Source organism: Aeromicrobium sp. SP1 (genome assembly GCF_055663785.1).
The window spans coordinates 57,215-169,532 of the sequence record NZ_JBQVVK010000001.1; the positions used below are offsets into that span (position 1 = coordinate 57,215).

At 70.9% G+C, this 112,318-nt stretch carries 105 protein-coding genes and 2 tRNA genes (2 of these 107 cut by a window edge); 64 read left to right on the forward strand and 43 right to left on the reverse strand.

All coding sequences use genetic code 11. The annotated features are described in order from the left end of the window. The 9 genes from ACT26F_RS00250 to ACT26F_RS00290 form a co-directional block, all read left to right on the forward strand. Positions 1–518: the 3' portion of an MmgE/PrpD family protein gene (locus ACT26F_RS00250; RefSeq protein ID WP_471668460.1), read on the forward strand. 862 nt of this gene lie to the left of the window's left edge; 518 of the gene's 1,380 nt are visible here — the last part of the coding sequence; its start codon lies beyond the left edge, outside the window; it ends in the stop codon at positions 516–518. Then, complete coding sequence (locus ACT26F_RS00255) at positions 515–1,720, forward strand: RidA family protein (protein WP_471668461.1); 1,206 nt, start codon at positions 515–517, stop codon at positions 1,718–1,720. The genes ACT26F_RS00250 and ACT26F_RS00255 overlap by 4 nt, the downstream gene beginning before the upstream one ends. 1 nt (position 1,721) lies before the next feature. After that, entirely contained in the window at positions 1,722–2,228 is a 507-nt protein-coding gene (locus ACT26F_RS00260; RefSeq protein ID WP_471668463.1) for an FAS1-like dehydratase domain-containing protein, read from the forward strand. Further along, positions 2,225–2,665 (forward strand): MaoC family dehydratase, encoded by a 441-nt coding sequence (locus ACT26F_RS00265; RefSeq protein WP_471668464.1) that lies wholly within the window; start codon positions 2,225–2,227, stop codon positions 2,663–2,665. Before ACT26F_RS00260 ends, ACT26F_RS00265 begins: the two co-directional genes overlap by 4 nt. Positions 2,666–2,783: 118 nt before the next feature. Next, complete coding sequence (locus ACT26F_RS00270; RefSeq protein ID WP_471668465.1) at positions 2,784–3,929, forward strand: acetyl-CoA acetyltransferase; 1,146 nt, start codon at positions 2,784–2,786, stop codon at positions 3,927–3,929. Next, positions 3,926–4,378: a Zn-ribbon domain-containing OB-fold protein gene (locus tag ACT26F_RS00275; RefSeq protein WP_471668466.1), complete on the forward strand. Its 453-nt coding sequence runs from the start codon at positions 3,926–3,928 to the stop codon at positions 4,376–4,378. The genes ACT26F_RS00270 and ACT26F_RS00275 overlap by 4 nt, the downstream gene beginning before the upstream one ends. Next, on the forward strand, positions 4,375–5,535 hold the full coding sequence (locus tag ACT26F_RS00280) for an acyl-CoA dehydrogenase family protein (protein WP_471668467.1): 1,161 nt from the start codon (positions 4,375–4,377) through the stop codon (positions 5,533–5,535). The genes ACT26F_RS00275 and ACT26F_RS00280 overlap by 4 nt, the downstream gene beginning before the upstream one ends. Further along, complete coding sequence (locus ACT26F_RS00285) at positions 5,525–6,367, forward strand: HpcH/HpaI aldolase/citrate lyase family protein (protein WP_471668468.1); 843 nt, start codon at positions 5,525–5,527, stop codon at positions 6,365–6,367. The genes ACT26F_RS00280 and ACT26F_RS00285 overlap by 11 nt, the downstream gene beginning before the upstream one ends. Before the next feature lie 139 nt (positions 6,368–6,506). Beyond that, positions 6,507–7,841 carry a hypothetical protein gene (locus tag ACT26F_RS00290; RefSeq protein ID WP_471668469.1) on the forward strand — a complete coding sequence of 445 codons (1,335 nt, stop codon included), beginning with the start codon at positions 6,507–6,509 and terminating at the stop codon, positions 7,839–7,841. 607 nt (positions 7,842–8,448) lie between these two features. Here ACT26F_RS00290 and ACT26F_RS00295 read toward each other — a convergent pair. From ACT26F_RS00295 to ACT26F_RS00320, 6 genes are read right to left on the reverse strand one after another with little or no spacing between them, the layout of a single operon-like run. Next, positions 8,449–9,249, reverse strand: a complete 801-nt coding sequence (locus tag ACT26F_RS00295; protein ID WP_471668470.1) for an SDR family oxidoreductase — start codon at positions 9,247–9,249, stop codon at positions 8,449–8,451. 17 nt (positions 9,250–9,266) lie between these two features. Further along, positions 9,267–10,733, reverse strand: a complete 1,467-nt coding sequence (locus tag ACT26F_RS00300) for a dihydroorotase (RefSeq protein ID WP_471668471.1) — start codon at positions 10,731–10,733, stop codon at positions 9,267–9,269. Then, positions 10,730–12,190, reverse strand: coding sequence for an MmgE/PrpD family protein (locus ACT26F_RS00305; RefSeq protein WP_471668472.1), 1,461 nt, complete (start codon positions 12,188–12,190; stop codon positions 10,730–10,732). The genes ACT26F_RS00300 and ACT26F_RS00305 overlap by 4 nt, the downstream gene beginning before the upstream one ends. Beyond that, positions 12,187–13,032: a cyclase family protein gene (locus ACT26F_RS00310; RefSeq protein ID WP_471668473.1), complete on the reverse strand. Its 846-nt coding sequence runs from the start codon at positions 13,030–13,032 to the stop codon at positions 12,187–12,189. Before ACT26F_RS00310 ends, ACT26F_RS00305 begins: the two co-directional genes overlap by 4 nt. An 11-nt stretch (positions 13,033–13,043) precedes the next feature. Beyond that, complete coding sequence (locus ACT26F_RS00315) at positions 13,044–14,249, reverse strand: CaiB/BaiF CoA transferase family protein (protein ID WP_471668474.1); 1,206 nt, start codon at positions 14,247–14,249, stop codon at positions 13,044–13,046. Continuing rightward, on the reverse strand, positions 14,246–15,640 hold the full coding sequence (locus tag ACT26F_RS00320) for an FAD-dependent oxidoreductase (protein ID WP_471668475.1): 1,395 nt from the start codon (positions 15,638–15,640) through the stop codon (positions 14,246–14,248). Before ACT26F_RS00320 ends, ACT26F_RS00315 begins: the two co-directional genes overlap by 4 nt. A 99-nt stretch (positions 15,641–15,739) precedes the next feature. Here ACT26F_RS00320 and ACT26F_RS00325 point away from each other — a divergent pair, with 99 nt between their 5' ends. The 3 genes from ACT26F_RS00325 (at position 15,740) to ACT26F_RS00335 (ending at position 20,689) form a co-directional block, all read left to right on the forward strand. Next, the gene (locus tag ACT26F_RS00325; RefSeq protein ID WP_471668476.1) at positions 15,740–17,110 is read left to right on the forward strand and encodes an NAD(P)H-quinone dehydrogenase; all 1,371 of its coding nucleotides are present in this window, start codon (positions 15,740–15,742) and stop codon (positions 17,108–17,110) included. A gap of 155 nt (positions 17,111–17,265) precedes the next feature. Next, positions 17,266–20,244 carry a SpoIID/LytB domain-containing protein gene (locus ACT26F_RS00330; protein ID WP_471668477.1) on the forward strand — a complete coding sequence of 993 codons (2,979 nt, stop codon included), beginning with the start codon at positions 17,266–17,268 and terminating at the stop codon, positions 20,242–20,244. 25 nt (positions 20,245–20,269) lie between these two features. Then, positions 20,270–20,689 carry a hypothetical protein gene (locus ACT26F_RS00335; protein WP_471668478.1) on the forward strand — a complete coding sequence of 140 codons (420 nt, stop codon included), beginning with the start codon at positions 20,270–20,272 and terminating at the stop codon, positions 20,687–20,689. Positions 20,690–20,979: 290 nt separating this feature from the next. On the opposite strand, the gene ACT26F_RS00340 is transcribed toward ACT26F_RS00335, so the two are convergent. After that, on the reverse strand, positions 20,980–22,743 hold the full coding sequence (locus tag ACT26F_RS00340; protein ID WP_471668479.1) for an acetyl/propionyl/methylcrotonyl-CoA carboxylase subunit alpha: 1,764 nt from the start codon (positions 22,741–22,743) through the stop codon (positions 20,980–20,982). Between the two features lie 119 nt (positions 22,744–22,862). Here ACT26F_RS00340 and ACT26F_RS00345 point away from each other — a divergent pair, with 119 nt between their 5' ends. Continuing rightward, on the forward strand, positions 22,863–24,029 hold the full coding sequence (locus ACT26F_RS00345) for an acyl-CoA dehydrogenase family protein (protein WP_471668480.1): 1,167 nt from the start codon (positions 22,863–22,865) through the stop codon (positions 24,027–24,029). Between the two features lie 4 nt (positions 24,030–24,033). On the opposite strand, the gene ACT26F_RS00350 is transcribed toward ACT26F_RS00345, so the two are convergent. Further along, positions 24,034–24,261, reverse strand: coding sequence for a hypothetical protein (locus ACT26F_RS00350; protein WP_471668481.1), 228 nt, complete (start codon positions 24,259–24,261; stop codon positions 24,034–24,036). A 102-nt stretch (positions 24,262–24,363) separates the two neighbouring features. Between ACT26F_RS00350 and ACT26F_RS00355 the strand changes: the two genes are divergently transcribed. Continuing rightward, positions 24,364–25,299 carry an SPFH domain-containing protein gene (locus ACT26F_RS00355; RefSeq protein WP_471668482.1) on the forward strand — a complete coding sequence of 312 codons (936 nt, stop codon included), beginning with the start codon at positions 24,364–24,366 and terminating at the stop codon, positions 25,297–25,299. Positions 25,300–25,370: 71 nt separating this feature from the next. Here ACT26F_RS00355 and ACT26F_RS00360 read toward each other — a convergent pair whose 3' ends face one another. Genes ACT26F_RS00360 through ACT26F_RS00380 form a run of 5 tightly spaced genes read right to left on the reverse strand, consistent with a single transcriptional unit; the run spans position 25,371 to position 29,086 of the window. Beyond that, the gene (locus tag ACT26F_RS00360; RefSeq protein WP_471668483.1) at positions 25,371–25,952 is read right to left on the reverse strand and encodes a Maf family protein; all 582 of its coding nucleotides are present in this window, start codon (positions 25,950–25,952) and stop codon (positions 25,371–25,373) included. After that, positions 25,949–26,623: a hypothetical protein gene (locus ACT26F_RS00365; RefSeq protein ID WP_471668484.1), complete on the reverse strand. Its 675-nt coding sequence runs from the start codon at positions 26,621–26,623 to the stop codon at positions 25,949–25,951. The genes ACT26F_RS00360 and ACT26F_RS00365 overlap by 4 nt, the downstream gene beginning before the upstream one ends. A gap of 29 nt (positions 26,624–26,652) precedes the next feature. Then, positions 26,653–27,258 carry a flavin reductase family protein gene (locus tag ACT26F_RS00370; RefSeq protein ID WP_471668485.1) on the reverse strand — a complete coding sequence of 202 codons (606 nt, stop codon included), beginning with the start codon at positions 27,256–27,258 and terminating at the stop codon, positions 26,653–26,655. After that, entirely contained in the window at positions 27,255–27,485 is a 231-nt protein-coding gene (locus ACT26F_RS00375; RefSeq protein ID WP_471668486.1) for an acyl-CoA carboxylase epsilon subunit, read from the reverse strand. Before ACT26F_RS00375 ends, ACT26F_RS00370 begins: the two co-directional genes overlap by 4 nt. After that, the gene (locus ACT26F_RS00380) at positions 27,482–29,086 is read right to left on the reverse strand and encodes an acyl-CoA carboxylase subunit beta (protein ID WP_471668487.1); all 1,605 of its coding nucleotides are present in this window, start codon (positions 29,084–29,086) and stop codon (positions 27,482–27,484) included. The genes ACT26F_RS00375 and ACT26F_RS00380 overlap by 4 nt, the downstream gene beginning before the upstream one ends. A 51-nt stretch (positions 29,087–29,137) precedes the next feature. Between ACT26F_RS00380 and ACT26F_RS00385 the strand changes: the two genes are divergently transcribed. Genes ACT26F_RS00385 through purE form a run of 5 tightly spaced genes read left to right on the forward strand, consistent with a single transcriptional unit; the run spans position 29,138 to position 33,118 of the window. After that, positions 29,138–29,920 carry a biotin--[acetyl-CoA-carboxylase] ligase gene (locus tag ACT26F_RS00385; RefSeq protein ID WP_471668488.1) on the forward strand — a complete coding sequence of 261 codons (783 nt, stop codon included), beginning with the start codon at positions 29,138–29,140 and terminating at the stop codon, positions 29,918–29,920. A gap of 45 nt (positions 29,921–29,965) precedes the next feature. Further along, positions 29,966–30,478, forward strand: a complete 513-nt coding sequence (locus ACT26F_RS00390; protein ID WP_471668489.1) for a PH domain-containing protein — start codon at positions 29,966–29,968, stop codon at positions 30,476–30,478. Then, positions 30,465–31,451: an adenylate/guanylate cyclase domain-containing protein gene (locus tag ACT26F_RS00395; RefSeq protein WP_471668490.1), complete on the forward strand. Its 987-nt coding sequence runs from the start codon at positions 30,465–30,467 to the stop codon at positions 31,449–31,451. The genes ACT26F_RS00390 and ACT26F_RS00395 overlap by 14 nt, the downstream gene beginning before the upstream one ends. A gap of 33 nt (positions 31,452–31,484) precedes the next feature. Then, a complete protein-coding gene (locus ACT26F_RS00400) occupies positions 31,485–32,633 on the forward strand; it encodes a 5-(carboxyamino)imidazole ribonucleotide synthase (RefSeq protein ID WP_471668491.1) in 1,149 nt (382 codons plus the stop codon). Continuing rightward, positions 32,630–33,118, forward strand: a complete 489-nt coding sequence (gene purE, locus ACT26F_RS00405; RefSeq protein WP_471668492.1) for a 5-(carboxyamino)imidazole ribonucleotide mutase — start codon at positions 32,630–32,632, stop codon at positions 33,116–33,118. Before ACT26F_RS00400 ends, purE begins: the two co-directional genes overlap by 4 nt. Positions 33,119–33,197: 79 nt before the next feature. Here the strand turns inward: purE and ACT26F_RS00410 are convergent, their stop codons facing one another. After that, positions 33,198–33,824, reverse strand: a complete 627-nt coding sequence (locus tag ACT26F_RS00410) for a pyridoxamine 5'-phosphate oxidase family protein (RefSeq protein WP_471668493.1) — start codon at positions 33,822–33,824, stop codon at positions 33,198–33,200. Between the two features lie 181 nt (positions 33,825–34,005). Here ACT26F_RS00410 and ACT26F_RS00415 point away from each other — a divergent pair, with 181 nt between their 5' ends. The 4 genes from ACT26F_RS00415 to ACT26F_RS00430 all read left to right on the forward strand — a co-directional run bounded on the left by ACT26F_RS00415 (position 34,006) and on the right by ACT26F_RS00430 (position 37,731). Beyond that, positions 34,006–35,169, forward strand: a complete 1,164-nt coding sequence (locus ACT26F_RS00415) for an acyl-CoA dehydrogenase family protein (protein WP_471668494.1) — start codon at positions 34,006–34,008, stop codon at positions 35,167–35,169. Positions 35,170–35,302: 133 nt separating this feature from the next. Next, positions 35,303–36,214 (forward strand): hypothetical protein, encoded by a 912-nt coding sequence (locus ACT26F_RS00420; protein ID WP_471668495.1) that lies wholly within the window; start codon positions 35,303–35,305, stop codon positions 36,212–36,214. Beyond that, complete coding sequence (locus tag ACT26F_RS00425) at positions 36,208–36,387, forward strand: hypothetical protein (RefSeq protein ID WP_471668496.1); 180 nt, start codon at positions 36,208–36,210, stop codon at positions 36,385–36,387. Before ACT26F_RS00420 ends, ACT26F_RS00425 begins: the two co-directional genes overlap by 7 nt. A gap of 99 nt (positions 36,388–36,486) precedes the next feature. Continuing rightward, positions 36,487–37,731 (forward strand): lipase family protein, encoded by a 1,245-nt coding sequence (locus tag ACT26F_RS00430; protein ID WP_471668497.1) that lies wholly within the window; start codon positions 36,487–36,489, stop codon positions 37,729–37,731. 7 nt (positions 37,732–37,738) lie between these two features. On the opposite strand, the gene ACT26F_RS00435 is transcribed toward ACT26F_RS00430, so the two are convergent. Next, positions 37,739–38,815: an LCP family protein gene (locus tag ACT26F_RS00435; RefSeq protein ID WP_471668498.1), complete on the reverse strand. Its 1,077-nt coding sequence runs from the start codon at positions 38,813–38,815 to the stop codon at positions 37,739–37,741. 118 nt (positions 38,816–38,933) lie between these two features. Between ACT26F_RS00435 and ACT26F_RS00440 the strand changes: the two genes are divergently transcribed. Beyond that, positions 38,934–40,385: an LCP family protein gene (locus ACT26F_RS00440; RefSeq protein WP_471668499.1), complete on the forward strand. Its 1,452-nt coding sequence runs from the start codon at positions 38,934–38,936 to the stop codon at positions 40,383–40,385. A 76-nt stretch (positions 40,386–40,461) separates the two neighbouring features. Next, positions 40,462–41,901 carry an LCP family protein gene (locus tag ACT26F_RS00445; protein ID WP_471668500.1) on the forward strand — a complete coding sequence of 480 codons (1,440 nt, stop codon included), beginning with the start codon at positions 40,462–40,464 and terminating at the stop codon, positions 41,899–41,901. A 21-nt stretch (positions 41,902–41,922) separates the two neighbouring features. On the opposite strand, the gene ACT26F_RS00450 is transcribed toward ACT26F_RS00445, so the two are convergent. The 3 genes from ACT26F_RS00450 to ACT26F_RS00460 form a co-directional block, all read right to left on the reverse strand. Continuing rightward, positions 41,923–42,711, reverse strand: coding sequence for an ABC transporter ATP-binding protein (locus ACT26F_RS00450; RefSeq protein WP_471668501.1), 789 nt, complete (start codon positions 42,709–42,711; stop codon positions 41,923–41,925). Further along, positions 42,695–43,558 (reverse strand): ABC transporter permease, encoded by an 864-nt coding sequence (locus ACT26F_RS00455; protein WP_471668502.1) that lies wholly within the window; start codon positions 43,556–43,558, stop codon positions 42,695–42,697. Before ACT26F_RS00455 ends, ACT26F_RS00450 begins: the two co-directional genes overlap by 17 nt. A 90-nt stretch (positions 43,559–43,648) precedes the next feature. Then, on the reverse strand, positions 43,649–44,317 hold the full coding sequence (locus ACT26F_RS00460; protein WP_471668503.1) for a TIGR03089 family protein: 669 nt from the start codon (positions 44,315–44,317) through the stop codon (positions 43,649–43,651). 136 nt (positions 44,318–44,453) lie between these two features. Between ACT26F_RS00460 and ACT26F_RS00465 the strand changes: the two genes are divergently transcribed. Next, on the forward strand, positions 44,454–44,705 hold the full coding sequence (locus ACT26F_RS00465; RefSeq protein WP_146828372.1) for a WhiB family transcriptional regulator: 252 nt from the start codon (positions 44,454–44,456) through the stop codon (positions 44,703–44,705). Between the two features lie 54 nt (positions 44,706–44,759). Here the strand turns inward: ACT26F_RS00465 and ACT26F_RS00470 are convergent, their stop codons facing one another. Then, positions 44,760–45,227, reverse strand: coding sequence for a MarR family winged helix-turn-helix transcriptional regulator (locus tag ACT26F_RS00470; protein WP_471668504.1), 468 nt, complete (start codon positions 45,225–45,227; stop codon positions 44,760–44,762). Positions 45,228–45,312: 85 nt separating this feature from the next. Between ACT26F_RS00470 and ACT26F_RS00475 the strand changes: the two genes are divergently transcribed. Genes ACT26F_RS00475 through ACT26F_RS00485 form a run of 3 tightly spaced genes read left to right on the forward strand, consistent with a single transcriptional unit; the run spans position 45,313 to position 49,852 of the window. Continuing rightward, positions 45,313–45,711 (forward strand): hypothetical protein, encoded by a 399-nt coding sequence (locus ACT26F_RS00475; protein ID WP_471668505.1) that lies wholly within the window; start codon positions 45,313–45,315, stop codon positions 45,709–45,711. 50 nt (positions 45,712–45,761) lie between these two features. Next, entirely contained in the window at positions 45,762–48,518 is a 2,757-nt protein-coding gene (locus ACT26F_RS00480) for a glycosyltransferase (RefSeq protein ID WP_471668506.1), read from the forward strand. Further along, positions 48,515–49,852, forward strand: coding sequence for a DUF5719 family protein (locus ACT26F_RS00485; RefSeq protein ID WP_471668507.1), 1,338 nt, complete (start codon positions 48,515–48,517; stop codon positions 49,850–49,852). The genes ACT26F_RS00480 and ACT26F_RS00485 overlap by 4 nt, the downstream gene beginning before the upstream one ends. A gap of 6 nt (positions 49,853–49,858) precedes the next feature. Here ACT26F_RS00485 and ACT26F_RS00490 read toward each other — a convergent pair whose 3' ends face one another. Continuing rightward, complete coding sequence (locus ACT26F_RS00490) at positions 49,859–50,311, reverse strand: metallopeptidase family protein (protein ID WP_471668508.1); 453 nt, start codon at positions 50,309–50,311, stop codon at positions 49,859–49,861. Positions 50,312–50,360: 49 nt separating this feature from the next. On the opposite strand from ACT26F_RS00490, the gene ACT26F_RS00495 reads away from it, so the two are divergent. From ACT26F_RS00495 to ettA, 5 genes are all read left to right on the forward strand, one after another. Further along, positions 50,361–50,711 (forward strand): DUF3499 domain-containing protein, encoded by a 351-nt coding sequence (locus ACT26F_RS00495; RefSeq protein WP_471668509.1) that lies wholly within the window; start codon positions 50,361–50,363, stop codon positions 50,709–50,711. Continuing rightward, positions 50,708–50,884, forward strand: a complete 177-nt coding sequence (locus ACT26F_RS00500) for a Trm112 family protein (RefSeq protein WP_471668510.1) — start codon at positions 50,708–50,710, stop codon at positions 50,882–50,884. Before ACT26F_RS00495 ends, ACT26F_RS00500 begins: the two co-directional genes overlap by 4 nt. Positions 50,885–50,989: 105 nt before the next feature. Further along, complete coding sequence (locus ACT26F_RS00505; RefSeq protein WP_471668511.1) at positions 50,990–52,678, forward strand: dynamin family protein; 1,689 nt, start codon at positions 50,990–50,992, stop codon at positions 52,676–52,678. Positions 52,679–52,754: 76 nt separating this feature from the next. Further along, a complete protein-coding gene (locus tag ACT26F_RS00510) occupies positions 52,755–54,353 on the forward strand; it encodes a GTPase (protein ID WP_471668512.1) in 1,599 nt (532 codons plus the stop codon). 33 nt (positions 54,354–54,386) lie between these two features. After that, a complete protein-coding gene (gene ettA, locus ACT26F_RS00515) occupies positions 54,387–56,069 on the forward strand; it encodes an energy-dependent translational throttle protein EttA (protein WP_471668513.1) in 1,683 nt (560 codons plus the stop codon). 15 nt (positions 56,070–56,084) lie between these two features. Here the strand turns inward: ettA and ACT26F_RS00520 are convergent, their stop codons facing one another. Both ACT26F_RS00520 and ACT26F_RS00525 read right to left on the reverse strand, forming a co-directional pair. Next, positions 56,085–56,747, reverse strand: a complete 663-nt coding sequence (locus ACT26F_RS00520) for a hypothetical protein (protein ID WP_471668514.1) — start codon at positions 56,745–56,747, stop codon at positions 56,085–56,087. 38 nt (positions 56,748–56,785) lie between these two features. Beyond that, the gene (locus ACT26F_RS00525; protein ID WP_471668515.1) at positions 56,786–57,286 is read right to left on the reverse strand and encodes a MarR family winged helix-turn-helix transcriptional regulator; all 501 of its coding nucleotides are present in this window, start codon (positions 57,284–57,286) and stop codon (positions 56,786–56,788) included. A gap of 110 nt (positions 57,287–57,396) precedes the next feature. On the opposite strand from ACT26F_RS00525, the gene ACT26F_RS00530 reads away from it, so the two are divergent. After that, a complete protein-coding gene (locus tag ACT26F_RS00530; RefSeq protein ID WP_471668516.1) occupies positions 57,397–57,933 on the forward strand; it encodes a YceI family protein in 537 nt (178 codons plus the stop codon). Between the two features lie 80 nt (positions 57,934–58,013). Here ACT26F_RS00530 and ACT26F_RS00535 read toward each other — a convergent pair whose 3' ends face one another. After that, positions 58,014–58,628 (reverse strand): TetR/AcrR family transcriptional regulator, encoded by a 615-nt coding sequence (locus ACT26F_RS00535; protein WP_471668517.1) that lies wholly within the window; start codon positions 58,626–58,628, stop codon positions 58,014–58,016. Positions 58,629–58,732: 104 nt separating this feature from the next. On the opposite strand from ACT26F_RS00535, the gene ACT26F_RS00540 reads away from it, so the two are divergent. The 6 genes from ACT26F_RS00540 to ACT26F_RS00565 all read left to right on the forward strand — a co-directional run bounded on the left by ACT26F_RS00540 (position 58,733) and on the right by ACT26F_RS00565 (position 72,703). Next, positions 58,733–59,878, forward strand: coding sequence for an acyl-CoA dehydrogenase family protein (locus ACT26F_RS00540; RefSeq protein WP_471668518.1), 1,146 nt, complete (start codon positions 58,733–58,735; stop codon positions 59,876–59,878). 47 nt (positions 59,879–59,925) lie between these two features. Next, positions 59,926–61,140 (forward strand): acetyl-CoA C-acetyltransferase, encoded by a 1,215-nt coding sequence (locus ACT26F_RS00545; RefSeq protein ID WP_471668519.1) that lies wholly within the window; start codon positions 59,926–59,928, stop codon positions 61,138–61,140. Beyond that, the gene (locus ACT26F_RS00550; RefSeq protein ID WP_471668520.1) at positions 61,140–61,913 is read left to right on the forward strand and encodes an SDR family oxidoreductase; all 774 of its coding nucleotides are present in this window, start codon (positions 61,140–61,142) and stop codon (positions 61,911–61,913) included. Before ACT26F_RS00545 ends, ACT26F_RS00550 begins: the two co-directional genes overlap by 1 nt. Positions 61,914–62,175: 262 nt before the next feature. Beyond that, entirely contained in the window at positions 62,176–71,214 is a 9,039-nt protein-coding gene (locus ACT26F_RS00555; protein ID WP_471668521.1) for a fatty acid synthase subunit beta domain-containing protein, read from the forward strand. Then, positions 71,201–71,632, forward strand: coding sequence for a holo-ACP synthase AcpS (gene acpS / locus ACT26F_RS00560; RefSeq protein WP_471668522.1), 432 nt, complete (start codon positions 71,201–71,203; stop codon positions 71,630–71,632). Before ACT26F_RS00555 ends, acpS begins: the two co-directional genes overlap by 14 nt. A gap of 93 nt (positions 71,633–71,725) precedes the next feature. Next, the gene (locus ACT26F_RS00565) at positions 71,726–72,703 is read left to right on the forward strand and encodes an NAD-dependent epimerase/dehydratase family protein (RefSeq protein WP_471668523.1); all 978 of its coding nucleotides are present in this window, start codon (positions 71,726–71,728) and stop codon (positions 72,701–72,703) included. 3 nt (positions 72,704–72,706) lie between these two features. Here ACT26F_RS00565 and ACT26F_RS00570 read toward each other — a convergent pair whose 3' ends face one another. Genes ACT26F_RS00570 through fabG form a run of 3 tightly spaced genes read right to left on the reverse strand, consistent with a single transcriptional unit; the run spans position 72,707 to position 75,155 of the window. After that, the gene (locus tag ACT26F_RS00570) at positions 72,707–73,333 is read right to left on the reverse strand and encodes a TetR/AcrR family transcriptional regulator (RefSeq protein WP_471668524.1); all 627 of its coding nucleotides are present in this window, start codon (positions 73,331–73,333) and stop codon (positions 72,707–72,709) included. Between the two features lie 21 nt (positions 73,334–73,354). Beyond that, a complete protein-coding gene (locus tag ACT26F_RS00575) occupies positions 73,355–74,386 on the reverse strand; it encodes a phosphotransferase family protein (protein ID WP_471668525.1) in 1,032 nt (343 codons plus the stop codon). A gap of 1 nt (position 74,387) precedes the next feature. Continuing rightward, a complete protein-coding gene (gene fabG / locus ACT26F_RS00580; RefSeq protein ID WP_471668526.1) occupies positions 74,388–75,155 on the reverse strand; it encodes a 3-oxoacyl-ACP reductase FabG in 768 nt (255 codons plus the stop codon). Positions 75,156–75,282: 127 nt separating this feature from the next. Here fabG and ACT26F_RS00585 point away from each other — a divergent pair, with 127 nt between their 5' ends. The 3 genes from ACT26F_RS00585 to ACT26F_RS00595 are packed head-to-tail and all read left to right on the forward strand — an operon-like array spanning position 75,283 to position 77,761. After that, positions 75,283–76,791 (forward strand): acyl-CoA carboxylase subunit beta, encoded by a 1,509-nt coding sequence (locus ACT26F_RS00585; RefSeq protein ID WP_471668527.1) that lies wholly within the window; start codon positions 75,283–75,285, stop codon positions 76,789–76,791. Beyond that, on the forward strand, positions 76,788–77,015 hold the full coding sequence (locus tag ACT26F_RS00590; protein WP_471668528.1) for a biotin/lipoyl-binding carrier protein: 228 nt from the start codon (positions 76,788–76,790) through the stop codon (positions 77,013–77,015). Before ACT26F_RS00585 ends, ACT26F_RS00590 begins: the two co-directional genes overlap by 4 nt. 41 nt (positions 77,016–77,056) lie before the next feature. Beyond that, positions 77,057–77,761 carry a thioesterase family protein gene (locus ACT26F_RS00595; RefSeq protein ID WP_471668529.1) on the forward strand — a complete coding sequence of 235 codons (705 nt, stop codon included), beginning with the start codon at positions 77,057–77,059 and terminating at the stop codon, positions 77,759–77,761. Positions 77,762–77,764: 3 nt separating this feature from the next. On the opposite strand, the gene ACT26F_RS00600 is transcribed toward ACT26F_RS00595, so the two are convergent. Together ACT26F_RS00600 and ACT26F_RS00605 are read right to left on the reverse strand one after the other, a co-directional pair. Further along, entirely contained in the window at positions 77,765–78,157 is a 393-nt protein-coding gene (locus ACT26F_RS00600) for a globin (protein WP_471668530.1), read from the reverse strand. After that, positions 78,154–79,056, reverse strand: coding sequence for a mechanosensitive ion channel family protein (locus ACT26F_RS00605; protein ID WP_471668531.1), 903 nt, complete (start codon positions 79,054–79,056; stop codon positions 78,154–78,156). Before ACT26F_RS00605 ends, ACT26F_RS00600 begins: the two co-directional genes overlap by 4 nt. Positions 79,057–79,113: 57 nt before the next feature. Here ACT26F_RS00605 and ACT26F_RS00610 point away from each other — a divergent pair, with 57 nt between their 5' ends. Beyond that, the gene (locus ACT26F_RS00610) at positions 79,114–79,398 is read left to right on the forward strand and encodes a hypothetical protein (protein WP_471668532.1); all 285 of its coding nucleotides are present in this window, start codon (positions 79,114–79,116) and stop codon (positions 79,396–79,398) included. Between the two features lie 10 nt (positions 79,399–79,408). Here ACT26F_RS00610 and pepN read toward each other — a convergent pair whose 3' ends face one another. Then, on the reverse strand, positions 79,409–81,925 hold the full coding sequence (pepN, locus tag ACT26F_RS00615) for an aminopeptidase N (protein WP_471668533.1): 2,517 nt from the start codon (positions 81,923–81,925) through the stop codon (positions 79,409–79,411). A gap of 56 nt (positions 81,926–81,981) precedes the next feature. Here pepN and ACT26F_RS00620 point away from each other — a divergent pair, with 56 nt between their 5' ends. Further along, complete coding sequence (locus ACT26F_RS00620; RefSeq protein ID WP_471668534.1) at positions 81,982–83,130, forward strand: glutamate--cysteine ligase; 1,149 nt, start codon at positions 81,982–81,984, stop codon at positions 83,128–83,130. Next, a complete protein-coding gene (locus tag ACT26F_RS00625; protein ID WP_471668535.1) occupies positions 83,127–83,777 on the forward strand; it encodes a mycothiol-dependent nitroreductase Rv2466c family protein in 651 nt (216 codons plus the stop codon). Before ACT26F_RS00620 ends, ACT26F_RS00625 begins: the two co-directional genes overlap by 4 nt. A 7-nt stretch (positions 83,778–83,784) precedes the next feature. Here the strand turns inward: ACT26F_RS00625 and ACT26F_RS00630 are convergent, their stop codons facing one another. Then, positions 83,785–85,116 (reverse strand): HNH endonuclease signature motif containing protein, encoded by a 1,332-nt coding sequence (locus ACT26F_RS00630; RefSeq protein WP_471668536.1) that lies wholly within the window; start codon positions 85,114–85,116, stop codon positions 83,785–83,787. A gap of 185 nt (positions 85,117–85,301) precedes the next feature. Here ACT26F_RS00630 and ACT26F_RS00635 point away from each other — a divergent pair, with 185 nt between their 5' ends. The 4 genes from ACT26F_RS00635 to ACT26F_RS00650 all read left to right on the forward strand — a co-directional run bounded on the left by ACT26F_RS00635 (position 85,302) and on the right by ACT26F_RS00650 (position 89,438). Continuing rightward, positions 85,302–86,930, forward strand: coding sequence for a CDP-glycerol glycerophosphotransferase family protein (locus ACT26F_RS00635; protein ID WP_471668537.1), 1,629 nt, complete (start codon positions 85,302–85,304; stop codon positions 86,928–86,930). A 63-nt stretch (positions 86,931–86,993) separates the two neighbouring features. Further along, on the forward strand, positions 86,994–87,449 hold the full coding sequence (locus tag ACT26F_RS00640) for a ribose-5-phosphate isomerase (RefSeq protein WP_471668538.1): 456 nt from the start codon (positions 86,994–86,996) through the stop codon (positions 87,447–87,449). A gap of 12 nt (positions 87,450–87,461) precedes the next feature. Beyond that, a complete protein-coding gene (locus ACT26F_RS00645; protein ID WP_471668539.1) occupies positions 87,462–88,274 on the forward strand; it encodes an Fpg/Nei family DNA glycosylase in 813 nt (270 codons plus the stop codon). Between the two features lie 9 nt (positions 88,275–88,283). Beyond that, positions 88,284–89,438: a PP2C family protein-serine/threonine phosphatase gene (locus tag ACT26F_RS00650; protein WP_471668540.1), complete on the forward strand. Its 1,155-nt coding sequence runs from the start codon at positions 88,284–88,286 to the stop codon at positions 89,436–89,438. Positions 89,439–89,501: 63 nt separating this feature from the next. Here the strand turns inward: ACT26F_RS00650 and ACT26F_RS00655 are convergent. Next, positions 89,502–89,574: transfer RNA gene (locus ACT26F_RS00655), tRNA-Gly, on the reverse strand. Between the two features lie 47 nt (positions 89,575–89,621). Continuing rightward, positions 89,622–90,167, reverse strand: a complete 546-nt coding sequence (locus ACT26F_RS00660) for a nucleoside/nucleotide kinase family protein (RefSeq protein ID WP_471668541.1) — start codon at positions 90,165–90,167, stop codon at positions 89,622–89,624. A gap of 61 nt (positions 90,168–90,228) precedes the next feature. On the opposite strand from ACT26F_RS00660, the gene ACT26F_RS00665 reads away from it, so the two are divergent. Further along, positions 90,229–90,471 carry a MoaD/ThiS family protein gene (locus ACT26F_RS00665; RefSeq protein ID WP_471668542.1) on the forward strand — a complete coding sequence of 81 codons (243 nt, stop codon included), beginning with the start codon at positions 90,229–90,231 and terminating at the stop codon, positions 90,469–90,471. Between the two features lie 57 nt (positions 90,472–90,528). On the opposite strand, the gene ACT26F_RS00670 is transcribed toward ACT26F_RS00665, so the two are convergent. Beyond that, entirely contained in the window at positions 90,529–91,383 is an 855-nt protein-coding gene (locus tag ACT26F_RS00670; RefSeq protein ID WP_471668543.1) for an alpha/beta hydrolase, read from the reverse strand. A gap of 125 nt (positions 91,384–91,508) precedes the next feature. Here ACT26F_RS00670 and ACT26F_RS00675 point away from each other — a divergent pair, with 125 nt between their 5' ends. Continuing rightward, a complete protein-coding gene (locus ACT26F_RS00675; protein ID WP_471668544.1) occupies positions 91,509–92,087 on the forward strand; it encodes a TetR/AcrR family transcriptional regulator in 579 nt (192 codons plus the stop codon). A 1-nt stretch (position 92,088) separates the two neighbouring features. On the opposite strand, the gene moaA is transcribed toward ACT26F_RS00675, so the two are convergent. After that, positions 92,089–93,066, reverse strand: coding sequence for a GTP 3',8-cyclase MoaA (gene moaA / locus ACT26F_RS00680; RefSeq protein ID WP_471668545.1), 978 nt, complete (start codon positions 93,064–93,066; stop codon positions 92,089–92,091). Beyond that, on the reverse strand, positions 93,063–93,506 hold the full coding sequence (locus ACT26F_RS00685) for a molybdenum cofactor biosynthesis protein MoaE (protein WP_471668546.1): 444 nt from the start codon (positions 93,504–93,506) through the stop codon (positions 93,063–93,065). The genes moaA and ACT26F_RS00685 overlap by 4 nt, the downstream gene beginning before the upstream one ends. A gap of 41 nt (positions 93,507–93,547) precedes the next feature. On the opposite strand from ACT26F_RS00685, the gene ACT26F_RS00690 reads away from it, so the two are divergent. After that, complete coding sequence (locus ACT26F_RS00690; protein WP_471668547.1) at positions 93,548–93,976, forward strand: hypothetical protein; 429 nt, start codon at positions 93,548–93,550, stop codon at positions 93,974–93,976. A gap of 66 nt (positions 93,977–94,042) precedes the next feature. On the opposite strand, the gene ACT26F_RS00695 is transcribed toward ACT26F_RS00690, so the two are convergent. Together ACT26F_RS00695 and ACT26F_RS00700 are read right to left on the reverse strand one after the other, a co-directional pair. Continuing rightward, a tRNA-Pro gene (locus ACT26F_RS00695) sits at positions 94,043–94,116 on the reverse strand. A 25-nt stretch (positions 94,117–94,141) separates the two neighbouring features. Beyond that, complete coding sequence (locus ACT26F_RS00700; RefSeq protein ID WP_471668548.1) at positions 94,142–95,275, reverse strand: endonuclease/exonuclease/phosphatase family protein; 1,134 nt, start codon at positions 95,273–95,275, stop codon at positions 94,142–94,144. 149 nt (positions 95,276–95,424) lie between these two features. Here ACT26F_RS00700 and tig point away from each other — a divergent pair, with 149 nt between their 5' ends. The 6 genes from tig (at position 95,425) to ACT26F_RS00730 (ending at position 101,469) form a co-directional block, all read left to right on the forward strand. Next, a complete protein-coding gene (gene tig / locus ACT26F_RS00705; RefSeq protein ID WP_471668549.1) occupies positions 95,425–96,798 on the forward strand; it encodes a trigger factor in 1,374 nt (457 codons plus the stop codon). A gap of 190 nt (positions 96,799–96,988) precedes the next feature. Beyond that, complete coding sequence (locus ACT26F_RS00710; RefSeq protein WP_471668550.1) at positions 96,989–98,212, forward strand: lipase family protein; 1,224 nt, start codon at positions 96,989–96,991, stop codon at positions 98,210–98,212. A gap of 115 nt (positions 98,213–98,327) precedes the next feature. Next, entirely contained in the window at positions 98,328–99,566 is a 1,239-nt protein-coding gene (locus ACT26F_RS00715; RefSeq protein ID WP_471668551.1) for an esterase/lipase family protein, read from the forward strand. Between the two features lie 28 nt (positions 99,567–99,594). After that, complete coding sequence (locus ACT26F_RS00720; RefSeq protein WP_471668552.1) at positions 99,595–100,425, forward strand: CPBP family intramembrane glutamic endopeptidase; 831 nt, start codon at positions 99,595–99,597, stop codon at positions 100,423–100,425. A gap of 97 nt (positions 100,426–100,522) precedes the next feature. Further along, a complete protein-coding gene (locus ACT26F_RS00725; RefSeq protein WP_471668553.1) occupies positions 100,523–100,987 on the forward strand; it encodes an SRPBCC family protein in 465 nt (154 codons plus the stop codon). Next, the gene (locus ACT26F_RS00730; RefSeq protein ID WP_471668554.1) at positions 100,987–101,469 is read left to right on the forward strand and encodes an SRPBCC family protein; all 483 of its coding nucleotides are present in this window, start codon (positions 100,987–100,989) and stop codon (positions 101,467–101,469) included. The genes ACT26F_RS00725 and ACT26F_RS00730 overlap by 1 nt, the downstream gene beginning before the upstream one ends. A 130-nt stretch (positions 101,470–101,599) precedes the next feature. Here ACT26F_RS00730 and ACT26F_RS00735 read toward each other — a convergent pair whose 3' ends face one another. The 6 genes from ACT26F_RS00735 to ACT26F_RS00760 form a co-directional block, all read right to left on the reverse strand. Next, the gene (locus ACT26F_RS00735) at positions 101,600–103,093 is read right to left on the reverse strand and encodes a CoA-acylating methylmalonate-semialdehyde dehydrogenase (RefSeq protein WP_471668555.1); all 1,494 of its coding nucleotides are present in this window, start codon (positions 103,091–103,093) and stop codon (positions 101,600–101,602) included. A gap of 30 nt (positions 103,094–103,123) precedes the next feature. Then, positions 103,124–105,028 (reverse strand): 3D-(3,5/4)-trihydroxycyclohexane-1,2-dione acylhydrolase (decyclizing), encoded by a 1,905-nt coding sequence (gene iolD / locus ACT26F_RS00740; RefSeq protein ID WP_471668556.1) that lies wholly within the window; start codon positions 105,026–105,028, stop codon positions 103,124–103,126. After that, entirely contained in the window at positions 105,028–105,897 is an 870-nt protein-coding gene (iolB, locus tag ACT26F_RS00745; protein WP_471668557.1) for a 5-deoxy-glucuronate isomerase, read from the reverse strand. Before iolB ends, iolD begins: the two co-directional genes overlap by 1 nt. Next, entirely contained in the window at positions 105,894–106,775 is an 882-nt protein-coding gene (locus ACT26F_RS00750) for a Cgl0159 family (beta/alpha)8-fold protein (RefSeq protein ID WP_471668558.1), read from the reverse strand. The genes iolB and ACT26F_RS00750 overlap by 4 nt, the downstream gene beginning before the upstream one ends. Beyond that, a complete protein-coding gene (gene iolC, locus ACT26F_RS00755; RefSeq protein WP_471668559.1) occupies positions 106,772–107,746 on the reverse strand; it encodes a 5-dehydro-2-deoxygluconokinase in 975 nt (324 codons plus the stop codon). Before iolC ends, ACT26F_RS00750 begins: the two co-directional genes overlap by 4 nt. A gap of 126 nt (positions 107,747–107,872) precedes the next feature. Then, positions 107,873–108,616, reverse strand: a complete 744-nt coding sequence (locus tag ACT26F_RS00760; protein WP_471668560.1) for a GntR family transcriptional regulator — start codon at positions 108,614–108,616, stop codon at positions 107,873–107,875. Positions 108,617–108,760: 144 nt separating this feature from the next. On the opposite strand from ACT26F_RS00760, the gene ACT26F_RS00765 reads away from it, so the two are divergent. The 4 genes in view from ACT26F_RS00765 to ACT26F_RS00780 are tightly spaced (at most 59 nt apart) and all read left to right on the forward strand, a layout consistent with a single transcriptional unit that may run on beyond the window. Beyond that, positions 108,761–109,717: a sugar ABC transporter substrate-binding protein gene (locus ACT26F_RS00765; protein ID WP_471668561.1), complete on the forward strand. Its 957-nt coding sequence runs from the start codon at positions 108,761–108,763 to the stop codon at positions 109,715–109,717. Between the two features lie 59 nt (positions 109,718–109,776). Then, positions 109,777–110,814: an ABC transporter permease gene (locus ACT26F_RS00770; RefSeq protein WP_471668562.1), complete on the forward strand. Its 1,038-nt coding sequence runs from the start codon at positions 109,777–109,779 to the stop codon at positions 110,812–110,814. Continuing rightward, positions 110,811–111,698, forward strand: a complete 888-nt coding sequence (locus ACT26F_RS00775; protein WP_471668563.1) for an ATP-binding cassette domain-containing protein — start codon at positions 110,811–110,813, stop codon at positions 111,696–111,698. Before ACT26F_RS00770 ends, ACT26F_RS00775 begins: the two co-directional genes overlap by 4 nt. Next, positions 111,695–112,318, forward strand: the 5' portion of a protein-coding gene (locus tag ACT26F_RS00780) for a Gfo/Idh/MocA family protein (RefSeq protein WP_471668564.1). It continues 549 nt past the right edge of the window; only the first 624 of its 1,173 coding nucleotides appear in the window; its start codon is at positions 111,695–111,697; the stop codon falls past the right edge of the window. The genes ACT26F_RS00775 and ACT26F_RS00780 overlap by 4 nt, the downstream gene beginning before the upstream one ends.

Consider the following 112,318-nt stretch of genomic DNA (forward strand, 5'->3'; position numbering starts at 1 on the left):
TGGCCGCGGCCGCCGACGCGCTCGCCACGGCCGGTGTCGGCGCCGACCAGGTCGTCGCCGTCGAGGCGCTCGTGCACCCCGACTCGGCCGCCGTCGTCTGCGCCGCGGACCGTGACCTGACCCGTCCCGTCAGCGGGTACGCCGCCAAGTTCTCGCTCCCGTGGAGCGTCGCCGCGCTCCTGGTCGACGGAGCCGTCGGCGTCCACACGTACGACGCGACCCAGCTCGCGCGCACCGACATCTCCGCTCTCGCCGCCCGCATCACGTGGCGCGAGCGCCCGACCGACGGGGTCGCGGCCGATGCCGCCGGCGACGTCGTCCTCACGCTCACCGACGGCCGCGAGGTCGCCGGGCACGTCGACCGCAGCCCCGGCGGCGGCAGTGAGCCGTTGGGCGACGAGGCCCTGCTGACCAAGTTCCGCGGCAACGCCGGACCGTTCGCCGATCGGCTCGGCGAGGCGCTCCGGACCCTGCCGACCGCCCCCGACCCCACGCACGTCCTGGAGGCCCTGCGATGACCCTGAGCGCGATCACCCCGTCCGACTTCCCCTGGTTCCCGTACGAGGGCTTCACCTTCTGCCTCGGCCTCACCGAGGGAGACCACGCGTGGACGTCGGGGCACACGTCGGGCCGCCACGATCCCGCGCTGGGCAAGATGACCGTCAACGGGACGATGACCGAGCAGGCCGAGATCGCCTACGCCAAGTGCCTGGCGATCCTCGCCGCGGCCGGATTCGGGCCCGAGGACGTCACCCGGGTGACCGAGAACGTGACCGCCGCGGGCATGCACGCGTACGCCGACCAGGCCGCCGTCCGGACCCGGATCTTCGGTGACCGGCCGACGGTCCGCACCGTCGCCGTCGAGCGACTCGTGCGGCGCAACGCGTGGCTCGAGGTCGAGCTGCACGCCACGCGGGGCGGCGGTACCCGGCTGGCCTCGTCGGCCGACGGCGTGATCACCGAGGGCGCCGAGGGCGTCGTCTACCTGCCGACCGTCCTGCCCGTGGACGAGTCCGGTGAGGTCGTCTTCCCCGGCGACTTCGTGGCGCAGTACCGCTACGTGCTCGAGAAGGCCGGCGTCCTGCTGGAGTCGGTCGGCCTCACGCTCGGCCACGCCGTCACGACGTTCGACTACTCGACCCCCGAGACCCGCGACGTCTACCGCAAGACGCACTGGGTGCGCAAGGAACTGCTCGGTCAGAACGAGGCCAACGTCTACCCGTGTGCCGGCGGCATCCTGATGAGCGAGATGCACGCCCCGGGCGTCATGGTGGCGATGGACGTCACCGCCTCGCGGCACCCGCTGGAGCTCGTGAACCCGGGCTGGTCGCGCTACGACACCCTCACCTACGCGCCCGGGATCAGGGCCGGCCGGATGCTCTTCATGTCCGGCTTCGCCTCGCTCGACATGGAGTCCCAGCAGGCGCTCCACGACGGCGACCTCGGCAAGCAGGCCGAGGTCACCTTCGGCGCGATCGTGCACCTGCTGGAGTCCGAGGGCCTCGCGGTCGTCGACCTCGTGGAGACCACGGAGTACTGCGTGGAGTCCTACGTCGGGGACTACAAGGCCGTCGCCGACGTGCGGGAGCGCCTGCTGAGTGCGCCGTGGCCGGCGTCGACCGGTGCGCTGTGCCACTCGCTGCTGCGTCCGGAGTTCGGCCTCGAGGTCTTCCCGACGGCGATCTATCCCGCCGACCACCCGCGGATCGTGGGTGCCTGACGTGACGAACTCACTGCTGACCGACGAGGTGCTGGCCCTGCGCGGCCGCACCGTCACCTACACCGCCCCCGAGCCGGCGGGAGCCGCCGCCGGACGCTACTTCGGGCTCGCGATCGGCGACGACAACCCGCTCTACAGCGATCCGGAGTTCGCCCGCGCCCAGGGACTGGCCGGGGTCACCTGGCCGCTCACCCTCGTCTGCGAGACGAACCAGTACGCCGGCCTGCCGATGGACGCCGAGGGCTACGCCGGCCACACGTGGGGCCTCGAGATGCCCGGCACCCGGCAGGTCCGCGGTGGCAACCGCTACCTGTTCCACCGCCGGATCCGGCCCGAGGACGTGATCGTCGCGACGTGGTCGATCGACGACGTCCAGGGCAAGGTCACCGGCTCGGGCAACGAGATGGTGATCATCACCTCCACGGCGCGCTACGCCACCGAGCAGGGCGAGCCGTTGGCCGAGAACACCGAGACGATCATCTTCGTCGGGCTGGAGAAGCAGTCATGAGCACCCGGATCTCGGTCGGCGACGGCGTCCCGCCGCTGGAGCGGACGATCAGTCAGGTCGACATGGTCGCCTACGCCGGTGCGACGTGGGACTGGCACCGGCTGCACTACGACACGGCGTACACCGAGGGCAAGAGGCTTCCGGCGCCGATCGTCGACGGCCAGGTCTACGGCGCCCTGCTCGTCGAGATGCTCCAGGACTGGCTCGGTCCGCTCTCCTTCGTGCGCGAGCTGGAGTTCACGTTCCGCAACCTCGTCTTCGCGGGGGAGACCCTGCGCTGCACCGGCGAGGTCACGGCCGTGCACGACGACCGCATCGAGGTCGCGATGGCCGTCGTCGTCGTCGCGGAGGACGGCAGTGACGCCCGCGCGGCCGCCGCCCCGTGCCGCGCCGTCGTCCTGCTCGGCCAGGCCGACGGCCCGGGAGCAGACCGATGATCTCGATACGCGGGCTCGCTGGCGCTCGCCCTGCTACTCGATCACCGGGCGAGGTTCTCGGTGGTCGAGTGCCGGCGAGCGCAGCGAGACGGTTTATCGAGACCACGGGAGCAGTCAGATGACCGGCGTCGCGATCGTCGGCGCCGCCGAGTCCGATCTCGGCTCCACGGGACTGTCCATCCTGGGCCTGCAGACCCAGGCAGTCACCCGCGCGCTCGCCGACGCCGGACTCACGCTCGCCGACGTCGACGGGATCGCCACGACCGGTGTCGCCCGGTTCTCCGCGACCCAGCTGGCCGACCACCTCGGGATCGTGCCCACGTGGACCGACTCGACCTTCGCCGGCGGCAGCGCCTTCGAGATGTTCGTCGCCCGCGCCGCCCAGGCGATCCGCGACGGTCAGGCGACGTGCGTCGTCATCTCGTTCGCCTCCAACCAGCGCTCGGCTAAGTCGCGACGACTCGGCGGGGTCTTCGAGTCGTGGACCCCCGAGGCGCAGTTCGAGGAGCCGTACGACCCGCTCTACCCGGCGTCGTACTACGCGATGGCCGCGCAGTCCTACCTGCACCGGTACGGCGGCACGCATGCGCAGCTCGCCGAGTTCGCGGTCGCGGCCCGGGAGTGGGCGCTGCTCAATCCGGCGGCGTTCCGTTTCGGTTCCGGACCGCTCACGGTCGAGGACGTCGTGAACGCGCCGGCGCTCTCCTCGCCGCTGACGGTGGCGGACTGCTGCCTCGTGACCGACGGCGGCGGCGCCGTCGTGCTCACGTCGCTCGAGCGTGCCCGTGACCTGCCGCAGCAGCCGATCGAGGTGCTCGGGTACGGCGAGCGGACCACCCACACGGGCTTCGCCACGGTCGACGACCTCACCGTGCCGGCCGCGGCGGACTCGGCTGCCGAGGCGTTCGCACGCGCCGGGGTCACGGTCGCCGACGTGGACGTGCTTGAGGTCTACGACTCCTTCACGATCACCGCCGCGTTGAGCGTCGAGGGCCTGGGCTTCTGCGGCCCGGGCGAGGTGCTCGACTTCGTCGCCGACGGACGGATCCGTCCCGGCGGCGAGCTGCCGCTCAACACGAACGGCGGTGGCCTCTCCTACTGCCACCCCGGCCAGTACGGCGTGCTGCTGCTCGTCGAGGCCGTCCGCCAGCTGCGCGGCGAGTGCGGTCCGCGCCAGGTCCCGGACGCCGAGATCGCCGTCGCGCACGGCACCGGCGGGATTCTCTCGACCCACGCCACCGTCGTCCTGGGGGTCGCGCGATGAGCACCTTCGCCTGGACGCCGCCCGAGGTCCCGCCGGCGGACGAGATGACGGCCGACTGGTGGGACGCGACGCGCGACCACCGGCTCACCGTGCAGACCTGCACCGCGTGCGACCAGCGCCAGCACCCGCCCCGCTCGCACTGCACCGGCTGTGGCGACACCGACCACCTCACCCTCGTGGACGCGTCCGGCGAGGGCGTGGTCGACAGCTTCACCGTGGTCCACCGCGCCCCGCGTGCCGACCTCGCGACGCCGTACGTCGTCGCCCGGATCCGGCTGGCCGAAGGGCCGATCCTGCTCAGCCGGCTGCCGGTCGAGGACTGGACGATCGGCGACCCGGTGCACGTGACGTGGCTCGACCTTCCGGACGGGCGCGCGTTGCCCGTCTTCGTCCGCCCGACCAACTTCACCCGTGACAGCTCAGATGACAGGACAGGGGAGTCCGCATGAATTTCGACCTCGATGAGGACCAGCGCGAGTTCAAGGCGCTGCTGCGCACGTTCGTCGACCGGGAGATCGTGCCGGTCGCCCGCGACTGGGAGCAGTCCGGCCGGTACCCGACCGAGATCGTCGAGGGCATGAAGGCCATGGGCCTGTTCGGCATCACGGTGCCGCAGGAGTACGGCGGCCTCGACCTGGATCCGGTCTCGTTCGCGCTGGTCTTCGAGGAGATCGCGCGCGGCTGGATGGGCATCGCCGGCATCCTCGGCAGCCACTCGCTGGCCTGCCGGCTCATCGCGATGCACGGCACCGAGGACCAGAAGCAGCGCTACCTGCCGGACCTGGCGACGGGCGTGCGCCGCACGGGCATCGGCCTGACCGAGCCCGACGCGGGCACCGACCTGCAGGGCATCCGCACGACCGCCCGGCTCGACGGTGACCACTACGTCGTCAACGGCGCCAAGATGTGGATCACGAACGCCCGCTACGCGGACCCGCTGCCCGTCCTGGTCAAGACCGATCCGTCGGCCTCCCCGGCGCACCGCGGCATGAGCGTGCTGCTGATCGAGGCCGGGACGCCCGGCTTCGAGGTCACGAAGGACATCCCGAAGCTCGGCTACAAGGGCACCGAGTCGTGCGAGATCTCGCTGCGCGACGTCCGCGTGCCCGTGTCCCAGCTCGTGGGCGGGGTCGAGGGACGCGGCATGCAGCAGGTCCTCTCGGCGCTCGAGTGGGGCCGCGTGAACATCGCCGCCCGCTCGGTCGGCATCGCGCAGCGTGCCCACGACGAGGCGCTCGCCTACTCGCAGCAGCGCACGGCGTTCGGCCAGCCGATCGCGGACTTCCAGGCGATCCAGCTCAAGCTCGGCGAGCTCGGCACCCAGGTCCAGGCGGCACGCCTGATGGCCTACTGGGCCGCCGACGCGGTCAAGTCCGGGCGGGCCGACGGCGCGACCGGCATGGCGAAGATCTTCTGCTCCGAGGTCGCCCTGCAGGCCGCGATCGACGCGATGAAGGTGCACGGCGGCTACGGCTACTCCACGGAGTTCGAGGTCGAGCGGCTCTACCGCGACTCGATCCTCATGAGCATCGGCGAGGGAACCAACGACGTCCTGCGCACCGTCGTGGCGAAGTCACTGCTGAAGGGAGAGACCCGTGTTGGCTGAGTCCCGACTGGCGCGTTCGGCGCTCTACGTCCCCGGCGACGCCGAGGACAAGCTCGCTCGTGTCCTCGAGCGCGGTGCCGACGAGGTCATCATCGACCTCGAGGACGCGATCACGGCGCAGAACAAGGAGCACGCCCGCGAGATCACCCGGACGTGGGTGCACGATCTGCCCGTGCTGGGCGACATCGGGATCTGGGTGCGGATCAACTCCGACGAGCACCGCGAGGCCGATGTCCGTGCCGTCGCCGGCGCGCCGGCCCTGAGTGGCTTCCTCGTCGCCAAGACCGAGACCGCCGCCGAACTGGTCGCACTCGACCACCTGCTCGCCTCACTGGGCTCGGTCGCCGCGGTCGTCCCGTTGCTGGAGAGTGCCGGCGCGATCATGCGGGCCGGTGAGATCGCGGCCGCGCCGCGCGTCCACCGGCTGCAGATCGGCGAGGCCGACCTGCGCGCCGACGCCGGCATCACGCCGGGGCCCGACGAGCGGGAGCTGCTCTTCGCCCGGTCCCAGGTCGTCTTCGCGTCGGCCGCGGCCGGGATCGCGCCGCCGATCGCCCCGGTGTCGACCGAGTTCCGTGACCTGGAGGCGCTGCGGACCTCGACCGAGGCGCTCGCGCGGCTCGGCTTCGTCGGTCGCGCGTGCATCCACCCGGCCCAGGTCGCCCTCGTCAACGAGGTCTTCACGCCCTCGGTGGAGCAGGTCGTGGAGGCGTTCGCGATCCTCGACGCACTGGCCTCGGCCGGCTCGGGCATCGCCCTGGACAGCCGTGGCCGGATGATAGACGAGGCCGTCGCCCGTCAGGCGCGGCTCGTGATCGCCCGCTCGCGCTGAGGCGCGTCCCCGGGCCGTGGCCCCTGCTGGCCGGTCGGGACTCGAGGAATTTACGTGGATGTTTCACGAGTCCGCCAGATCTTGCGCGGATATCGTATATTCTCAGATGAGACGTAGGACACACCTGAGGGAGACATACATGAAGTTCCGTTCGACCGGCCGACGCGTGATGACCACGCTCGCGACCAGTGCCCTTGCGGCGGGAGCCCTCGTGGTCCCCACCGTTCTGCTCGCCTCCCCGGCGCAAGCGGCCTCCACGACGGTCGAGGATGTGGCATTCACGTGCTCCAGCCCCTTCGGTCCCATGTCGTACACCACGGACATCTCTTTCGACGCCACGTGGTCCCAGGCGGGCGGACGGGCCGAGATCTCGGCCCACCTGCTCGACAACATGACTACCCCGGCCCCGGCGTTCATCAGCGGAAGCGCCGATGCGGTGCTGCACGTGAAGGAGCACAGCGGAGCCCAGGTCAAGACCGGAACGCTGACCGGCACCGATGCCGATGGCTTCATCGCCGGAGTCCTCACGGGGCCGCAGGTGAAGGGAACGCCGGCTTCGATTCCGGGCAAGACGGTGAAGCTGACCGTGGAGAGCCTGGACTTGACCTTGACGAATCTGCCCATGACGCCGTCCACCATGAACCTGACCTGCACCCTGGCCGAGCCGGTCACCGTTCCGGACGTGGCGGTAAACCTTCCCGCGCCTGTGGCGGGCACGTCGCAGCTGCTGTGCACGACCTTCAGCACGACGTTCTACTACCCGGCCGTCACCACGGTCAGCGCGACCCGCGTCTCGGGCACGACCAAGACCGACGTCACGGTGGCGATGAGCCCCATGCCGGGCATCATCCCGCTGGCCCTCTCGAATGTTGCCGTCACCTCCGACCTGGATCTGTCCATCGGCGGTACGGCGGCCTCGGCCACCGGCGCGGCGACCGTGCCCTCGCTTGCGAGCAATGCGCCGATTCCGGTCCCGACCAGCAAGGGCAGCATCCAGTCCTCGGACGCGTCGATCGATGTCGCGCTCGTGGACGCCGACTTCATCGCCACGGCGCCCTTCAGCCCGGGCGCCCCGCCCACGCCGGTGTCGATCCCGTGCGAGGTGGCGGCCCCGTTCACCGCCTCGGCCGTGACCGTCACGGCGGCGACCCCGCCCGGCCCGTCGGCCGCGTGCATCGCTGCGAAGGCCAAGGTCGGCCCGGCCCAGGCTGCCGTGAACTCGCTGACCAGCAAGGTCGCCGCGGACACCAAGAAGGTCGCGTCCGCCAAGAAGAAGGTCGCCAGCGCCACCAAGGCCGTCAAGAAGGCCAAGAAGGCTTCGAAGGCCAAGCAGAAGGTCGCCAAGAAGAAGCTGGCTGCGGCCAAGAAGGCGCTGTCGGCAGCCAACAAGAAGCTGGCCGCTGACAAGGCCGCGCTCGTGAAGGCCAAGGCCGCCCTGACCGCCGCGAACAACGCGGTCAAGGCGTCCTGCTGAGGGAGGGAACCCCAACGACACTGCCCCGGTCCTCACGGACCGGGGCAGTGTCGTTTCTGCGTCCCGGCACCGCCGGCCCTCGTGGGCGGTGAGATACGTACGTCTAGGGGCGTGCGGAGGTTCGTAAGTCACCCGCCCGGCGCGGTTCGGCGTGTGGGCGGTGAGTGGCGTACCGCTGGCCCGGGTGGGCGGTGAGTTACGTACGCCTAGGGGCGCATAGAGGTTCGTAAGTCACCGCCCGGGGCGGTTCGGCGAGGGCGGTGAGTTACGTACCGCTGGCCGGGGTGGGCGGTGAGTTACGTACGTCCAGGGCCATCCGGAGGTACCTAAGTCACCGCCCCCGGGGCCGCAACGCAGAAGGGGCGGTGACCTACGTACCCGTCCGGCCATCCGGAGGTTCGTAAGTCACCGCCCGGGGCGGTTCGGCGAGGGCGGTGAGTTACGTACCGCTGGCCGGGGTGGGCGGTGAGTTACGTACGTCCAGGGCCATCCGGAGGTACCTAAGTCACCGCCCCCGGGGCCGCAACGCAGAAGGGGCGGTGACCTACGTACCCGTCCGGCCATCCGGAGGTTCGTAAGTCACCGCCCCCACGTCAGGGCGCGGACCTCAGAGGTCGTGGCGGCCCAGCACGTCGTGCCGGCGCGCGTAGCCGGGGGTCATGAAGCGCTTCGTGAGGCGCCACGAGGTCAGCCACGCGATCGCGTCGCCGTTCTTGCTGCTGGCGAGGATCCGGTCGACGAGGTACGGCGCGACGTCGTCGACCTCGTCCACGAGGATGTTAAGGATCTTGCGCTGGCTGCTCACCTGGTCGGGAGCGAGCGCAGCCTCGCGCCGCCAGCCCTCGGTGATGAGGATGCCGGGGCGGATCTGGCCGACCCGCACGCCCGTGCCCTCGACCTCCTTGGCCAGGGCGGCGGTGAAGCCGTCGAGGCCACGCTTGGTGGACCCGTAGACGCCCATCTTCGGACGGATCTTGCCGTCGCTGCCGCCGCCGAGCACGTTGAAGAGCTGGCCGCCGCCCGCCGCCGTCATCCCGCGCACGGCGGCCTGGCTGGCGTAGATCGTCCCGAGCATGTTCGTGGTCACCATCTCGGCGACGTCGCTCGCGGTGGTGTCCACGATGTCGGCGGTCGTGTGCGCGACGCCGGCGTTGTTGATCCAGATGTCCACGCCGCCGAGCTCGGCCGTGACCGAGTCCCACAGCGCCGTGCTCGACGCGGGATCGGTGACGTCCAGGACGCGACCGAGGACCCGGCCGCCGTCGGTGGACTCCACCTCGGCGACCGCCTTCTGCACGGACTCCTCCCGGCGGCCGGTGACGACCACGTCGTGGCCCCGGGTGTGGAAGTGCTTCGCCAGGGCATGTCCGATGCCCTGGGTGCTTCCGGTGATGACGACACGCTTCATGGGATTCTCGCTCTCGATCAGAGGGGACGCTTGAGGTAGATGCCGGTCGGCTCGCCGTCGCCGACGACGCCGTCGGTCATCACGGCGTGGCCGCGCAGGAACGTGTCGGTGACCTTGGCGGTCAGGTCCGCACCCTCGAACGGGGTGTACTCCTGCGTCGACTCCGAGTCCTGCGCACGCACGGTCCACGGGTGTGCGACGTCGACGAGTGCGAGGTCCGCGTCGAGGCCGACGGCGATGGCGCCCTTGCGGCCACCGAGGCCGTACCGCTGCGCCGGGTTGGTCGCGGTCAGCTCCGCGATCCGGCCCAGGGACAGGCCGCGCTTCGTGCCCTCGCTGACCATGCCCGCGAGCAGGTACTCGGCGCCGCCGAAGCCGGACTTGGCCAGGAAGACGTCCTCGCGGTCGTCGCCGAACTTCATCTCGTCCTTGCAGCAGGCGTGGTCGCTGACGACCCAGTCGATCTTGCCGTCGAGCACGTACGACCACAGCGCTTCGACGTCCTCGCGCGGACGCAGCGGCGGGTTGACCTTGCCACCGATCGTGGGCGCGGTGTCGCAGTCGGCGAGCAGGTGCCCGACGGTGACCTCGCGGCGGAAGTCGATGTGCGGGAACGCCGCCGCCATCGTGAGCGCCGCCTCGACCGCCTTGCGGCTCGTCAGGTGCAGCAGGTTGATCGTCGGCAGCTGGGTCTCGTGCGCGAGGTAGGAGGCGATCGTCACGGCCAGGCCCTCGGAGTGCGGGGGACGCGAGGCCGAGTAGGCCGGCAGGCCGCTGAGCGTGCCGTCCTCCTCCACGAGCTTCGTGTAGGCGGCCATGATCTCCGCCGTCTCGCAGTGCAGCGACAGGGAGATCTGGTCGGCGATCTCGGGGTTTTCCTCGCGGGCCTTCTGGATGCCGCGCATGACGAACTCGAAGTGAGCGTAGTCGTAGCGCTCGCCCTCGGGCGTCATGAGGAACGAGGCCTGGTCCGCGCTGCGGCCGTGCAGCCCGTGGCTGCCGTAGAACATGAACACCTTGAACGACGTCACGCCGTGGTCGCGCACGAGGCTCGGGATCTCCTCGATGTGCTCCTTGCTCATCGGCGCGAGGTGGTAGGCGTAGTCGACGACCGCACGCCCCTCCGTCTGGGCGAGCACCTCGGGGAAGAAGTCGGCGTACGCGCCGCCCTTGTTGAGGTAGTACTGCCCCGTGCGCATGTACGACAGCGACGTCGTGACGCCACCCTGGGCGCAGGCGCGGGACTCGCTCGCGACGTCCTCGGGCAGCGGGTTGTAGATGCCCCAGTGCTGGTGGCCGTCGACCACGCCGGGGAACGCGACCTTGCCGCCGCCGTTGACGACCGAGGTCGCGCGCGCGGGGTCGAGTCCGGCCTCGAGCACCGCGATGCGGCCGCCCGCGATCCCGATGTCGACCGGCTGGGGCTCGTCGTGCCCGGGCAGCACGGCCGAGACGTTGGTGATGATCAGATCGAGGTCGGTCATGACGGGTCTCCCTGGGGTGAGGTGGCGAGGCGGGTGAGCGGTGCGAGCAGGGCGGCGATGTCGCCGCCGGTCCCCGCGCCGGTGCCGAGGTGCGCGACGCCGTCGCGCAGGTGGTGGATCGCGGTGGGGTCGAGGCGGCCGGCGACGTTGTCGCTGAACTTGCGGCCGAGCTCCTCGGCGCTGAGCGGTCGGGCGGGGCCGCCGCGGTTGGTCAGCACCTCCTCGACGAGCGTCTCGCCGTCCGTCGTGGTGACGATGACGATCGCCGGGAACTGGTGCGGGAAGATGGCGTCGCAGCGGGCATCGCCGACGACGTCGACCTTGGCCATCAGCGCGCGCCGCACGGGATCCTGGGCGAGGGCGTCGGTGTAGTCGTCGAGCCCCGTGGCCAGACCGCCGCCGCCGATCAGCCCGGCGGCGAAGGCGTAGGGACCGGAGAACTGCGCCTGGTAGCCCGTCTCGGGAGCCCGCTTGACCTCGATCGGCTCGCCGATCGTGCGCGCGGTGGAGGTAGCGACGGCGACGGTCACCCGCTCGACGCGCTCGGGGGTGACGCCGCGCGCCGCGAGCGCCCGGCCCGCGTCGACCGTGGTGTGCGTGAAGTGGTTGGCGGGGTAGGGCTTGAAGAAGATGCCCGGCACCGCCCAGCTCTGGCCGAGGTCGTCGGTGATCGCCTCGGGGAACCAGCGTCCGTGCAGCCACGCCTCGAAGAACCCGAACCGACCTTCGAGCACGCTCGGCGGCCCCGTGAAGCCGCGCCGGACGAGCTGGGCGGCGGTGACGGCGGACTGGGCGGCGATCCCGCAGTGCAGCCGCTTCACGGTGCCACCGGTGCGGTTGGCCTCGATGATCCCGGCCGCCATCGAGGCGGTGATGCCGAGGGCGTGCAGCACCCCGTCGGCGTCCGCACCGTAGAGCAGGGACGCGGCGACCGCGCCGCCCATCGCCCCGGTGATCGAGGTGGCGTGCTGGCCGTGCTCGAAGAAGACCGAGTTGCCGAGGTCGGCGTCGTACCCGGCCATCCCGAGCCGGACGGCGACCTCGAGGCCCACGGCGATCGCGCGGGCCAGCTGCTCGCCGTCGGCGCCGGCGTGCTCGGCCGCGGCGAGGGCGGCGGGGATGACGCTCGCGCTGGGGTGCAGCACGGAGGGCAGGTGGGTGTCGTCGTAGTCGAGGGAGTGCGCGAGGACGCCGTTGACGAGGGCGGCCTGCGTCGCCGTCACCTTCCCGGGCATCCCGACCGCGGTGGCCTGTGCGTGGCCGCCCTGGTCGCGGACGAAGTCGAGGATCATCGCGCTCGTCTCGAGGCGGTGGGCCGCGACGCACAGACCGAGCACGTCCAGGATCCGGTCCCGCACGCTGGCGGCCACGTCGTCGGGGACGCCGTCCGCGTAGGCGGACACCGCGAACCGAGCGAGCTCGGCGCCGAGGGTCGTCGTCGCGGTCTCGGTGCTCATGCGCCGACCACCGCGAGCGGACGCACGGGGGAGCCGGTCGCACCGAAGAACTTCAGCGGGGACAGGACGAAGAGGAACTCGTGGACACCCGCGGCGGCGAGCGCCTCCAGGTCCATCGCCTCGATGATGTAGATCCCGCGCTCGACCAGCAGCACGCGGTGCGCCGGCAGCAGGCCGTGACCCGATCCGGGCGCGAGGCGCTCGTAGGCGATCGTGTCCGCGCCGGTGGCGCGGATGCCGTGGTCGGCGAGCCACGTGGCGCCCGGCGCGCTGACCCCGGGAACTCCGGTCTGCAGGCCGCGGTACGTGTCGCCGTCGCCGGCGTCGAAGTGCTGGCCCCAGCCCGACCGGACGAGGACGACGTCGTCGGAGCGGATCTGGACGTCCTGCGTCGCGACGGTCGTCTCGAGGTCGGCGACGGTGATCTCCTGACCCGCCTCGAGCCGGTCGACGCCGAGGGCTCGGGGCACGTCGAGCAGCACGCCGCGGCACACCATCGGCTCGATCGTGTGGGCGCCGAGCTCGACGTAGCGGCCGCCGCCGAGCGCGTCCTCGACCGGCAGGTCGCCGAACAGCTTGCCGTCCTGGGACACGTGCGAGAGGGCGTCGACGTGGGTGCCGACGTGGGTGCCCATCGTGATCATGTCGTTGGCCGCCGAGCCGCCGTCGGCACGGACCATGTCGCCGTGGCGGCGCGGCAGCGAGTGCCAGTACGCCGGATGGTTGGGCGACTGGGGCATGCCGACGGTCAGGGTGCGGCCGAGGTCGAAGGTGCGCACGCCGGCGTCGACGGCGGCGAGCAGTGCCTCGGTGGTGGCGTGGATGGTCGCGTGGGTGGTCATGACGGTGTTCCTCAGCAGATGACGCCGCGGGTGCGCAGCTCGGTGGTGTCCTCGGGGGTCAGGCCGAGGTGGTCGAGGATGGCGTCGGTGTCGGCGCCCAGGTCGCGACCGGTGGAGCGGATCGAGCCGGGGGTGGCCGACATCCGCCACATCGGTCCGTGCTGGACCATCGCGCCGAAGTCGGGGTCGTCGACCTCGGTGAGCATCCCGGTCGCGCGGACGTGCGGGTCCTCGACGAGGTCGGCCGCGGTGTAGACGGGGGCGATGGCGGCTCCGGCCTCGGCGAAGGCCTGCTCGACCTCGGCGCGCGTCCGTTCCGCGATCCAGCCGCCGACCATCGCGTCGAGCTCGTCGGCGTGGGCGGCCCGCGTGACGCCGGCGGCGAACCACGGCTCGAGGGTCACCTCGGGGTGCCCGACCAGGTGCATGACGCGCTCGGCGATGGACTGGGCGCTCGTCGAGACCGCCACCCAGGCGTCGTCCTTGGTCCGGTACGTGTTCCGCGGCGCGTTGTTGGTCGAGCGGTTCCCGTGCCGGTGTCCGACCTCACCGGTCAGCGCGTAGGCGCTGGGGCCGGGGCCGACGGCGGTCATGATCGGGGAGAGCAGGTCGAGGTCGATCACCTGGCCGGCGCCACCCTCGCGACCGCCGTGGCGCTCGCGGTCGAACAGCGCCATCGAGATCGCCGACGACGCGGCGATCCCGGCGATCGAGTCGGCGAGGCCGAAGGCCGGCAGCGTCGGCGGTCCGTCGGCCTCACCCGTGAGGTGGGCGAAGCCGCTCATCGCCTCGGCGAGCGTGCCGAAGCCGGCGCGAGCGGAGTAGGGACCCTCCTGCCCGAATCCCGTGACCCGGCAGATGACGAGGCCGGGGTTGAGGGCGTGCAGGACGTCGGGGCCCAGGCCCCACCGCTCGAGCGTGCCGGGGCGGAAGTTCTCCACGACGACGTCGGCCTCGCGGGCGAGGGCCTTGAAGATGTCGGCGCCGTCGGGGTCGGACAGGAGCAGTCCGAGCGCCTGCTTGTTGCGCGAGATCTCCTTCCACCAGATCGGCGTGCCGTCGTGACGCGGCCCGTGGCCACGCATGCCGTCACCGCGCGGGTGCTCGATCTTGATCACGTCGGCGCCGTAGTCGCCGAGGATCTGGCAGGCCAGCGGCCCGGCCAGGATGGTGGAGGCGTCCAGCACGCGGATCCCGTGCAGGGGCCCTTCGGTCATGAGGACGCCCGATCGGCGATCTGGACCATCTCGGCGCGCTCGACGACCTTGACCCGCTCGCGCGGGTGCGCGTCGGCGGCGCCGAGGGCCCGCTCGTGCTCGTCGAGTGCGAGCCAGCCCGCCCACGTCGTGTAGTCGACTCCGCAGCCGTCGAGCCAGGCGACCGCCGCATCACGGGCCGGCTGGGCGGCCGGGGTGAGCGTCGCGGCGTCGGCCAGGAGCATGCCGATCGTCTGCTGGGCGTCCGACTTCGTGTGACCGATCAGGCCGACGGGACCGCGCTTGATCCAGCCCGTGACGTAGACGCCGGGCAGCGGGCCCCCGTCGAGGTCGAGGACGTGTCCGCCGTCGTTGGGGATGACGCCGGCCGCGGCGTCGAAGGGCAGGTCGGCGATGGCGTCGGAGTAGTAGCCGATCGTCCGGTAGACCGCGCCGACGGGCCACTCGACGAACTCGCCGGTGCCGCGGGCGTTGCCCGTGCCGTCGAGCTCGGTCACCTCGGTCCGCAGGGCGACGACCTTGCCGTCCTCGCCGAGGATCTCCTTCGGGTCGTGGCAGAAGTGCAGGTGGATCCGGTGCGGTGCGCCGGAGGGCTCGCTGGCCAGGTACTTGGTGAGCACGTTGACGACGAGCTTCTGCGCCTTGGACTTCTCCAATGCCGCGTAGGAGCCCTCGTCGAACTCGAAGCCCTCGGGATGGACGATCACGTCGATCGAGGGGGAGTGCGAGAGCTCGCGCAGCTCCATCGGCGAGAACTTCACCTGCGCCGGCCCGCGGCGGGCGAAGACGTGCACGTCGGTGGCGCGGTTCGTCGACAGCCCGGCGTGGACGTTGGCGGGGATCTCGGTGGTGAGCAGCTCGTCGGCGGTCTTGGCCAGGATCCGGGCGACGTCGAGGCCGACGTTGCCGACACCGAGCACGGCGACGGAGGTGGCCTCGGGGTCGAAGTCCCACTCGCGCGGGGCCTCGGGGTGGGCGTCGTACCAGGCGACGAAGTCGGCGCCGCCGAAGGAGCCGCGCAGGTCGATGCCGGGGATGTCGAGATCGCGGTCACGGCGGGCGCCGGTCGCGACGACGACGGCGTCGTAGTACGTGCGGAGCTGGTCGAGCTTGATGTCGCGGCCGACCGTGAGGTTGCCGAAGAAGCGGATCGACTCGTTCTCCATCACGCGGTGCAGCGCCTTGATGATCTCCTTGATCCGCGGGTGATCGGGCGCGACGCCGTAGCGGATCAGACCGAACGGCGTGGGGTCGGCGTCGAAGATGTCGATGCTGACGGACTCGAAGAGACCGCCGGTGGATTCGGCCACGTCGGACTTGGTGAGGATGTCCGCGGCATAGATGCCAGCAGGTCCGGCTCCGACGACGGCGACACGAAGTTCTCTCTTCATGAAGCATATATTATCTATTCTTTTCGAAAAGTGGTGAAGAGTTCGCCAGATGACACGCCGCGGGTGCCGGGGCCGCCTCGCAGGGAGGACAATGGGCCCGTGACCCATGTCGTGATCATCGGAGGCGGACCAGGCGGCTACGAGGCAGCGCTCATCGCGCGCAGACTCGGGGCCGACGTCACGATCGTCGATCGCGATGGTCTCGGCGGTTCGACCGTCCTGACCGACTGCGTTCCCAGCAAGACCCTCATCGCCACGTCGGACCTGCTCACGGAGGTGGGCGCGTCGGCCGAGCTCGGCGTCGAGGTCCCGCGGTCGGTGCAGGCCGACCTCGCCGCGGTGAACGCGCGCGTGCTGCGGCTCGCCGCCGCCCAGTCCGACGACATCGCCTCCCGCATGGCGGCGGCCGGCGTCGCGGTGCTGAAGGGCAGCGGACGCATCGTCGACCCGCACACGGTGGTCGCGACGACCGACGACGGCGAGACCACGCTGTCCGCCGACGGCATCCTGGTCGCGACCGGCGCCCACCCGAGGGTCGTGCCCTCCGCGCAGCCGGACGGCGAGCGCATCCTGACGTGGGAGCAGGTCTACGACCTGCGCGAGGTCCCCGAGCACATGATCGTCGTCGGCTCGGGCGTCACGGGCGCCGAGTTCGCCAGCGCCTACAACGGACTGGGCGCCGCCGTCACGCTCGTCTCCAGCCGGTCGCGCGTGCTGCCCGGCGAGGACCCCGATGCCGCGAACCTCATCGAGGACGTCTTCACGCGGCGCGGGATGGATGTCATGGACAACTCGCGCATGGCTTCGGTGGAGCGTCACGGCGACGAGGTGGTGGTGACCCTGACCGACGGCCGCACCGTCACCGGGTCGCACTGCCTGCTCGCGCTCGGGTCGATCCCGAACACGACCGGCATCGGCCTGGAGGCGGCGGGCGTCGCGACCGACGACGGCGGCTTCGTGCCCGTCGACAAGGTCTCGCGCACCAACGTGCCGGGCATCTACGCCGCGGGCGACTGCACGGGCGTGTTCATGCTCGCCTCGGTCGCCGCGCAGCAGGGGCGCATCGCGATGGCCCACCTGCTCGGCGACGCGGTGCACCCGCTCGACCTCGTGAAGGTCTCGAGCAACATCTTCACGTCGCCCGAGATCGCCACGGTCGGCATGAGCCAGCTGCAGATCGAGGAGCAGGGGCTGCTCGTCGACACGGCGATGCTGCCGCTCGCGGCCAACCCCCGGGCCAAGATGCTCGGCGTGCACGACGGATTCGTGAAGCTGTTCGCGCGCCAGGGCGTCGGCACGCTGATCGGCGGCGTGGTCGTCGGGCCGAAGGCGAGCGAGCTCATCCACACCGTCTCGGTCGCGGTGTCCGCGTCGCTCACGGTCGACCACGTGGCCGACGCCTTCACGGTCTACCCGTCGCTGTCCGGGTCGGTCGCCGAGGCCGCCAGGCGGCTGCATCGCCAACTCTGAAGTCCTGCTTGAGATATCGCTCCCCAGCCGTGTAATCACACGCGTGTGGTTTCGCAGGTCAGCCCCGAAACGCTGGAACGCCCCCAAAATCTGTGATCTGATGCGTTTGCTCACAAGAGTCACAGCCGTAACACCGCCCAGAATGGACTTCCCCCATGCATTCCTGGCTGACCCGCTGCAGCATTGGCCTGGCCTCCGGCGCCGTCGCCTGCGCGCTCGTGCTGGTGCCGGCCGCCGCGCAGGCGGCAGGAACCGACGTCGTGACCTCGCCGCCGCCGTCCTCGGCGACCCCGGAGACCGAGCCCGCGACCACCGCCCCCGTCTCACCCGAGGTCGAGGTCGAGCAGACCGCGGTGAAGCCCGATCCGGCCGGCCAGGGCGACGCGAGCGTCAAGCGCACCACCGTCGCGGCCTTCCGGATGGCCGGGGTCACGTGGGACGCCTCGTCCTCCGCTACCGACGTGACGGTCCGCGTCCAGGTCCGCACGCACGGCACGTGGGGTGAGTGGGAGACGCTCGAGCAGGAGGAGAACTTCGACAACGGTCGCCCGGGGACGACGCCGTTGTGGACCGATACTCCCGCCGACGGCATCGCCGTCGACGTGAAGGCCGCCGCGGGCGCCGTCACGGGCGTCAAGGTCACGACGATCGACCCGGGGAAGGGCGAGGTCGTCACGCCGATCAGCAGCGCCGTGTACGACCCGAGCCTGGGCAGCGTCACGACGGCGACCGCGACCTCCGACGGCACGCCCTCGGTCGTCCCGATGCCGACGATCATCACGCGCGCGCAGTGGAAGGCGGGCGCCGGCACGAAGTGCGACACGCCCACGACCCGGCCCAAGGCGCTCGGTGTCGTGATCCACCACACCGCCGGCTCCAACACGGCCTCCAAGGCCGACTCCGCCGCCCTCGTGCGCAGCTACCAGACGTACCACGTCAAGGGTCACGGCTGGTGCGACATCGGCTACAACTTCCTCGTCGACCGCTTCGGCCAGGTCTTCGAGGGCCGCAAGGGCGGCATCACGCACCAGGTCCGCGCCGCGCACTCGGGCGTCGACGCCGTGAACCAGTGGGCCACCGGCATCTCGATGATGGGCAACTTCGACAAGGCCGCTCCGAGCGAGGAGCTCAAGACCGCCGTCGTCAAGCTCGTCGGCTGGCGGCTCAAGTACTTCGGCGCGAACCCGAAGGGCACCTACTCGACCGGCGGCAAGAAGTACCAGGTCATCAACGGCCACCGCGACGTCAAGTCGACCGCGTGCCCGGGCAAGTACGCGTACTCCTGGATCAACGCCGTCGGCGGCCTGCGCGACCGCGTCGCCGTCTACGTCTCGAAGGCCAAGTCCGCCGCCGGCGCGCCGGCTCCCGCGCCCGCACCGACGCCCGCGCCGACCTCGTTCGCGACGCCGACCGGCCTCGCGGTCACGACGTCGACCACGAGCGCGACGGCGACCTGGAAGGCCGTGTCCGGCGCGACCGGCTACCGCGTGGCCGTGCTCCGCCCGGGGACGACGTGGAAGAAGTACTACTCCGTGACGAAGGCGACCACGGCGACGATCGTCGGCCTGGTCCCGAAGGCGACCTACGTGTTCCGCGTCGCCGTCATCAACCCCACGACGAAGGCCCGCCTGAGCGGCTACTCGCCCAAGCCCTACACGACCGTGGCGACGAAGCCCTTCGCCCCGCCCGTGGGCCTCAAGGCGACGAAGGCGACCTCGTCGAGCCTCACGATCGGGTGGACCGCGCAGGCCGGCGCCCCGGGCTACCGGCTCATGATCATCAAGGCCGGCGCGTCGACGGGCAAGAAGTACTACGCGGTGCGCACGAACTCGCTGACGGTCACGGGGCTGACCCCGGGCACGCGGTACCTGTTCCGGGCCGCCGTGATCAACCCGTCGACGGCCGAGCGGCTGAGCGGCTACAGCGGCACGCCGTACCCGACCGCGGCGACCGCCGCGGCCGGCGCGACCGCGACCCCGACCCCGACTCCGGCCCCGACGACCGCGCCGCCGGCGACCGCGAAGAACGCCGTGAGCGTCGCCTCGGGCGGCAAGGTCACGTTCAAGGGGCACGGCTACGGTCACGGCATCGGGATGAGCCAGTACGGCGCCGAGGGCGGTGCCCGGGCCGGCTACAAGTACGACGCGATCCTCAAGAAGTACTACCCCGGCACGACGCTCGGCTCGAAGTCCGCCACGATCCGCGTGCAGATCACGGGCGACACGACGAACTCGGTGTACGTCAGGCCGGCGCGCGGACTGAGGTTCCGCAACCTCGGCACGAACACCGTCGTCACGCTGCCGACCGCGATCGGCAGCCGCAAGCCCACCGCGTGGTCGATCGACAACGCGAAGTCGAACCGCGCGAAGAACTCGCTGCTCTACAAGGCCGGCTCGACCTGGTACACGTACAAGACCGTCTCCGGCAACGCCCAGTTCGAGGGCCCCGCGTCGATCAGCCTCGTGCTGCCCAACGGCAGCACGCGCGCCTACCGTGGCGCACTGCGGTCGGCGAAGCCGTCGTCGGGCTCGACCGCGCGCGACACCGTGAACGTGCTGAGCCTCGAGCAGTACACGCAGGGCGTGGTCGCTCGCGAGATGCCGTCCAGCTGGAGCCTGGAGGCGCTCAAGGCCCAGGCCGTCGCGGCCCGCACCTACGCCTCGCGCTACCTCGGCTCGTCGCGGCAGTACGACATCTGCGACACGACCTCGTGCCAGGTCTACGGCGGCCTGTCCGCCGAGACGAGCCGCTCCAACCAGGCGGTCGCCGGCACGAAGGGCCGGATCCTGACCTACGGCGGCGCGCCGGCGCTCACGCAGTTCTCGAGCTCGTCGGGCGGCTACACGAACCGTGGTTCGTACGCGTACCTCAAGCCCGTGGCAGACCCGTGGGACGGCTGGAGCGGCAACAAGAACCACTCGTGGAGCATCACCGTCACCGCCTCGACGATCCAGAAGAAGTACGCGGCGATCGGCACGCTGAAGTCGATCTCGATCACGAAGCGCAACGGTCTGGGCGACCAGGGCGGCCGGGTCGCGTCGATGACGCTCACGGGCTCGAAGGGCACCAGGACGATCTCGGGCGCGGATGCCCGGTGGGCGTTCGGCCTGCGCTCGGACTGGTTCGGCTTCTGACGATCCTCGATGGGATGATCGGAGCATGCTGAGCCGACGCCTCTGGGTCACGATCGTCACTGCCGCGCTCGCGAACGCCGTCTCGCTGGGCGTCGGGGCGCTGCTGCTCCCGGGCTTCACCCTGAACCTCGGCTGGTGGGTCGCCGCGGTCGTCCTGTTCACGGTGCTGAGCGTCGTGCTGCGGACCATGGCCCTGCGCACGGGCTCGCGCTGGCTGCGCGTCTACACGATCACGGGCGGGCTGGCCCTCACGCTCGTCGCCCTCGCCCTGACCGACTGGATCGTGCCGCACGAGGGCTTCGACATCGACGGCTGGGTCTCGTGGATCGTCGTGACGCTCATCGTCTGGGCAGCGGGCGTCGCCTTCGGCGAGGTCGACCACCACGCCCCCGACGCCACCCCCGGCGTCTCCCCCGAGGACCGCGCCGCGACCCAGGGCGACTGAGCGCCCGCCGTGGTGTCGGTTTACCACGGTCCCTTGGTTCGTTGTCTCGCCCCGTGGTGAACTCACCGAGGGCGGAGAGGGTTTACCACGGTCCCACGGCAAACCGTGCGTGGTCTGGGTGGAGCGGGTCCCAAGTCCGTCCGCCCTCGGTGTACCCACTCCTCCCGCGGTGAGTTCACCGAGGGAGGAGCCGAACAACCAAGGCACCGTGGTAAACCGACGGCCCCACACGGCCGAGGGACGACGAAGGCTCCGCAGCGGTGCTGCGGGGCCTTCGTGCGGGGTGAGGCTCAGGCGTCCTTGATGTCGCAGAGCACGGCGCCGGCGCCAACGGTCTCGCCGACGGCGGCGGCCAGACCGGTGATCGTGCCGGCCTTGTGCGCGTTGATCGGCTGCTCCATCTTCATGGCCTCGATCACGACGACGAGATCGCCCTCGGCGACCTCCTGGCCGTCCTCGACCGCGAGCTTGACGACGGTGCCCTGCATGGGCGAGGTGAGCGAGTCGCCCGAGGCGGCGGCACCGGCGGCCTTGCCGCCCTTGCGCTTGGTCTTCTTCGCGCCACCGGCAGCGGCAGCGGAGGCGCCCAGGCCGCCGGGCAAGACGACCTCGACGCGCTTGCCGCCGACCTCGACGGTGATCCGCTCACGCTCGCCGGGCTCGTCAGTCTCGGCGAAGCCCTGGTACGGCTCGAGCTGGTTGTCGTAGTCGGTCTCGATCCACGTCGTGTAGACGTCGAACGAGCCACCGGAGGCGTTGTACGCGGGGTCGTCGAGGACCGAGCGGTGGAACGGGATGACGGTCGGCATGCCGTCGACGACGAACTCGTCGAGGGCGCGACGCGAGCGCTCGATCGCCTGCTCGCGGGTGGCGCCGGTGACGATCAGCTTGGCGACGAGGGAGTCGAACGAGCCGGGGACGGTCTCGCCCTCCTCGTAGCCGGAGTCGACGCGCACGCCCGGGCCCGACGGCGGCTCCCACTTCGTGAGGGTGCCGGGCGCGGGCAGGAAGCCGCGGCCGCCGTCCTCGGCATTGATGCGGAACTCGATCGAGTGGCCGCGCAGCGCGGGGTCGTCGTAGCCGAGCTCCTCGCCGGCGGCGATGCGGAACATCTCGCGGACGAGGTCGACACCGGCGACCTCCTCGGAGACCGGGTGCTCGACCTGCAGGCGGGTGTTGACCTCGAGGAAGCTGATCGTGCCGTCGATGCCCACGAGGAACTCGCACGTGCCGGCGCCGACGTAGCCGGCCTCCCTCAGGATCGCCTTCGACGAGGAGTAGAGCCGCTCGATCTGGTCGTCGGACAGGAACGGCGCGGGCGCCTCCTCGACGAGCTTCTGGTGGCGACGCTGCAGCGAGCAGTCGCGCGTGGAGACCACGACGACGTTGCCGTGCTGGTCGGCCAGGCACTGGGTCTCGACGTGGCGCGGCTTCAGCAGGAACTTCTCGACGAGGCACTCGCCGCGACCGAACGCCGTGACCGCCTCGCGGACGGCCGAGTCGTACAGCTCGGGGATCTCCTCGAGCGTCGTGGCGACCTTGAGGCCACGACCACCGCCGCCGAAGACGGCCTTGATCGCGACGGGCAGACCGTTCTCCTTGGCGAACGCGACGATCTCGTCGGCGTCCTTGACGGCGTCCTTCAGGCCCGGCGCGAGCGGGGCACCGGCGGCCAGGGCGATCTGCTTGGCCTTGGCCTTGTCGCCCAGCGCGTCGATCGCGGCCGGCGGCGGGCCGATCCAGATCAGCCCGGCGTCGATCACGGCCTGGGCGAACCCGGCGTTCTCGGACAGGAAGCCGTAGCCGGGGTGCACGCTGTCGGCACCGGCGCGCGCGGCGACCGCGAGGATCTTCTGCACGTCGAGGTAGGAGTCGCCCGGGGTCGAACCCTCCAGCGAGTAGGCCTCGTCGGCCAGCCGGACGAACAGTGCATCCCGGTCGGGCTCGGCGTAGACCGCCACGCTGGCGATGCCGGCGTCCTTCGCGGCGCGGATGACGCGCACGGCGATCTCGCCACGATTGGCGATCAGGACCTTCTGCAGGGGCTTGCTCACAACAACGACTCCTCGCGTCCGATTGCTCTCGCGAGTCTAGGGGAGCCGTTCGCGGACCCATGCGCCGCCCTCGCAACGCCGCCACCCATCCCGAGGTTAATGGGTGTTAACCTGTCGGCATGGACTTCGAGCTGTCGCGTGACCACGAGGACTTCAGGCAGACCGTGCGGGCGTTCGCGGCCGAGCGCATCGCGCCGCACGTCGCGCAGTGGGACAAGGACCACCACTTCCCGGTGGACGTGGTGCGCGAGATGGGCGACCTCGGACTGTTCGGCCTCACGGCGCCGGAGGAGTTCGGCGGGGCGGGAGGCGACTTCACGAGCCTGTGCGTCGCGATCGAGGAGCTCGGCCGGGTCGACCAGTCGATGGGGATCACGCTCGAGGCCGGGGTGGGCCTGGGCATCAACCCGATCCAGACGTTCGGCACGCCCGAGCAGAAGCAGGCCTGGCTGCCCGACCTGGTCGCCGGCCGCGCACTCGCCGGCTTCGGCCTCACCGAGCCGGGTGCCGGATCCGACGCCGGGGCGACCGCCACGAAGGCGGTCCTCGACGGCGACGAGTGGGTCGTCGACGGCGCGAAGCAGTTCATCACGAACTCCGGCAGCGAGATCACGTCGCTCGTCACGGTGACCGCCCGCACCGGCACGCGAGCCGACGGCCGTCCCGAGATCTCCGCGATCATGATGCCGGCCGGAACTCCCGGGTTCGTCGCCGAGCCTGCCTACGACAAGCTCGGCTGGCACATCAGCGACACCCATCCGCTGACCTTCACCGGTGCGCGGGTTCCTGCCGACCACCTGCTCGGCGAGCGGGGCCGCGGCTACGCCCAGTTCCTCGCCACCCTCGACGACGGCCGGGTCGCGATCTCGGCGCTCGCCCTCGGCCTGATCGAGGCCTGCCTGGCCGAGAGCCTGAAGTACGCGAACGAGCGGCAGACGTTCGGCGGTCCGATCGGTCGCAAGCAGGGGGTCGCGTTCCAGCTCGCCGACCTCAAGGTGATGGCCGACGCGTCACGCATGCTGACCTACCGCGCCGCCGCGATGAAGGACGCCGGCGTCACCGGCGCCGCCTTCAAGCAGGCGGCGTCCGTCGCGAAGCTCTACACGTCCGAGGCCGCCGTGACGGCGACCCGCGTGGCCACGCAGGTGTTCGGCGGCTACGGCTTCATGGAGGAGTATCCCGTCGCGCGGTTCTACCGCGACGCGAAGATCCTCGAGATCGGGGAGGGCACGAGCGAGGTCCAGCGCATGCTCATCGCGCGCTCGCTCGGGCTGCCGGTGGAGTAGCCGGTCAGAGGGCCGTCATCTGACGGCAGGGCAGCGGCACGTGGCGCGGGACGGCGCCCTGACCGAAGTCCACCTGGGCCGACGTCGTGCCCTGGACGCTGAGGACACGGCCGACGCCGAACGTGTCGTGACTGACCCGCGAACCGACCTCGTAGACCTCGTCCACGATCTGCGGGGGGACGGGAAACGGGCTGCTCGCGAAGGTGCGTCGCGGACGCGATGTGCTGGCCATGATGACTCCATTGTCCCACGCATCTCCACATCCCGTGGACACGCCGATTCCATCCGCTAGGGTGCAGCTTCCGCACGTCGGTCGTCTCGGGAAGGTTTGCCGATGTTCTCGTTGTTCCTGCTCGTCGTCCTCGTACTCGGGGTCGTGGCGGCCATCGTCGTCGCCGGACGCCTGCGTGCCTCCGGAAAGCCGTCCGCCCCGGCGACGTGGACAGCCGTCGGTCTGGGGGTCCTCACGCTCCTCGTGGCGGTGCTGTCGATGACCGCGATCGTGCCCACCCGGGAGATCGGCGTCGTGACGTCGTTCGGCCGCCCGATCAAGGTGCTGTCCAACGGCCTGCATCTCAAGGCGCCGTGGCAGGAGGTCAACAAGCTCGACGGGACGATCCAGACCGACAACTTCACCGGCGAGGACCAGGCGATCGACGTCCGCATCGGCAACGGCTCGACGGCCGGGGTCGACGCCACGATCCGCTGGCGGATCAAGCTGGACGCCGGCAAGGAGCTGTACCAGGACTACCGGCAGATGGAGAACATCCGCGACTCGCTGGTCACGCGTGAGCTCAAGGCCGCCCTCAACGAGGTGCTCGGCGACTACGACCCGCTCGCGTCGGTCAAGGCGGGGGTGAGTGACGACGGCACCACGACCTCCGCCGGCATCGACCTCAACGCGTACTCGCAGCAGGTCCAGGAGGCGCTGGCGCGGCGCGTGGGCGAGGACGTCGAGGTGCTGAGCGTGATCCTGCCGATCATCCGCTTCGACTCCCAGACGCAGGAGAAGATCAACGCCTACCAGGCCGAGGTCGCGAACACCCGGATCGCCCAACAGCGCGAGGCGACCGCCGCGGCCCAGGCGCAGGCGAACAAGAACCTGGCCGGGTCGGTCTCGAAGGACCCGAACGTGCTCGTGAGCAAGTGCCTCGACGCCCTCGAGGAGATGGTCAAGTCGGACCAGCAGGTGCCGATCGGCTTCTCGTGCTGGCCGAACGGCTCGGGCACGAGCGTCGTCCTGCCGCAGGCCAGCGCCGCGAAGGGCTGACCTGAGCGCTGGCAGTGACGTTCGAGGGCACTTTTCGCCAGGAACTGCCCTCGAACGTCACTGCCAGCGGCTCACCGGGCCCACAGGTCGGGCCAGGCCAGGCCGAGGTCGCGCACGAGTTCGCGCACGACCGGCACGCTGACGCCGACGACGTTGTGGTGGTCGCCGTCGATCCGGGTGATGAACGCGGCGCCGAGGCCGTCGATCGTGAACGCGCCGGCCACCTGCAGCGGCTCACCGCTCGCGACGTAGGCGTCGATCTCGGCGTCGTCGAGCAGCGCGAAGTGCACGCGGGTGGCGGCGTGGCGCACGACCTCGTCGTCGCCCAGTCGCAGGCAGTGACCCGTGTGCAGCACCCCGGCGTTGCCGCGCATCGCGTGCCAGCGCGCGCGAGCCACCTCGGGATCGTGCGGCTTGCCCAGGACCTGTCCGTCGAACTCCAGGACGGAGTCGCATCCCAGCACGAGCGCGTCACGCTGGTCGACCGCGACCGCCCGACACTTCAACCGCGCCAGCTCGACCACGAGGTCGGCCGGGGAGTCCGCGACGACCCCGTCCTCGTCGACGCCGGACACCACGACCTCGGGATCGAGCCCCGCCGAGCGCAAGGTGGCGAGTCGGGCGGGGGACTGGGAGGCCAGGACGAGTCTCATCGGTTCTCGCCTTCGTCGGGAGGCGGGTCGCCGTGGATCGCGGGCTCGGCAGTGAGCTCCGGGTCGGCGAGGACGGCCTCGATGAGGGCCCGGGTGCCGCCGATGCACAACCATGAGGGGTCGACGTCCGAGGCGATGAACCAGGCCCTGTCCGCCGGCCACGTGATCGCCGCTGGCGGCAGTTCGCTAGGCAGGCCGGCCGGCATCTGCCTCTGGCCCCAGATGCCGACATCGGACAACGGGCCGTGGAACATCAGGTAGGCCCGCACGCCGCGCAGGTCGGCCTTGGGCCCCCTGACGATCCCGGCATCGAACGCCGGAGGCAGCTTGGTGGGATACGACTCCGAGATCGGTGGGCTCTGACCGCCACGCGACGGACCCGAGTCATGGCCCGCCACGACGAAGGACACGCGGCCGCCGCCCAGATCGCCCCAGCCGTCCCAGAGCCCGAAGTACGCCGACTCGGGGGTGGTGGTGTGCACGGCGGCGAGACGGACGACGTACTCCATGATCTCGTCCTCGCGGAAGAGTGCCACGTCCTCGACGTCGAGCCACACTGTCGCGTAGGCCTCGAACCCCGGCGGTCCCTGGCGGGCGAGTACGCCCCACGGCACGTCGGCGTCGACGAACCAGTCCGCAGCGCCCACGTCGCTCAGGTGCTGCAGGGTCATGCGCCGATCCTGCCACGATCGAGCGGACGTCAGGAGGGGCGGTGCAGGTCGAACCGCTCGCCGAGACCGAAGTACGCGGTGGGTCCGCCGGCGCGCAGGACGGGGTCGGCCGCGGCGGTGTCCCAGACCCCGTCCGCGAGGAACTCCGTCGACAGGTGCACGCCGACGACCTCGCCGAGCACGAGGGTCGCGGGGGTCGGCTCGCCCGCGGCGGACGTCAGCGGCACCGTGCGGATGAGCCGGCACTCCATCGACGCGGGCGACTCACCGACGCGCGGCGCCCCGACGACGGAGCCCGGCACGGCAGTCAGTCCGGCCACACCGAACTCGTCCACGTCGGCGCGCGTCGACGTGGCGTTCATGCGCTCGAGCAGGGTCCGGGTCACGAGGTTCCACGTGAACTCGCCGGTCGCCTCGACGTTCGCGAGGCTGTCGCGCGAGCCCACGCTCGAGAAGCCGATGATCGGCGGCACGTAGTTGAACGCGTTGAAGAAGGAGTACGGCGCGAGATTGGCCACGCCGTCGGCAGAGCGCGTGCCCATCCAGCCGATCGGACGCGGCGCGACCACCGCGTTGAAGGGATCGTGCGCCAGGCCGTGCCCGCGGGCCGGCTCGTAGAAGTGGAAGTCCGTCACCAGGCCGACGCGCGCCACTGCCCGGGACCGACCCGGTGCGGCCCGCGGTGCTGGCGGACGGGGTGACCCCACTCGCTGCGCGGCTTCGGCGCCTCCGCCGGAGCGGCGGCCGCCTGCCGAGCGGCGACGACCGCGACGAGCGCGGCCAGCTCCTCGGGAGTCGGGTCACCCTTGACGACCCGCAGCAGCGGGGCTGCGGGCGCCGGGGTCTCCTCGTTCTCACTCACAGCGGGATGTTCCCGTGCTTCTTCGGCGGCAGGGACTCGCGCTTGTTGGCCAGCAGCCGCAGCGCCTTGACGACCTCGGCGCGGGTCTGGCTCGGCTTGATGACCCCGTCGATGTAGCCGCGCTCGGCCGCGATGTACGGGTTGCAGAGCGTGTCCTCGTACTCGGTCATCAGCTCGGCGCGCAGGGCGTCCGGGTCCTCGGCGGCGGCGATCTCGCGGCGGTAGAGGATGTTGACCGCGCCGGACGCGCCGACGACGGCGATCTGTCCGGTGGGCCACGACAGGTTCACGTCGGCACCGAGGTGCTTGGAGCCCATGACGTCGTACGCGCCGCCGTAGGCCTTGCGCGTGATGATCGTGACGAGCGGGACGGTGGCCTCGGCGTAGGCGTAGATCAGCTTGGCGCCACGGCGGATGATGCCGTTCCACTCCTGGTCGGTGCCGGGCAGGAAGCCGGGCACGTCGACGAACGTCAGCACCGGGATGTTGAACGCGTCGCACGTGCGGACGAACCGCGCGGCCTTCTCCGAGGCGTCGATGTCCAGGCAGCCGGCGAACTGCATCGGCTGGTTCGCGACGACGCCGACGCTGCGACCCTCGACGCGGCCGAAGCCGATCACGAGGTTCGGGGCGAACAGCGGCTGGACCTCGAGGAAGTCCTGGTCGTCGACGATCGCCTCGATCACGGTGCGGATGTCGTACGGCTGGTTCGCCGAGTCCGGGATCAGCGTGTCGAGCGACAGATCGAGGTCGCTGACCTCCAGATCGGCCTCCTCGGGCCAGCGCTCGGGCTCCTCGAGGTTGTTCTGCGGCAGGTAGGAGATGAGCGCCTTGACGTACTCGAGGGCGTCCTCCTCGTCGGCTGCGAGGTAGTGGGCGTTGCCGCTCTTGGTGTTGTGGGTGCGACCGCCGCCGAGCTCCTCCATCGTGACGTCCTCGCCGGTGACCGTCTTGATGATGTCCGGTCCGGTGATGAACATGCCCGACGTGCCGTCGACCATGATCGTGAAGTCGGTGACGGCGGGGGAGTAGACGTGGCCGCCGGCGCAGTTGCCCATGATGAGGCTGATCTGCGGGATGACGCCCGAGGCGTGCACGTTGCGGCGGAAGATCTCGCCGTACAGGCCGAGCGAGACGACGCCCTCCTGGATGCGCGCGCCGGCGCCCTCGTTGATGCCGATGATGGGGCAGCCGGACTTGATCGCCAGGTCCATGACCTTGGTGATCTTCTCGCCGTAGACCTCGCCGAGGCTGCCGCCGAAGATGCTGAAGTCCTGGCTGAAGACGCACACCTGGCGGCCGTCGATCGTGCCGTAGCCGGTGATCACGCCGTCGCCGAGCGGACGGTTCTTGTCGAGTCCGAAGGCGGTCGCACGGTGGCGGGCCAGCGCGTCCAGCTCGACGAACGAGCCCTCGTCCAGCAGGTGCTCGATGCGCTCGCGGGCGCTCTGGCGGTCCCGCTTGTGCTGCTTCTCCGCGGCCCGCTCGGCCACGTCGACGGTGGCCTCGTGGTGACGGCGCTCGTACTCGGCGAGCTTGCCGGCCGTGGTGTGGAGGTCGGGGCGCTCCTCCAGCGGGGTGTCGGGCAGGGCGTCGGTCATGGCAGACACCATAGCCGGGGCCCGATCGGCCTCCTGTGCCAAGGTGGGGCCGTGGACGAGCGACCCCGCGCACCGATCGACGGCCGACGCCTGCACGACCTCGCGCCGGGCTTCGAGGTGCTCGTGACGGACGAGACCGCCAGCACGAATGCCGACCTCGCCGCGGCGGCCCGCGCCGGGGCGCCGGAATGGACCGTCCACACCACCGACCACCAGGCCGCCGGCCGCGGCCGGCTCGACCGCACGTTCACGATGCCCCCGCTCACCGGGATCGCCGTCTCGACGCTCGTGCGTCCCGTTGAGGTGCCGCCGGTCCGCTGGCCGTGGCTGCCGCTCGTCGCGGGCCTCGCGGTCGTCGACACCGTGCGCTCGGTCGGCGTCGAGGTGGCACTCAAGTGGCCCAACGACGCGCTCGTCGACGATCGGCGGAAGCTGTGCGGGATCCTCGTCGAACGCGTCGAGACCCCGACGGGCGCGGCGGCGGTGATCGGCATCGGCCTGAACGTCGCCCTCACCGCCGAGGAGCTGCCCGTCGAGCGGGCGACCTCGCTGCTGCTCGAGGGCGCCACGACGACCGACCGGACCGAGCTGCTCGCCACCCTGCTCTCGTGCCTGCGCGAGCGCGTCCTCGTGTGGCGCGACCCGGCCCGGGCGGACGAGCTCGCCGCCGCCTACGCCGCGGCCTGCTCGACCCTCGGCCGACGCGTGCGGATAGAGCGTGCCGACGGCTCCCACGTCGACGGCACGGCGACCGGCGTGGACGAATCGGGCTGCCTCGTCGTCGACGGCGTCGCATGGTCGGCGGGCGACGTGACGCACCTGAGGCCGCAATGAGCCGCGACGGCCTCGCCCGCTGGCCGAGCGTGGGAAACTGAGCCCATGCTGTCGGAGAAGCTGCTCCTCGATGACGAGGTCGTCGAGACCGAGACCCGCACCCACGTCAAGGCCCTCATCGTCCCGTTCCTGCTCGGGCTCGGGCTCATGCTCGTCGCGGGGTACTACGTCGGGCTCGTCGGGGACAGCGGTGGCGGCACGCCCCGGCTCGTCGGGATCATCGTGCTCGTCGTGCTGTTCGCGTGGGTCACGGTGCTGCCGTTCCTGCGCTGGCTGACCTGGACCTACACGCTGACGAACCGCCGGCTCATCGAGCAGAAGGGGATCCTCTCGCGCAGCGGCCGGATCATCCCGCTCGCGCGCATCAACGACGTCTCCTACGAGAAGAGCGTGATCGACCGGATCCTGCGGTGCGGCACGCTGATCATCCACGACGCGAGCCAGCAGTCCGGCCTGCAGCTGAAGGACATCCCGCGGATCGAGGACGTGCACCGGCGGGTCTCGCGGCTCGTGCTGGACGCGCATGCTCCCGAGGCGAGGCGCGATGAACAGTCCTGAGGAGCAGGAGCTCGTCGACGTCATCCTCGCCGAGCAGCTGCACTACACGAACGCCGAGACTGCCGAGCGCGGCGGCCTCACGCTCGACCAGGCGACCCGGCTGTGGCGCAACCTCGGCTTTCCCGACCCCGGCACGGAGCCGGCCTTCGGCGACGCCGACGTCTCGGCCGTCGCGATCGTGGCCACCGCGATGGAGCACCAGATCCTCGACGAGTCGACCGTCTTCCGGCTGACGCGCGCGCTCGGTCAGACGATGTCGCGGCTGGCCGACTGGCAGGTCACGATCCTCGTCGACCAGCTCGAAGCCGACATCGTGCGCGGCAAGTCCGAGAGCCGCGCCGGCGCCGCGCTCGAGCTCGCCTCGTCGGCGGTCCCCGGCTTCGAGCGCCTCATGGTCCACGTGTGGCGACGCCATCTCGCGGCCGCGGCCGCGCGGCTCACCGCGCTGGGCGCGAACGACCAGGCCCTGCTGTCGACCGACATGACCGTCGGGTTCGCCGACATGACCCGGTTCACGGCGCTGTCGAACCGGCTCGACGACGACGCCCTCGCCTCCGTCGTCGAGGAGTTCGAGACCCGTTGCGGCGACATCATTACGGCCGCCGGTGCGCGCGTCATCAAGACGCTCGGCGACGCGATGCTGTTCGTCCACCCCGATCCGATCGCGGCGACCAGGATCGCCCTCGACGTGATCTCCGGCATCGGCGCCCGGCCGAAGCTGCCCGACGTGCGGGTCGGCCTGGCCACCGGGTCGGTGCTGAGCCGGCTCGGCGACGTCTTCGGCCCGCCCGTGAACCTCGCCGCCCGGCTCTCGCAGGTCGCGCGCGCCAATCGCGTGCTCGTCGACGAGACCACCGCCCAGGCGCTCGGCGACCAGTTCGAGACCCGCAGCCTGCCGCCGCGGCCCATCAAGGGCTTCGGCCACCTCGCCCCGATCACGGTCTCGGAGCGGCGCAGCTACCGCGCCCGCTGAGTCATCGTCCGATTCGCTCACTAGGCTGGTCGCGTGACGCTCGAACCCCCCGGCCGCGACGTCGCGGTCATCGGTGGCGGCCAACTGGCCCGCATGATGCAACAGCCCGCGATCGCCCTCGGGATCCGGCTGCGCCTGCTCGCGGAAGGCCCTGACGTCTCGGCCGCGCAGGTCATCGGCGACCACGTCGTCGGCGCGCACACCGACCTCGGCGACCTGCGCCGCGCGGTCGCCGACGCGCCGGTCGTGACGTTCGACCACGAGCACGTGCCGCCGTCGCACCTGCGGGTCCTCGCCGACGAGGGACACGCGTGCCGGCCCGGGCCGGACGCGCTGATCCACGCGCAGGACAAGCTCGTGATGCGGCGCCGGCTGACCGAGCTGGGCGTCCCCTGCCCGCGCTGGGCGCAGGTGTCCGGCCCCGACGACATCGAGGCGTTCGGCTACCCCGCGATCCTCAAGACCGCTCGCGGCGGGTACGACGGCAAGGGCGTCTGGAAGGTCGACTCGGCCGACGACATCGAGCAGCCGCTGTCGGTCGACGGCGAGCTGCTGGCGGAGGAGCTCGTCGCGTTCCGGCGCGAGCTGTCCGCGCAGGTCGCCCGCAACGCCAGCGGCGAGATCGTCGACTATCCGGTCGTGGAGTCGCGTCAGGTCGACGGCGTGTGCGCCGAGGTGATCGCGCCGGCCCCGAACATCGACCCCGCCCTCGAGGCCCGGGCCCGGGCGATCGCCCGGACGATCGCCGAGGAGCTCGACGTGGTCGGCATGCTCGCGGTCGAGCTGTTCGAGACCGACGACGACCGCGTCCTGGTCAACGAGCTCGCGATGCGTCCCCACAACACGGGCCACTGGTCGATCGACGGCGCCGTCACGAGCCAGTTCGAGAACCACCTGCGGGCCGTGCTGGACCTGCCGCTCGGCTCCTCGGCCCCGCGTCAGCCGTGGGCGGTCATGGTGAACGTCCTCGGCGGCAGCGTCACGGATCTCGCGGCCCAGCGGGCCGTCGCCCTGGCCGCGGAGCCGGACGTCAAGGTCCACCTCTACGGCAAGGCGGTCAAGCCGGGCCGCAAGGTCGGTCACGTCACCGCGGTGGGCGACGACCTCGAGGACGTGCTGCGCCGGGCCCGGCGCAGCGCACGGTTGCTGACGGACGGCATCGACGAAGGAGCAGGCGTATGACCGCACGAGTCGGGATCGTGATGGGGTCGGACTCCGACTGGCCCACGATGGAGGCCGCCGCGACGGCGCTCGCCGAGTTCGGGGTCGAGTACGAGGCCGACGTCGTCTCCGCGCACCGGATGCCGACCGAGATGCTGGACTACGGCCGCACGGCCCACGAGCGCGGGCTCGAGGCGATCATCGCCGGCGCCGGTGGAGCCGCCCACCTCCCGGGCATGCTGGCCGCCGTCACGCCGCTGCCGGTCATCGGCGTGCCCGTGCCGCTGAAGTACCTCGACGGGATGGACTCGCTGCTGTCCATCGTCCAGATGCCCGCCGGCGTCCCCGTCGCCACCGTCGCGATCGGCAACGCCCGCAACGCCGGCCTGCTCGCGGTGCGCATCCTCGCCGTCGGCGACCCCGACCTCACCCAGCGCATGCTCGACTTCCAGGAGTCCCTCGCCGACGCCGCCCGCGCCAAGGGCGCCGTCGTCCGGGGCGGCTGACGGTTTACCACGGTCCCTTGGTTCGTTGGCTCCTCCCTCGGTGAACTCACCGAGGGCGGATCGCCATCGCCGAGGGGAGTCAGTAGAGCCCGTCCGCATACTGGGCGCCGTAGTAGCGCTCGAGCTCCTCGACCGAGTCCTCGGGCCGTTCCAGCGCGTGCGCGATCTCCGCGCGTGACGGCACGGCACCGGGCTCCCACGTCTCGGGCTGCCACAGCTTCGAGCGCAGGAACGCCTTCGCGCAGTGGAAGAAGACCTGCGTCACGGTGACCTCGCACACCACGACCGGGCGGTGGCCCTTCACGACCAGGTCGTCGACGTACCCCGGCGTGTCCACGTCGGTGCGCAGCAACCGGGCGGTGCCGTTGACGCGCAGCGTGTCGCCGCGACCCGGGATCAGGAAGACCAGGCCGATGTGGGGGTTCTGCAACAGGTTCGCGAACCCGTCCGCGCGTCGATTGCCCGGTCGTTCGGCCAGGGCCAGGGTGTGGCCGTCGACGACCCGGACGAGCGATCCGGGCGGGTCGCCCTTCGGCGAGACGTCGCACGTGCCGTCCGCCGCCGAGGTTGCGACGAGACAGAACGGGCTGGCGGCCAACCACGCCACGTGCTCGGGGTGGAGGCGGTCGCGGTCCTTCTGCACGGCCCGGGGGAGGGGCTCGCCGAGGAGCTCTCGCAACTCATCGGCGGTCTGGATTTCGGCCATGCGCCACGGTACGTCGCGGGGTCCCCCCTCGGCAGGTCGTGTCCTCCCTCGGTGAGTTCACCGAGGGAGGAGCCAACGAACCGTGGGACCGTGGTAAACCGTCACCCCGGTCCTGCGCGAAAATCGAGGGAACTAGAATTTGCTCGGAAATCCTAGTTTTCGAGAGCGGGAGTGAGCGCGCGTGTCCGATTTCTTCGCGTTGTCCGAGGAGCACCAGGCGATCCGCGAGGCGGTGCGCAACGTCGCCGAGGCGAAGATCGCGCCGTTCGCGGCGGCGGTGGACGAGGAGGCCCGGTTCCCCCATGAGGCGAACGAGGCCCTCATCGCCGCCGACTTCCACGCCCCCCACGTCCCCGAGCAGTACGGCGGCGCCGGCGCCGACGCGCTCGCGACCGTGCTCGTGATCGAGGAGGTCGCCCGCGTGTGCGTCTCCAGCTCGCTCATCCCGGCGGTCAACAAGCTCGGCTCGCTGCCCGTCCAGATCGGCGGCGACGAGCAGATCAAGGCGAAGTACCTGTCGAAGCTCGCGGCGGGCGAGGGCGGTTTCAGCTACTGCCTGTCCGAGCCCGAGGCCGGCTCGGACGCCGCGAACCAGAAGACCTCCGCCAAGCGCGACGGCGACGACTGGATCATCAACGGCACGAAGCGCTGGATCACCAACGCCGGTGAGTCCGAGTACTACACGGTGCTCGCCCAGACCGACCCCGAGAAGCGCAGCAAGGGCATCACGGCGTTCGTCGTCGAGAAGTCCGACGGGGGCGTCTCGTTCGGTGCGCCGGAGAAGAAGCTCGGCATCAAGGGCTCGCCGACGCGCGAGGTCTACTTCGACCACGTGAAGATCCCCGGCGACCGCATCATCGGCGAGGTCGGTGAGGGCTTCTCGATCGCGATGAAGACGCTCGACCACACGCGGGTCACGATCGCGGCCCAGGCCGTCGGCGTGGCACAGGGTGCCCTGGACTACGCGATCGGCTACGTCCAGGAGCGCAAGCAGTTCGGCAAGGCCATCGCCGAGTTCCAGGGCCTGCAGTTCATGCTCGCCGACATGGGCATGAAGGTCGAGGCCGCGCGCCAGCTCACGTACGCCGCCGCCGGTCGCTCCGAGCGTGGCGACAAGGACCTCACGTTCTTCGGCGCCGCGGCGAAGGCGTTCGCCTCCGACACCGCGATGCAGGTCACGACCGATGCGGTCCAGCTGCTCGGCGGCTACGGCTTCACGCGCGACTACCCCGTCGAGCGGATGATGCGCGATGCGAAGATCACGCAGATCTACGAGGGCACGAACCAGGTCCAGCGCATCGTCATGGCCCGCCAGCTGCTGGCCGGGATCCAGTCGACGCTGTGATCCCGACGCCGGCCTGAGCCGGCCGGTTGTCCACAGGTACGTGTCAGGTACTTGAATCCTCCTCCCGATGCACAATACGTTGTGCACACCACGGTGGGCCGACCCGGTCCGCCACGAGGAATCGGGGGGATTCATGCACCAGTTCACGCGTGCCTGCGGCGTCCTTCTCACGGCGGTCGCGTTGACCGTCGGGACGCTCTCGACCGCTCATGCCACGGGATCGGGGGTCACGGTCGCCGACCGGCTGGCCCAGATCCCGCTCGTCGACGACGCGGTGCCCCTGCACCGGTCGCCCGTCCGTGACGTCACGGCGGCGGGCTCGGTCCGGCTCGGTGCCGGCGGCTCGTCGTCCCTCGGCCTGGACCTGCCCGTCGCCGCCTCCTCGGGCGTCGACAGCAGGGACGGCCGCTACGTGTGGCGGGCCGGGCCGTCCGCCTCGGTCACCGTCACGCCGACCGAGTCGGGCACCCAGGTGCTCGTCGGGATCGAGTCGCCCGGCGCGCCGACGGCCTACTCGTTCGGGCTCGATGCGCCGCAGGGTTCGCGCACCGAGGTCAGCGCGGCGGGCACGGTCGACGTCACCGATGCCGACGGTCGCCTCACGGCCCAGATCGAGGCGCCGTGGGCCCTCGATGCCGAGGGCAGGTCGGTCCCGACCCACTTCGAGGTCCACGCGGGCACGGTCGTCCAGGTCGTCGACCACCACGCGGGCGATCACGCCTATCCGATCGTCGCCGACCCCAAGGTGAAGTTCTGCGACCTCGCCACGGCCGTGTGCGTCAAGTTCACGAAGGCCGAGACGCGACGGATCGCCAACGCCATGAACTCGTCGATCGCGGCCGGGGTGAGCACGCTGTGCGCGAAGATCCCGACCAGCAGTCCGGCAGGGCTCGCGGCGAGGGCGATCTGCGCCGTCGCGGTCAACCTGTACTTCAACTCCCTGCGCAGCGCCTTCCGCAAGGCGAAGAAGGCTGGTAAGTGTACGGAGGCGAAGTTCCGGATCATCGGACCGGCGATCGTGACGGCGAAGGTGGTGAAGTGTTGAAGGCACTCCTGGGGTATGTCGTCGTCGCGGCGGCGTTGTGCGTCTCCGTCCTGGTCTTCACCGACCGCGACTCCGAGGCGTGGGCACTGGCAGCGGCGTGCATGGTCGGCCTGGCCCTCGGCGATGTCGTGTTCGGCCTGTGGGCCCGGCGGCCACGCCGGACCGATGGCTGACGGCGCGCGGTCGAGGACGACGCAGTACGACTGAGGTGGGCGTGTCCGGTTCCGTCGCGGCGGAACCGGACACGCTGCACCGTTTTGTACGGTGGGCGGATGCCGAGGAACCTGCTGCAGGCGAGTGCCGCCGTCATCGTCCTGTGGGGTCTCCTCGGCGGCTGCGAGTCCGCCGACGACAGGACCGCCGAGCAGCCCGCGACGTCCGCGACGACCTCGACGGCCGCGACACTCGAGGCACCTCGGGGCGAGGCGTTCTACACGCCGCCGGACGATCTGGGCGACCGGACGCACGGCGACCTGATCTGGTCACGGACCGCCGACGACGACAGGTTCGCGCACGCCCGTCGATCGACCGTGCTGTATGCCCAGGAAGGGATCGACGGCGACCTCGTCGGGACCTCGGGGTGGGTCGCGGTCCCCGACGGTGAGCCGCCGGCCGGCGGTTGGCCCGTCGTCACGTGGGCACACGGCACGACCGGGATCGCCGACCAGTGCGCGCCCTCCCGCGCCACGGCCGCCGGAGGGGTGTCCGACGCCGGAGCGATCGCGACGACGAGGGCGCTGCTGCAGCGCTGGATCGACACGGGCCATGCGGTCGTGGCCACGGACTACGAGGGCCTCGGCACCCCCGGCGACCATCCGTACCTCATCGGCGCCTCGCAGGGCCGCGCCGTGCTGGACATCGTGCGGGCCGCACGCCAGCTGGACGCCGACCTCAGCGATCGGGTGCTCGTCGCGGGCCACTCCCAGGGCGGTCACGCCGCACTGTGGGCCGGCTCGCTCGCGCCGCGGTACACGCGCGAGCTGGACGTCGTCGGCACGGTCGCGTTCGCGCCGGCCTCGCACCTGTCACTGGCGGTCGACGCGGCGATCAGCGGCGCGGCGGCGGTTCCCGCGGCGCTCGTCTCGATGATCGTGCGCGGACTCGACATCGCGTACCCCGGGAAGATCCCGGTCGACGCGCTCCTGAACGCGCGCGGTCGCGCGCTGTACCCGCGCACCCTCGACACGTGCCTGCTCGGGCTCGTGGGCAGCGACGCCTACGGGCTGAGGCCGTTCTCGGACTTCGCCAACGCGGAGGCGGACACCGCAGCGGTGAAGTCCAGGCTCGACGCGAACGACCCGGGGGTGCTGACGATCGCCGGCCCGATCCTGATCCTGCAGGGCACCGCCGACCGGGTCGTGCCGCCGGTGCTCACCGACACCCTCGCGAACGGCTACGAGCGACGCGACCTCGACGTGGCGTACGAGACGTACCCCGGCGCCGGGCACACCGAGGTGCTCGACCGGTCGCGCACCCGGGTCGCCGCGTTCACCGCGTCGGCGTTCGCGGCGCGGTGAGGGTCGATCACTTCGGCATGCCGTCCTCGGTGCACAGGTCGCCGAGCGCGTCGGTCGTGCCGTCCTGCAGGTGACCGAAGTACGCGACCGCGCGCTCACGGTCCCACTGGACCGACAGGTCCGCGATCGGCACCGTGCAGCTCAGGCCCTCGCCGCTCATGGAGCGCATCAGGTTCCAGCCGAAGCGGGCGAAGGAGAACAGCGAGTCGTCGTCGCCCACGGCGATCGAGTCGGCCGTCGTCATCGCCACGCGGGTGTACTTCACGGGGTTGAGGAAGGTCGAGGGCGACAGCGCGGCCTCGCCGATCGCGCCGATCACCTCGCGCTGGTGCTGCCCGCGCGCGATGTCGCCGGTCGCGAAGGCGTGCCGCGATCGCGAGTACGCCAGCGCGGTCGCGCCGTCGACCTCCTGGCAGCCCTTCTCGATGTCGAGGTGCGCGTCCTCGTCCTTGATGTCCTCCTCGGGACAGATCGTGATGCCGCCGAGTGCGTCCACGACGTCCTCGAGGCCCTGGAACCCGATCTCGGCGTAGCCGTCGATGCGGACACCGGACTCGGACTCGAGCGTCTCGACGAGCAGGGGAGGACCGCCGTACGCGTAGGCGGCGTTGATCTTGGTACGGCCGTGTCCGGGGATGTCGACCAGTGAGTCACGCGGGATCGAGGTGAGCACGGAGGGTCCGTCGCCTCCGTACGTCAGCATCATGATCGTGTCCGTGCGCCCGCGGGACGTGTCCTTGGGGCGCTTGTCGGTGCCGACGAGCAGCCAGGTCGTGGCGCCGCCCTCGGCCGGCCGGTCGCCGTCGGGGGTCGCGTCGACCTTCAGGACCTTCGACCAGGCCACGATCGGCACGGCGATGAGGAAGATGAGCCACAGCGCCAGGAGGAGTCCAAGCAGCCGCCACCGGCCGCGCGGTCGCTTGCGCCTCGGCTCCTTCGGTCCCGTGTCGCGCCCGCCGGGAGGGGGCAGTTGGGGCGGCGGCAGCGACGGATCGGTCGCCGGGTGCGCAGGGACGACACGACCGGTCTCGTCGTCATAGAGCCAGTCGTACCCACCGGGGGGAGTGGGACCTGAGGGAGGCATGGGGTGAAGGTACCCCGTCTCCGCAAGGTCGCGATTCTCTCGGGCGTCGTCGGCGCGTCATCACCGCGATCGGCGTGACCGACTCGATACTGAGGGGACCTACGGACGCTTCCCCACCGTGAGGACCGCAATGCACGACGACCGCCCGAGCGCGCTCGGTGGCACCTATGCCGACCCGAGCCACAGCTCCGCCAAGATCCAGTTCCGCCGCGCCCTGACCCTCGCCGCGATGACCGTTGTCATGCCCGGCTCGGCGCAGCTCGTGCAGGGCAACCGCCGGATCGGCCGCATCGCCATCCGGATCTGGCTCGCCGTGATCGCCGTCCTGCTCGTCGTGGGGCTCATCGCCCTCGTCGACCGCCAGGCCCTGTTCGGCCTCGTCACGAACAGCGCACTGCTGTGGCTGGGCCGGTGGCTGCTGGTGCTCCTCGCGATCGGCTGGATCGCCCTGATCGTCGACGCCTGGCGACTCGGGCGACCGCGCCAGCTGGCCGGACCGCACCTGGCGATCTCGACGGGCCTGCACGGTGCGCTCGCGCTGGGCACCGCCGCGATCCTGTTCTTCGCGGCACACACGGTCTCGGTCATGAACGGCTTCACCGGCACCGTCTTTGCGTCGACCACGGTCACGAAGCCGCACGAGGGCCGCTACAACGTGCTGCTCATGGGCACCGACTCGGGCAAGGACCGCTTCGGCATGCGGCCCGACTCGCTCAACGTCGCGAGCGTCGACGCCGAGACCGGCAAGGCGGTCCTGATCGGTCTGCCGCGCAACCTGCAGGACGTCCCGTTCCCGCGCGGCACGGTGATGCACGAGCAGTTCCCGGACGGCTTCAACTGCGACGGCTGCTACCTCAACGCCGTGAACACGTGGGCCAACGACCACGCCGACCTGTTCGACGACAAGGAGCCGGGCATCGACGCGACGATGGACGCCGTCGAGGAGGTCACCGGTCTCACGCTGAACTACTACGCCCTCGTGAACATGAAGGGCTTCTCCGAGCTCATCGACGCCGTCGGGGGCGTGAAGGTCAACGTGCGCGAGCGCACCGCGATCGGCGGCATCGGCTCACCGATCCGCGGCTACATCGAGGCGGGCGAGAAGAAGCTGACCGGCGACCAGGCGCTCTGGTACGCCAGATCGCGCGTGCAGAACGACGACTGGTCGCGCATGGGCCGGCAGAAGTGCGTCATGAACGCGATGGTCCATCAGCTCAGCCCGCAGAAGGTCGTCCTGAACATGGGCAAGATCGCCGACTCGAGCGCGGCGATGCTGCACACGAGCATCCCGCGCCAGGACCTCAACGTCTTCATGGATCTCGCGCTCAAGACGAAGTCCCAGCCGATCGCGTCCGTGTCGCTCGTGCCGCCGGTCATCTACACGGGCAATCCCGACTTCGCGAAGGTCCGCCGCCTCGTCGGCGACGCGATCGAGACGTCCGAGGGCGCCGAGGTCCAGAAGGCGTCGCTCGTCAAGGCGAAGCTGCCGCTGATCGACGTCGAGTCGCCCGCCGGGACCAAGGATCCGCGCAAGGCGAACCAGAGCACGGACCTCGGCGCGTCCTGCTGACGACGCCGACGGCGTCCCACTTGGGGGCGCCCGGTTTAATGGGATGTCGGCCGTCGACGCCAGGGAGGTCCGTGCCGTGAGTGGACTCGGGGCACGACCCACACGGGTCGCGTCCAAGGGCGGGCTGCGCCGTGCCCTGGCGCTGATCCTCGGAACGATCGTCTGGCCCGGCAGCGCCCAGTTCCTGGCCGGCGCCCGTCGTCTCGGCGCGACCGTCATGGTCCTGTGGGTCGCGCTGATCGTCGGCACCTCCGTCGTGTGGTTCCGCTTCCGTCCCGACCGCGCGCAGATCATCGACTGGGTGACCGATCCGGCCGTCCTGGGCACGGCACGCGTCGTCGGCCTCGTCGTCGCGGTGGCGTGGATGCTGCTCTTCGTCGACGCGTGGCGGCTCGCGCTCGTGCGCAACCTCGGCTGGTGGCGCATCGGCGTCATCTCGATCGTCAACATCACGGTCGTCGCGCTCGTGACGTCGACGACCTACCTGTCCTGGAACACCGTCTCGGCCTCCAAGGAGGTCGTCGAGAAGGTCTTCCAGGAGACCGAGGTGAAGTCGCCGCTGCAGGGCCGCTACAACATCCTGCTGCTGGGCGCCGACTCCGGGGACGACCGCTACGGCCTGCGCCCCGACTCGCTCAACCTCGTCAGCATCGACGCCGAGACCGGCGTCCCGGTGATGGTCTCGCTGCCGCGCAACCTGCAGAACGTGCCGTTCCCGGAGGATTCTCCGATGCACACGGTCTATCCGTACGGCTACAACTGCGGCACGACGTGCCTGCTAAACGCCGTCCACACCACGGCTTCGAACCGCACCGACCTCTACCCCGACAGCAAGGACCCCGGCCTCGACGCCACGCTCGACGCGGTCGAGGGCGCCACGGGCCTCAAGGTCAACTACTACGTGCTCGTGAACATGAAGGGCTTCTCCAGCCTCGTCAACGCCGTCGGCGGGATCGAGATGGACGTCAAGGAGCCGATCGCGATGTTCGGTCACGACGACGCGTGGAAGCAGGAGTACATCGCCGCCGGCAAGCAGAAGCTGAACGGCCGCGAGGCGCTCTGGTACGGCCGCAGCCGGGTCCAGTCCGACGACTACACGCGCATGGGCCGGCAGAAGTGCCTCATGCAGGCGATGCTGCAGCAGCTGAGCCCGCAGCAGGTCATCCTCAACGCGACCGACATCGCGAAGTCCTCGGCCGCGATGCTGCAGACCGACATCCCGCAGTCCGAGCTCGGCGCGTTCGGCGACCTGGCGCTCAAGGCCAAGGACCAGAAGATCGCGACCCTGTCGGTCGTGCCGCCGGAGTACTCGACGGTGACGCCGAACTTCGAGCAGATCCACGCCGACGTCGCGGCGCTCGTGGCCAAGAGCGAGAAGCAGCAGCAGAAGGCCGAGACGTCCGGCGCGACGCCGGCCACCCCGGGAACGACCGCGACGACCGAGCCGACCACGACCCCCACGACGGCATCGCCGGGGGCGGCCAACAACACCGACGACCTCGCCGCCACCTGCTGAGCGGGTGGGGCCGCGGCTCCGTCAGTCGGTGGCGGCGTCGCGCTCGGTCTCGTAGGCCTCGATGACCTCGTTGACGTCGCCGTCCATGATCAGCTCGCCCTTCTCGATCCAGATCACCCGCGTGCAGGTGTCGCGGATCGACTGCATCGAGTGGCTGACCAGGAAGACGGTTCCGGCGTTGTCGCGGATCTCGCGGATCCGCTCCTCGCTGCGCTTGCGGAACCGGCGGTCGCCGACCGCGAGCGCCTCGTCGACGATCAGGATCTCGTGGTTGCGGATCGTGGCGATCGCGAACTTCAGGCGCGCCGTCATGCCGGACGAGTAGGTCCGCATCGGCAGGTGGATGAATTTGCGGATCCCCGCGAAGTCGACGATCTCGTCGTACCGGGCCTCGATCTCGGCCTTGGAGAAGCCCATCGCGAGGCCGCCGAGCATGACGTTCCGCTCGCCGGAGAGCTCGCGGATCAGGGCGGCGCCGACGCCCAGCATGCTGGGTCGCGTGCTGGCGTAGACCGCACCGCGGCTGGCGGGGGTCAGGCCGGTGATCGCCCGCATGAGCGTGGACTTGCCCGAGCCGTTCGAGCCGATGATGCCGATGCTGTCGTTCTCGTATGCGGTGAACGAGATGCCCTTGAGGGCGTGGACCGTCTGGGTGCGCTTCGCGCGACTCAGCAGGCCGCCGCTGTCCGCGGCGGTCGCGCGCTTGCCGGTGGCGAAGACCTTGTACTCGACGTGCAGGTCCTGCACGACGACGACGGGGCGGCGCGTCTCCGGGCCGGCCACCGGAGCGGTCTCAGTTGACTCGGCCATAGCGCTCCTCGGCGGACCAGAAGAACACGGCGCCCACGATGACCGACACGATCGACCAGCCGATGATGATCGGCCACAGCTGCAGGCGCACGTCGTACAGGGGATCGGAGTCGAGCAGCAGTTCGCGCGTCAGGCTCAGGAACGCGTAGACGGGCTGGAACTCCATGGCGTGGACGAGCTGCGGGTGGTCGGCGAACCGCAGGTCGAAGCTGAAGAAGATGCCGGTCGTGTAGAAGAAGAACCGCGTGATGAACGGGATGAGGTTCGTCAGATCGCGGAAGTGCACCGTGAGCCGCGCCGTCACGAAGGCGACGCCGAGGCAGAACACGTAGTAGAAGCACAGCAGCGGCACGAGCAGCAGCCAGGCCAGCGTGGGCAGGTGGCCCATCACGACGAGCAGCACGAGCAGCAGCCCCATCGTCGGCACGAGCTGCAGGAACTTCTGCGTGACGACCGACATCGGCAGCGCCATGCGCGGGAAGGCCAGGCTCTGGACGAGCGCCTGGTTCGAGGTGATCGAGCGGGCGCCGCTGGACATGCACGCGGAGAAGAACTCGAACGTGAAGACGCCGATGATGAGGAACGCGATGAAGTCGGGGACGCTCTTCGTGCTCTCCATCAGCACGCCGAACACGAGGCCGAACACCGCGGCGTTCAGCAGGGGCTTGAGGACGATCCAGAGCATCCCGAGACGCTGGCGCTGGTTCTCGGCCTCGATGCGGAACTTCGCCAGCGAGATGATGAAGTCCTTGCGACGGGCGACGTCCCGCAGATAACTCTGCAGCGGGGGTCGGCCGCCCACCCGGGTCAGGCCGTGGGCCTGCGGATCCTCGACCGTTGGGGTCATTGCGTGCTGTTCCTGTCGTGGTGGTCTGTGGCACCGCCGCCCGGCGTCGGATGCCCCGACGAGTCTAGGGCACCCCCGGTGACGCCTCCGTCAATGAGTGTCGGGGTCGATCCGGGCACGCTCCTGCTGGGCGATGCGGGCGAGCTCGTCGGGCCCCGCACCGCTCACGACGACGAGCGAGCCGCCGCCCACGAGGGCCGCAGCGATCGCGCGCGCATCGTCCGCGAGGGATGCCGGTCCGCGCACGAGCCGGGCGGCGGAGCCGGGACCGGCCAGCAGGTCGGCCTGGCTCGTGACGTCGCCGTCGAGGTCGATCGCCGGGTCCTGCGGCTGCGGGGGATCGAGGTCGACGAAGACGTCGGGGCTCGCCGGCACGTGCACCGCGACGTCGAGGAAGCCGTCCGGCTCTTGCGCGAAGCGACCGCCGAGCGGGCGCAGCGACGCGGCGAGCCGGACGGGCTCGGTCGCCTCCAGCTCGGGCCCGGACACGCCGATCCGGGCGTCGTGGTCGGTGACCACCGCGCCGACCCGCCATGCGCCGAGCAGCCAGACGAAGCGCAGCCAGTGGCTGGGCAGACCGATCCGGATCCGCGTGCCACGCTCGGCGTCGAGCTCGTCGACGAGCAGGTTGGCGACCTTCGCGACCCAGTTGGCGAGGGTCGTGCCGGAGAGCTCGACCCGCTCGCCGGTGGCCACGTCGTAGTACGTGACGACCGGGGTCGGGGTGGGGGACAGGGCCGTGGCGAACGTGCGGATCACGCCTCCACGCTAGTGAATGGCCCTCGGAACGTGGCCCCTGAGGCGGATGGGGCGCAATGGGTGCGACACGCCGACAAGGTGCTGAGGTTTGCAATTCGGCTTGACGTTTGGCAGAGACCCGTCTGTAATTACAGGTATGTCATTAGTCGGTTGGATCGAGGGCGACGACCCCGAGCTCATGTGGCAGGAGCGTGCCCTGTGCGCTCAGACCGATCCCGAGTCGTTCTTCCCCGAGAAGGGCGGCTCCACGCGCGAGGCCAAGCGCGTGTGCCTGAGCTGCGATGTCAAGGGAGAGTGCCTCGAGTACGCACTCGCCCATGACGAGCGCTTCGGGATCTGGGGCGGCCTGTCCGAGCGGGAGCGTCGCAAGCTCAAGAAGCGCGCCTGACCTTCGCGCCACGCCGCGTTGATGCCGGGGCCGGCATCGGGACCCGGCACGGCCTCACGACACACGTCCACCGACCGCCTGCGCCCGCAGCCGGTCGGTGTGTCGTTCCTGGACCTCCGTCGCATGGCTCGCGAACCGTTCGACGACGTCGAGCTCCTCGGCGGTGAATCGGGCCGTGACCTGCGCCTCGGCGTCCTGCAGGAACGGACCGAGGAGTTGCCAGACCCGCTCGCGGGCGAGCGGCGTCGGTCGCACGACGGTCTTGCGCCGATCGGAGTCGTGCGGCTCGCGCACGACGTAGCCGGCCCGCTCGAGTCGGTCGAGCATCGTGGTCACGCTGCCGGTCGTGAGGTGCAGCAGGTCGGCCAGGTCCCTCGGGGTCGACTCGCGCTCGCCGGGGGTGAGGAGCACCTCCAGGCAGCGCAGGTCCGTGGTGTTGACCCCGAGCAGCCGGGCCGTCTCCCGGTCGAAGTCCGCGACGGCGGCCTGGTAGCGCTGCAGGACCGCACCGACGGCGTTCACCTTGACAATCAAGTCATTTGACATTCAAGACATCCCGATCGTAGAATCGCTTGGCAATCAAGATACATGCTGGCGAAGGACACCGATGACCACATTCACCGAGGCCGAGGCGCGCCTCATCCACACTGCGGCGTACGGCGCCGTCCTGCTCCAGAGCATGGCCAGGCCCGGACCCATCAACAGCACGAAGCAGAACGTCGTCGGCGCCCTGTCGCTGACCGCGGTCCCCGGACCCGTCGGCCGGTTGCTCAACGAGAAGCGCACGGTCGAGCTGCGCGGCTCCTTCCCCGAGGTCGCCGATCGCGTGCTCCCGGCGCTGCGCGATGCCTCCGCCCTGCTCGCGGACCAGGCGCCGGACCAGGTCGGGGTCTTCCGCGACGCCGTGCTCGCCGCCACCGCCGACGCGATGGCATCGACCGGAACCCCGAACGCCACCCAGCAGCGCACCTTCGAGCAGATCAAGGCCGCCCTCGGCGACGGGTGACGGGACGACCGTCTGCGCTGCGGCTGGCCCCCGGCCCTAAGGTGGCGAGCATGCAGGTGGCCGCTGTCCTCGTCGCCCACCGCGGCTCGCGGTGGCTTCAGCAGACGCTGGACTCGCTGGACCGGCTGAGCCGCCGCCCCGACCAACTCGTGCTCGTGCACGACGGCACCGACACCTCCACCCGCGAGATCCTCGAGGCGTACGAGGGCGCGACGCGCATCGTCAGCGCCCCCGCGCGCAGCGGCTTCGGCGGCCAGGTCGCGGCAGCCCTCGAGAGCGAGACCGAGCCGTTCGACTGGATCTGGCTCCTGCACGACGACGCGGCCGTCGCCCCCGACGCCCTCGCCGCCCTCGTCGCGGCGGCCGAGGCCGATCCGCAGGTCGGCGTGTTCGGTCCCAAGGTGCGGGAGTGGCCGTCGCTCAAGCGGTTGCTCGAGGTCGGCGTGACCGTCACGGGAACCGGTCAACGCGAGACGATGCTCGAGTCCGGCGAGCCCGACGCGGGTCAGCACGACCGTCCCCGCGACGTCCTGGCCGTCGGCTCGGCCGGCATGTTCGTCCGCCGCGACGTGTGGCGGGCGCTCGACGGGATGGACCCCCGGTTGCCGCTGTTCTTCGACGACGTCGACTTCGGCTGGCGCGCCAATCGCGCGGGCTACCGCGTCCGCACGGCCCCCGAGTCGGTGATATTCCACGCCGAGGCGAGCCGCAACCGTCGCCGCGTGCGCCGTGCCGGCGTCAAGGTGCACACGGGCGAGCGCCGCGTCGCCGCGCTGCACACGATGCTGGCCAACACCGACCGCCGCTGGTTCCTGCCCGTGAGCGTGCGGCTCTTCCTCGGGACGCTCCTGCGGTTCCTGGGCTTCCTCGCCGGGAAGGACGTCCGCAGCGCCGAGGGCGAGCTCGTCGCCGTGGCGTCGGTCTTCCTCAATCCCGGCCGGATGCTGCAGGCCCGGCGCTGGCGCCGACCCCAGGTCCTGCGCCGCAACCGTGAGCTGAAGGGACTCTTCGCGCCGTTCTGGATGCCGTACCAGCACGGACTCGACCTCGCGGCGACGACGGCCCAGGCGGTCGTCCGGCCCGAGACCGTCGAGTCGACGGGCCTGCGCACGATCGGTGACGAGGACGACGAGGAGGACCCGGTCGTCGTCGACCTGCCGCCGTGGTGGCGTCGCTGGCCGTGGCTCACCTGGATCCTCGTCCTGCTCGTGGGCGCCTTCGTCGCCGCGCGCTCCGTGGCCACCGGCCACCTGCACAGTCCCGCCCTGCCGCCGTCGCCGGAGTCCGTGTGGTCGTGGTGGGGACTCATCCTCGACCGCACGCACGCGGTCGGCCTGGGCAGCTCCGACGGAGGGCCCGCGTTCGTCATCCCGCTGGCGCTCGCCGGGACGCCCGTGTGGTTCGCGCCGGGCCTGCTGCCGTGGATCCTCACGGTGTTGGCGGTGCCGTTCGCCGCGCTCACGGCGCACCGCTTCGGCCGCCTCGTCAGCGATGACCGCGGCGCCCGCATGACGTGGGCGGTCTCGTACGGACTGCTCGTGGCGGTCACCGGATCGGTCGCGCAGGGCCGCCTGGGCACCGTGATCGCGCTCGTCGTCGCACCGCTGTTCGCGAACGTGCTGCTGCGACTCGTGCTGGAGCCGACCTGGACGCGCGCGGTCCTCGTGGGCGTGTGGATCGCGCTCGTCGCGGCGTTCGCCCCGGTCGCGTGGCTCCTGGGCATCGCGGCGATCGCGACGTGTGCCGTCGTCGTGCGCTCGTCGGCCCGACATCTCGCGCTCAGCGCGGTGGTCGGGACCGCCCTGCTCGGCCCCTGGCTGTTCGACCGGGTCTGGTCCGGTCGGATCTGGTGGGAGGCCGGCAACCCCGTCGACGCGCGCGCCTCGGCGTGGGACGTCGTCACCGGCACCGGCGGCGGCACGGGCTCGGCGCCCTGGTGGGTCGCGCTGCCGATCGTCGCGCTCGCCCTGGCTGCCCTCGTGCCGAGCGCGACGCGGCGCTCCGTCACGGTGGCCTGGATCGTCGCGGTGGCCGGTCTCGCGACGGGTCTGCTGGCCTCCGTCTCGACGTACGTCCCCTACCCGGGAGCCCCGGCCGTCCGGGCGTGGTCGGGTCTCGGCGCCGGGGTGTGGCTCGGCGGCCTGCTGACCGCGGTCCTGTTCGCCTGGCCCATGCTCCGCACGCGGCGCTACCGGCGCTGGCGCCGACCCGCGATCGCCGTGCTCGCGGCGTTCCCGCTGCTGGCCGGCGGCTGGTGGCTCGTGCGCGGCATCGACGACCCGCTCGAGTCCGGCGACGCCCGCGTCGTGCCGGCGTTCCTGGCCGCCCGGCCGGGCACCACTGTCGTCCTCACGGGCGACGCGCAGGAGGGGATCGTCGCGGACGCGGTCGTCGGCTCCGGCCCGTTCCTGGGGGCGGAGGCACTGCGGACGACCCCTGAGCGCGAGCAGCGCCTGCACGACGTCGTGGTCGCGCTCGTGACCACGCCGACCAGCGAGGACGTCGACGAGCTGGCTCGGCTCGGGGTCGATGACATCTACGCACCCGACGTCGATCTCGACCTCGCGCGCCGGATCGACGCCGCGCCGGGTCTCGCGCAGAAGGGCAGCGACTCGCCCGACTCGCGTGTGTGGGCCGTGCAGTCCGACGTCGAGCCCGATCCGCTCCCGCAGGCCCCTGCGACCCGGCCGTGGTTCGCCGGCGCGTGGGTCCTGGCGTGGATCGTCGCGATCGTCGCCGCCCTGCCGGTGCGCCGCAATCCCGAGGCGGGCCCCGACCCGGACGCCGACGAGGAGGTGACGGCATGAGGAGCTCCGTACCCGTCCGGTGGGTGCTCCCGGTGATCGCGGTGGTCCTCGTCGCCGCGACGTGGTTCGTCCCCGAGCCGGAGCCCGAGAAGGTCGCCGGGGGCAGCAGCGCCGTCCCGGTCGAGCAGACGACGTGGGCGTGCCCCGTGCAGGCGGACTGGACCGTGGCCGCAGGTCAGGTGTCGGCCGGCGACACGGCGGTCGCCACGGCGATGCCGGCCGACGCCGCGGTCGACCCCGTGTGGGCCTCGGCTGACCGGTGGCGGTCCGCCGCGCCCGGCGGGGACGCCCTCGTGCTGCAGCAGAACGGAGAGAAGTCGGGCTCGGTCGGCTTCGTCGCCGGCGCTGCCACGAAGGGCCAGGGTGGGGGAGCCGTGCTCGGATCCTGCCCGGAGGTCGTCGACGACGCATGGTTCGTCGGGCTCGGCGACGACGGCCGCACCGCGTCCACCGTGACCCTCGTGAACCTCGGCGAGACCCGCGCGGTCGCCGACCTCACGTGGTGGGGCGAGTCCGGGCCGATCCAGTCGGTCGACACGACGGGCCTCGTGGTCGAGGCCGGGCAGCGCCGGGAGATCTCCGTCGAGGCCGTGGCGGCCGGCGAGGGCGCGGTCGCGGTCCGGGTCTCGCGGCGGCGCGGCGCCCTCACGGCCATCGCCCTCGACGCCGGTCGCGGTGGCGCCGACCTGGTGGCGCCCACGCCGGACGCGGCGAAGGACCTCGTGCTCGCGGGCCTGGCCGCCGGCGGCGACGCGGCCCGCATCCGCCTCGTCAATCCCGGCACGACGACGGCCCACGTGGCGGTCGACGTGGTGGGCCCCGAGGGGACGTTCGGCGCCGAGGGCCTCGAGGACGTCGCGGTCGAGCCCGAGTCGACGGCGGTCGTGAAGATCCCCGACTCCGTCGACGTGGGGCGGTCGTCGTTGCACGTCACGGCGGACGTCCCGGTGGTCGCATCGGCGCTCGTGGTCGGCGACGACGACGTCGCCCACGTCGTCGCGGCCTCGGCCCTGTCCGGCCCGGCGATCGTGCCCGTCACGCTGGGCGGCGACGTCGCCGCCACCGTGACGGCAGGCGACGCCGCGGCCACGGTCTCGGTCGAGTCGTTCTCCGCGACCATGGCGTCGCTCGGGACGGCGAGGGTCTCGGTGCCGGCCGGCTCCTCGGTGGCCCTGCCCGCAGCGGCGCGCGGGGCCGTCTACGTCCTCCTCACGCCGGCCGAGGGGTCGACCGTCTGGGCCGGGATGTGGCAGCAGGCGGGCAAGCGCCTGACCGCCGCTCCCGTCCGCCCCGCGCCGGTCACCGTCATCGCGCCGGGCGTCTCCGTCCGCTGAGATCGGTCAGCGCGGGTCGAGGTCCTCGGGGTCGTGGTGCCAGACCTCGGCGAGCCGGCGCAGCAGGATCGTCCAGACCGCATCCTCGACCTGCTCGGGCGTGCGGGCGCGTCCGATGATCGGCAACCGGTAGAGCACGACCCGGAAGCCGCCCGGGGCGGGGTTGACGATGCTGCGCGGAACCGGCTCGTCCCAGCCCGGTGGCAGCAGTGGCGACTCCTCGACGGCGACCTCGACGTGGTCGGGCTCGCGCTCGAAGTGGCGATCCAGCTTGGCGAGCACGTCGGCCACGAGGTCGTCGAACGCCTGACGGCGTGAGTGGTGGACCGGCGGTCCGAGCGGCGACAGCGGGCCCGGCAGCGACAGCACGCCGCGTGGTCCGCGGCCGCGGCGGTCCCGGGTCGCTCCCGGGCGCGGTCCGTAGACCGCGGGGGACGGGGGTCCGGGTTCGGCGGCCACGCGGTGAGCCTACTGCGGACCGTCGGTGCCGGGCGTTAACCTCGCCCTCGTGGGACTGCAACGACGATGCTCGCGCGCAGGCTGCCCGAACACCGCGGTGGCCACCTTGACCTACGTCTATGCCGATTCCGTCGCCGTCCTGGGCCCGCTCGCGACCTACGCCGAGCCGCACGCCTACGACCTGTGCTCGGCGCATGCCGAGCGACTCTCGGCCCCACAGGGCTGGAGCGTCGTCCGGCTGGCCCCGGCATTCGTCGAGCCCGAGCCCACCCACGACGACCTCGTGGCCCTCGCCGAGGCGGTCCGCGAGGCCGGTCGACCCGCCGCCACGGCGGTCGTCGAGGACGAGGGCCCGGCGCTGCGACTGGTCCGCGACGACTCGGCTACGGTGGTCCCGTGAACCTCGATCCCGCCCTCGTCGAGATCCTCGTCTGCCCGCAGTGCCGGTCGGGCCTGTTCGTCGATGCCGAGGCCGAGGAGCTCGTCTGCAACGGCTGCGCGCTCGCCTATCCGGTGCGTCGCGACATCCCCGTGATGCTGGTCGAGGAAGCCCGTCCGCTCACCGCGTCCTGACGCTTCGACCGGTCTTGCGAACGCCACGCCGAGTTACGGCGTGTCGACTACCATTTGTCGTGAACTGCAATGACCGAGCCGACCGTTGTCACCCCGCGTACGGCCGTGGTCGAAGACGGTCTTCTCTCGGGCCTGTCGGGACTGGCCGCGGCTGTCGTCGGCATGCCGTTCGAGCTCGAGATCGCGGGCGTCGCGCACGACCGCGCGCTGCAGCGTGAGATCGCCGAGCAGCTGGGTGACTACGTGCTCCCGCGGCTGCGCCACCTCGACGCCCCGCTGCTCGTGGTCGTCGGTGGGTCCACCGGCGCCGGCAAGTCCACCCTCGTGAACTCCATCGTCGGGCGACGGGTGTCGGCCACGGGCGTGCTGCGCCCGACGACCCGCACTCCCGTGCTCGTGCACCACCCCCTCGACACCGAGTGGTTCACCTCCGGCCGGATCCTGCCGGACTTCGTGCGCACGGGCTCGAACAACCGGCGCTCCAACACGATCCGCCAGGTCGCCTGCTCGAACCTGTGGCCGGGCGTGGCGATCCTCGACGCCCCCGACTTCGACTCGATCGACGAGACCAACCGCGAGATGGCCGAGCAGCTGCTCGGGGCGGCCGACCTGTGGCTCTTCGTCACCTCCGCCGCCCGGTACGCCGACCAGGTGCCGTGGGACCACCTGCGCCGCGCCGCCGAGCGCAACGCCTCGATCGCGGTCGTGCTCGACCGCACGTCGCCGGCGGCGCTGGGAGACGTGCGCCGCCACCTCGCGCGGATGCTCACCGAGCACGGGCTCTCGAACGTTGCCCTGTTCTCCGTGCCGGAGTCCACGCCCGACGCGGAGGGCGTGCTGCCCGCGCGGGACGTGGCGCAGATCGTGATGTGGCTGCGCGGACTGGCCGCCGACGAGGCCCGCCGCCGCGACATCGCCCTCACGACGCTGCAGGGCGCGATCCTGCACGACATCGAGGCCTCGCACCGGCTCGAGGCCGGGTTCGGCCGGCAGGTCGATGCGGGCGAGCAGCTGCGCAAGGACGTCGAGTCGGTCTACCACCGCGCCCACGACCAGCTCATGACCGCCGCGACGGACGGCACGATGCTGCGCGGCGAGGTGCTCGCGCGGTGGCAGGACTTCGTCGGATCGGGGCAGGCCTTCCGCTCGCTCGAGCGCAAGGTCGGCACGTGGCGGGACCGACTGCTCGGTCGGCCGGGCGCCGCGCCGGAGGACGTCGAGCAGGCCGCCGTGTCCGGACTGCACCTGCTGATCCTCGACCGGGCCGAGCGCGCGGCCGAGGAGATCACGCGGGCGTGGGACACGAGCGAGGCCGGTCGGGCGCTGCTCGACGTGCACCGCGGGCTCGACCGGGCCTCGCGCGACGTGCGCGTGCGCGCCGAGCGGATCGCCCGGGAGTGGCAGGAGTCGGTGTTCGAGCTCGTCCGCGAGAAGGGCGCCGGCAAGCGCACGAAGGCCCGCGCCCTGTCCGTCGGCGTGAACGCCACGGGGGTCGCGTTGATGGTCGTCGTGTTCGCGGGCACCGCGGGCCTGACCGGTGCCGAGGTCGGCATCGCGGGTGGCACCGCCGCGGCCGGCCAGGCCGTGCTGAGCGCCGTCTTCGGCGACCAGGCCGTGCGCGAGCTCGCCGAGCAGGCGGGCGAGGACCTCTCGCAGCGGCTCAAGGAGCTGCTCGACTCGGAGGCCCGCCGCTACATCGCGCTGCTTCCCGACCCGGGCGCGTTGACGGACGCCCGCTGGACGCTCGAGTCCGCACTCAAGGCCGTCGACGAGCCGCAGGGAACCCGCAGATGAGCGAGCGCCAGCGAGCGACGATGACTCACCTCGTGCCGGTGCCGCCGTACCGTGCCCTTTCCTCGGAGGCACCGGCATGAGCAATTTGGACGAGCGGGTCAAGGCTTTGCGGTCGGCCCTTGATGCGGCCGGCGATGCGATCGACCCCGAGGTGACCGCGCCGGCGGCCGGCGTGTTCTCGCACACGACCGAGCGGCTCGACCTGTCCGACCAGCACACCGTCGTCGTGCTGGCCGGGGCCACCGGATCGGGCAAGTCCTCGCTGTTCAACCGGATCGTCGGACTCGAGCTGGCCGAGGTCGGCTACCTGCGACCCACGACGGCCACGCCGCTCGCCTGCGCGTGGGGCCCGTCGGGCGCGACCGACCTGCTCGACTGGATCGGCGTCGCCCGGCGCGACCAGATCGCCCGACGCGGGGTTCTCGACGCGCCGCGCGACGATGCGTTCGAGGGCCTCGTACTGCTCGACCTGCCCGACCACGACTCGGTCGTCACCGCCAACCAGGAGCTGGTCGACCACGTCGCCCGGTACGCCGACCTGTTCGTCTGGGTGCTCGATCCGCAGAAGTACGCCGACGACGCCATCCACGCCCGCTACCTGCGGCCCTTGGCCAGCCACCGCGACGCGTCCGTCGTGGTCCTCAACCAGGCCGACCGGCTGAGCGAGACCGATCTGAAGGTGGCCATCGACGACCTCGAGCGGATCCTCGAGGAGGAGGGCTTCGGCGGGGTGCCGGTCATCGCGACGAGCGCGCTCACGGGGACCGGCGTGCCGAAGCTGCGTGAGGAGATCGGTCGCCGGATCCGCTCCCGGGACGCGTCCCAGGCGCGCCTGGCCGCCGACGTGCGACAGGTGGCCCGCCGGCTCGCGGCGGCCGGCGGCACCGATCCCGTGCCCGGGATCGACCGCGACACCCGCAACGCCCTGGTCGAGACCTTCGTGGCGTGCGCGGGCGTCCCGCAGATCGCCGACGCGGTCGAGCTCTCGATGGCCCGCCGCGCCGTCATGGCCACCGACTGGCCGCTGATCGGATGGGTCGGGCGGCTGCGTCACGACCCGTTGCGCGATCTCGGTCTGGGCCGATCGGCCCGCGACGCCGTGGCGGAGTCGATCCCGATCTCGCCGTCGGTGCAGCGGGCGCGCGCCGACCTCGCGCTGCGTGAGGCCGCCGAGCACGCCACGGCCGGCATGTCGCGGCCGTGGCGGTCCTCGATCCTCGACGCTGTGGCCGGCGAGAGTGCGCGCGATGTCATCGACGAGCTCGACGAGGCCGTCGCCAAGGTCGACCTCGGCCTGCGCCACCGGCCCTTCTGGTGGACCGCCGTCGGCCTGCTGCAGTGGCTGACCTTCCTCGTCGTGATCGCGGGCATCGCGTGGTCGTTCGCGGCCGTGTTCGGCCTCGTCGACCCCGACCCGTGGACCGACGCGCCGCGCCCGCTCGGCATGAGCCTGCCGCTCGTCCTGGTCGCGGGCGGCCTGCTGTTCGGAGTCGGACTGACGCTCGTGTCGCGCTGGCTCGGCGCGGCCGGGGCCCGGCGGGCCGCGGCGAAGGCCGAGCGTCAGCTCACCGAGGCGATCAACCGCACGACCGAGCGCGAGGTCGTCGCCCGGCTGCGCAACGAGCTCGACCGCTACGAGCGCTGGCGCACGGGGCTGGCGACCGCGGGGCGGTAGTCTGCCCGGCCCGTCGCTAGGCTGGTGGGCATCATGGCTGACTACGTCCTCTCCCTCCGCAACGTCCGCAAGGCCTTCGGCGACAAGGTCGTCCTCGACAACGTCACCCTCTCGTTCCTGCACGGGGCGAAGATCGGCGTCGTCGGGCCGAACGGCATGGGCAAGTCCTCGCTGCTCAAGCTCATGGCCGGTCTCGACCAGCCGAACAACGGCGATCTCGTCCGCGATCCCGACGCGACCGTGGGGATGCTCCAGCAGGAGCCGCCGCTGACCGAGGGCAAGACGGTCCTGGAGAACGTCGAGGAGGCGGTCTCCGAGATCAAGGCCAAGATGGCGCGCCTCGAGGCGGCCTACGCCGAGATGGCCGAGCCCGACGCCGACTACGACAAGCTCGGGACCGAGACCGGCGAGCTGCAGAACTACCTCGACGCCGTGGGTGCGTGGGACATCGACAGCAAGCTCGACCAGGCCATGGACGCGCTGCGCTGCCCGCCGCCGGACGCGCTCGTCGACAACCTCTCCGGTGGTGAGCGCCGCCGCGTCGCGCTGTGCAAGCTGCTGCTGCAGCAGCCCGACCTGCTCCTGCTCGACGAGCCCACCAACCACCTGGACGCCGAGAGCGTGCAGTGGCTCGAGGGCCACCTCAAGTCCTACCCGGGCGCCGTCCTGGCCGTGACCCACGACCGCTACTTCCTCGACAACGTCGCCGAGTGGATCGCCGAGGTCGACCGCGGCCAGATCCACGGCTACGAGGGCAACTACTCGACGTACCTCGAGACGAAGAAGGACCGCCTCAAGATCGAGGGCCAGAAGGACGCCAAGCGCGCCAAGATGCTCGAGCGCGAGCTCGAGTGGGTCCGGTCGAACGCGAAGGGCCGCCAGACCAAGAGCAAGTCGCGTCTCGCGCGGTACGAGGAGCTCGCGGCCGAGGCCGAGAAGGCGCGCAAGATCGACACCACGGACATCAACATCCCGGCCGGTCCGCGACTGGGCGACATCGTGCTGAACGCGAAGGACCTGACCAAGGGCTTCGAGGGCCGCGTCCTGTGGGACGACATCAGCTTCACGCTGCCGCGCGCCGGCATCGTCGGCATCGTCGGCCCCAACGGTGTCGGCAAGACGACGCTGTTCCGGATGATCACGGGCGCCGAGGAGCCGGACTCGGGCACGCTCGACGTCGGTCAGACGGTCAAGATCAGCTACGCCGACCAGACCCGCGCCAACATCGACCCGACCAAGAACGTGTGGGAGGTCGTCTCGGAGGGCCTGGACTTCATCAAGGTCGCGAACTTCGAGATGAACAGCCGCGCCTATGTCGCGTCGTTCGGTTTCAAGGGCGCCGACCAGCAGAAGAAGGCCGGCGTGCTGTCCGGTGGCGAGCGCAACCGACTCAACCTCGCGCTGACGCTCAAGCAGGGCGGCAACATGCTGCTGCTCGACGAGCCGACCAACGACCTCGACGTCGAGACCCTGTCCGCCCTGGAGGACGCACTGCTCGACTTCCCCGGCTGCGCCGTGGTCACGTCGCACGACCGGTGGTTCCTCGACCGCATCGCGACGCACATCCTCGCGTGGGAGGGCACCGAGGACAACCCGGGTCACTGGTTCTGGTTCGAGGGCAACTTCGCGTCCTACGAGGCCAACAAGATCGAGCGCCTCGGCGAGGACGCCGCCCGTCCGCACCGCGTCACGCACCGCCGCCTGACCCGCGACTGACGCGGGTCATCGGCGTCAGGAGTCCTCGGACGCGTCGGTGTCGCAGTCGGTCTCCGTGGTGCCTGTGAAGGACACCGACGGGCCCCACGCGGTGATCTGGTGGCGCAGCCCGAGGATGCTCACCGTGACGGTCGGAGAGTCCAGGGCGTTCCCCTCGCTCTCCGGCGAGGCGCACCCTCCGGGCACGTGGGTGACGCGGATCGGCAGGACCAGAGGGGTGTCGTCGGCCCCCACCGGTGCGTAGGAGCGGCGGAGGTCGAAGGTGGCATCGGTGTCGTGGGTCCCGGAGGTCGACTCCGGGCCGCCTCCGTAGGGCCACGACGCGCGAAGACTGGTGCCGGTTCCCGGGCCCATGTAGCTCCAGGTCACGGACTCGAGATTCACGTGGATGGCCCCATCGGTGTACAGCATCGTCCGCATGATGCAGTCCAGGCGGTGGTCGTTGTAGAGCGCGACGGGCGGGTCCATGCGGTCCCACGCTGCTTCGTCCTTCCCGGCCGCAAGACGTTTCGCGGGGTCCACGACGGACCCCGGATCGTGGCACTCGACGAGCTGCGCCGTCGACAGGTGCACCTTCGAGGCCTGCCACGCCGAGGCCAGCGGCCAGGCGATCAGCCCCGCCACGGCCAGACCCGCCGTGCTGACGATGACGAGGGTCCTGCGGGAGGGTCTGGGCATGGCGGGATCCTAGTGGCTCCCGTGACTCCGGGAGTGATTCAGAAGCGCCGGCCGTCGAGGCGCTCGACGACGGCGGCCATGACCCGGCCGACGGCCTCGAAGTCGTCGGGGGAGCCGGCATCGACGAGGTAGTCGTGCACGCCGCGCACGTGCGTGTGGGCGGCACGTTCGAGCAGCGCGAAACCGTCGTCGGTCAGCACGGCGGTGACGCCGCGGCCGTCGCTGTCGCACTGGATGCGGTTCACGACGCCGTCGCGCTCGAGCCGGGTGATCGTGTGGGTGATCCGGCTGCGCGAGTGCGCCAACGCGGCGGCGAGCTCGGCCATCCGGATCGCGCGACCGGGTGCCTCGGAGAGCCGCACGAGGATCTCGTACTCGGGCATCGACAACCCGTGCTCGGTGCGCAGGTCGCGGTCGAGGCGGTCCATGAGCACCGTCGTTCCCCCCAGGAAGGCGCGCCAGACCCGCTGCTGGCTCTCGCTCAGCCAGGGGGTGTCGTTGACGGACTCGATCGGCAGTTCGGTGGCAGACGTGCTCATGTGAGGTAGTTTACATTCGCAACGACTTGATTGAAAGTTCAACCATGTGTAATGTCTATCTCGTTGAACAGTCAACAAGACTTCCCGACAGACTTCCACAGGAGAACCCCATGAGCGACATCACCACCGGCACCTGGCAGCTGGACCCGACCCACACGGAGATCGGCTTCACCGTGCGCCACATCATGAGCAAGGTGCGCGGCAAGTTCGAGAAGTTCGAGGGCACGCTGGTCACCGCCGACGACATCACGGCCTCGACCGTCAACGTCTCGGTCGACCTCTCCTCGATCAGCACGGGCACCGCGGATCGCGACAACCACCTGCGCTCGGGCGACTTCTTCAACGTCGAGACGCACCCGACGATGACCTTCGCCTCGACCGGCGTCGTGCAGAAGTCCGACACGGACTACGTCGTCACCGGCGACCTCACGATCAAGGACGTCACGAAGCCGATCGAGCTGACGGTCGAGTTCCTCGGCGAGGGCAAGGATCCGTGGGGCGGCACGCGTGTCGGCCTCGAGGCCACCGGCCAGATCAGCCGCAAGGCGTGGGGCATCGACTTCAACATCCCGCTCGAGGGCGACAAGGTCATGATCGGCGACAAGATCACGCTGAACATCGTGGCCGAGGCCGTGCTCCAGGCCTGAGCCTCACCACCCCTGGACCGAAGGGGCCCGCGACTTCCCCCGAGTCGCGGGCCCCTTCGCCATGTCCGGGGCGCGTGACGTCAGTGGGCCGCGACCATGCGCACGGCGAGTCCGGCGTGCAGGGCGGCGAGGTCGTCGGGGGTGACGGTGCCGCCGGGGTGGTACCAGCGGACGAGGTCGATGCTGAGCGAGAGCAGGGCCAGTGACGTGCCCTTGACGTCGGTGACGTCCATGACGCCGGACTCGACGCCGGCGGTGAGGGCGTCGCGCAGGACCTGCTCGATGCCGCGGCGGTACTCGGCGATCTCGGCGCGGTGCTCGGGGGTGAGCGCGTCGAACTCGTACTGCACGATGCGCCCGACGCGGCTGTTGACGGCATGCCAGCGGCTGAACTCGCCGACGATCGATCGGACGCGGCCGATCGGGTCGTCGGCCGAGTCGGCGGCGGCGCGCACGATCTCCAGCGACGCCCGGTGGCCGCGCTGCGAGATCCCGAACAGCAGGTCCTCCTTCGTCGCGTGGTGCACGTAGACGGCGGCGGGGCTCATGCCGGCGCGGGCGGCGATGTCGCGGGTCGTGGTGCCGGCGAAACCGGACGCGGCGAACGCCTCGACGGCCGCGTCGAGCAGCCGTTCGCGGGTTGCCGACGAACGGTCGCGGCCTTCGCGTGCCGTGGGCGCCGAGTCGCTGGTCATGGTGGACAGCATGACTCAGGAATGTCACACTAAGCAAGCGCTTAGTCAATCCGGCGAGTCGTCGCCGGGCTCCGTCCCGTCGCTCACCTGCGAGGAAGGCCACCATGGACCGCACCGTCTACACCGAGGACCACGAGGACTTCCGGGCGTCGTGCGCGGCCTTCCTCGACAAGCACGTCCGCCCGCACACGGAGGACTTCATCGCCAGCAAGGCGCTGCCGCGTGAGTTCTGGACCGCCGCCGGTGGCGAGGGCTTCCTCGGCCTCGAGATCCCCGAGGAGTTCGGTGGGGCCGATGCGGGCGACTTCCGCTTCAACGCGGTGTGGGCCGAGGAGTTGAGCAAGGTCAACGCCTCGATCGCCTCGTGCGTCGGCATCCACTCCGACATCACGGCTCCCTACCTCGTGGAGCTCGGCACCCAGGAGCAGAAGGAGCGCTGGCTGCCGTCCGTCGTCGCCGGCGAGACGGTGCTCGCGATCGGCATGACCGAGCCCGGCGGCGGCTCTGACCTCGCGGCCCTCAAGACCACGGCCGTCCGCGACGGTGACGAGTGGGTCGTGAACGGCTCGAAGACCTTCATCACCAACGGCTACAGCGCCGACATGATCGTCACGGCCGTGCGGACCGATCCCGCGAAGGGCGCCCGCGGCATCACGCTGTTCGCGATCGAGGCGACCGACGAGGGCTTCAGCCGCGGCCGCAAGCTCGACAAGGTCGGCCAGGAGGAGTCCGACACCGCCGAGCTGTTCTTCGAGAACCTGCGCCTGGGCGACGACCGCGTGATCGGCGATCTCGGCGGCGGCTTCATCTCGATGATGCAGAAGCTTCCGCAGGAGCGGCTCAGCTGTGCCGTGTCGAACGTCGCGCACGCCAAGCAGATCCTGCTCGAGACGATCCAGTACTGCCACGACCGCAAGGCGTTCGGCCAGTCGATCGGCTCGCTGCAGCACAACAAGTTCCTGCTGGCCGAGCTGGTCACCAAGATCGAGGTCGCCGAGCAGTACGTCGACCAGGCCGTGCTCGCGCACTCGCGGCGGCAGCTCAGCCCGATCGACGCGGCGAAGGCGAAGTGGTGGTCGTCGGAGGTCCAGAACGACGTCCTCGACCACTGCGTCCAGCTGCACGGCGGCTACGGATTCATGAACGAGTACCGCGTCGCGAGGGCGTGGCGCGACGCCCGGGTCACCAAGATCTGGGCGGGATCGAACGAAATCATGAAGGAACTCATCGGCCGCGACCTGGGCTTCTGACCCGACGACCACCACGACGACATCGATTCACCGAAGAAAGAGAAATCATGCCTGAAGCAGTCATCGTCTCCACCGCCCGTTCGCCCATCGGCCGCGCCGGCAAGGGATCGCTCAAGGACATGCGTCCGGACGACCTCGCCGTGCAGATGGTCCAGGCCGCGCTGGCCAAGGTGCCCGAGCTGGACCCGAAGGACATCACCGACCTGCACCTCGGCGTCGGCCAGCCCGCGGGCGAGTCCGGCTTCAACGCGGCCCGCGCCGTGTCCGTGCTCGCCGGCTTCGACCACCTGCCGGGTGTCACCGTCCAGCGCTACTGCTCCAGCTCGCTGCAGACGACGCGCATGGCGTTCCACGCGATCAAGGCCGGCGAGGGCGACGCGTTCATCTCGGCCGGGGTCGAGACCGTGAGCCGCTTCGGCAACGGCTTCGCCGACGTGCCCGGTGCCGAGAACCCGGTGTTCGCCGACGCCGTGGCCCGCACCGCGACGCGCAGCGAGGGTGGCGCCGACACGTGGCAGGATCCGCGGGAGTCGGGTCTGCTGCCCGACCTGTACATCGCGATGGGCCAGACCGCCGAGAACGCCGCCCAGTACCTCGGCATGAGCCGTCTGGAGCAGGACGAGTTCGCCCTGCGCAGCCAGAACCTCACCGAGGCCGGCATCGCGTCCGGCTTCTGGGCCAAGGACATCACGCCGGTCACGCTGCCCGACGGCACCGTGGTCAGCGCCGACGACGGACCGCGCGCTGGCACGACGCTCGAGGCGCTGTCGGGCCTGCGCCCGGTGTTCCGCCCCGACGGCACCGTGACGGCCGGCAACGCCTGCCCGCTCAACGACGGCGCCGCCGCGGTCGTGGTCATGAGCGACACGAAGGCCGCCGAACTGGGCCTCACGCCGCTCGCGAGGATCGTCTCGACGGCCGTCACGGGCCTGTCGCCGGAGATCATGGGTCTCGGCCCGATCGAGGCCATCCCCGCCGCGCTGAAGAACGCCGGCCTGTCGCTCGACGACATCGACCTGTTCGAGATCAACGAGGCGTTCGCCGTCCAGGCGTGGGGCTCGGCCAAGCACCTCGGCATCCCGCTGGAGAAGCTGAACGTCAACGGTGGCGCCATCGCGGTCGGCCACCCGTTCGGCATGACGGGGGCGCGCATCACGAGCACCCTCATCAACAACCTCCAGTGGCACGACAAGCGTTACGGCGTCGAGTCCATGTGCGTCGGCGGCGGCATGGGCATGGCCATGGTCATCGAGCGCCTCTGATGAGCGGCTTCGTGGAGGGCGGTCACCCGCGGTTCGACGGCAAGGTCGCGATCGTCACCGGCGCGTCGCGCGGCATCGGCCTGGCCGTGGCGCAGCGGCTCGTCGACGACGGTGCCAAGGTCGTCATCACGGCACGCAAGACCGAGGCCCTCGAGGCCGCGGTCGCCGAGCTCGGCCCCGAGAACGCCACGTTCGTGGCGGGCGCGGCCGACGATGTGGACCACCAGGACGAGGCGATCGCCACCGCGATCGAGACGTTCGGCGGACTCGACTTCCTGGTCAACAACACCGGCATCAACCCGACGTACGGGCCGATGATCGAGATGGATCTGACGGCGGGCCGCAAGATCTTCGAGGTCAACGTGCTGTCGGCGGTCTCGTGGGCGCAGAAGGCCTACAACGCCTCGCTCAAGGAGAACGGCGGCGCGATCGTCAGCATCGCCTCCGTCGCGGGCCTCAAGCCGGCTCCGATGATCGGCATGTACGGCGCGTCGAAGGCCGCCGTGATCCACGTGACGCAGGAGCTGGCGGTCGAGCTGGCCCCGGCCGTGCGGGTCAACGCGGTCGCTCCGGCGGTCGTCAAGACGAAGTTCGCCGGCGCCCTCTTCGAGGGTCGCGAGGACGAGGTCGCCGCCGCGTACCCCATGAAGCGGCTCGGCGTCCCCGAGGACATCGCCTCGGTCGTGGCGTTCCTGCTGTCCGATGACGCGGCCTGGGTGACCGGTCAGTGCATCACGATCGACGGCGGACTGACGCTGACTGGCGGCGTCTGACCGCCCGGCGGGGGACGTTTCCTTCTGCATTCCGGTGGCCATACCCACCGAAATGCCTCAGGAAACGTCCCCCCGCCCGGCCCGCGCGATGCGCGGGTTGTCCCCAAACTGGGGGTAAACGTGTGTGCAACTCTGGGTTACACAACACATGAGTCACACCCATCCCACGCGCCCCGCCGCCGCGCCGGAGTGTGACGCAAAACATGAGGAATCCGTCATGTAAAAGATGAGGTTTCCCTCATGTTCATGGCACCATGGATGAATGACGACGCTCGACTCCTCCGTGTTCACCGCTCCCACCCAGCCCGACCGCCGCGGCTCCGACAGCCTGCTCGACGACCTGCGCGCAGGGACGGCGTGGGGACTCGTCTTCGGAGGCCAGGGTGGTGCGTGGCTCGAGCCGCTCGCCGACCTGGTCCGTGACTTCGCGCTCGACGCGGACATCGCCGACCTCGTCCGCCGGACCGACCGCCTGCTCGCGCCGATCGCGTCCGAGCTGGCCCGCACCGGTGTGGCGTTCGACCCGGTCGCGTGGGTCGACGTGCTCGCCGTGGGGGAGTCCGCCGAGGATGACGACGCCCCCGTCCTGCCCGCCGGCACCGATCTCACCGCGCCGGCCGCCTCCGTGCCCGGCATCGTCCTGGCGCAGCTGGCCGGACTGCGCGCCCTCGGTCGTCAGGGGCTCGACGTCAACGCCTACCCGCCGGTCGCCGTCGCCGGTCACTCCCAGGGAGTCCTCACCGCCGAGGTGCTCGCCGGCGTCTCGGACGTCGAGGTGCTCGCCCTGGCCCGTCTCGTCGGTGCCGCCGCGCAGCTCACCGGCCGCCGCCGGGGCCTGCTCGGCGAGACGATGCTGGCCGTCTCGGGAGTCGTCCCCGAGCGCGTCGCCGAGATCGTCGAGGGCACCGGCGCCGTGTGCCGCATTCGCAACGGCCGCCGCTCGGTCGTCCTGTCCGGACCCGAGTCGGCCCTCGCCGCCGCCACGGCGCGACTCGAGCAGGTCGCCGCCGACGAGAAGGCCGAGCGGGAGCGCAAGACCACCGGCGGTGCGCCGTTCAGCCCCGTCATCGAGCCCGTCGAGTCGGGCCTGGCCTTCCACCACCCCGACCTCGCCGCCGCGGCCGACCTCGTCGCCGACTGGGCCGGCCGGGTCGGCATCGACACCGAGCACGCCCGCCGGCTGACCGAGCGCGCGATCGTCGACCCGGTCGACTGGGTCGCCGACGTCACGACCGTCCTCGACGCCGGCGCCCGCTGGATCGTCGACCTCGGCCCCGGCGACCTGGCGACGCGGCTCACCGCGCCCGAGGCCCGGGTCCGCGGTGTCGGCATCGTCGCCGCGACGACCCGCCGCGGACACCGTGAGCTGACCATCACCGGCGCGCGCCCCGTCCCGCCGGTGGCGTGGGCGACGTTCGCGCCGCGCCTCGTGACCCTCGCCGACGGCTCGACCGCCGTCGAGACGCGGTTCACCCGCGCGACCGGCAAGTCGCCCATCCTGCTCGCCGGCATGACCCCCACGACCGTCGACGCGAAGATCGTCGCGGCGGCCGCGAACGCCGGCTTCTGGGCCGAGCTGGCCGGTGGCGGTCAGGTCACCGAGCAGGTCTTCGACGACCGCATCGCCGAGCTCGGCGAGCTGCTCGACGAGGGTGCGACCTACCAGTTCAACTCGCTCTTCCTCGATCCGTACCTGTGGCGCCTGCAGCTGGGCCAGAACCGCCTCGTCCAGCGCGCCCGGGCCGCCGGTGCCGCGATCGACGCCGTCATCGTCACGGCCGGCATCCCCGAGAAGGACGAGGCGATCGCGCTCGTCGACGAGCTGACCGAACTGGGCATCGAGCACGTCGTGTTCAAGCCCGGCACGGTCAAGCAGATCCGCCAGGTGCTGGCCATCGCCAAGGAGACGGACCGCACCGTGATCGTCCAGATCGAGGGCGGCCGCGCCGGGGGCCACCACTCGTGGGAGGACCTCGACGACCTCGTCCTGGTCACGTACGGCGAACTGCGTGCGCAGTCCAACGTCGTCATCGCCGTCGGTGGCGGCATCGGCACCGCCGAGGCCTCCTCCGCCTGGCTCACCGGCTCGTGGTCGCTGCGTCACGGCTACCCCGAGATGCCCGTCGACGGCATCCTCGTCGGCACCGCCGCGATGGCGACGCTCGAGGCCACGACCGCTCCCGACGTCAAGCGCCTGCTCGTCGAGACCCGCGGCACGGGCACGTGGGTCGGTGCGGGCACCGCCAAGAACGGCATGGCCTCCGGCCGCAGCCAGCTCGGCGCCGACATCCACGAGATCGACAACACGGCATCGCGCACGGGCCGCCTGCTCGACGAGGTCGCCGGCGACGCCGAGGCGGTCGCCGCCCGTCGCGACGAGATCGTCGAGGCGCTCGACCGCACGGCCAAGCCCTACTTCGGCGACGTCGAGACCATGACCTACGGCCAGTGGCTGCGTCGCTTCGTCGAGCTCTCCGGCACCGCGGCCGACGGCACGGCGGCGTGGCTGGACGTCTCGTTGCGCGACCGCTTCCACGCCATGGTCCAGCGCGCCGAGGCGCGTCTGGCCACGCAGGACCGCGGCGAGATCGTCTCGCTGTTCGCCGAGGCCACCGACGTCGAGGACGGCCCGGCCGCCCTCGCACGCCTGCTCGAGCAGCACCCCGACGCCGAGACCGTGACGCTGCACCCCGCCGACGTCGCCTTCTTCGTCGAGGTGTGTCGCCGCGCCGGCAAGCCCGTCAACTTCGTCCCCGTGATCGACGCCGACGTGCGGCGCTGGTGGCGGTCGGACTCGTTGTGGCAGGCACACGACCCGCGCTACAGCGCCGACGAGGTCTGCATCATCCCCGGCACGGCCTCCGTCGCCGGGATCACCCGGGCCGACGAGCCCGTCGCCGCCCTCCTCCAGCGGTTCGAGGACGCGGCCGTCGACTCGCTCCTGGCGGCCGGGCGCGCGCCCCAGCGGGTCCCCGGTCGTCGTCGCGAGGGCGACCCGCACCTGTCGGGTCCGCTCGCGCTCGTGCTGGCAGCGCCGGACGTCACGTGGGCCGGCCGCACCGTCACGAACCCCGTCCACCGCCTCGGCGAGGAGTGGGTGCTCGTCGACGGTGACACGGCCGAGCAGGCCGCGACCGGTGCTCGCCTCACCTCGATCGAGGGTGCCGCAGCCGTCGACCTCACCGTGCCGCTCGGCGCGGGCCGCGAGCTGACCCTGCGCATCGACGTCCCCGCGGCCACCGCGCGCGGCGCCGCGCCGGTCGTCTCGGTGGACTCCGCCGTCGCCGCGATGGGGACGATCGTCTCCGGCGCCGTCGCGGGCGACCTGCCCGAGGTCGTCGACGGCGTCGCCCGCAGCCTGGTGGCGTGGGATCCGGACCTCGCCGCGGACCACGCGGCCGTCAGCGGCGGGCCGCTCGTTCTCGGCCGCCACCTTGTGCCGGACGTCCTGGTCGGGCTGGCCTGGCCGACGGTCTTCGCCGCGATCGGCGCCGCCCGCACCGCGGGCGACGTCCCGGTCGTCGAGGGCATGCTGGACCTCGTCCACCTCGATCACGCGGTCACGGTCGGCGCCCTGCCGACCGAGCCGACCGACCTCTCCGTCGCGGCCCGGCTGGCCGGCGTCGAGGACACCGAGGTCGGCCGCGTCGTCGCGGTCGACGTGACCCTGTCCGCGGGCGGTGCCGAGCTGGCGACGATGCGCGAGCGGTTCGCGATCCGGGGCCGCACGGGCGCCCCGGCGCTCACCGACCCGTCCCGCGCCGGTGGCGTCGAGCTCGACGAGCTGCACGACACCCCGCGCCGCAAGCGCGCCGACGTCCGCCTCGCCGCGCCGACCGACCTGCGGTCCTTCGCCGCGGTCACGGGCGACCACAACCCCATCCACACGAGCACCGCCGCCGCCCTGCTGGCCGGCCTGGGCGCCCCGATCGTCCACGGCATGTGGACCTCGGCGGCCGCCCAGCACGCCGTCACCGAGGCGACGAACCGTCGCATCGCCGGCTGGACGACCCGCTTCATGGCACCGGTCCGCCCGGGCGCCGAGGTCGAGATCCGCGCTGACCGGGTCGGTCAGACCCACGGCCGCGAGGTGCTCGAGGTCACGGTCCGCGCCGACGGCGACCTCGTGATGGCGGCCTCGGTCGTCCTCGACGCGCCGCGCACCGCCTACGCATTCCCCGGCCAGGGCATCCAGAGCAAGGGCATGGGCATGGCGGGCTACCAGCGCTCGGCCGCGGCCCGCGAGATCTGGGACCGCGCCGACAAGCACACCCGCGACGCGCTCGGCTTCTCGATCCTGACGGTCGTGCGCGACAACCCGACCGAGCTCACGGCGCTCGGCGTCACGCACAAGCACCCCGACGGCGTGCTCTACCTGACCCAGTTCACGCAGGTCGCGATGGCCGTCCTGGGCGCCGCCCAGATGGCCGAGCTGCGCGAGGGCGGTGCCTTCGTCGACGGCGCCGTGCTGGCCGGCCACTCCGTCGGTGAGTACAACGCGCTCGCCGCGGTCTCGGGCGTCATCAGCCTCGAGGCCGTCGTCGAGGTCGTGTTCCAGCGCGGTTCCGTCATGCACACGCTCGTCCCGCGCGACGCGCACGGCCGCAGCGACTACCGGCTCGCCGCGATCCGGCCCTCGCAGGTCGGTCTGGCCGACGACGAGGTCAAGGGCTACGTCGAGGGCCTCGGTGAGGCGTCCGGTGAGTTCCTGCAGATCGTGAACTACAACCTGCGCGGCTCGCAGTACGCGATCGCGGGCACGGTTCGCGGACTCGAGAAGCTGGAGGAGGACATCGCCGAGCGTCGCGAGCGCTTCGGTGGCAAGGCCGCCTTCATCCTCGTGCCCGGCATCGACGTGCCGTTCCACAGCAAGGTCCTGCACGGCGGCGTCCCGGACTTCCGCCACAAGTTGCAGGAGCTGCTGCCGCCCACGATCGATCCGTCGATCCTCGAGGGCCGCTACATCCCGAACCTCGTGCCGAGGCCGTTCAGCCTCTCCGAGGACTTCATCCGCGAGGTCGAGGAGTACGTCGGCACGACCGTGACGCGCTCGGAGGATCCGGCCGCCACGTGCCGCGACCTGCTGATCGAGCTGCTGGCCTGGCAGTTCGCCAGCCCGGTCCGCTGGATCGAGACGCAGGACCTCATGTTCAGCCCCGTCGCCGAGGGCGGACTGGGCGTCGAGCGCTTCGTCGAGATCGGCGTCAGCTCGGCGCCGACCGTGGCGAACCTCGCGTCCGGCACGCTCAAGCTGCCCGGCTACCCGCAGGTCGAGGTGCTCAACATCGAGCGCGACGCCGCGGCCGTCTTCGCGACGGACGAGGAGCCGGCTCTGGTCGAGGAGGACGAGGCTCCCGCCGAGGCCACCGCCGAGACCGCTCCCGCGACGACGACCGCGGCCGCTCCGGCGGCCTCCGGCCCCGCGACGCAGACCGCGGCCGACCTGCCGTTCACGGCGGCCGCCGCGACGAAGGTGCTCATCGCGTGGTGGACGAAGCTGCGTCTCGACCAGCTCGGTGCGGCCGACTCGATCGAGTCGCTCACCGACGGCGCGTCGAGCCGGCGCAACCAGCTGCTCATCGATCTCGGCGGCGAGCTGTCGCTCGGCGCGATCGACGGCGCGGCCGAGGCCGACCTGACGACCCTCGGTGGACAGGTCGAGGGCCTTGCCCGGACCTACAAGCCGTTCGGTCCCGTCCTCTCCGAGGCCCTCGGTGACCACCTCAAGAAGGTGCTCGGCCCGACGGGCCGCAAGCAGGCCGCGGTCGCCGAGCGCGTCACCGGCGCGTGGCAGCTCGGCTCGGGCTGGGCCTCGCACGTGCTCGCCGAGCTGGCGATGACGACCCGCGACGGCCAGAGCGTCCGCGGCGGTGCCTTCGGCGACGTCACCGTCGCCTCCGGTGCCGACGTCGACGCCGCGATCGACGCGGCCGTCCAGTCGGTCGCCGCCCGCCACGGCGTGACGGTCCAGATGCCGTCCACCGGCGGCGGCGACGGCGCGACGATCGACGCCGCGGCGCTCGGGGAGTTCACCGACGCGATCACCGGTCGCGACGGCGTGCTCGCCTCGGCCGCTCGGCTCGTGCTGGAGCATCTCGACCTCGTCGACGTGCCCGCCGCGGTCGAGTCGGACGAGCAGGCCGAGGCCGTGCTCGCCCGCGTCGAGGCCGAGCTCGGCTCGGACTGGATCAAGGCCACGGCCGGCGTCTTCGACGCCGACCAGGCCTTCGTGCTCGACGACCGCTGGGCCTCGGCCCGCGAGGACCTCGCGCGCCTGGGCTCTGCACTTCTCCGCCCGGAGCCCGGAACCCCCGCCGGGGGCACCGAGGTGTCCGGCACCTTCGTCGGCACCGGCGAGACCGTCGCGAAGCAGGCCGAGTTCTGGGCCCTTCGCACCGGCGACGAGCGCTTCACGCAGATCGCCGCCGAGGCGCGCGACACGACGTCCGGCGACTTCGCCGGCGAGGTCGCCGTCGTCACCGGCGCCGCTGCCGGCTCGATCGCCGGCTCGGTCGTCGGTCGCCTGCTTGGCGGAGGAGCGACGGTCGTCGCGACCACCTCGTCGCTCGGCCCGAAGAAGCTCGCGTTCTTCAAGCAGCTGTTCCGCGATAACGCCCGCGCCGGCGCGGCCCTGTGGGTCGTCCCCGCGAACATGGCGTCCTTCGCCGACGTCGATGCGCTCGTCGCCTGGATCGGCAGCGAGCAGTCGCGCACCGCGGCGGGCGTCACCACGGTGACCAAGCCGGCGCTGTCCCCGACCCTGCTCGTGCCGTTCGCGGCCGGTCGGGTCATGGGCGACGCCGTCGACGCGGGACCGCGCGCCGAGCTCGAGATGCGCATCCTGCTGTGGTCCGTCGAGCGTCTCGTCGGTGCCCTGTCCGAGACCGTCACCGACCGGAACCTCGCCGCGCGACTGCACGTGCTGCTGCCGGGCTCGCCCAACCGCGGCATGTTCGGCGGCGACGGCGCGTACGGCGAGGCCAAGGCCGCGCTCGACGCCCTCGTCACGAAGTGGAGCGCCGAGAAGCGCTGGGCCGACAAGGTCACGCTGGCCCACGCCATCATCGGCTGGGTCCGCGGCACGGGTCTCATGGGCGCCAACGACCCGATGGTCGAGGCCGTCGAGGCCGCCGGCGTCCGCACGTGGGCGCCCGCCGACATGGCCGAGGCGTTGCTCGCGGCCTGCACCCCCGAGGCGCGGGCCGAGGCGGCCGGCGCTCCGATCACGCTCGACCTCACGGGCGGACTCGGCGACGTCGACCTCGACCTGCGCGAGATCGGTGGTCGAGTAGCCGCGGCGAGCGAAGCGAGCTCGCGGCGTATCGAGACCACGGAGGCGGCGATCAAGGCGCTGCCCGCGCCCCCGTCGCGCCTCGACCGCGTCGACACCCCCGCGTGGGGCGAGGTCACGGCCCGACCCGAGGACCTCGTGGTCATCGTCGGTGCCGGCGAGCTCGGCCCGTACGGCTCGGCCCGCACGCGGTTCGAGGTCGAGGTCGAGGACCGGCTGTCCGCGGCCGGCGTGCTCGAGCTGGCCTGGTCCACCGGGCTGCTGACGTGGGACGAGGCGAACAAGGGCTGGTACGACACCGAGTCCGGCGAGGCCGTCGCGGAGGAGGACATCGCCGACCGCTACGAGGACGCCGTCCGCGAGCGTGTGGGCGTTCGCCGCTACGTCGACGACCAGGACATGGTCGACAACACGGCGCCGCTGCTCGCCTCGGTCTACCTCGACCACGACCTGACGTTCGGCGTCTCCGGCGAGGCCGAGGCACGGGCGATGCACGAGGCCGAGCCCGAGCACACCGTCATCGGCGCGAACGCCGACGGCGAGTGGACCGTCACCCGCAAGGCCGGCAGCCAGGTCCGCGTCCCGCGCCGGATGAAGCTGACCCGCACCGTGGGCGGCCAGATCCCGACGGGCTTCGACCCGACCGTGTGGGGCGTTCCGGCCGAGATGGTCGAGGCCGTCGACCGGGTCGCGCTGTGGAACCTCGTCTGCACCGTCGACGCATTCCTCTCGTCGGGCTTCACCCCGTCCGAGCTGATGCGCTGGACCCACCCGACGCTCGTCGCCAACACGCAGGGCACGGGCATGGGCGGCATGACGTCGATGCACTCGCTGTACATCGACACGCTGCTGGGCGAGGCCAAGGCGAACGACATCCTGCAGGAGGCGCTGCCGAACGTCATCGCCGCGCACGTCGTGCAGTCGTACGTCGGCAGCTACGGCGCGATGATCCACCCGGTCGCCGCGTGCGCCACCACGGCCGTCTCGGTCGAGGAGGGCGTCGACAAGATCCGCCTCGGCAAGGCCGAGTTCGTCGTGGCCGGCGGCTTCGACGACCTCTCGGTCGAGGGGATCGTCGGCTTCGGCGACATGTCCGCCACGGCGGACTCGGCCGCGATGACCGCGAAGGGCCTCGAGGACCGCTACTTCAGCCGAGCCAACGACCGTCGCTACGGCGGGTTCGTGGAGTCGCAGGGCGGCGGCACGATCCTGCTGGCGCGCGGCGACCTCGCGGCGCGGATGGGCCTGCCGGTCCTCGGTGTCGTGGCCTACGCGGCCTCCTTCGCCGACGGCGTCCACACGTCGATCCCCGCCCCGGGCCTGGGTGCCCTGGCGGCCGGTCGCGGTGGCCGCGAGTCGCAGTTGGCCCGCTCGCTCGCCGCGCTGGCCGTGGGCGCCGACGACATCGGCGTGCTCAGCAAGCACGACACGTCGACGGGCGTCAACGAGCGCAACGAGTCCGAGCTGCACGAGCGTCTCGCGGCGGCCCTGGGCCGGTCGGAGGGCAACCCGCTCTACGTCATGAGCCAGAAGTCGCTCACCGGCCACGCCAAGGGCGGCGCGGCGGCGTTCCAGCTGATCGGGCTGTGCCAGGTGCTGGAGTCGGGCGTGGTCCCGCCGAACCGCAGTCTCGACTGCGTCATGGACGACCTCGCCGAGCACGAGCACCTCGTCTGGCTGCGCGAGCCGCTGGCCACGGGGCCGCTCAAGGCCGGACTCCTCACGAGCCTGGGCTTCGGTCACGTCGCCGGGCTGATCGCGGTCGTCCACCCGCAGGCGTTCGTCGCCGCGCTGGCCGACGACGAGCGTGACGCCTACCTCGATCGTGCGCAGCAGCGCCGGATCGACGGCCGGGCCCGGATCGTCGACGCGATGTACGGGGGAGCGGCGCTCTACCGTCGTCCCGCCGACCGCCGGCTGGGATCGGCCGGGGTGCGCGACCGTGAGGCCGCGCTCCTGCTCGACCCGAGCGCGCGTCTCGGCGATGATGGGGTCTATGCCTGCCGGTGATCGCACCTCGGTGATCGGCACGGGTGTCGATCTCGTGGACGTGCCCGGGTTCGCCGAACAGCTGCGGCGACCGGGCACCCGCGCCGGCAGTGCCTTCACGGCCGCCGAGCGCAGCGACGCCCGGAGCGTTCCCTCAGGCTCCGGGCGTCGCACCCCCGATCTCGAGATGGCCTCCTTGGCAGCCCGGTGGGCGGCCAAGGAGGCGTTCATCAAGGCGTGGTCGGAGTCGCTGTGGGGCTCGCCCCCGGTCATGGACGAGCACGTGCACCACCTCATCGAGGTCGTCCGCGACGCGTGGGGTCGCCCCCGCATCCGCCTGCACGGCGAGGTGGCGAAGCGACTCCAGGGCGTCGACGTGCACGTGAGCCTCAGCCACGACGGCGACCTGGCGATCGCGTTCGTCACCCTCTCCCGCTGACCCAACCACGACGCTGGCAGTGACGTTCGAGGGCACTATTCGCTGAAAACTGCCCTCGAACGTCACTCCCAGCGTCGTGGTTGGGTGGGGACCATGGACCTGCTCATCCTCGGCGGGACGGCCTTCCTCGGTCGCGAGATCGCCCGCGCGGCCGTCCAGCGCGGCCACGACGTCACGTGCCTCGCGCGGGGCTCCGCCGCGCCGGCCGACGGCGTCACGTTCGTGGCGGCGAACCGCGACGACGACGCCGGACTGGCGCCCGTGGCGGAGCGGGCTTGGGACGCCGTCATCGACGTCGGCCGCCAGCCCGGCCACGTGCGTCGCGCCGTGCGCGACCTGCGCAGCGCACATCGCCTGCTCGTCTCGACGGGGAACGTCTACGCCGACTTCTCCCGGCTCGAGCAGGACGAGGACTCACCGCTGCTGGCGCCGCTCGACGCCGACACCTGGGTCTCGGAGGAGGACTACGGAGCCGCGAAGGTCGCCTGCGAGCGGGCAGTCCGTGAGGCGGGAGGCCCGTCGGCCGTCGTCCGCTCGGGACTGATCGGCGGTCCCGGCGACGCGACCGGACGCTCGGGCTACTGGCCGTGGCGGTTCGCGCACCCCGTGGGACCCGACGTCGTCGTGCCGGACGAGCCCGACTTCCCGTGCGCGATGATCGACGTCCGCGACCTGGCCGCGTGGCTCGTCGTCCTCGCCGAGCGTCGCGTCGACGGGGTGTTCAACGCGACGGGCCCCACGACCGACCTGACCACCCTCCTCGACACCGCCGCTCGCGTCAGCGGCTCGACCGCTCGACCGCGGCCCGTCGGTGCGGAGCTCCTGCGGGAGCTGGGCATCGGGGCCTGGATGGGAGACGCCTCGCTGCCGCTGTGGATCGACGACCCCCAGTGGCGCGGGTTCGCCACGATGGACACCGGCCGGGCGCGCGCAGCCGGGCTCGCGACGCGACCGGTGGCCGAGACCCTCGCCGACGCGCTGGCGTGGGAGGAACGCGGACGCACCACACCACGGCGGTGTGGTCTGACCGACGAGGACGAGCGGCGCGTCCTCGCCGCAGTCACGGGGTAGGGCTCAGGTGGCGCCGGCCTCGGCGGCCAGCAGGTACGTGCCGAGGAGGCGCTTGAGCTCGACGACGGCCTCGACGTGGGACTGGCCGTCGCGGACCGAGAAGTTGAGCATCGAGTAGGCGACGTGGACGAGCACCTCGGCCATGATCTTGCGGCGCTCGCGCGGGGTGCCCGGGGTCAGCGGGGCGAGGACGTTCGCGACCTGTGCGGCCAGCTCCCGCTCGGTGACCGCGGCGGTCGTGCGCGTCGACGGCGTCGACTGGACGGCGTACCAGACTGCCCGCCGCGAGGGATCGGTCACCCACAGCTGGGCCATGTGGTCCACGAGACGGTCCATCAGCACGAGCCAGTCGAGCGTCGGCAGCTCGGCCGCGAGCTTGGCCAGCTCGGACTGCACGGCGACCGCGTTCTGCCGGTCGAGCTCGCACACGATGACGTACTTGTTCGCGAAGAACTGGTACAACGTCCCGATCGGCAGGCCGGCGCGCTGCGCGACCTCCTCGCACGTGAACGACTCGAACCCGACCTCGAGCAGCAGTTCGCGCGAGAACCGCAGGAGCTGCTCGAACTTGACCTTGCTGCGCTCCTGCGTGGGGCGCTTGCGCGGTTCGAGGATCTGGACGGCCGTCACGCGCGTCAGCCTAACTGGTCGCTACTTGGAAGTAGCGTCCAAACCGTGCTGGACGAGCGGATCGATCATCGCGCCGATGGTGTCGAAGCCCGCGCCGAGGGTCTGGCCCTGGGTGTATCGGAAGTAGATGCCCTCGAGGATCACCGCGAGCTTGAAGTACGCCAGCCCGAGGTGGAACCCGAGCTCGCCGACGTCGCGTCCCGACCGGGCCGCGTAGCGCTCGACGACCTCGTCGGGTGACAGGTAGCCCGGGGCCCGCGGTGCGTCCGTGACCTGGCCGCTGGACGCGCCCGCGTCGAGCGCGAGGTGCTGGTAGGCGAGCATCACGGCGAGGTCCGTGAGCGGATCGCCGAGCGTGCTCATCTCCCAGTCGAGCACCGTCGTGATCCGGTCGCCGTCGGTGGTGTCGACGAGCACGTTGTCCAGGCGGTAGTCGCCGTGCACGATCGTGGCGTCGTCCGACGCCGGGACGCTCGACGTGAGTCGGTCGGCGAGCTCGTCGATGCCGGCGATGTCGCGCGACCGGGAGGCGTCGAGCTGCTTCTTCCACCGCGCCACCTGACGCGTGAGGTAGCCGTCCGGGCGACCGAAGTCGGCCAGGCCCACGGCGCGGTAGTCGACGGCGTGCAGGTCGGCCAGGGTGTCGACGAGTCGCTCCGTGATGGCGCGCGTGCGGTCGGCGCCGAGCTCCTCGAGACCGGAGGCCCGCTGGAACGCGGTGCCCGCCATCTTCTCCATGACGTAGAAGGGCGCGCCGATGACGCCGTCGTCGGCACAGTGGGCGATCATCCGCGGGACCGGGACCGTCGTGTCGGCGAGGGCCGCCATGATGCGGTGCTCACGCCCCATGTCGTGGGCCGTGGCCAGCACGTGACCCAGCGGGGGACGGCGCACGATGACCTCGCGCTCGCCGTTCGTGACGGTGTAGGTCAGGTTCGACTTGCCGCCCGTGATGAGCGAGGCCGACAGGTCCCCGGGCAGTTCCCCGGGGACCTGGGCGTCGAGCCACGTGCGCAGGGCGGCGAGGTCGAGACCCTCGACGGACGAGGTCACGTCAGTCCTTCGGTCCGCCGGCGACGTAGATGACCTGGCCGGAGACGAAGCCCGCGCCCTCGCTGCACAGGAACGCGGCGGTGTGGGCGATGTCCTCGGGCTGGCCGACGCGCTTGACCGGGATCTGGTCGGCGCTGAACTTGATGAAGTCGTCGAACGGCACGCCGATGCGCTCGGCCGTCGCGGCCGTCATGTCGGTCTGGATGAAGCCGGGCGCGATCGCGTTGGCCGTGACGCCGTACTTGCCCAGCTCGATCGCGAGGGTCTTGGTGAAGCCCTGCATGCCGGCCTTCGCCGCGGAGTAGTTGGCCTGGCCGCGGTTGCCGAGCGCCGAGGTGCTGGACAGGTTCACGATCCGGCCGTAGTTGGCCTCGGTCATGTGCTTCTGGACGGCCTTGGTCATCAGGAAGGCGCCCTTGAGGTGGACGGCCATGACGGCGTCCCAGTCGTCGACGGTCATCTTGAAGAGCAGGTTGTCGCGGATGATGCCGGCGTTGTTGACCAGCACGGTCGGCGCGCCGAGCTCGTCGGCGACCTTGGCGACGGCGGCCTCGACGGCCTCGGGGTCGGCGACGTTGGCGCCGACGGCGAGCGCGCGGCCACCGTCCGCGACGATCTCGTCGACGACGCTCTGGCAGGCGGCCTCGTCGAGGTCGAGCACGGCAACGGCGAAGCCGTCGGCGGCGAACCGTCGGGCGACCTGGGCGCCGATGCCGCGGGCGGCGCCGGTGATGATGGCGGTACGGGTGGCGGTGCTGGTCTCTGGCACGGGGTCTCCTTGGTGTCTAAGCGCTTGCTTAGTGAACCCTAGCGCACGCCCCCGGGGTGCGGAAGGTCACAGCCGCGCCGAGGGATTTAATATGAGGAAATCCTCATGTTTGCTCTATAGTTGAGGAATGCCTCATGTTTCCGACGGCCGTCCCACGACGCAGACGCAGGACCAGACCGCTGGTCACCGCACGACCCTGAGCGACCGCCGACGCGAGCGCTTCGCTCGGGTCGAGCCGCGCGGAGCCCGCGTGCACACCGCCCGCGAGCGTGCCGAGCTGCTGCTCGACGAGGGCACGTTCGTCGAGCTGGCGCCGCTGCGCTCGGCGCAGCCCGGAGCCGGCAGCGGTGTCGTCGCCGGCTGGGGACTGGTCGACGGCCGCCCCGTCGTCGTCGCCTCGCACGACGCTGCGATCGCCTCCGGCGCGATCGGTGCCGTCATGGCCGAGGGCATCCACCGCGCCCAGCGCTTCGCGATCGCGAAGGGCTTCCCGATCGTCTACATCAACGACTCCGGCGGCGCGCGCGTCCCCGACGGCATCCACGCCCTCGACGGCTGCGGCGAGATCTTCCGGCTCAACGTCGAGGCCCAGGACGTCATCCCGCAGATCTCGGTGATCCTCGGCCCGTGCGCCGGGGCCGCCGCGTACTCGCCGGCCCTCACGGACTGGACGATCATGGTCAAGGGCCACGGTCACATGTTCCTCACCGGACCGGACATCGTTCGCGCGGCGACCGGCGAGACCGCCACCGCCGACGAGATCGGCGGCTCGGGCATGCACACGCGCGTCAGCGGTGTGGCCCACCTCGAGGTCGAGACGGAGGAGGAGGCGCTGCAGTCCGCGCGCCACCTGCTCTCCTACGTGCCCACGAACGCCGAGGCCCCGCTGCCGATGACGACCCCCGTGCCGGTCAACCCGATCTCGGCCGCGTCGCTGCCGACCGCGGTCCCCGAGAAGGCCAGCGTCGTCTTCGACATGTTCGACGTCATCGACGGTGTCCTCGACAACGGCGCCCGGCTCGAGCTGTCGCCCGACTACTGTGCCAGCGCCATCACGCTGTTCGGCCGGATCGACGGCAAGCCCGTCGGTGTCGTCGCCAACCAGCCCGCCGTCCGCGGCGGCATCCTCGACTCGAAGAACTCGGTCAAGATCGCCCGGTTCGTCGAGTTCTGCGGCCGCTTCGGCATCCCGATCGTGACGCTCGTCGACGTGCCCGGGTTCCTGCCCGGCACCGTCGAGGAGGGCCGCGGCATCATCAACGAGGGCGCCAAGGTGCTCAAGGCGTACGTCCGGGCGAAGAAGTCGCTGCGGCTGACCGTCGTCGTCCGCAAGGCCTACGGCGGCGCCTACATCGCGATGGGCTCCACCTCGCTCGGCGCCGACGCCGCGTGGGCGTGGTCGAACGCCGAGATCGCCGTCATGGGCCCCGGCGGTGCCGTCGCGCTGCTGCACCGTCGTGCGCTGGCTGCCGCCGAGGATCCCGACGCGCTGCGTGACGAGCTCGCCGAGGACTACCGCGAGAACGTCGCGCGACCGTACGTGGCCGCCGAGGCGGGCATCCTCGAGGACGTCATCCACGCCGAGGAGACCCGCGACCGGCTCGTCGCCTCGCTGCGGATCCTGGAGCACCGGTGATCGACGCCAAGGCCGAGATCGTCGGCAACGTCTGGAAGATCCTCGCCCGCGAGGGCGATGAGGTCGGTCCGGGCGACCCGCTCGTCATCCTCGAGACGATGAAGATGGAAATCCCGGTCACCGCGCCGGTGCACGGCCACGTCGCGTCGATCCTCGTGACGGAGGGCCAGATCGTCCAGGAGGGCGACCCGGTCGCGGAGATCGACGACACGTTGGGCGCCTGACCGACCGCCACCGGCCCGGATCACCGTGGCAGGATGCGCGGGTGACCGAGTTCCGACACGAGATCCCGATGCGGTGGGCCGACCTCGACTCGCTCAACCACGTCAACAACGTCGTCTATCTCGACTACGCCGCGCAGGCGCGGGCGGTCGCCGGCGACGCGATCCCCGCCGGGCCGCCTCGGCGCACGACCGTCGACTACCACCGCTCCGTGCTGCTGGGCAGCGCTCCCGTGATCGTGACCAGTCGCGTCGACGGTGACGTCGTCAGCCAGCAGGTCGGCGTCGAGGGCACGCCTCACGTCTTCGCCACGATCGTCTCCGAGTACGGCCCCGCCGGCCCGGCTCCGGCCGGTCGGACGGGTCGGTCCGCCCCGATGCGGCTCCGGCTGAGCGACCTCGACACGCGCGGCACCGTCGCCGAGTCGCGGATCTTCGAGGTGATCCAGGAGAGTCGCGTGCCCTACCTGCGCACCGTCCTGCCGGGTCACACGCCCGGCCGCTTCGTCGTGGGCCGGGTCGAGGTCGATGCCTTTCGACCCGTCGCGTGGCGCGAGGAGCCGCTCTCGTCGCAGACGTGGGTCGAGCGCCTCGGCACGTCGTCGTTCACGGTCGGTGCGCAACTGTCCGACGACGAGGGCGTGCTCGCCACGTCGAGGACCGTGCTGGTCGGGTTCGACACCGCGACCCAGCGGTCCCGGCCGCTCGACGAGCGCGAGCGAACGCTGCTCGGCGCGGCGTTGGGCTGAGCCTCAGCTCGGCGAGTTGATCATGAAGTTGGCGGCGTGCTGCGCGTACGCCCAGAACTGCTCGTCCAGCGCAGGCTCGAGGTGCGCGGCGTCCAGGCCGGCCCGGAAGTGCAGCAGCCAGCGGTCGCGGGCGTCCTCCGTGACGGCGTACGGCGCGTGGCGCATCCGCAGCCGAGGGTGGCCGCGCCGCTGCGAGTAGGTCGTCGGCCCACCCCAGTACTGCGCGAGGAACATCGTGAGCCGCTCCGCCGCCGGCCCGAGGTCCTCCTCGGGATACATCGGTCGCAACAGGTCGTCCTGGGCGACGCCCTCGTAGAACACGTCGACGATGAGCTCGATCGTGGCGTGGCCGCCGATCGCCTCGTAGAACGTCTCCTGGGCGGGGGACTCGGTCACAGGGTTCCTCCCATGGGGGGCAGGGTGGTCGAGGGGATGCGGACACCGGCCTCGTCGAAGCGGCGCATGACGCGGCTGCGCAGGGAGCGCGCCACCTCCGCCTGGTGCATCGGTGCGGTCTTGATGACGGTGCGCACGACGGCACCGTCCTTGTCGAAGCGCTCGACGCCCCACACCTCGGGCTCCTCGATGATGACGTGCGAGAACGTTGAGTCCGTGGCGAGCGTGTGCGCCTCCTCGCGCAGGATCCGCTGCACGAGCTCGAGATCGGAGTCGTAGGCGACGGTCACGTCCAGCACGGCCCGCGACCAGTCCTGGCTCTGGTTGCCGACCCGCACGATCTCGCCGTTGCGGACGTACCACGCGGTGCCGTTCACGTCGCGCAGTCGCGTGACGCGCAGCCCGACCGCCTCGACGATCCCGGAGGCCTCACCGAGATCGACCGAGTCGCCGACGCCGTACTGGTCCTCGAGGATCATGAAGATGCCCGAGAGGAAGTCCTTCACGAGAGTCTGGGCACCGAAGCCGAGCGCGACGCCGGCCACGCCCGCGCCGGTCAGCAGCGGCGCGATCGGCAGGCCGCACACGTCCAGGACCATGACGAACGCGATGCTGAAGACGACCCCCGACGCGATGCTCTTGAGCAGCGAGCCCATCGTCGCGGCGCGTTGACGGCGTCGTTCGACCGATCCCGGAGCGAGGTCGGACAGGAACTCGCCGGCCTTCGTCTTGGCGAGCACGCTCGGGACGGCGCCCTGGGCGGCGCGACCGGCCAGCCGGTTGATGAAGCGGTGCGCGAGCCAGCGCAGGACCACGGCGATGAGGACGATCGTGACGATCTTGCCGGGCACGTCGAGCACCCAGTCGACGGCTCCGTTCCAGTCCCATGTCCAGTCCACCCCACCAGCCTACGGGGGCGGGAAGGGCACGAGATCCCGGCCGTTACGATGGGCGCCATGAGCCTCGCCCGAGTGATCACCGTCGTGACCGCCGCCCTCGTGACCGTCTTCGCCTCCGCGTCGTCGGCCTTCGCCGGGACCACCCCGGACACGTGGGCCGAGGGCGAGAGCCTCACCACCCTGCAGGCCCTCGCGTACTTCGTCGGTGGCCCGCTGCTGCTGCTCGTCGGCATCTGGGCGATCGCCGCGGCCGTCGTGGCGAAGAGCCACAACTACGTGCCGACGATCCCGTCGGGCGCCGAGCTCGAGAAGGCCCCGAGCCACGAGGTCGCCGGCCACTGAGCCCGGGCCGTCAGTTGACGGCCCGTGCGGCGAGTGCCCGACGCAGGTCGTCGCGGCCCTCCAGCACGTAGCGCCGCGCGGCTGCGGGAGCCTGCGTCGCCCCCAGCCACGCGTCGACCTTCTCGAGCGTCTGCTGCGTCGGGTTCGGCAGCGGGAACAGGTAGACCAGGGCGTTCTGCCCGATCCACACGCCCATCTCGTCGATGATCGACTCGGCCATCTGCAGGTACCGGTCGACGTACGGCGCGAGCACCTCGGCCTGGCCGGGAGCCTGGAAGCCGAGCGCGATCTGACGACGCGTCTCGTTGGGCGTCGAGGCGTCCTCGACGACCCGGCGCCACGCCTCGGCCTTGGCGTCGGCGTCCGGGCGCATCGCCTTCGCGCCGGCGGCGTTCTCACGCCCCTGGTTCGTGTCGTCGCGAGCCAGCTCGGCATCGATGTCGCCGTCGTCGACCGCACCCAGCCGGGCCAGGCCCTTGACGAGGGTCCAGCGCAGGTCGGCGTCGACCTCGAGGCCCTCGACCGAGCCGGCCAGCAGGTCGCGCAGCCGCTCGGGCGAGGTGGCGGACGAGGCGGTCGCACGCGCGAACGCGAGCTGGTGGTCGCTGCCGGGCTCGGCCGCGTCGAGCAGCCGCGCCACGCCGTCCTCCCAGCGCTGCGCCAGCGCGGGGCGGGCGTCGTCGGGCACGAACTGGTTGATCGCGGTCTGCCCCTGGCGCAGCAGCGATGCCACGGCGGTCAGGTCGGACTCGGTGCCCACGCCGGCCAGCACGAGCTCGACGAACTTCGCGGCCGGCAGCTCCGCATCGCGCGTCATGTCCCACGCCGAGCCCCAGGCCAGCGCCCGCGGCAGGGAGTCGGCGAACGAGCCGATGCCCTCCAGCAGGGTGGCGAAGGAGCCCTCGTCGAGCCGGATCTTCGCGTAGGTGAGGTCGTCGTCGTTGAGCAGGATCAGGTCGGGACGACGGTGGTCCAGCAGCTCGGTGATGGACGTGCGATCACCGCGGACGTCGGTCTCGATCCGCTCGGTGCGCACCAGCTGGCCTCCGACCTGGTCGTACAGGCCGATCGCGATCCGGTGGCGGCGCAGCGTCGGGTGGTCGTCCGTCGCGGACTGGACGACCTCGAAGCGGGTGAACGCCCCGTTCTCGTCGGTGTCGAAGTCGGCCTGGAGGGTGTTGACGCCCGAGGTCTGCAGCCACTCCGCGGCCCAGCTGGTCAGCTCGCGCCCCGAGGCGGCCTCCAGCTCGGCCAGCAGGTCGGTCAGCTCGGTGTTGCCGTACGCGTACTTCGTGAAGTAGCTGCGCAGCCCGGCGAAGAAGTCCTTCTCACCGACCCACGCGACGAGCTGCTTGAGCGCCGAGGCGCCCTTGGCGTACGTGATGCCGTCGAAGTTCGCCTCGACCGCGTGCAGGTCGTAGTTGTCCGCGGCGATCGGGTGCGTCGTGGGCAGCTGGTCCTGACGGTAGGCCCAGTTCTTGCGGTTGTTGGTGAAGCCGGTCCAGGCATCGGTGAAGCGGGTGGCCTCGACCGACGAGTGGTGCGCGGCGAACTCGGCGAACGACTCGTTGAGCCACAGGTCGTCCCACCACTTCATCGTCACGAGGTCGCCGAACCACATGTGCGCCATCTCGTGCAGGATCGTGTTGGCCCGCTGCTCGTACGCCGACACGGTCTGGCGGCTGCGGAAGATCATCTCGTCGCGGAACGTCACGCAGCCCGCGTTCTCCATCGCGCCCATGTTGTACTCGGGCACGAACAGCTGGTCGTACTTGCCGAACGGGTAGCCCATCTCGAAGGCGCCCTGGAAGAAGTCGAAGCCCTGACGCGTGATCAGGAAGATGTCGTCGGCGTCGAGGAACGGCACGAGCGACTGGCGGCAGAACACGCCGAGCGGGATCTCGCCGTACTCGCCGACGTACGTCTCGCGGACCTCGTGGTACTCACCGGCGACGAGCGCCGTGATGTACGTGCTCATCGTCTTGGTCGGCGCGAAGTGCCACGTCGCGGTTCCCTCGCCGGCCGGCACGGGCTCGGGCGTGGGCGAGTTCGAGACGACCTTCCAGTCGGCCGGGGCCGTGACGTGGAACGTGAACTCGGCCTTCAGGTCGGGCTGCTCGAACGTGGCGAAGACCCGGCGGGCGTCGGGCACCTCGAACTGGGTGTAGAGGTACACGCGGTCGTCGGTCGGATCGACGAAGCGGTGCAGGCCCTCGCCCGAGTGCGAGTACGGGCACGTGCCCGTGACCACGAGGGTGTTCTCGGCGGCGAGGTCGTCGAGCGCGATGCGGCTGTCGGCGTAGGCCGACGGGTCGATCTCGCGGCCGTTCAGGGTGACCGAGGACAGTTCCGCGTCGACGAGGTCGACGAACGTCGAGGCGCCGCTGCGCGCGGTGAACGTCAGGGTCGTGACCGAGCCGAATCGCTCCGTACCGGTCGTGAGGTCGAGCGCCACGTCGTACGTCGGGTCGGCGACGACCGAGGCGCGCTGGTGTGCTTCTTCGCGAGTGAGGTTGGTGCCGGGCATGCCTCCTACTGTGGCACCTGCCGCCGACACCGACATCCTCGGGCAGGATGGGCGTCATGGAGATCGGCTTCGCACCGTCCGAGCGCTCGACCATCGGCGTCGAGTGGGAGCTCGCGCTGGTCGACCAGGACTCCGGGGACCTGCGACAGGTCGCGCAGACGATCCTCGACGCCGTGGCCCCCGCGCCGGGCGAGGAGCACCCCCACATCAAGCAGGAGCTGCTGCTCAACACCGTCGAGGTGGTGACCGGTGTCTGCCACACGGTCTCCGAGGCGATGGCCGACCTCCAGCGCAGCATCGAGGAGCTGCGCGAGGTCACCGACCCGTTGCGGGTCGAGCTGATGTGCGCGGGCACGCACCCCTTCGCGCGGTGGACGCAGCAGCGGGTCACGGACAAGGAGCGCTACGCCACGCTCATCGACCGCACGCAGTGGTGGGGCCGGCAGATGCTGATCTACGGCGTGCACGTCCATGTCGGCATCGAGGACCGGGACAAGGTGCTGCCCATCAGCCGGGCGATGCTGACCCACTACGGCCACTTCCAGGCGCTCAGCGCGTCCAGCCCGTTCTGGGGCGGCGAGGACACCGGCTACGCGTCGAACCGCGCCCTGATGTTCCAGCAGCTGCCGACCGCGGGACTGCCGTTCCAGTTCGACCGCTGGGCCGAGTTGGAGCACTACGTCGACGACATGCTCAAGACGGGCGTGATCGACCTGTTCGACGAGATCCGGTGGGACATCCGCCCGTCCCCGAAGTTCGGCACCCTCGAGATGCGTGTGTGCGACGGCGTCCCGACGATGTCCGAGCTGGCCAGCATCGCGGCGCTCACGCACTGCCTCGTCGAGTACTACTCGCGCGAGCTCGATGCCGGCCGTGAGGTGCCGTCGATCCCGTCGTGGTTCGCCCAGGAGAACAAGTGGCGCGCGGCCCGCTACGGCATGGACGCGATCCTCATCCTCGACCGGGACGCCCGCGAGGAGCTCGTGACCGACGACCTCGTCCGCCTGCTGCGCCTGTTGGAGCCCGTCGCGGTGGACCTCGACTGCGTCGCCGAACTGGCTGGGATTCGCGACATCATGACCGCCGGTGCGTCCTATCAGCGGCAGCGCAACGTCGCTGCGCGGCACGGGGGAGCGCTCGATGCCGTGGTTCAGGCCCTGGTCGCGGAAATGCGCGAGGGCCGTCCGTTGTTGGGTCCGGTGTGAGCATTGATGTGAAGGTCGGCGCCGAGCGCCCCGAGACCACCGAGACCACCGAGACCGTCGACTTCTGGTTCGACCCGTTGTGCCCGTGGGCGTGGATGACGTCCCGCTGGATGCTGGAGGTGGAGCAGGTGCGTCCCGTGCGCACCGACTTCCACGTCATGAGCCTGTCGGTCCTCAACGAGGACAAGGACGTCGACGAGTTCTACCGTGAGCTGCTGGCGAAGGGCTGGGGTCCGGTGCGCGTCTGCATCGCCGCGGAGCAGCACGGCGGCACCGAGGCGCTGCGGGACCTCTACACGGCGCTCGGCACGAAGCGGCACGTCGAGGGTCGCGACTTCGGTCCCGACGTGTACCGCGAGGCGCTCGCCGAGGCGGGACTGCCGGTCGAGCTCGCGGACGCCGCCGACGATGCGTCGTTCGACGAGGCACTGCGCGCATCGCACACCGATGGCATCGACCGGGTCGGCCAGGAGGTCGGCACGCCGGTCGTCTCGATCGGCGACGTCGCGTTCTTCGGTCCCGTGCTGTCGCCGGCGCCCAAGGGCGAGCAGGCGGGTGTCGTGTTCGACGGAGCGCGCGCGCTGGCCTCGTACGACGGCTTCTTCGAGTTGAAGCGCACGCGCACGCGCGATCCGATCTTCGACTGAGCCCTGCTCAGGCGGCGAGCGGTCGGTACCTCTGGTTGCGTTGCCAGGTTCCTCGGACGAGGAACTCGGGCATGCGGTCGTGTTCGGCGAATCGGATGAGGATGTCCGCCTCGTGCACGAACCGGTGATGGTGCCCGCACAGCAGCACGCCGGTCTGAGTGTTGGTGGGCCCACCACGACTCCACGCGATGGCGTGGTGGGCCTCGCACCATCCGGGTGGTCGGTCGCAGCCGGGGAACGCGCAGCCCAGGTCACGTTGAGCGAGCGCGATCCGTTGGGCGGCGGTGTGATGCCGCTTCGTCCGGCCTTCGTCGAGCACGTGGCTCTGGCCGTTCATGACGACCGGCAGGATTCCGGCGTCGCAGGCGAGCTTGCGGAGCTGGCCGGCCGAGATGCGGGTGCCGTATTCGGTCACCCCGGCCCGATCGGTGGCACCGCGCAGCGTCGACTCGTCGACGGTGACGATCAGGGTCGCGGCGACGCCGCCGTGGTTGCCGTAGCAGTCGCGGGGAAGGTGCCGGATGATCTCGGTGAACGCCTCACCGGCCTTTTGCGACGGGGTCAGACGCTCGTTCTCGGTGGTTGAGCTTGTCGAAACCACGTCCGCCGTCGACTTCTCGGTGATCGCGCGGCGGCGCGGGTTGGTCTTGGACTCGATCACGGCGCGAAGCATGTCCGCGCTGACCGGGTCGGTCTTGCCGCCGAATGGCACCAACCCCGTGGTCCCGTCGGCCTGACCGATCCAGAACTCGCTCAGCTGGCGTTGGGCGTGCTCGGCCCGTTCCAGTCGAGCGTTCTCGATCCGGTCCGCCCGCTCCCGATCGACCACCTCGACCGCCCGGGCGGCCTTGCGCCCGAGTTGCTCGACCGACATCGTCGGTGCCGCGGTGGTCAGGTCCGCTTCGACTCGATCGCGCTGGTCGTCGCTCAAGTCGGCGGGCAACTCGTCGAGTGCCGTCGTCACGATGCGTGCCTTCTGAGCCGACATGCCCGGCTTGGCCAGCGCCTCTTTGACCCGTGGTGCCGACTCGAGCCGATTCGCGAGCCGGACCTGCGATGCCGCGTCACGCTTGGACACGCCCGCTTCGCGGGCCACCAGCGCGGTCAAGGAGGTCGCATCCGTCGCACGGTGGGCGTTCTTGCGATCCGCCACCGTCAACGCCTTCAACCGCAACGCCTCAGCCTTGCGGACGAGGTCCGTCGTGATCCGCGTGAGCTGACCCAGTTCGTTCGCGGACAACTCGTCCAGGTCGCAGGCCAACGCCGCATCCAGAGCCTGCGGCCCCAATGCGAGTCGAGCGAATACCTGATGCATGTGTCCCCTGACGAAAGCAACCAATGAAGGCGGCCGATGTCATGACGGGCCGAAACGGCGTGGGACACATCGAACTGATGTACCAACAATAGGCGGAATCGCCTTGTGTGTCAACGGATCCATTCGAGAATCTGCCCGGGCTATGCGGCCCGACAGGGGAACGGCCTGTCGCCCCGGTGAGCGCCGGGCGTGCTGGGATACTGGGCGCGATGAGCCAGCAGCAGGAGCAGACGATCTCGACCTGGGATCGGGTGACAGGTCGCTACGAGCGCCGTCGTGACGACCTGCAGCATCGCTTCCGCACGGATCTGGCCACCCGTCGCCGGACGTTCGCGTGGTCCAGCGCGGGACTGCTCGGCGTGGCCGTCGTGGCACTGGCGATCAGGGGAGTGCGCGACGACGCGGTCCCGTGGGCGGTCGTCGTTCCGGTCCTGATCGCCGTGGTCGTCGTGCGGGCGGGGATGCTCCGGCCGGCGAGTCCGCCGCACGCGCACGGTCTCGACGGTGTCGAGCCGCCGCCGGTGTGCCCCGTGCCCGATCCGTCCGACCGCGGCCCGTTCGTGCTCGCGGTGCGGTGGTTCGGAGCCCTCGTCGCGGTCCTCGTGGCCGCGGGGACCTCGACGACGATCGTCTGGGTCGCGGTCGTCTGGTTGACCGTCATCGCGGGTCGGGTGCTTCTCGACAAGGCCGAGCTCTGGCGCGCCCGTCGACGCATCCGGCACGCGCTCGCCGCGCGGCAGACGCGGTTCGTGCTCGGCTACGGCGGGTACGGCGGCGGCCCGATCCACGTGGGCATGTGGGAGCCGCACCTGATCGCGTCGGGCGATCCCGGCGTGATCGTCGGCCTGCGCGGTCACTACTGCGCCGAGTTGCGGGCGGGGATCCGGCCGACGCTGCCGTGGATCTCGGCAGGCTCGGACGTGCTGGGCGACATGCGCGTCCTGACCGTCCCGACGATGACGACGTTCTTCTACGTGCACAACGCACCGGGACACCTCAAGCTCATGGGGGTCCGCTCGGTGCGACACGTGTGGCTCGGGCACGGCGACTCCGACAAGGCGGGCAGTCATCACTCGCGGCACCTGCGCTACGACGTGCTCGTGGCGTCGGGCGAGGCGGCGATCGACCGGTACGCCCGGCACGGTGTGGACGTCCCGCGCGAGCGGTTCGTGCTGCTCGGCCGTCCGCAGTCCGGCGAGGTGCTCCCCACGCAACGCCCCGTCACGCAGGTCGAGCGGCCCACGGTGCTTTACGCACCGACGTGGACGGGCAACGGCAAGATGCCGAACTTCTCCTCGATCCGTCGCGCCGAGCAGATCCTGAGGTCACTCCTCGCGGCGGATGCGGACGTGATCTTCCGCCCGCATCCGGTCTTCCTGCGCGACCCGTTCTGGGGCGAGCGGATCGACGAGCTCAACGCGATCCTGGCGGCCGACGACGAGGATCCCGCGACGCCGGGCCATCACGTGTGGGGCGACGCCGCCGTCCACGGTTGGACCGTGGCCGAGTGCATGAACCACGCCGATGCCCTCGTGTCGGACGTGTCGAGCGTCGTGTCGGACTGGCTGGCCTCGGGCAAGCCGTACCTGATGGTCAGCATGCAGCACTCGCTCGACGAGTTCCCCGAGGCCGTGCCCGTCGCCGCCGGCGGCTACGCGGTGGACCGGGAGCTGACCGGATTCGACGAGGTGCTCGACGAGATGCTGCACCGGGACCCGCTCGCCGGCGAGCGGCAACGCCTCAAGGTGCACGTGCTCGGCGACTACGTGGGCGACGAGTCCGCGCGCGCGTTCGCCGACTACGTCCACGAGATGGCGCACACTCCCGTCGTGCGTTGAGGGCCAGCGGGCCTGCCGTCGAGCCCCGCGCCGACCATTCCTCGGGGGTGCGAGGATGGACGCATGCGCGTCCACCTCGGTGCCGACCACGCCGGCCACGAACTGAAGACCCACCTGCTCACCTGGCTGACCGAGCACGGGTTCGAGCCCGTCGACCACGGCGCCCACGAGTACGACGCCGAGGACGACTACCCGCCGTTCTGCGTCGCCGCGGCGCAGGCGGTGCTCGACGATCCGGGCTCGCTCGGCATCGTGATCGGGGGGTCGGGCAACGGTGAGCAGATCGCCGCGAACAAGGTCAAGGGCATCCGCTGCGCCCTGACCTGGAGCGTCGAGACGGCCCAGCTCGCCCGCCAGCACAACAACGCCCAGGTCATGGGCATCGGCGCCCGCATGCACTCGGTCGAGGAGGCCGAGCAGATCGTCGGCGCCTTCCTCGCGACCGAGTGGAGCCAGGCCGACCGGCACCAGCGCCGCATCGACCTGCTCGCGCGGTACGAGGAGACCGGCAGCTTCTGATGGCGCGGCAGCGTGCCTGAGGGGCACACCCTCCACCGGCTTGCACTCGACCTGACCGGGAGCTTCGCGGACAAGCAGGTGCGGTCGTCGAGCCCCCAGGGCCGGTTCACCTCCGCCTCGCGACTCGATGGCCGGGTTCTCTCCGGGGCGACCGCCCGCGGCAAGCACCTGTTCGTCGCCTTCGACGACCTGGCCGAACAGGTGCACGTGCACCTTGGCCTCTACGGCTCGTTCGCGTTCGTGGAGCAGGCCGATCCGCCGGTCGTCGGCCAGGTCCGCTGGCGACTGGCGACGGACCGCGTGACCGCGGACCTGCGCGGCCCGAACACGTGCGAGCTGCTGTCGCCCGACGAGGTGCACGCGATCCACGCCAGGCTCGGCGCCGACCCCCTCGACCCGCAGGCCGACCTCGAGCGGGCGTCGGCGCTCGTCGCCCGCTCGCGCACTCCCATCGGCGTGCTGTTGATGGACCAGCGCATCGTCGCCGGCGTCGGGAACGTGTATCGCGCCGAGGTCCTCTTCCGCCACCGCATCGACCCGACGGTGCCGGGCCGCGAGCTGAGGCCCGCCACCTTCGGCGTGCTGTGGTCCGATCTGGTGATGCTCATGGGGGAGGGAGTGCGAACCGGGCGCATCGACACGGTCCGCCCGGAGCACGAGCCGGAGGCGATGGGCCGGCCTCCGCGCGACGACGACCACGGCGGAGAGGTCTACGTGTACCGCCGCGCGGGCCAGCCCTGCCACGTGTGCGGGACGCGGGTGCGCACCGAAGTCGTCGCGGGCAGAAACCTGTTCTGGTGTCCGCGGTGTCAGCGACGCCGATAGGGTCGTAGCGTGACCAGGAATCGCGGCCTGAGTAGCGACCCTCTGGGTCGCTACCTCAAGAGCAATGCCCGCCAGTGGCGCTCGGGGTCCCGCGACGGCCAGATGAACGTCCTCACGCTCCTGCTGCTGCTGACCCTGGTCATGTTCATCGTGAGCCTCAACTGGTACGCGCTCGTGCCGGCCGCGATGTTCATCGTCCCGATCCTGCTCGGCGGCGTCCTGCTGCAGTGGAACCCCCAGGCGGTGCTCGCGGCGATCGCACTGTTCGCGGCGACCGTCAGCTCGCTCGTCCAGACGTTCTCGGAGGGCTTCGACGCGGCCCGCCCGTCGTCGCTCATCTCGGTCTACCTGGGGACGGGAATCCTGCTCTTCAGCGCCTCGCGCACTCGCTCGGGCCTGCCGGCGGCACTCGGCGAGGCGATGCTGATGGACCTGCGCGACCGGCTGCAGACCCAGGGCACCGTGCCGCCGCTGCCCGAGGGCTGGGTCAGCGAGTCGGCGATGGAGTCGGCCGGCGCGGCCAAGTTCGCCGGTGACTTCCTCGTGGCGAACCTGTCGAACGACAAGCGGTACCTCGAGATGGTCCTGGTCGACGTGTGCGGCAAGGGCGTCAGCGCGGGAACGCAGTCGCTGCAGCTGGCCGGTGCGCTCGGTGGTCTGATCGGGTCCTTGCCGCCGCTGGGCCTGTTCTCGGCCGCGAACGACTACCTGCTGCGGCAGAACTGGGACGAGGGCTTCGCCACGGCGGTGCACGTCCTGGTCGACCTCGAGACCGGTGGGTACGAGGTGCTCAATGCCGGGCACCCGCCGGCGATGCAGTGGGACAACGACACGCAGGAGTGGATGCTGTCCGGCGCCCGCGGTCTCGCCCTGGGCATCACGGACCGCCCCGACTTCCGCCCGGGCACCGGGGTGCTGCGACCCGGCGAGGCGCTCATGTTCTACACCGACGGCGTCGTCGAGACCCGGTCGCTCGATCTCGCGGTGGGCATCGAGTGGCTGCGCGGCGCCGCGAAGATCGCGATCGCCCAGGGCGTCGAGGGTGCCACCGAGCGGATTCTCGACCAGACCGAGCCCGGCGAGGACGACCGCGCCGTCCTGATCCTGCATCGCCGCGCCCTCGTCGGGACGCGCCGGGCGCCCGATCGCCTCACGGCGCCCTGACCCACCCACCACACGAAGAATCGCAGCCACCGAGGTGACTGCGATCCTGTGTCGTGCGATGCGAGCGGACGACGAGATTCGAACTCGCAACATCCTGCTTGGAAGGCAGGGACTCTAGCCATTGAGTTACGTCCGCATGGCGCCGAGGCACCGCCTCCATGATGCCACAGGTGCTCGAGCGGCTCAGGCGGTGGTGATCACGATGTCGGCCGCGTCGGGGGTGCGGTCGGTCTGCAGGTAGCGCTCCTCCTGCGCGGCCCACACGTCCCACCACGGCTCGTACGTGCGGCCGTCGCGGGCGAGCGCGCGCCGGCGGCGCTCCTGTGACGGGGCCTCGAGCCAGACCAGTTGACTCAGGAAGGGCCGCAGCACACGGGCGCCCGCGCCGACGCCCTCGACGATCAGATCCGGTGTGGGACGGACGGAGAGCCACGGGCCCGGCCGGTCCGACTCCCAGTCCCACTGCCGGGCGCGGCCCAGCTCGCCGATCGCGAGGTCGGCCAGGAGCGCCCGGACCGCGGCAGGCGTGCGGGCCAGACCCTGCCAGCCGGGATAGAGCCGCTCCAGGTGCAGGATCGGTGCCTGCAGCTCGTCGGCCAGATCGAGCGCCAACGCGGTCTTGCCGGCACCGCTGCGCCCGTCGAGCGCGATGACGCGGGTCGTGCCGCAGGCCGGGGCGCGGTCACGCACCCGGTCGGCGAGGTAGGCGGCGGGGCTGGCGAGGTCCACACGACGACGCTACCTGCTCGGGGAGTCGTCGCCACCTGTCGAGACGGGTAGGTTGGCGGCCATGCAGGACACTCGGGTGCGGCTCTTCGCCGCGGCGCGCGAGGCGGCCGGCACGTCCGAGACCGTCGTCCCCGCCGACACGATCGGGGACGTGCTCGACGCGCTCGTGGCGAGGTTCCCGGGGCTGGAACGGGTCCTCACGTCCTGCTCCGTGCTCGTCGACGGCACCCGTACGACCGACCGTGCGACCCTCGTCCCGCGGGACACCCTCGTCGACGTCCTGCCGCCGTTCGCGGGAGGCTGAGGCCGGACGCGCCGACGGGACGCGACCTCGCGGTCGCGTCCCGGCTCGCAGTCGTCCTCAGGCGACCTGCTCGTGCTGGAGGGCCCAGTCGAGTGCGTACTCGGCGATCTCCTCCCAGCCGTCCTGGCTGACGAGGCGGTGGGTCCGGCCGGGGTACTCCTTGTACTCGACGACGCCGGGGCCGCCGGAGCTCTGGTACTTCTTCACGATCGCCTTGCCGATCGCGGGCGGCACGACGTGGTCGATCCCGCCGGTGATGATCAGCAGCGGCGCGCGGTCGGCGCGGCCGTAGTCGACATGGGTCACGCCGTTCTTCTCGTTCAGGGTCGAGGAGACTCCCTCGAAGAAGACCCGGTTGTACGAGTTGACCGCGTAGTCCTGCCAGAGGGCGTCGGACTCGGCGCGGCTCAGGTCGTTGCCGAAGGTGAAGTGGAAGTGGCCCTTCGACAGCGGCTTGGCGCCGTTGCGGCCGAAGGGGTTCGACAGGATCGGCGCACCCGTGCGCACCGTCGACAGGGGGAGGGTGCGGATGCCGGCCGTCTGCCCCGGCGCGACGCCGACGTAGGCGACGCCGAGGCCGCGATCGGCGAGCATCTGCGTGATCACGCCGCCGAAGGAGTGGCCCATGATGATCGGCTTGGTCGGCAGGGCGCGGATGATGCCCTCGTAGTGGTCGACGATCTGCTTGAGACCGATGCCCTTGAGCGCTTCGGGGTTCTTGCGGATGTCCTCGACGGACCGGTCGTCGATGCCGGGCCAGCCCGGGACGATGACCTCGTGGCCGCGGCCCCGGAAGTACTCGGCCCACGTGTCCCAGCTCTTCGGGGTCATCCAGAGCCCGTGGACCAGGACGATGGGGGTGGCGTTGGTGTTGTCAGCGGTGTTGTCAGCGGTGTTGTCAGCGGTGTTCATGGGCTTCTCCTGGGCAGGTTCTCCGCCGAGTCGGTAGAACGATCGTTCTTTCTTGTTGTCTCGAACGTACGCGCCGCCCGAAGCGGTGTCAAGAAAAAAGAGAAAGATCGTTCTATACTTTTTTCATGAACATCGATCAGGCGCCGTCCCTCCGCCGCTCGGCAGCCCGCGAGAGACTCCTCGCGAGGGCCAGCGAATTGTTCTACCGCGAGGGGATCCACGCGGTCGGCGTGGACCGGATCGTAGCGGAGGCAGATGTCACTCGTGCTACGTTCTACCGCCACTTCCCCGGCAAGGAGAATCTCGTCGAGGCCTACCTCGATGACGAGGATGCCCAGATCCGGGCCGCCCTCGGCGAGGTCGAGTCCATCGCGGATCCCGCCGAACGACTCGAGGTCCTCCTGGCCGCCCTGGGCGACGACGTGGCGCGGCACCACACGCGAGGGTGCCCGTTCATCAACGCCGCCGCCGAGTACCCCGATCCCGCGAGTGCCGTCAGGACGCGGATCACCGCGCACCGGGAGTGGTTCCGGTCCCAGTTGGAGCGGGTCCTCGAGTCGGCCGGGGCCGAGGATCCCTCGGCGACCGCGGGCGAGCTGGTCCTGCTGCGCGATGCCGCGCTCGTGGGCGGCTACCTCGACGGCTGGGAGCGCGTCGGTCCGGCGTTCACGGCGGCGGCCCGACGACTGACGACGGCAGGCTGAGCTAGCCGCCGATCGCGCTCATCGGGCGGTCGGGCTGGATGAACGTGGGGGAGTCGATGCCGTGGCCCGCCCGCTTCGCCGCGATCGACCCCGTGACGATCCGGGCCAGGTCGGCGTCGCTGCCGCCGCCGCGCAGGACCGGGACGAGGTCGGACTCCTCGCGGGCGAACAGGCAGTTGCGCACGTGCCCGTCGGCGGTGACGCGGATGCGGTCGCACGCCGCGCAGAACGGGGCGGTGACGGAGGCGATCACGCCCACGGTGTGGGGGCCGCCGTCGAGGGTCCACAGGTCGGCGGGCGCCGAGCCGCGGTCTCCGACGGGCGTCAGTGTGAACCTCTCCCGGAGCCGGTCGAGGATCTCCTCGCCCGGCACCATGTGCCCGCGGTCCCACGTGTGGCCGGCGTCCAGCGGCATCTGCTCGATGAATCGCAGCTGGGCGTCGATGCCGATCGCGAACTCGACGAGGTCGACGATCTCGTCGTCGTTCACGTCGCGCATCGCGACGGTGTTGAGCTTGAGCGGAGTGAAGCCGGCGGCGCGTGCGGCGTCGATCCCGGCGAGCACGTCGGGCAGCCGGTCGCGGCGGGTCAGCTCGGTGAACCGGTCGCGGTCGAGGGTGTCGATGGAGACGTTGAGTCGCGCCAGCCCGGCCTCGCGCAGGGGCGCGGCCAGTTCGGCCAGGCGCAGCCCGTTCGTCGTCATCGAGACCTCGGGGCCCAGGGCGGAAAGTCGCCGCACGACGTCGACGACGTCCTTGCGCACGAGCGGCTCCCCGCCGGTGAGCCGGATCTCGGTGACGCCGAGGTCGACGCACACGCGCGCCACCCGCTCGAGCTCGTCGGTCGTGAGGATGCTGTCGCGCTCGAGCCACGGCACGCCCTCGGCGGGCATGCAGTACGTGCAGCGCAGCGAGCACTTGTCGGTCAGCGAGATCCGCAGGTCGCGATGGACCCGGCCGAAGCCGTCGACCAGGGTCATGACAGTCCCACCCAGTCGGACGTTCCGTCGGCGCCCGTCTGGCGCTTCCAGATCGGCACCTCGGTCTTGACCAGCTCGATGAGCGAGCGGGTCGCGTCTAGGGCCTCGGCGCGGTGGGCGGCGGCGCTCGCGATGACGACCGCCGTGTCGCCGACGCCGAGCGACCCGTACCGGTGGGACACGGCGATCACGGCCCCGGTCCGCTGGGCGACGCGAGCGGCCAGGGCGCGCAGCATCCCCTCCGCATCCGGGTGGGCCTCGTAGTCGAGGCGCACGACACTGCCGGTCACCTGCGGATCGTGCTCACGCACCGCGCCGACGAAGACGTCGACGGCGCCGTGCTCAGGACCGGAGACCGCCGCCAGGTGCTCGGAGACGTCGAGCGGCTCGTCGGCGACGCGCGCCAGCACGACGCGTCCGGTCGCGGTCTCGATCCCCATGACGTCCACCCTACGGTTTCGGGCCATCTATGCTTCCGCGCATGGCCTTCTTCAAGTCCGATGCGGAGCGTGAGCAGGAGCGGTTGGCGGAGGAGGCTCGCCGCATCGCCGCGCAGGAGCGGCGACTGGCCGACCAGCAGGCGCGCGCCGCGGAGGCGTTCGCGAGTTCGCCGGTGGGCCGCGCCGGCGCGGCCCACGCCGCGGGCCAGCGGTTCTTCGAGATTCAGCTGGACGTCGCCCGCAATGAAGGCACCGCGGGTTGGGGCCTCGCATCGACGAGCGACACCCGCTCCGACGAGCACCTGGGTGTGTTGGGTGCCATCGAGGAGCAGGGTTGGGTGTTGCAGAACGTCGGGTACGTCTATCAGGTCCTGGCGCAGTCCAGTACCGACAAGTTCTTGACGACCGGCCAGGAGACCGCCGTCTCCGGCCGCACCGTCGGCATCTACCTCTTCCGCCGCGCCGACTGATCTGACGAAGGATGAGGCATTCGGGGCCCCCAGCGGGGCCGAATGCCTCATCCTCGGTCGGACCGGTCGGGATGACAGGATTTGAACCTGCGGCCCCCTGCTCCCAAAGCAGGTGCGCTACCAAGCTGCGCCACATCCCGTGACGCTTCAGCATACGAGGGCGGCTCAGGGGCCCCAGTCGAGGTCCGCGTAGATCGCGGCGTGGTCGGAGGCCTCGTCGCGTTCCTGCGTGAGGGTCTCGTACATCTCCCACGGGTTGCGGGCGCGGGGGCCGTGCCAGACGCCCTTGCGCCAGACGCCGCCGCCGACGGCCCGACCGAAGAGGGTGGGGGAGAGCAGGACGTAGTCGATCTTGGCGCTCTCGTTGCCGCCCTGGTGGGTGCCGCGGCGGGGGCCCCACTCGAAGTCGGGGTGCTCGCTGATGTCGCGCAGGTCGGTCGAGAGCAGCGGGTCCAGCGAGCCGCCCGCGGGACTGTCGTTGAGGTCGCCCACGACGGCGACGTCGGTGAAGCCGTCGGCGACGAGGTCCGCGTAGACGTCGGCCACGCGGCGCGCTTGGCGCTCGCGGCGCCGGGCTCCCTGGGGGTCGCCCGGGGTGCTGTAGCCCTTGGACTTGAAGTGGTTCACCAGCACGACCAGCTCGTCCGCACCCGGTGTCGTCAGGTGGTACTCGGCGCAGTCGCGCGAGAACACGACGCCGTCGTCGTCCTCGTCGAAGACGTGCGTCACGAGGGAGATCACCTCGTGCGGCGCTCGCGTCATGAGACCGACGTCGATGCCGCGGGTGTCGTTGCCGTCGAACAGCATCACCCGCGGATAGGGCGTCGCCCCGACCGAGGTCAGCAGGGATTCGGCGAACCCGGCGAGCACGGGTCTCGACTCGGCCTCCACGACACCGAGCACGTCGGCGTGCACGTCGCGCACGACCATCGCGGTGTGCCGGCTCGACAGCGCCGTGACCGAAACCGTGACCAGCTCGACCCAACCGACCCAGTCGGCCCGGCCGTTCGCGACGACGGTCGTCGTGCCGTCCTGGTGCCGGGTCAGCAGCTTGCCGCGCAGCTTGCGCAGCACCGCGAATCGGGCCGAGTCGGACCTGACGAGCCCCAGCACCGCGAGCTGCTCGAGGATCTCGGCCTTCGTCGCGTCGTCGTAGGCGTCGCGGGCGAACAGCTCGTTGACCCTGGCCTGCGCGGCCAGGATCGGCCGTCCGGCCTCCCAGTCGGCCGGGTCCATCGCCTTGGGGCGGTCGAACATGTTCTCCACGTTGAACGCGCCGATGCGGGTCACGACGCCCATGTGCCCAGCGTCGCACCTGCGGGCGGTCCCGCCAAGGCCTCCTGGCAGGCCGATTGGCCTGCCAGCACGGGCGACCCGTAGACTGAACGTTGGCCTGTGTGAGGACGTCCGCCGGCCGTATCCGAGACCGTCGACGCAGGAGTCATCACGTGAAGAGCAGCACCGAAACGCTGGGCCCGACTCGGGTCAAGCTGACCATCGAGGTGCCGTTCGAGGAGTTCAAGCCGAACCTCGACAAGGCCTACAAGACCATCGGTGCGCAGATCCAGGTCCCCGGCTTCCGCAAGGGCAAGGTCCCGCCGGCGATCGTCGACCAGCGCGTCGGCCGCGGAGCCGTCCTCGACGAGGCGCTCAACTCGGCCCTCCAGGGCTGGTACACCCGCGCACTGCAGGACACCAAGACCACGCCGCTCGGCCAGCCCGAGATCGACCTGACCAGGTTCAACGACGGTGAGGACATCGAGATCACCGCCGAGCTGGACGTGCGTCCCGAGCTCGAGCTCCCCGACGCGTCGGCCATCGAGGTCACGGTCGAGGACGCGGTCGTCTCCGATGACGACGTCACCGAGCAGCTCGACCAGCTGCGCGAGCGCTTCGCGACGTACTCCGAGGTCGACCGCGCCGCCGGCGAGGGCGACTCCGTCACGATCGACCTGTCCGCGGCGCAGAAGGACGGCACCCTGATCGACGAGGCCCAGGCCGAGGGCCTGCCCTACGTCATCGGCAAGGCCACGATGCTCGACGGCCTCGACGAGGCGCTCACCGGCCTGACCAAGGGCGAGTCGAAGACCTTCGGCACGACGCTGGTCGGCGGCGAGCTCAAGGGCGACGAGGTCGACGTCACCGTGACGCTGCAGGAGGTCCGCCAGACCGAGCTGCCCGAGCTCGATGACGACTTCGCGCAGATGGCCTCCGAGTTCGACAGCCTCGAGGAGTTCCGCGCCGACCTGGTCGAGCGCCTCACGCGCGGCAAGCGTCTGGAGCAGGCCGCCGAGGCCCGCGACCTCGTGCTCGAGGAGATCGTCGGCAAGGTCGAGGCCCCGCTGCCCGACGGGCTCGCCGAGACCGAGATCACGAACCGCCGCCAGCAGATGGACGCGCAACTGGCCGCCGCTGGACTGACCTTGCAGTCGTACCTTGACGATGAGGGTAAGACACTGGAGGAGTTCGAGTCCGAGCTCGAGAACGACGTCCGCGACTCGATCGTGGCGCAGTTCGTGCTGGACCAGCTGGTCGAGACGAACGACTACGGCATCGACAACGACGAGCTGAGCCAGCACATCATGCGCCGCGCCCAGCAGTCCGGCGAGGACCCGAACTCGTACGTCCAGCACATCATGGAGCACAACCACGTGCCCGAGATGATCAGCGAGGTGCTGCGCGGCAAGGCGCTGGCCTCGCTCGTCGAGAGCGCGAAGGTGTCGGACAAGTCCGGCAACGCCGTCGACCTGGCCAACCTCAAGGCCGACGGCTCGATCGGCACCGACGAGCCCGCCGACGAGGACGCGTCCACCGACGAGTGACCTGACGACGCACGAGAGCCGGCACCCCGCGGGGTGCCGGCTCTTTGCGTCTTGCATGGTGGAAACGGGCTGCAAGGTCTTGACGTGACGCGCACCACACTGGGAGCGTGCTCTGCAGTGCAACTGACAGTTGCACTGCAAGTTACCGATCGCCCCTCCCACCGGCGATCGTGACCCTCAGGAGAACCACGTGAAATTCCATCGCCAGATCGCCGCGACCTTCGCGGCAGCAGTGGCCGGCACGCTCGTCGTGTCGGTCGCGTCGTCGCCGGCCCAGGCCGCCGACGACATCTACACGCCTCCCGCCAGTTGGTCGGGCGCGCCCGGCACCGTGCTGAAGCAGGCCTCCGGCAAGTACGCCCTGGATGCCCTCGGCATCACGCAGGGCGCCGCGACCGTGACCAAGCTGCTCTATGCGTCCAAGGGCGCCAAGGGCAACCCGACGGCCGTCTCCGGCACGCTCATCGTGCCCACCGCGGCCTGGACCAAGGGCGGCGAGCGACCGATCATCTCGGTCAGCCCCGGTACGCAGGGCATCAACGACAAGTGCGCCCCGAGCAAGCAGCTCGAGGCGGGGACGCTCTACGACGGCAACTGGATCAAGCAGTTCTACGACGCGGGCTACGCGGTCGCCATGACCGACTACGAGGGCCTCGGCACGCCGGGCGTCCACCCGTACGCGAACAACGTCGCGCTCGGGCAGAACGCGCTCGACGTCGTCCGCGCCGCGCAGAACCTCGGCTACAGCAAGACCGCGCCGGTGTTCCTCGACGGCTTCTCCGAGGGCGGCGGCGCCACCGCCGGCGCGCTCGAGCTGGCTCCGACGTACGCGCCCGAGCTCAAGATCAAGGGTGCCGTCGCCGTCGCGCCGACGACCGACCTGTCCAAGATCGCGCCCAACATCGAGACGGGTCTCTACACGAGCTTCCTGCTGTTCGCGGTCAAGGGTCTCGACTCGACGTACCCCGAGCTGAAGCTGACCGACCTGACGAACGCCAAGGGCAAGAACCTGCTGGACACCGCCGAGACCGTCACGGGGTGCCTGCCGGAGAACCTGACGAACGGCTGGCTCGACACGAAGACCCTGACGAAGGAGGGCAAGACGATCTCGTCGTACCTGTCGCGCCCGGACATCGCCGCCACGCTCGGCACGCTCAAGCTGGGCAACAAGAAGATCGGCGTGCCCTTCAAGGTGCTGTCGTCGTGGGGTGACGACGTGATCCCCAACACGGTGGTCAAGGACGCCGGCAAGAGTTGGTGCGCGAAGGGGTCGAACATCTCGTACGGCACCCTCACGGCGCCGACCCACGTCGCCTCCGGTTACGAGGGCCAGGGCCAGGCGGTCGGGTTCTTCAACGACCGCGTCGCGAACAAGCTGTTCGTGGGCAACTGCCTCACGAGCATCCTGTGGTGATCCCACGGGACTGACCCCCCCACGACGCGTCCCGGGAGCCCCCCCTCCCGGGACGCGTCCGTTCGCGCAGCGAGATCGCCGCTCCCGGCGAGGGCTCGTACGGCACCATGGACGCATGGCCACCGCCCGCACGACCGACGCCGCCGCCCTGGCGCTCGAGTACGGCGACCGGTTGATCCTGGGCACCGTGCGCGACGTCCACGCGGCCGTCGCGGCGCGCGCGTTCCGGGCCACGCGCCTCATCGGCAGCCGGGCTCCGGAGTCGGTGCACGATGCGATCGCCTCGTCGATCTACGGCACGATCTCCGGCGCGCTGCGCCTCTCGGGATCGGCCGCCCGTGCGCTGGCCGAACGGGGGATCGGCGCGCCCGTCGACGACTCGCGCCTCGGCCGCCAGGTGCGCGCCGCGGTCAACGGGCTGATCGGCGACGAGCTCCGTCTGCTCGGGGACCCGCACGCGATCACGATGTCGCTGCGCCGCGACGGGGTCGACGTCCCGGCGGGACGCTGGCAGCTGCGTCAGGCCTATCCCGATGCCACGAGCCACCTCGTGGTGTTCGTGCACGGCCTGTGCGAGAGCGACGAGGCGTGGGAGCTGGGCCGGCGCGATCGCGCGACCTACGCCCAGCGCATCGCCGCAGAGACCGACGGCACCCCCGTCATGGTCCGGTACAACACGGGCCTGCACGTCTCCGAGAACGGACAGCACCTCGACGAGCTGCTGGAGCAGGTCGTGGGGATGTGGCCCGTCGCCGTCGAGCGCGTGACGCTCGTCGGGCACTCGATGGGCGGGCTCGTCGTCCGGGCCGCCACGAACCGGGCCACGGTCGCCGGACACCAGTGGATGCACCGGGTCGGCGACGTCGTGTGCCTGGGCACGCCGCACGCGGGGGCCAACCTCGAGAAGGCGGCGCACCTGGGCTCGCGGATGCTGCGCATCTGGCCGCAGTCGCGGCCGTTCGGGTCGATCCTGGACTCGCGCTCCGCGGGCATCGTCGACCTGCGCCACGGCTACATCACCGCCGACGAGTGGGAGGGCCAGGACCTCACGGCGCGCTGGGGCCTCGACCGGATCGCGGCGGCCCCGTTGCCGCACGCGGAGTACCACTTCGTCGCGGCGACGATCGGTGCGACGCAGCGACACCCGTTCAGCGCGGTGCTCGGCGACCTCATCGTGCACTTCTCCTCGGCCTCGGGGATCGGCCGGCGCGGCCCCGTCGTCGAGAACGCACAGCTGGAGTACCTGCCGTCGGCGCACCACCTCGCGCTGCTCAACCACCCGCGGGTGGGCGACTGGCTCATCACGTGGATCCGCTCGCGGCCTCGTCGCACGAGGTCGATCGAGGCGCGCTGACGCCGACCAGCGCTGTTAGCCTGCGCGTGTGTCTGACGTCGAAGCCGCCCGGCCCGGATTCTGGGGCCGTCCCACCGTGCCGAAGGCCCTGCTGGTCATCGTCGTGTACCTGGCCTTCTATCTCCTGGTCGGTCTGGCCGTCAGCCGCCTGTTCGGCGGTCTGATCGACGACGACGATCCACTCGCGGACTTCTCCACGATCCTGTTCGGCACGGCGCTGCCGATCGCGATCGGGGGCGCGGCGCTCCTGTGGTTCACGCGCAGTCAGGGCTGGACGTCCCGGATCTTCGGTCGGCAGCCGGTCCCCGGCCGCCGGTGGATGTGGGCGGCGCCCGTCCTCGTGCTGGCCGCGATCGTCGGGCACGTCGTGGCGACCGACTGGGGCCGATGGGATGCCGGGCAGCTGGCGGCGCTGGTCGTGCTGGGCGTCTGCGTCGGCTTCACCGAGGAGCTCGCCACCCGAGGCATCGTGGTCACGATGGTCCGGGACGCGGGCCACGGCGAGCGGGTCGTCGCGGCCGTGTCGTCGGTGACGTTCGCGCTCATGCACACGGTGAACCTGATCTCGGGCATGGCGGCCACGACGGTGCTGGCCACGGTGGTGTACACCCTCGGATTCGGCGCCTGCATGTACCTGTCGATGAGGGTGACCGGCACGATCTGGGTGGCGATCGTCCTGCACGGACTCACCGATCCCACGAGCTTCCTCGCTGCCGGAGGCGTGGACGAGGCGGTGGCGACACAGACCGGGGGCGGCGCGACGCTGGCTCTCCTGGCGACCTTCCTCGTCATCGCGTTCGGGATCGTCTCGCTGTTCTTCGTCCGCGGCCACGCCTCCGCGAAGGCCGCGCCCCACTGACCTGCGCGGCGACCCGCTCGCCCGCGCACTTCGTGACACTTCAAGTGTCACGATCGGTTAGGCTGCCGCGAAGGCACCACCGACCTAGGAGACGACAGTGGCCAACCGCGAGGAGATCTCGGCGTCGATCGAGATCGCCGCACCCCCGGAGCGCGTGTGGGCGCTCGTCAGCGACCCGCAGCGGATGCCGGACTGGAGTCCGCAGTGCCGCAAGATGATCGTCCGCGGCAAGGGTCCGGTCGGCGTCGGGACGACGACGATCAACATCAACCGTCGGGGCATCCTGTTCTGGCCGACCCGGGCCAAGGTCAAGGAGTTCGTCCCGAACGAGCGCTTCGCGTTCAAGATCGCCGAGAACGGCACGGTCTGGACCTACGAGCTGGAGCCGACCGAGGCCGGCACGCGGCTCACCGAGAGCCGGCGCACGCCGAACGGCGTCTCGGACCTGTCCAACTTCCTGACGAAGAACGTCCTGGGCGGCACCGACAACTTCGAGGGCGAGCTCGAGCTCGGCATCAAGCAGACGCTCGCGCGGATCAAGAACGCCGCCGAGGCCGCCTGATGGCGCGTACCCAGGTCGCCCCGCTGGAGACCTCGGCACTCGTCGACGCCTCGCCCGAGGCCGTGTGGGACGTGCTCAAGGACCAGACCCGGATGCGGGTCTGGAGCCCCGAGACGTTCAGGCAGTGGTTCTACCCGAAGCGGCTCAGCCACGGCCAGGTGAGCATCAACCTCAACCGCCGCAAGCTCTTCGTGTGGCCCACCTTCAGCCGGTACGTCGACGTCGCGCGACCGTTCCGACTCGCGTTCCACGTCTACGGCCCGGCCGCGCGCTGGAGCTACAAGCTCGTCGCCGAGGACGGCGGCACGCGGCTGTGGCTGCGCCGTGACCTGAAGAACGGCCGGCCGACGTGGCTGAGCCTCATCGTCGCGACGCTCGCCCTCGGCGGGCCGAAGGGTCACGACGTCGAGCTGCTCGAGGGCATGGACCGCACCCTCGCGGCCATCAAGCGCGAGACCGAGGCGCAAGTCCTCACCTCATGACCGAACCGGGCCCGGCGCAGGGGCCCCGCGATGTGTAGCGCTGTCCACCGCTGACGGACCGATCTGGCCCGATTCGGGTGGACAGCGCTACACATCTCGTCCGCCGGAGGCGGACTATCCGACTGGACTGTCAGGCGTTCGTCGGGAAGCCCAGGTTGAGGCCGCCGTGGCTGGGGTCGAGCCAGCGGCTCGTGATGACCTTGGCGCGGGTGAAGAAGTGCACGCCCTCGGTGCCGTGGGCGTGGGTGTCGCCGAAGAGGGAGTTCTTCCAGCCGCCGAACGAGTAGTAGGCCATCGGCACGGGGACGGGCACGTTGACGCCGATCATGCCGACCTCGATCTCGTTGGAGAACTGGCGGGCCGCGCCGCCGTCGTTCGTGAAGATCGCGGTGCCGTTGCCGTACGGGTTGGCGTTGATCAGGTCGACGGCCTCGTCGTAGGTGTCGACGCGCAGCACCGCGAGCACGGGACCGAAGATCTCGTCGGTGTAGATGCTCATGTCGGTCGAGACGTGGTCGAACAGGGTGGGGCCGACGAAGAAGCCCTCGCCGTCGGCGTCCGGGACGACCTTGCGGCCGTCGACGACGACCGTGGCGCCCGAGGCCTCGCCCGCGTCGACGTAGCCCGAGACGCGCTGCTGGGCGTCCTTGGTCACGAGCGGGCCCATGTCGCAGCCGCGACGGCCGTCGCCGGTGCGCAGCGTCTCCGTGCGGACCCGGATCTTGTCGACGAGCTCATCGGCGATGTCGCCGACCGCGATGCAGGCGCTGATCGCCATGCAGCGCTCGCCGGCCGAGCCGAAGCCCGCGTTGACGGCCTGGTCGGCGGCCAGGTCGAGGTCGGCGTCGGGCAGCACGACCATGTGGTTCTTCGCGCCGCCGAGCGCCTGGACGCGCTTGCCGTGGCTCGTGCCCGTCTCGTAGACGTACTTGGCGATCGGGGTGGAGCCGACGAAGGACACGGACGCGATGTCCGGGTGGGTCAGCAGACCGTCGACGGCGACCTTGTCGCCCTGGACGACGTTGAAGACGCCGTCGGGCAGACCGGCCTCCTTCCACAGCTCGGCCATCCACACGGCGGCCGTGGGGACCTTCTCGCTGGGCTTGAGCACGACCGTGTTGCCGGTCGCGATCGCGAGCGGGAAGAACCACATCGGGACCATGGCCGGGAAGTTGAACGGGCTGATGATCGCGACCGGGCCGAGCGGCTGGCGCGCGGAGTGCACGTCGACCTTCGTCGAGGCGTTCTCGGTGAAGCCGCCCTTGAGCAGGTGCGGGATGCCGCACGCGAACTCGACGACCTCCTGACCGCGGGCGACCTCGCCCGCGGCGTCGGAGAGCACCTTGCCGTGCTCGGACGTGATGATCGCGGCCAGCTCGGGGGCGCGGGCGTTCAGCAGCTCGCGGAACGCGAAGAGGATCTGCACGCGGCGGGCCAGCGACGTGTCACGCCAGCCGGGGAAGGCCGCCTTGGCCGCGGCGACGGCCGCGTCGACGTCCTCGGCGGCCGCGAACGCGACCTGCGCCGACACGGCGCCGGTCGCGGGGTCGGTGACGTCACCGAACCGTCCGCTCGTGCCGTCGTGCGGGGCGCCGTTGATCCAGTGGGAGACGGTGGTGGCCATGGGGATGTTCCTCTCGGGTGCTGCGTGGGTTCAGTCGACGGGGGTGATCAGGGGGCGCTGCTCGGTCTTGTGCTGCTCGTACTCCTTGCGGGCCAGCTGGGTCGACTCGAGGGTCGACACCTCGCTGACCGGCACGTCCCACCAGGACTCGGAGGACGGGGAGAACGACAGCGGGTCGGTCTCGACGTGGATGACGGTGCTCGAGTCCGCGGCCTTCGCGGCGCGGACGGCATCGGCGAACTGCTCGACCGTCGTGGTCCGCACGACGTGCATGCCCAGGCTCTCGGCGTTTGCGGCCAGGTCGACCGGGAGCCGGTCGCCGTCGAGCCGGCCGGACGACGAGCGCCGCCGGTACCGGGTGCCGAAGCGCTGCGAGCCGAGCGACTCCGAGAGCGCGCCGATCGACGCGAAGCCGTGGTTCTGGACGAGGATGACGATGATCTTGACGTCCTCCTGGACGGCCGTGACGAGCTCGGTCGCCATCATCAGGTACGAGCCGTCGCCGACCATGACGAACACGTCACGGTCGGGCTCGGCCAGGGCGACGCCGATGCCGCCGGCGACCTCGTAGCCCATGCAGGAGTAGCCGTACTCGACGTGGTACCCCTTCGCATCGCGCGTGCGCCACAGCTTGTGCAGGTCGCCGGGCATCGAGCCGGCGGCGCACAGGACGACGTCGCGCGGGTCGGACAGCTCGTTGACGAGCCCGATGACCTCGCTCTGCGTCGGCAGGCCGTTCGCGCCCGCGTTCGGCGTCGCGGGGGAGTAGGCGGCCTCGACGGTCGCGTCCCACGCCGCGTTCAGCTCGGCGATCCTGGCCGTGTAGCCGTCGTCGACGTGGTGGCCGTCGAGCGCGGAGGCCAGCGCGTCGAGGGTGTCGCGGGCGTCGGCCTGGACCGCGACACCGGCGTGCTTCGTCGTGTCGAGTCCGGCCACGTTGACGTTCACGAACCGGACGTCGGGGTCCTGGAATGCCGTGCGGCTGGCGGTCGTGAAGTCCTCCCAGCGCGTTCCGACCCCGATCACGAGATCGGCCTCGCGGGCGATCGCGGTGGCCGCGGTGGTGCCGGTGGAGCCCATCGCGCCGAGGCAGCTCGCGTGGTCGAACGGCAGCGTGCCCTTGCCGGCCTGCGTCTGGGCGACGGGGATGCCGGTCGCGTCGCACAACGCGGCGAGGGCCGCGGAGGCGCCGGAGTAGTGGACGCCGCCACCGGCGACGACGAGGGGGCGCTCGGCGGAGCGGACCAGCTCGGCGACCCGCTCGACGAGCACGGCCTCGGGCTGCGGACGGCCGATGCGCCACGTGCGCTCGGCGAACAGCTCGACGGGCCAGTCGTGGGCCTGCGCCTGTACGTCCTGCGGCAGGCACAGCGTCACCGCGCCGGTCTCGGCCGGGTCGGTCAGCACGCGCATCGCGGCGAGCAGCGCGGACGGCAGCTGCTCCGGCCGCCAGATCCGGTCGAAGTACCGCGACACGGGACGGAACGTGTCGTTCACCGTCACGTCGCCGCTGTGCGGCACCTCCAGCTCCTGCAGCAGCGGCGACGCCGCGCGGTCGGCGAACGTGTCGCCCGCCAGCAGCAGGACGGGCAGCCGGTTGATCGTGGCGAGCGCGGCACCGGTGACCATGTTGGTCGCGCCGGGGCCGACGCTCGAGGTCACGGCCCACATCTGCGTACGGTCCTTCGCCTTCGCGTAGGCCACCGCGCTGTGCACCATCGCCTGCTCGTTGCGGCCGAGGACGTACGGCAGCAGGTCGGGATCCTCCAGCTCGGCCTGCAGCAACGCCTGGCCGATGCCGGCGACGTTGCCGTGTCCGAAGATGCCGAAGCAGCCGGCGAACATCCTCTGCCGGACGCCGTCGCGCTCGGTGGACTGGGCGCCGAGGAAGCGCACGAGCGCCTGCGCGACGGTCAGACGGACGGTCTCGGTCATCACTGGCCTCCGGTCAGTCGGGGATCGACGGTTTGGTCGGCCCAGGTGTCGCGCACCCAGGCCTGCTCGGGATGGTCGGAGATGAGCCAGGCCCGCTCGGGCCCGGGACCGGCCATGACGTTGAGGTAGTAGAGATCGAAGCCGGGCGCGGCCATGCACGGACCGTGCCAGCCGTACGGCACCAGCACCGCGTCGCGATCGCGCACCTCGTGCAGGACGTCGATCTCGCCGGCGGCCGAGCTGCTCGTGCGGTGGTAGCCGATGCCCGGCTGGTCGTCCGGCCCGGAGGCGACCTCGAAGTAGTAGATCTCCTCGAGCTCGGACTCGTGCTCGCCGGCCTCGTCGTGCTTGTGCGCGGGATAGCTCGACCAGTTGCCGCCCGGCGTGATGACCTCGCACGCGATGATGCGGTCGGCCTCGAAGACCCCCACGGTCGCGAAGTTGCGCACCTGGCGACTGCTCGAGCCGGCTCCACGCAGTTCCACGGGGACGTCCGCCGCGGGAACGTGGCGGAAGGGCAGGCGCGCCTCGGACCGCGCTCCGCACAGCGCGAACCGGCCACCCTCGGCCGAGCGCAGCGTCGCGGTCGATCCGACCGGCAGGTAGGCGAAGTCGGTCGGGCCGGCAAACACGTCGGTGCGTCCGGCCAGCGAGATCGTTCGACCCTCACACGTCACGTCGACGGCGCCGGTCAGCGGCACGACGAGAACCTCGTCCCCTCCGGTGGCGACCTCGTGGGTGGCGCCGGGGGAGAGGGTCAACGTCCACAGGCTCGAGTGTGTCCAGCCGGCCGACTCCGGCGTGATCGCGAGGTCGAAGTCGCCCTGCGTCCCCTTTCCGGCGGGGACCACCCAGTCGGGCGAGGTCATCGGATCATCCCGACGGCCGTGTCGACGGCCGCCGCCACGTCGCCGTCGGCGGGGAAGAGCATGCTGCGGCCCACGATGAGACCCACGACCGACGGCAGCGCGACGGCCTTGCTCCAGTTCGCGTACGTCTGGTCCGGATCGGCCTGGACCTCGCCGCCGAGCAGCAGGGTCGGCATCGTCGTCGCGGCCATGACGCGCTCCATGTCGTCGACGACCGGCAGCTTCATCCACGTGTGGGCGCTGGGCGAGCCGAGTCCCTGGGTGATCGCGATCGACCGGATCACGGCCTCCGGCGACAGGTCGTTGACGACCTTGCCGTCACGGCGGCTGCTGAGGAACGGCTCGACCATCGCGATCAGCTCCGCGCGGTTGAGCTCGGAGACGGCGCGGGCGCAGGACTCCAGCGTCCGGACCGTGAGCGGATCGTCGAGGTCGATGCGGGTCAGCATCTTGGCACCCTCGGCACGCATCGCGATCGTCTGCTCGACGTCGTAGCCGGTCATCCGGTCGTCGAGCTCCCAGGCGGACCCCGTGAGCCCGCCACGGTTCAGCGACGTGAAGACGAGCTTGTCCTCCAGTGCGCCGAGCAGCAGCAGGTCGTCGAGGACGTCCGCCGTGCCCAGGACGCCGTCGACGCCCGGGCGGGCCAGCGCCGTGAGCAGCCGGCCGAGCAGCTCCTGCCGGTCGCCCATCGCGAGCGGATCGGAGCCCACGCTGATCGCGCCGCGGGCGGGGTGGTCGCAGGCCACGATCATCATGCGCTCGTCGGTCGTGAACAGCGGCCGGCGCGAGCGCGTCGCCCAGAGCCGGGCGACCCGGCCGGGATCGGTGATCCGGATGCGCCGCAGCTCGGCGATGTCCTGGGCGAACTCGCTCATCTCGCGGTGTCCTCTCGGAAGTGCTGGTCGACGAGGGCGTCGATCTCGGCCTGGGTGGGCATCGCGGTCGAGCACTCGAGCCGGGTCGCGACGAGTGCGCCGGCCGCGTTGGCATTGCGCAGCAGCCGTTCGAGCGGAAGCCCGGCGAGCAGTCCGTGGCACAGGGACCCGCCGAAGCTGTCCCCGGCGCCGAGCCCGTTGAGCGGGGTGACGGGAATCGGGGGTGACTCCACGCGCTCGGTGCGCGTCTTGGCCAGGACGCCCTTGGGCCCCTGCTTGACGATCGCGAGCTCGACGCCGGCGTCCAGCAGGGCGTCGGCCGCGCGGTCGGGGTCGGTCTCGCCGACGGCGACCTCGCACTCCTCGCGGTTGCCGACCGCGACGGTGACCTGCGACAGGATCTTCTGGACCTCGCGCGTGGCGTCCTCGGCGGACTGCCAGAACATCGGCCGGTAGTCGAGGTCGAGGACGGTGTGCGTCTTCGAGTCGCGAGCGGCCAGCGCGGCCAGCTGCGTCTCGCGGATCGGGCTCTCGCTCATCCCCGTGGTGGTGACCCACAGCAGGTCGGCGTCACGGACGAGGTCGAGATCGAGCTGGTCCGGCGTGATCTGCATGTCCGGCGCGCTCGGGCGGCGGTAGAAGTAGAGCGGGAAGTCGTCCGGCGGGAAGATCTCGCAGAACGTGACCGGCGTCGGCAGGTCCGGGTGCACGACGACCTGCGAGTCGTCGACGCCGAGGTCGCGCAGCGCACGCCGCACGAACCGGCCGAACGGATCGTCGCCGACCCCCGTGATCGCCGTGACGCGGTGCCCGAGGCGGGCGGCCGCGACCGCGACGTTCGCCGTGGTGCCGCCGAGGAACTTGCCGAAGCTCGTCACGTCCTCCAGGCCCACGCCCACCTGCTGGGGGTACACGTCGACCCCGGCTCGGCCGAGGGTGACCACCTCGAAGGGGGGAGTCCGGTCCGTCATGGCGCCTCTTCTCTGTGTCCGACCGCGTGTGGCCTGTGCCACATCTCGACGGTAGGTGGAGGCACGGCGACGTGTCAATAGTATGTCATGACATTCTGACTAACAAGTCGTTGAAGACTCGCAGTGTCAGCGGTCGACGAGCGTCAATTCGAAGGCGTACAGGTCGGGGCGGTAGGCGTGGCTGCCGTACTCGACCGTGCGCCCGGCGCTGTCGTACCCGGTGCGCGCCATCGTGAGCAGGGGGGCGTTGCGGGTCTCGCCGAGCAGCTTGGCGTCGCTCGCGGTGGCCCGTCGGGCGCCGATCCGCTGCTTCGCGACCCGGATCGTGATCCCGCGCTGGCGCAGGAAGTCGTACAGGCCGGTCGTCGTGAAGTCGACCTCGTCGAGCGGGGCGACGGAGGCGGGGACCACGTTGTGCATGAGGGCCAGCGGCTTGTCGCCGGCGAGCCGGAGCCGGTGCAGGTCCCACACCGGCTCGCCGGTGGCGATCTGCAACTCGTGCGCCGTCTCCTCGTCGACCGCGATGAGCTCGAGCGACAGCACCTGCGTGCTCGGGCTCTTGCCCGCCGCGGCCAGGTCGTCGTTGAGGCTCGTCAGCTCGACAGACCGATTGATCCGGCCCTGGACGACCTGAGTGCCCACGCCGCGCTTGCGCACGAGCATGCCCTTGTCGACGAGCACCTGGATCGCCTGGCGCATCGTCGGGCGCGAGAGGCCCAGCTCGGTGGCCATCGCGATCTCGTTGTCGAGTCGATCGCCGGGAGCGATGCGGCCGTCGAGGACCGCGCGCTCGAGTTGTTCGGCGACCTGGAAGTACAGGGGGACCGGGCTCGATCGGTCGAGTCGGATCAGGGCACTGGCGGCTGGCATGGGGGCAGCGTACCTGACAAATGACTAGTTTGACAGGACGTAAGTATGTCCTGATAAAGGGTTGACATGGTTTCGTGATCTGGGCCACACTGCCGTTGTAGGGAGTTTGTCACGACAAACACCGCCAAGTCACGGAGGACGAACATGAAGAGACTGAAGGTCGCAGGGGCGGTGGTCCTGGCGAGTGCCTTGCTGGCCGCCTGCTCGGGCACAGGCCAGGACGAAGACAAGACGGAGAGTCTGGACCTCAAGTACGCGGTCATCACCCACTCCGGTCCGGGCGACGCCTTCTGGGATCGGGTCAAGTCGGGTGCCGAGAAGGCTGGCGACGACTACGGCGCGGACGTCGAGTACAGCAACGATCCCGACCCGGCGAAGCAGTCGCAGCTGATCGACGGCGCGGTCGCCGACAAGGTCGACGGCATCGTCGTCTCGATGGCCAACCCCGATGGCCTCGAGGACAGCATCAAGAAGGCCGTCGCGGCGGGCATCCCCGTCGTCACGATCAACTCCGGCATCGACCGCTGGCAGGAGTTCGGCGCGATCACCCACATCGGCCAGTCCGAGACCATCGCCGGCGCGGCGGTGGGCGAGAAGCTCAAGGGCGAAGGCCTCAAGAAGGGCATCTGCGTCATCCAGGAGGCCGGCAACGTGGGCCTCGAGGAGCGGTGCAAGGCCGCCGCGGGCACCTTCGGCGGGACGATGGAGAACCTGCAGGTCGACGGCACCGACGACAACGCGGTGCAGGCGACGATCACGTCCAAGCTGCAGTCGGACAAGAGCATCGACACGGTGCTGACGCTCGGCGGCCAGTACGCGATCGACGCCGTCGCAGGCGTCGAGGCGTCAGGCAGCAGCGCGAAGGTCGCGACGTTCGACCTGAGCGAGGACGTCGTCTCCGACATCGAGGACGGCAAGATCCTGTTCGCCGTCGACCAACAGCCCTACGTCCAGGGATTCCTGGGCGTGACGACGCTCTACCTCAAGAGCATCAACGGAAATGACGTCGGAGGTGGACAGCCGATCAACTCCGGCCCCGCCTTCGTCACGAAGGACAATGCCGCCGACGTCGCGAAGTTCGCGGCGGAGGGCACCCGCTGATCGCCGTGGGGCGGGACCCGCTCGGGTCCCGCCCTACGACGTCGAAAGGACGTTCCACCATGGCCACCGCCACTCCCGCGGTCGACGAACGCGTCGCGACCACGTCGCCACTGACTCGGCTGCTCAAACGACCCGAGATCGGCGCCCTCGTCGCTGCGATCGTGATCTTCATCTTCTTCTCCGTGACCACCGAGGTGTTCGCCACCCCCGCGGGCGCCAGCACGTGGCTGCGCGGCGCCTCGACGATCGGCATCATGGCCGTCGCGGTCGCGATGCTCATGATCGGTGGTGAGTTCGACCTCTCGGCCGGTGCGATCACCGGCTTCACGGGCCTCATCGTCGGCGTCCTCACGACCGAGTACGGCGTGAACATCTGGGTGGCGATCGTCCTGTCCCTCGTGCTGGCACTGCTCGTCGGTGCCGCCAACGGCGTGCTCGTCATGAAGACGGGACTCCCGAGCTTCATCGTCACGCTGGGCACCTTCTTCGTGCTGCAGGGCATCGACCTGGCGGGCACGAAGGCGCTCATCGGGCAGGTCGCGATTCAGGGCATGACCGACGTGCCCTTCTACGCGCAGCCGAAGAAGCTGTTCGGATCGTCCGTCGAGATCGGCGGGCTCACGCTCTACGCGTCGGTGTTCTGGTGGATCGGCGTCACCCTCGTGGCGACCTGGGTCCTGCTGCGCACGCGCGGCGGCAACTGGATCTTCGCCGTCGGCGGCGCCCAGCAGTCCTCGCGCCAGGTCGGCGTCCCGGTGTTCCGCACCAAGGTCTACCTCTTCATGACGACCGCGGCGGCCGGTTGGCTCGTCGGCATGCTCCTGCTGTTCACGACGTCGACGGTGCAGTCCAACACCGGCGTCGGCCAGGAGTTCATCTACATCATCTGCGCCGTCGTCGGCGGCTGCCTGCTCACGGGTGGCTACGGATCGGCGATCGGCGCGGCCCTCGGTGCCCTGATCTACGGCATGGTCAACCAGGGCATCGTCTACTCGGGCTGGGACAACAACTGGCTCCGCGCCTTCCTCGGCATCATGCTGCTGGGCGCGGTGCTCCTCAATGAATGGGTTCGCAAGCGGGCGGAGACGGCACGATGAGCACCACGACGAGCAATGAGACGTCGACCACGGCCCCGCGGGGCACTGCGGTCCTCGAGGTCCGCGACATCGGCAAGCGCTACGGGAACATCATCGCGCTCCAGGGCGTGTCGACCTCGGTCCGCGCCGGCGAGGTGACGTGCGTCCTGGGTGACAACGGTGCCGGCAAGAGCACCTTCATCAAGATCCTCGCCGGAGCGCACCACCACTCCGACGGCGAGTTGCTGGTCGACGGCGAGCCGACGACGTTCAACTCGCCCCGTGAGGCGCTCGACGCGGGGATCGCCACGGTCTACCAGGACCTCGCGGTCGTGCCGCTCATGCCGGTGTGGCGCAACTTCTTCCTCGGCAGCGAGGTCTCGAAGGGCGCGGGTCCGTTCAAGCGGCTCGACATGGACTTCATGAAGGCGACGACGAAGCAGGAACTGGCCGACATGGGCATCGACCTGCGTGACGTCGAGCAGCCGATCGGCACGCTGTCGGGCGGTGAGCGCCAGTGTGTCGCGATCGCCCGCGCCGTGTTCTTCGGTGCTCGGGTGCTCATCCTCGACGAGCCGACCGCGGCCCTGGGCGTCAAGCAGTCCGGCGTCGTGCTGAAGTACATCGCCAAGGCGCGCGAGCGTGGTCTGGGCGTCGTGTTCATCACGCACAACCCGCACCACGCCTACCCGGTCGGCGACCGGTTCATGCTGCTGCGTCGCGGCAAGTCGATGGGTGACTACCCGAAGGCCGAGCTGAGCCTCGAGGACCTCACGTCGATGATGGCCGGCGGGGCCGAGCTGGAGTCGCTCGCGCACGAGCTCGCGCAGACGATGGGCGACACGAATCCCATCGTGGAGGACCTCAAGGCGGAGGTCGAGGCCACGGAGGGTCACGCGGGATGAGCCGCGACTCCGCCCTGCGGGTCGGTGTCGTCGGGTTCGGCTGGATGGGCAAGGTGCACTCGCGTGCGCTGACCCGGCTCCTCCAGCACTACCCGGACAGCCCGCTGCGACCCCGCCTGGTCGCCGTCGCCGACCCGTCGCTCGATGCCTCGGGTCGGGCCACGGCCGAGGCGTACGGGTTCACCGACTTCCACGACGACTGGCGTGACCTCGTCGCCCGCGACGACCTCGACCTGGTCTGCGTCACGGGTCCGAACTTCATCCACCGGGACGTCGGCGTCGCGGTCGCGCAGTCCGGGAAGCACCTGTGGATCGAGAAGCCGGCGGGCCGGTCGAGCGCCGAGACGAGCGAGATCGCCGACGCCGTCGACGCGGCCGGCGTGCAGTCGGCCGCCGGGTTCAACTACCGGAACGCGCCCGCCGTCGAGCGGGCCAGGGAGCTGGTCGCCGCCGGTCGCATCGGCCGCGTCGAGCACACGACGGTCCGGTTCGTCTCGGACTATGCCGCCCATCCGGACGGTGCCCTCTCGTGGCGGTTCGACAACGCCTTCGCGGGCAGCGGCGTGCTGGGCGACCTGGTCAGCCACGCGGCGGACCTGGCGCGGTACGTCGTCGGCGAC

What these genes read in the sequence shown, in the direction of transcription:
- ACT26F_RS00255 (WP_471668461.1), top strand. Translation starts at nt 515, where the DNA reads ATGACCCTGAGCGCGATCACCCCGTCCGACTTCCCCTGGTTCCCGTAC.
- ACT26F_RS00265 (WP_471668464.1), top strand. Translation starts at nt 2,225, where the DNA reads ATGAGCACCCGGATCTCGGTCGGCGACGGCGTCCCGCCGCTGGAGCGG.
- ACT26F_RS00270 (WP_471668465.1), top strand. Translation starts at nt 2,784, where the DNA reads ATGACCGGCGTCGCGATCGTCGGCGCCGCCGAGTCCGATCTCGGCTCC.
- ACT26F_RS00275 (WP_471668466.1), top strand. Translation starts at nt 3,926, where the DNA reads ATGAGCACCTTCGCCTGGACGCCGCCCGAGGTCCCGCCGGCGGACGAG.
- ACT26F_RS00280 (WP_471668467.1), top strand. Translation starts at nt 4,375, where the DNA reads ATGAATTTCGACCTCGATGAGGACCAGCGCGAGTTCAAGGCGCTGCTG.
- ACT26F_RS00290 (WP_471668469.1), top strand. Translation starts at nt 6,507, where the DNA reads ATGAAGTTCCGTTCGACCGGCCGACGCGTGATGACCACGCTCGCGACC.
- ACT26F_RS00295 (WP_471668470.1), bottom strand. Translation starts at nt 9,249, where the DNA reads ATGAAGCGTGTCGTCATCACCGGAAGCACCCAGGGCATCGGACATGCC.
- ACT26F_RS00300 (WP_471668471.1), bottom strand. Translation starts at nt 10,733, where the DNA reads ATGACCGACCTCGATCTGATCATCACCAACGTCTCGGCCGTGCTGCCC.
- ACT26F_RS00305 (WP_471668472.1), bottom strand. Translation starts at nt 12,190, where the DNA reads ATGAGCACCGAGACCGCGACGACGACCCTCGGCGCCGAGCTCGCTCGG.
- ACT26F_RS00310 (WP_471668473.1), bottom strand. Translation starts at nt 13,032, where the DNA reads ATGACCACCCACGCGACCATCCACGCCACCACCGAGGCACTGCTCGCC.
- ACT26F_RS00315 (WP_471668474.1), bottom strand. Translation starts at nt 14,249, where the DNA reads ATGACCGAAGGGCCCCTGCACGGGATCCGCGTGCTGGACGCCTCCACC.
- ACT26F_RS00320 (WP_471668475.1), bottom strand. Translation starts at nt 15,640, where the DNA reads ATGAAGAGAGAACTTCGTGTCGCCGTCGTCGGAGCCGGACCTGCTGGC.
- ACT26F_RS00330 (WP_471668477.1), top strand. Translation starts at nt 17,266, where the DNA reads ATGCATTCCTGGCTGACCCGCTGCAGCATTGGCCTGGCCTCCGGCGCC.
- ACT26F_RS00335 (WP_471668478.1), top strand. Translation starts at nt 20,270, where the DNA reads ATGCTGAGCCGACGCCTCTGGGTCACGATCGTCACTGCCGCGCTCGCG.
- ACT26F_RS00345 (WP_471668480.1), top strand. Translation starts at nt 22,863, where the DNA reads ATGGACTTCGAGCTGTCGCGTGACCACGAGGACTTCAGGCAGACCGTG.
- ACT26F_RS00350 (WP_471668481.1), bottom strand. Translation starts at nt 24,261, where the DNA reads ATGGCCAGCACATCGCGTCCGCGACGCACCTTCGCGAGCAGCCCGTTT.
- ACT26F_RS00355 (WP_471668482.1), top strand. Translation starts at nt 24,364, where the DNA reads ATGTTCTCGTTGTTCCTGCTCGTCGTCCTCGTACTCGGGGTCGTGGCG.
- ACT26F_RS00360 (WP_471668483.1), bottom strand. Translation starts at nt 25,952, where the DNA reads ATGAGACTCGTCCTGGCCTCCCAGTCCCCCGCCCGACTCGCCACCTTG.
- ACT26F_RS00365 (WP_471668484.1), bottom strand. Translation starts at nt 26,623, where the DNA reads ATGACCCTGCAGCACCTGAGCGACGTGGGCGCTGCGGACTGGTTCGTC.
- ACT26F_RS00380 (WP_471668487.1), bottom strand. Translation starts at nt 29,086, where the DNA reads ATGACCGACGCCCTGCCCGACACCCCGCTGGAGGAGCGCCCCGACCTC.
- ACT26F_RS00390 (WP_471668489.1), top strand. Translation starts at nt 29,966, where the DNA reads ATGCTGTCGGAGAAGCTGCTCCTCGATGACGAGGTCGTCGAGACCGAG.
- ACT26F_RS00395 (WP_471668490.1), top strand. Translation starts at nt 30,465, where the DNA reads ATGAACAGTCCTGAGGAGCAGGAGCTCGTCGACGTCATCCTCGCCGAG.
- purE (WP_471668492.1), top strand. Translation starts at nt 32,630, where the DNA reads ATGACCGCACGAGTCGGGATCGTGATGGGGTCGGACTCCGACTGGCCC.
- ACT26F_RS00410 (WP_471668493.1), bottom strand. Translation starts at nt 33,824, where the DNA reads ATGGCCGAAATCCAGACCGCCGATGAGTTGCGAGAGCTCCTCGGCGAG.
- ACT26F_RS00420 (WP_471668495.1), top strand. Translation starts at nt 35,303, where the DNA reads ATGCACCAGTTCACGCGTGCCTGCGGCGTCCTTCTCACGGCGGTCGCG.
- ACT26F_RS00430 (WP_471668497.1), top strand. Translation starts at nt 36,487, where the DNA reads ATGCCGAGGAACCTGCTGCAGGCGAGTGCCGCCGTCATCGTCCTGTGG.
- ACT26F_RS00435 (WP_471668498.1), bottom strand. Translation starts at nt 38,815, where the DNA reads ATGCCTCCCTCAGGTCCCACTCCCCCCGGTGGGTACGACTGGCTCTAT.
- ACT26F_RS00450 (WP_471668501.1), bottom strand. Translation starts at nt 42,711, where the DNA reads ATGGCCGAGTCAACTGAGACCGCTCCGGTGGCCGGCCCGGAGACGCGC.
- ACT26F_RS00455 (WP_471668502.1), bottom strand. Translation starts at nt 43,558, where the DNA reads ATGACCCCAACGGTCGAGGATCCGCAGGCCCACGGCCTGACCCGGGTG.
- ACT26F_RS00465 (WP_146828372.1), top strand. Translation starts at nt 44,454, where the DNA reads ATGTCATTAGTCGGTTGGATCGAGGGCGACGACCCCGAGCTCATGTGG.
- ACT26F_RS00475 (WP_471668505.1), top strand. Translation starts at nt 45,313, where the DNA reads ATGACCACATTCACCGAGGCCGAGGCGCGCCTCATCCACACTGCGGCG.
- ACT26F_RS00480 (WP_471668506.1), top strand. Translation starts at nt 45,762, where the DNA reads ATGCAGGTGGCCGCTGTCCTCGTCGCCCACCGCGGCTCGCGGTGGCTT.
- ACT26F_RS00485 (WP_471668507.1), top strand. Translation starts at nt 48,515, where the DNA reads ATGAGGAGCTCCGTACCCGTCCGGTGGGTGCTCCCGGTGATCGCGGTG.
- ACT26F_RS00510 (WP_471668512.1), top strand. Translation starts at nt 52,755, where the DNA reads ATGAGCAATTTGGACGAGCGGGTCAAGGCTTTGCGGTCGGCCCTTGAT.
- ettA (WP_471668513.1), top strand. Translation starts at nt 54,387, where the DNA reads ATGGCTGACTACGTCCTCTCCCTCCGCAACGTCCGCAAGGCCTTCGGC.
- ACT26F_RS00520 (WP_471668514.1), bottom strand. Translation starts at nt 56,747, where the DNA reads ATGCCCAGACCCTCCCGCAGGACCCTCGTCATCGTCAGCACGGCGGGT.
- ACT26F_RS00525 (WP_471668515.1), bottom strand. Translation starts at nt 57,286, where the DNA reads ATGAGCACGTCTGCCACCGAACTGCCGATCGAGTCCGTCAACGACACC.
- ACT26F_RS00530 (WP_471668516.1), top strand. Translation starts at nt 57,397, where the DNA reads ATGAGCGACATCACCACCGGCACCTGGCAGCTGGACCCGACCCACACG.
- ACT26F_RS00535 (WP_471668517.1), bottom strand. Translation starts at nt 58,628, where the DNA reads ATGACCAGCGACTCGGCGCCCACGGCACGCGAAGGCCGCGACCGTTCG.
- ACT26F_RS00540 (WP_471668518.1), top strand. Translation starts at nt 58,733, where the DNA reads ATGGACCGCACCGTCTACACCGAGGACCACGAGGACTTCCGGGCGTCG.
- ACT26F_RS00545 (WP_471668519.1), top strand. Translation starts at nt 59,926, where the DNA reads ATGCCTGAAGCAGTCATCGTCTCCACCGCCCGTTCGCCCATCGGCCGC.
- ACT26F_RS00550 (WP_471668520.1), top strand. Translation starts at nt 61,140, where the DNA reads ATGAGCGGCTTCGTGGAGGGCGGTCACCCGCGGTTCGACGGCAAGGTC.
- ACT26F_RS00555 (WP_471668521.1), top strand. Translation starts at nt 62,176, where the DNA reads ATGACGACGCTCGACTCCTCCGTGTTCACCGCTCCCACCCAGCCCGAC.
- acpS (WP_471668522.1), top strand. Translation starts at nt 71,201, where the DNA reads ATGCCTGCCGGTGATCGCACCTCGGTGATCGGCACGGGTGTCGATCTC.
- ACT26F_RS00565 (WP_471668523.1), top strand. Translation starts at nt 71,726, where the DNA reads ATGGACCTGCTCATCCTCGGCGGGACGGCCTTCCTCGGTCGCGAGATC.
- ACT26F_RS00585 (WP_471668527.1), top strand. Translation starts at nt 75,283, where the DNA reads ATGCCTCATGTTTCCGACGGCCGTCCCACGACGCAGACGCAGGACCAG.
- ACT26F_RS00610 (WP_471668532.1), top strand. Translation starts at nt 79,114, where the DNA reads ATGAGCCTCGCCCGAGTGATCACCGTCGTGACCGCCGCCCTCGTGACC.
- pepN (WP_471668533.1), bottom strand. Translation starts at nt 81,925, where the DNA reads ATGCCCGGCACCAACCTCACTCGCGAAGAAGCACACCAGCGCGCCTCG.
- ACT26F_RS00620 (WP_471668534.1), top strand. Translation starts at nt 81,982, where the DNA reads ATGGAGATCGGCTTCGCACCGTCCGAGCGCTCGACCATCGGCGTCGAG.
- ACT26F_RS00635 (WP_471668537.1), top strand. Translation starts at nt 85,302, where the DNA reads ATGAGCCAGCAGCAGGAGCAGACGATCTCGACCTGGGATCGGGTGACA.
- ACT26F_RS00640 (WP_471668538.1), top strand. Translation starts at nt 86,994, where the DNA reads ATGCGCGTCCACCTCGGTGCCGACCACGCCGGCCACGAACTGAAGACC.
- ACT26F_RS00665 (WP_471668542.1), top strand. Translation starts at nt 90,229, where the DNA reads ATGCAGGACACTCGGGTGCGGCTCTTCGCCGCGGCGCGCGAGGCGGCC.
- ACT26F_RS00670 (WP_471668543.1), bottom strand. Translation starts at nt 91,383, where the DNA reads ATGAACACCGCTGACAACACCGCTGACAACACCGCTGACAACACCAAC.
- ACT26F_RS00675 (WP_471668544.1), top strand. Translation starts at nt 91,509, where the DNA reads ATGAACATCGATCAGGCGCCGTCCCTCCGCCGCTCGGCAGCCCGCGAG.
- moaA (WP_471668545.1), bottom strand. Translation starts at nt 93,066, where the DNA reads ATGACCCTGGTCGACGGCTTCGGCCGGGTCCATCGCGACCTGCGGATC.
- ACT26F_RS00685 (WP_471668546.1), bottom strand. Translation starts at nt 93,506, where the DNA reads ATGGGGATCGAGACCGCGACCGGACGCGTCGTGCTGGCGCGCGTCGCC.
- ACT26F_RS00690 (WP_471668547.1), top strand. Translation starts at nt 93,548, where the DNA reads ATGGCCTTCTTCAAGTCCGATGCGGAGCGTGAGCAGGAGCGGTTGGCG.
- ACT26F_RS00700 (WP_471668548.1), bottom strand. Translation starts at nt 95,275, where the DNA reads ATGGGCGTCGTGACCCGCATCGGCGCGTTCAACGTGGAGAACATGTTC.
- ACT26F_RS00715 (WP_471668551.1), top strand. Translation starts at nt 98,328, where the DNA reads ATGGCCACCGCCCGCACGACCGACGCCGCCGCCCTGGCGCTCGAGTAC.
- ACT26F_RS00730 (WP_471668554.1), top strand. Translation starts at nt 100,987, where the DNA reads ATGGCGCGTACCCAGGTCGCCCCGCTGGAGACCTCGGCACTCGTCGAC.
- ACT26F_RS00735 (WP_471668555.1), bottom strand. Translation starts at nt 103,093, where the DNA reads ATGGCCACCACCGTCTCCCACTGGATCAACGGCGCCCCGCACGACGGC.
- iolD (WP_471668556.1), bottom strand. Translation starts at nt 105,028, where the DNA reads ATGACCGAGACCGTCCGTCTGACCGTCGCGCAGGCGCTCGTGCGCTTC.
- iolB (WP_471668557.1), bottom strand. Translation starts at nt 105,897, where the DNA reads ATGACCTCGCCCGACTGGGTGGTCCCCGCCGGAAAGGGGACGCAGGGC.
- ACT26F_RS00750 (WP_471668558.1), bottom strand. Translation starts at nt 106,775, where the DNA reads ATGAGCGAGTTCGCCCAGGACATCGCCGAGCTGCGGCGCATCCGGATC.
- iolC (WP_471668559.1), bottom strand. Translation starts at nt 107,746, where the DNA reads ATGACGGACCGGACTCCCCCCTTCGAGGTGGTCACCCTCGGCCGAGCC.
- ACT26F_RS00760 (WP_471668560.1), bottom strand. Translation starts at nt 108,616, where the DNA reads ATGCCAGCCGCCAGTGCCCTGATCCGACTCGACCGATCGAGCCCGGTC.
- ACT26F_RS00765 (WP_471668561.1), top strand. Translation starts at nt 108,761, where the DNA reads ATGAAGAGACTGAAGGTCGCAGGGGCGGTGGTCCTGGCGAGTGCCTTG.
- ACT26F_RS00770 (WP_471668562.1), top strand. Translation starts at nt 109,777, where the DNA reads ATGGCCACCGCCACTCCCGCGGTCGACGAACGCGTCGCGACCACGTCG.
- ACT26F_RS00775 (WP_471668563.1), top strand. Translation starts at nt 110,811, where the DNA reads ATGAGCACCACGACGAGCAATGAGACGTCGACCACGGCCCCGCGGGGC.